Source organism: Imperialibacter sp. EC-SDR9, assembly GCF_902498805.1.
Classification (GTDB): domain Bacteria; phylum Bacteroidota; class Bacteroidia; order Cytophagales; family Cyclobacteriaceae; genus Imperialibacter.
Genome location: NZ_LR701637.1, coordinates 1 through 115,343, shown reverse-complemented (window position 1 = coordinate 115,343; position 115,343 = coordinate 1). Strand labels below are relative to the sequence as shown.

General features: G+C 46.9%; 88 protein-coding genes (1 of these 88 running past the window's edge). 52 read left to right on the top strand and 36 right to left on the bottom strand.

The window, feature by feature from the left end:
* The 3 genes from GC130_RS25940 to GC130_RS25930 form a co-directional block, all read left to right on the top strand.
* On the top strand, positions 1–1,417 hold the 3' portion of the coding sequence (locus GC130_RS25940) for a patatin-like phospholipase family protein (RefSeq protein ID WP_152001287.1). 875 nt of this gene lie to the left of the window's left edge; 1,417 of the gene's 2,292 nt are visible here — the last part of the coding sequence; its start codon lies beyond the left edge, outside the window; the stop codon is at positions 1,415–1,417.
* Positions 1,418–1,485: 68 nt separating this feature from the next.
* Positions 1,486–2,220 carry an OmpA family protein gene (locus tag GC130_RS25935; RefSeq protein WP_152001286.1) on the top strand — a complete coding sequence of 245 codons (735 nt, stop codon included), beginning with the start codon at positions 1,486–1,488 and terminating at the stop codon, positions 2,218–2,220.
* A 38-nt stretch (positions 2,221–2,258) separates the two neighbouring features.
* On the top strand, positions 2,259–4,340 hold the full coding sequence (locus tag GC130_RS25930; RefSeq protein WP_152001285.1) for an OmpA family protein: 2,082 nt from the start codon (positions 2,259–2,261) through the stop codon (positions 4,338–4,340).
* A gap of 318 nt (positions 4,341–4,658) precedes the next feature.
* On the opposite strand, the gene GC130_RS25925 is transcribed toward GC130_RS25930, so the two are convergent.
* Positions 4,659–5,480 (bottom strand): hypothetical protein, encoded by an 822-nt coding sequence (locus GC130_RS25925; RefSeq protein WP_152001284.1) that lies wholly within the window; start codon positions 5,478–5,480, stop codon positions 4,659–4,661.
* 254 nt (positions 5,481–5,734) lie between these two features.
* Between GC130_RS25925 and GC130_RS25920 the strand changes: the two genes are divergently transcribed.
* The 3 genes from GC130_RS25920 to GC130_RS25910 are packed head-to-tail and all read left to right on the top strand — an operon-like array spanning position 5,735 to position 9,614.
* Entirely contained in the window at positions 5,735–7,174 is a 1,440-nt protein-coding gene (locus tag GC130_RS25920; protein WP_226940612.1) for an aldehyde dehydrogenase family protein, read from the top strand.
* A gap of 1 nt (position 7,175) precedes the next feature.
* Positions 7,176–9,152 carry a GMC family oxidoreductase gene (locus tag GC130_RS25915; protein WP_152001282.1) on the top strand — a complete coding sequence of 659 codons (1,977 nt, stop codon included), beginning with the start codon at positions 7,176–7,178 and terminating at the stop codon, positions 9,150–9,152.
* Positions 9,153–9,212: 60 nt separating this feature from the next.
* Positions 9,213–9,614, top strand: coding sequence for a hypothetical protein (locus tag GC130_RS25910; protein WP_152001281.1), 402 nt, complete (start codon positions 9,213–9,215; stop codon positions 9,612–9,614).
* On the opposite strand, the gene GC130_RS25905 is transcribed toward GC130_RS25910, so the two are convergent.
* Both GC130_RS25905 and uvrA read right to left on the bottom strand, forming a co-directional pair.
* A complete protein-coding gene (locus tag GC130_RS25905; protein WP_152001280.1) occupies positions 9,615–10,661 on the bottom strand; it encodes an alcohol dehydrogenase family protein in 1,047 nt (348 codons plus the stop codon). It lies immediately after the preceding gene.
* 7 nt (positions 10,662–10,668) lie between these two features.
* Positions 10,669–13,494 (bottom strand): excinuclease ABC subunit UvrA, encoded by a 2,826-nt coding sequence (uvrA, locus tag GC130_RS25900; protein ID WP_152001279.1) that lies wholly within the window; start codon positions 13,492–13,494, stop codon positions 10,669–10,671.
* A gap of 277 nt (positions 13,495–13,771) precedes the next feature.
* On the opposite strand from uvrA, the gene GC130_RS25895 reads away from it, so the two are divergent.
* From GC130_RS25895 to GC130_RS25880, 4 genes are read left to right on the top strand one after another with little or no spacing between them, the layout of a single operon-like run.
* Entirely contained in the window at positions 13,772–14,371 is a 600-nt protein-coding gene (locus tag GC130_RS25895) for an RNA polymerase sigma factor (RefSeq protein ID WP_152001278.1), read from the top strand.
* Positions 14,346–14,585 (top strand): hypothetical protein, encoded by a 240-nt coding sequence (locus GC130_RS25890; RefSeq protein WP_152001277.1) that lies wholly within the window; start codon positions 14,346–14,348, stop codon positions 14,583–14,585. The genes GC130_RS25895 and GC130_RS25890 overlap by 26 nt, the downstream gene beginning before the upstream one ends.
* Before the next feature lie 10 nt (positions 14,586–14,595).
* Entirely contained in the window at positions 14,596–15,246 is a 651-nt protein-coding gene (nth, locus tag GC130_RS25885) for an endonuclease III (RefSeq protein WP_152001276.1), read from the top strand.
* Between the two features lie 3 nt (positions 15,247–15,249).
* On the top strand, positions 15,250–16,410 hold the full coding sequence (locus GC130_RS25880) for a glycosyltransferase family 4 protein (RefSeq protein WP_152001275.1): 1,161 nt from the start codon (positions 15,250–15,252) through the stop codon (positions 16,408–16,410).
* On the opposite strand, the gene GC130_RS25875 is transcribed toward GC130_RS25880, so the two are convergent.
* On the bottom strand, positions 16,407–17,396 hold the full coding sequence (locus tag GC130_RS25875) for a gliding motility lipoprotein GldB (protein ID WP_152001274.1): 990 nt from the start codon (positions 17,394–17,396) through the stop codon (positions 16,407–16,409). The two genes, GC130_RS25880 and GC130_RS25875, sit on opposite strands and share 4 nt — an antisense overlap.
* A gap of 122 nt (positions 17,397–17,518) precedes the next feature.
* Between GC130_RS25875 and GC130_RS25870 the strand changes: the two genes are divergently transcribed.
* Positions 17,519–18,160 (top strand): outer membrane beta-barrel protein, encoded by a 642-nt coding sequence (locus GC130_RS25870; protein WP_193218022.1) that lies wholly within the window; start codon positions 17,519–17,521, stop codon positions 18,158–18,160.
* On the opposite strand, the gene GC130_RS25865 is transcribed toward GC130_RS25870, so the two are convergent.
* From GC130_RS25865 to GC130_RS25855, 3 genes are all read right to left on the bottom strand, one after another.
* Positions 18,157–19,710: an Rne/Rng family ribonuclease gene (locus GC130_RS25865; RefSeq protein ID WP_152001272.1), complete on the bottom strand. Its 1,554-nt coding sequence runs from the start codon at positions 19,708–19,710 to the stop codon at positions 18,157–18,159. The two genes, GC130_RS25870 and GC130_RS25865, sit on opposite strands and share 4 nt — an antisense overlap.
* Positions 19,711–19,856: 146 nt before the next feature.
* On the bottom strand, positions 19,857–20,678 hold the full coding sequence (locus GC130_RS25860) for a tetratricopeptide repeat protein (RefSeq protein WP_152001271.1): 822 nt from the start codon (positions 20,676–20,678) through the stop codon (positions 19,857–19,859).
* A 28-nt stretch (positions 20,679–20,706) separates the two neighbouring features.
* Complete coding sequence (locus tag GC130_RS25855) at positions 20,707–20,997, bottom strand: HU family DNA-binding protein (protein ID WP_152001270.1); 291 nt, start codon at positions 20,995–20,997, stop codon at positions 20,707–20,709.
* Positions 20,998–21,135: 138 nt separating this feature from the next.
* Here GC130_RS25855 and mutY point away from each other — a divergent pair, with 138 nt between their 5' ends.
* The 5 genes from mutY to recG are packed head-to-tail and all read left to right on the top strand — an operon-like array spanning position 21,136 to position 26,790.
* Positions 21,136–22,209 (top strand): A/G-specific adenine glycosylase, encoded by a 1,074-nt coding sequence (gene mutY / locus GC130_RS25850; protein WP_152001269.1) that lies wholly within the window; start codon positions 21,136–21,138, stop codon positions 22,207–22,209.
* Between the two features lie 50 nt (positions 22,210–22,259).
* The gene (locus GC130_RS25845; protein ID WP_152001268.1) at positions 22,260–22,691 is read left to right on the top strand and encodes a single-stranded DNA-binding protein; all 432 of its coding nucleotides are present in this window, start codon (positions 22,260–22,262) and stop codon (positions 22,689–22,691) included.
* Between the two features lie 26 nt (positions 22,692–22,717).
* Positions 22,718–24,076, top strand: a complete 1,359-nt coding sequence (gene gldE, locus GC130_RS25840; protein WP_152001267.1) for a gliding motility-associated protein GldE — start codon at positions 22,718–22,720, stop codon at positions 24,074–24,076.
* A 9-nt stretch (positions 24,077–24,085) separates the two neighbouring features.
* Entirely contained in the window at positions 24,086–24,667 is a 582-nt protein-coding gene (gene gldD / locus GC130_RS25835) for a gliding motility lipoprotein GldD (RefSeq protein WP_152001266.1), read from the top strand.
* Between the two features lie 29 nt (positions 24,668–24,696).
* Positions 24,697–26,790, top strand: a complete 2,094-nt coding sequence (recG, locus tag GC130_RS25830; RefSeq protein WP_152001265.1) for an ATP-dependent DNA helicase RecG — start codon at positions 24,697–24,699, stop codon at positions 26,788–26,790.
* A gap of 3 nt (positions 26,791–26,793) precedes the next feature.
* On the opposite strand, the gene GC130_RS25825 is transcribed toward recG, so the two are convergent.
* From GC130_RS25825 to GC130_RS25810, 4 genes are read right to left on the bottom strand one after another with little or no spacing between them, the layout of a single operon-like run.
* Positions 26,794–27,561 (bottom strand): LytTR family DNA-binding domain-containing protein, encoded by a 768-nt coding sequence (locus GC130_RS25825; RefSeq protein WP_152001264.1) that lies wholly within the window; start codon positions 27,559–27,561, stop codon positions 26,794–26,796.
* Positions 27,558–28,610, bottom strand: a complete 1,053-nt coding sequence (locus tag GC130_RS25820; protein ID WP_152001263.1) for a histidine kinase — start codon at positions 28,608–28,610, stop codon at positions 27,558–27,560. Before GC130_RS25820 ends, GC130_RS25825 begins: the two co-directional genes overlap by 4 nt.
* Positions 28,607–29,602: a sensor histidine kinase gene (locus tag GC130_RS25815; protein ID WP_193218021.1), complete on the bottom strand. Its 996-nt coding sequence runs from the start codon at positions 29,600–29,602 to the stop codon at positions 28,607–28,609. Before GC130_RS25815 ends, GC130_RS25820 begins: the two co-directional genes overlap by 4 nt.
* 45 nt (positions 29,603–29,647) lie before the next feature.
* Positions 29,648–31,186 carry a hypothetical protein gene (locus GC130_RS25810; protein ID WP_152001261.1) on the bottom strand — a complete coding sequence of 513 codons (1,539 nt, stop codon included), beginning with the start codon at positions 31,184–31,186 and terminating at the stop codon, positions 29,648–29,650.
* Positions 31,187–31,443: 257 nt separating this feature from the next.
* On the opposite strand from GC130_RS25810, the gene GC130_RS25805 reads away from it, so the two are divergent.
* The 3 genes from GC130_RS25805 to GC130_RS25795 all read left to right on the top strand — a co-directional run bounded on the left by GC130_RS25805 (position 31,444) and on the right by GC130_RS25795 (position 33,879).
* Positions 31,444–32,244 carry a hypothetical protein gene (locus GC130_RS25805; RefSeq protein ID WP_226940611.1) on the top strand — a complete coding sequence of 267 codons (801 nt, stop codon included), beginning with the start codon at positions 31,444–31,446 and terminating at the stop codon, positions 32,242–32,244.
* Positions 32,245–32,248: 4 nt separating this feature from the next.
* Entirely contained in the window at positions 32,249–32,737 is a 489-nt protein-coding gene (locus GC130_RS25800; protein ID WP_152001260.1) for a methylated-DNA--[protein]-cysteine S-methyltransferase, read from the top strand.
* Between the two features lie 164 nt (positions 32,738–32,901).
* On the top strand, positions 32,902–33,879 hold the full coding sequence (locus GC130_RS25795; RefSeq protein ID WP_152001259.1) for an alpha/beta fold hydrolase: 978 nt from the start codon (positions 32,902–32,904) through the stop codon (positions 33,877–33,879).
* Between the two features lie 25 nt (positions 33,880–33,904).
* Here GC130_RS25795 and GC130_RS25790 read toward each other — a convergent pair whose 3' ends face one another.
* On the bottom strand, positions 33,905–35,329 hold the full coding sequence (locus GC130_RS25790; protein ID WP_152001258.1) for an amidohydrolase: 1,425 nt from the start codon (positions 35,327–35,329) through the stop codon (positions 33,905–33,907).
* 153 nt (positions 35,330–35,482) lie between these two features.
* Between GC130_RS25790 and GC130_RS25785 the strand changes: the two genes are divergently transcribed.
* Complete coding sequence (locus GC130_RS25785; protein ID WP_152001257.1) at positions 35,483–37,858, top strand: ABC transporter permease; 2,376 nt, start codon at positions 35,483–35,485, stop codon at positions 37,856–37,858.
* A 570-nt stretch (positions 37,859–38,428) separates the two neighbouring features.
* Here GC130_RS25785 and GC130_RS25780 read toward each other — a convergent pair.
* Entirely contained in the window at positions 38,429–40,825 is a 2,397-nt protein-coding gene (locus GC130_RS25780; protein ID WP_152001256.1) for a penicillin acylase family protein, read from the bottom strand.
* A gap of 292 nt (positions 40,826–41,117) precedes the next feature.
* Here GC130_RS25780 and GC130_RS25775 point away from each other — a divergent pair, with 292 nt between their 5' ends.
* Together GC130_RS25775 and GC130_RS25770 are read left to right on the top strand one after the other, a co-directional pair.
* Positions 41,118–42,437 carry an amidohydrolase gene (locus GC130_RS25775; protein WP_152001255.1) on the top strand — a complete coding sequence of 440 codons (1,320 nt, stop codon included), beginning with the start codon at positions 41,118–41,120 and terminating at the stop codon, positions 42,435–42,437.
* An 84-nt stretch (positions 42,438–42,521) separates the two neighbouring features.
* On the top strand, positions 42,522–43,286 hold the full coding sequence (locus GC130_RS25770) for an arylamine N-acetyltransferase (protein ID WP_152001254.1): 765 nt from the start codon (positions 42,522–42,524) through the stop codon (positions 43,284–43,286).
* Here GC130_RS25770 and GC130_RS25765 read toward each other — a convergent pair.
* Both GC130_RS25765 and GC130_RS25760 read right to left on the bottom strand, forming a co-directional pair.
* Positions 43,276–44,139, bottom strand: coding sequence for a hypothetical protein (locus GC130_RS25765; RefSeq protein ID WP_152001253.1), 864 nt, complete (start codon positions 44,137–44,139; stop codon positions 43,276–43,278). The genes GC130_RS25770 and GC130_RS25765 overlap by 11 nt on opposite strands.
* Positions 44,140–44,340: 201 nt before the next feature.
* Positions 44,341–44,736: a TerB family tellurite resistance protein gene (locus GC130_RS25760; protein ID WP_152001252.1), complete on the bottom strand. Its 396-nt coding sequence runs from the start codon at positions 44,734–44,736 to the stop codon at positions 44,341–44,343.
* Between the two features lie 427 nt (positions 44,737–45,163).
* Here GC130_RS25760 and GC130_RS25755 point away from each other — a divergent pair, with 427 nt between their 5' ends.
* From GC130_RS25755 to GC130_RS25735, 5 genes are all read left to right on the top strand, one after another.
* Positions 45,164–45,829, top strand: a complete 666-nt coding sequence (locus GC130_RS25755; RefSeq protein ID WP_152001251.1) for a TIGR02594 family protein — start codon at positions 45,164–45,166, stop codon at positions 45,827–45,829.
* Between the two features lie 11 nt (positions 45,830–45,840).
* Entirely contained in the window at positions 45,841–46,860 is a 1,020-nt protein-coding gene (locus GC130_RS25750; protein WP_152001250.1) for a patatin-like phospholipase family protein, read from the top strand.
* 71 nt (positions 46,861–46,931) lie between these two features.
* A complete protein-coding gene (locus GC130_RS25745) occupies positions 46,932–49,817 on the top strand; it encodes a P-loop NTPase fold protein (protein ID WP_152001249.1) in 2,886 nt (961 codons plus the stop codon).
* 227 nt (positions 49,818–50,044) lie between these two features.
* Positions 50,045–50,923, top strand: coding sequence for a PIG-L deacetylase family protein (locus GC130_RS25740; RefSeq protein ID WP_152001248.1), 879 nt, complete (start codon positions 50,045–50,047; stop codon positions 50,921–50,923).
* Between the two features lie 35 nt (positions 50,924–50,958).
* Positions 50,959–51,648 carry a hypothetical protein gene (locus GC130_RS25735; RefSeq protein ID WP_152001247.1) on the top strand — a complete coding sequence of 230 codons (690 nt, stop codon included), beginning with the start codon at positions 50,959–50,961 and terminating at the stop codon, positions 51,646–51,648.
* Positions 51,649–51,657: 9 nt separating this feature from the next.
* Here the strand turns inward: GC130_RS25735 and GC130_RS25730 are convergent, their stop codons facing one another.
* From GC130_RS25730 to GC130_RS25720, 3 genes are read right to left on the bottom strand one after another with little or no spacing between them, the layout of a single operon-like run.
* Positions 51,658–52,077: a hypothetical protein gene (locus GC130_RS25730; protein WP_152001246.1), complete on the bottom strand. Its 420-nt coding sequence runs from the start codon at positions 52,075–52,077 to the stop codon at positions 51,658–51,660.
* A gap of 58 nt (positions 52,078–52,135) precedes the next feature.
* Positions 52,136–52,744, bottom strand: coding sequence for a DUF3592 domain-containing protein (locus tag GC130_RS25725; RefSeq protein ID WP_152001245.1), 609 nt, complete (start codon positions 52,742–52,744; stop codon positions 52,136–52,138).
* 37 nt (positions 52,745–52,781) lie between these two features.
* A complete protein-coding gene (locus GC130_RS25720) occupies positions 52,782–53,468 on the bottom strand; it encodes a YhfC family glutamic-type intramembrane protease (protein WP_152001244.1) in 687 nt (228 codons plus the stop codon).
* A gap of 55 nt (positions 53,469–53,523) precedes the next feature.
* Between GC130_RS25720 and GC130_RS25715 the strand changes: the two genes are divergently transcribed.
* From GC130_RS25715 to GC130_RS25695, 5 genes are all read left to right on the top strand, one after another.
* Positions 53,524–54,072: a hypothetical protein gene (locus GC130_RS25715; RefSeq protein WP_152001243.1), complete on the top strand. Its 549-nt coding sequence runs from the start codon at positions 53,524–53,526 to the stop codon at positions 54,070–54,072.
* Between the two features lie 150 nt (positions 54,073–54,222).
* Positions 54,223–54,720 carry a hypothetical protein gene (locus GC130_RS25710; protein ID WP_152001242.1) on the top strand — a complete coding sequence of 166 codons (498 nt, stop codon included), beginning with the start codon at positions 54,223–54,225 and terminating at the stop codon, positions 54,718–54,720.
* A 64-nt stretch (positions 54,721–54,784) separates the two neighbouring features.
* Positions 54,785–55,192, top strand: a complete 408-nt coding sequence (locus GC130_RS25705) for a hypothetical protein (protein WP_152001241.1) — start codon at positions 54,785–54,787, stop codon at positions 55,190–55,192.
* Positions 55,185–57,290, top strand: a complete 2,106-nt coding sequence (locus GC130_RS25700) for an OmpA family protein (RefSeq protein ID WP_152001240.1) — start codon at positions 55,185–55,187, stop codon at positions 57,288–57,290. Before GC130_RS25705 ends, GC130_RS25700 begins: the two co-directional genes overlap by 8 nt.
* 224 nt (positions 57,291–57,514) lie before the next feature.
* Complete coding sequence (locus tag GC130_RS25695) at positions 57,515–59,209, top strand: amidohydrolase (protein ID WP_152001239.1); 1,695 nt, start codon at positions 57,515–57,517, stop codon at positions 59,207–59,209.
* A gap of 354 nt (positions 59,210–59,563) precedes the next feature.
* Here the strand turns inward: GC130_RS25695 and GC130_RS25690 are convergent, their stop codons facing one another.
* From GC130_RS25690 to GC130_RS25645, 10 genes are all read right to left on the bottom strand, one after another.
* Positions 59,564–59,857, bottom strand: coding sequence for a type II toxin-antitoxin system RelE/ParE family toxin (locus GC130_RS25690; RefSeq protein WP_152001238.1), 294 nt, complete (start codon positions 59,855–59,857; stop codon positions 59,564–59,566).
* A 1-nt stretch (position 59,858) separates the two neighbouring features.
* Complete coding sequence (locus tag GC130_RS25685) at positions 59,859–60,107, bottom strand: hypothetical protein (RefSeq protein ID WP_152001237.1); 249 nt, start codon at positions 60,105–60,107, stop codon at positions 59,859–59,861.
* 196 nt (positions 60,108–60,303) lie between these two features.
* Positions 60,304–61,293 carry a toxin-antitoxin system YwqK family antitoxin gene (locus tag GC130_RS25680; RefSeq protein WP_152001236.1) on the bottom strand — a complete coding sequence of 330 codons (990 nt, stop codon included), beginning with the start codon at positions 61,291–61,293 and terminating at the stop codon, positions 60,304–60,306.
* Positions 61,294–61,520: 227 nt separating this feature from the next.
* Entirely contained in the window at positions 61,521–62,444 is a 924-nt protein-coding gene (locus GC130_RS25675; RefSeq protein ID WP_152001235.1) for a HEAT repeat domain-containing protein, read from the bottom strand.
* Between the two features lie 120 nt (positions 62,445–62,564).
* Positions 62,565–64,049: a T9SS type A sorting domain-containing protein gene (locus tag GC130_RS25670; protein WP_152001234.1), complete on the bottom strand. Its 1,485-nt coding sequence runs from the start codon at positions 64,047–64,049 to the stop codon at positions 62,565–62,567.
* 18 nt (positions 64,050–64,067) lie between these two features.
* The gene (locus GC130_RS25665; protein ID WP_152001233.1) at positions 64,068–65,000 is read right to left on the bottom strand and encodes a hypothetical protein; all 933 of its coding nucleotides are present in this window, start codon (positions 64,998–65,000) and stop codon (positions 64,068–64,070) included.
* A gap of 16 nt (positions 65,001–65,016) precedes the next feature.
* A complete protein-coding gene (locus tag GC130_RS25660; RefSeq protein ID WP_152001232.1) occupies positions 65,017–70,119 on the bottom strand; it encodes a hypothetical protein in 5,103 nt (1,700 codons plus the stop codon).
* 47 nt (positions 70,120–70,166) lie between these two features.
* Entirely contained in the window at positions 70,167–72,224 is a 2,058-nt protein-coding gene (locus GC130_RS25655) for a PQQ-binding-like beta-propeller repeat protein (protein WP_152001231.1), read from the bottom strand.
* Positions 72,221–74,140, bottom strand: a complete 1,920-nt coding sequence (locus GC130_RS25650) for a hypothetical protein (RefSeq protein ID WP_152001230.1) — start codon at positions 74,138–74,140, stop codon at positions 72,221–72,223. The genes GC130_RS25655 and GC130_RS25650 overlap by 4 nt, the downstream gene beginning before the upstream one ends.
* On the bottom strand, positions 74,137–75,576 hold the full coding sequence (locus tag GC130_RS25645; RefSeq protein ID WP_152001229.1) for a PorP/SprF family type IX secretion system membrane protein: 1,440 nt from the start codon (positions 75,574–75,576) through the stop codon (positions 74,137–74,139). The genes GC130_RS25650 and GC130_RS25645 overlap by 4 nt, the downstream gene beginning before the upstream one ends.
* Before the next feature lie 243 nt (positions 75,577–75,819).
* Here GC130_RS25645 and GC130_RS25640 point away from each other — a divergent pair, with 243 nt between their 5' ends.
* The 11 genes from GC130_RS25640 to GC130_RS25595 all read left to right on the top strand — a co-directional run bounded on the left by GC130_RS25640 (position 75,820) and on the right by GC130_RS25595 (position 93,787).
* The gene (locus GC130_RS25640; protein ID WP_152001228.1) at positions 75,820–77,778 is read left to right on the top strand and encodes a fibronectin type III domain-containing protein; all 1,959 of its coding nucleotides are present in this window, start codon (positions 75,820–75,822) and stop codon (positions 77,776–77,778) included.
* On the top strand, positions 77,775–84,605 hold the full coding sequence (locus tag GC130_RS25635) for a PKD domain-containing protein (RefSeq protein ID WP_193218019.1): 6,831 nt from the start codon (positions 77,775–77,777) through the stop codon (positions 84,603–84,605). The genes GC130_RS25640 and GC130_RS25635 overlap by 4 nt, the downstream gene beginning before the upstream one ends.
* Positions 84,606–84,732: 127 nt before the next feature.
* Positions 84,733–89,316: a PKD domain-containing protein gene (locus tag GC130_RS25630; RefSeq protein ID WP_152001226.1), complete on the top strand. Its 4,584-nt coding sequence runs from the start codon at positions 84,733–84,735 to the stop codon at positions 89,314–89,316.
* Between the two features lie 68 nt (positions 89,317–89,384).
* Complete coding sequence (locus tag GC130_RS25625; protein WP_152001225.1) at positions 89,385–89,771, top strand: hypothetical protein; 387 nt, start codon at positions 89,385–89,387, stop codon at positions 89,769–89,771.
* The gene (locus tag GC130_RS25620) at positions 89,761–90,489 is read left to right on the top strand and encodes a CPBP family glutamic-type intramembrane protease (protein WP_193218018.1); all 729 of its coding nucleotides are present in this window, start codon (positions 89,761–89,763) and stop codon (positions 90,487–90,489) included. Before GC130_RS25625 ends, GC130_RS25620 begins: the two co-directional genes overlap by 11 nt.
* A gap of 100 nt (positions 90,490–90,589) precedes the next feature.
* The gene (locus tag GC130_RS28755; RefSeq protein WP_193218017.1) at positions 90,590–90,742 is read left to right on the top strand and encodes a hypothetical protein; all 153 of its coding nucleotides are present in this window, start codon (positions 90,590–90,592) and stop codon (positions 90,740–90,742) included.
* 92 nt (positions 90,743–90,834) lie between these two features.
* The gene (locus GC130_RS25615) at positions 90,835–91,254 is read left to right on the top strand and encodes a hypothetical protein (RefSeq protein WP_152001223.1); all 420 of its coding nucleotides are present in this window, start codon (positions 90,835–90,837) and stop codon (positions 91,252–91,254) included.
* Positions 91,255–91,275: 21 nt separating this feature from the next.
* Positions 91,276–91,611: a hypothetical protein gene (locus GC130_RS25610; protein ID WP_152001222.1), complete on the top strand. Its 336-nt coding sequence runs from the start codon at positions 91,276–91,278 to the stop codon at positions 91,609–91,611.
* A 38-nt stretch (positions 91,612–91,649) separates the two neighbouring features.
* Positions 91,650–92,036 carry a hypothetical protein gene (locus tag GC130_RS29005; RefSeq protein ID WP_226940610.1) on the top strand — a complete coding sequence of 129 codons (387 nt, stop codon included), beginning with the start codon at positions 91,650–91,652 and terminating at the stop codon, positions 92,034–92,036.
* A 333-nt stretch (positions 92,037–92,369) separates the two neighbouring features.
* On the top strand, positions 92,370–92,561 hold the full coding sequence (locus GC130_RS25600; RefSeq protein WP_152001221.1) for a hypothetical protein: 192 nt from the start codon (positions 92,370–92,372) through the stop codon (positions 92,559–92,561).
* On the top strand, positions 92,558–93,787 hold the full coding sequence (locus GC130_RS25595) for a carboxypeptidase-like regulatory domain-containing protein (protein ID WP_152001220.1): 1,230 nt from the start codon (positions 92,558–92,560) through the stop codon (positions 93,785–93,787). Before GC130_RS25600 ends, GC130_RS25595 begins: the two co-directional genes overlap by 4 nt.
* Positions 93,788–93,799: 12 nt before the next feature.
* Here the strand turns inward: GC130_RS25595 and GC130_RS25590 are convergent, their stop codons facing one another.
* The gene (locus tag GC130_RS25590; RefSeq protein ID WP_152001219.1) at positions 93,800–94,705 is read right to left on the bottom strand and encodes a putative phage abortive infection protein; all 906 of its coding nucleotides are present in this window, start codon (positions 94,703–94,705) and stop codon (positions 93,800–93,802) included.
* 131 nt (positions 94,706–94,836) lie between these two features.
* Here GC130_RS25590 and GC130_RS25585 point away from each other — a divergent pair, with 131 nt between their 5' ends.
* The 5 genes from GC130_RS25585 to GC130_RS25565 all read left to right on the top strand — a co-directional run bounded on the left by GC130_RS25585 (position 94,837) and on the right by GC130_RS25565 (position 100,055).
* On the top strand, positions 94,837–96,510 hold the full coding sequence (locus GC130_RS25585) for a hypothetical protein (RefSeq protein ID WP_152001218.1): 1,674 nt from the start codon (positions 94,837–94,839) through the stop codon (positions 96,508–96,510).
* Positions 96,511–96,749: 239 nt separating this feature from the next.
* Positions 96,750–97,319, top strand: a complete 570-nt coding sequence (locus tag GC130_RS25580) for a TlpA disulfide reductase family protein (protein WP_193218016.1) — start codon at positions 96,750–96,752, stop codon at positions 97,317–97,319.
* Positions 97,320–97,682: 363 nt separating this feature from the next.
* The gene (gene rfbA / locus GC130_RS25575; RefSeq protein WP_152001216.1) at positions 97,683–98,543 is read left to right on the top strand and encodes a glucose-1-phosphate thymidylyltransferase RfbA; all 861 of its coding nucleotides are present in this window, start codon (positions 97,683–97,685) and stop codon (positions 98,541–98,543) included.
* Positions 98,540–99,097, top strand: a complete 558-nt coding sequence (gene rfbC, locus GC130_RS25570) for a dTDP-4-dehydrorhamnose 3,5-epimerase (protein ID WP_152001215.1) — start codon at positions 98,540–98,542, stop codon at positions 99,095–99,097. Before rfbA ends, rfbC begins: the two co-directional genes overlap by 4 nt.
* Before the next feature lie 10 nt (positions 99,098–99,107).
* Positions 99,108–100,055 carry a UDP-glucuronic acid decarboxylase family protein gene (locus GC130_RS25565; RefSeq protein ID WP_152001214.1) on the top strand — a complete coding sequence of 316 codons (948 nt, stop codon included), beginning with the start codon at positions 99,108–99,110 and terminating at the stop codon, positions 100,053–100,055.
* A 49-nt stretch (positions 100,056–100,104) separates the two neighbouring features.
* Here the strand turns inward: GC130_RS25565 and GC130_RS25560 are convergent, their stop codons facing one another.
* On the bottom strand, positions 100,105–100,641 hold the full coding sequence (locus tag GC130_RS25560) for a hypothetical protein (RefSeq protein WP_152001213.1): 537 nt from the start codon (positions 100,639–100,641) through the stop codon (positions 100,105–100,107).
* Between the two features lie 85 nt (positions 100,642–100,726).
* Positions 100,727–101,662, bottom strand: a complete 936-nt coding sequence (locus tag GC130_RS25555) for an MBL fold metallo-hydrolase (RefSeq protein ID WP_370455850.1) — start codon at positions 101,660–101,662, stop codon at positions 100,727–100,729.
* An 18-nt stretch (positions 101,663–101,680) separates the two neighbouring features.
* Here GC130_RS25555 and GC130_RS25550 point away from each other — a divergent pair, with 18 nt between their 5' ends.
* Positions 101,681–102,172, top strand: a complete 492-nt coding sequence (locus GC130_RS25550) for a PaaI family thioesterase (protein WP_152001212.1) — start codon at positions 101,681–101,683, stop codon at positions 102,170–102,172.
* Here GC130_RS25550 and GC130_RS25545 read toward each other — a convergent pair whose 3' ends face one another.
* The 3 genes from GC130_RS25545 to GC130_RS25535 form a co-directional block, all read right to left on the bottom strand.
* Complete coding sequence (locus GC130_RS25545; protein WP_152001211.1) at positions 102,173–103,642, bottom strand: glutamate synthase subunit beta; 1,470 nt, start codon at positions 103,640–103,642, stop codon at positions 102,173–102,175.
* A 4-nt stretch (positions 103,643–103,646) separates the two neighbouring features.
* Entirely contained in the window at positions 103,647–108,161 is a 4,515-nt protein-coding gene (gltB, locus tag GC130_RS25540) for a glutamate synthase large subunit (RefSeq protein ID WP_152001210.1), read from the bottom strand.
* 544 nt (positions 108,162–108,705) lie between these two features.
* Positions 108,706–109,830 carry a DUF1864 family protein gene (locus tag GC130_RS25535; protein WP_152001209.1) on the bottom strand — a complete coding sequence of 375 codons (1,125 nt, stop codon included), beginning with the start codon at positions 109,828–109,830 and terminating at the stop codon, positions 108,706–108,708.
* A gap of 386 nt (positions 109,831–110,216) precedes the next feature.
* On the opposite strand from GC130_RS25535, the gene GC130_RS25530 reads away from it, so the two are divergent.
* Complete coding sequence (locus GC130_RS25530; RefSeq protein ID WP_152001208.1) at positions 110,217–110,648, top strand: hypothetical protein; 432 nt, start codon at positions 110,217–110,219, stop codon at positions 110,646–110,648.
* Between the two features lie 70 nt (positions 110,649–110,718).
* On the opposite strand, the gene hemB is transcribed toward GC130_RS25530, so the two are convergent.
* Positions 110,719–111,693, bottom strand: coding sequence for a porphobilinogen synthase (gene hemB, locus GC130_RS25525; protein ID WP_152001207.1), 975 nt, complete (start codon positions 111,691–111,693; stop codon positions 110,719–110,721).
* Between the two features lie 128 nt (positions 111,694–111,821).
* On the opposite strand from hemB, the gene GC130_RS25520 reads away from it, so the two are divergent.
* Positions 111,822–112,640 (top strand): murein L,D-transpeptidase catalytic domain family protein, encoded by an 819-nt coding sequence (locus GC130_RS25520; protein ID WP_226940609.1) that lies wholly within the window; start codon positions 111,822–111,824, stop codon positions 112,638–112,640.
* On the opposite strand, the gene GC130_RS25515 is transcribed toward GC130_RS25520, so the two are convergent.
* The gene (locus tag GC130_RS25515) at positions 112,593–114,269 is read right to left on the bottom strand and encodes a murein L,D-transpeptidase (RefSeq protein WP_193218015.1); all 1,677 of its coding nucleotides are present in this window, start codon (positions 114,267–114,269) and stop codon (positions 112,593–112,595) included. The genes GC130_RS25520 and GC130_RS25515 overlap by 48 nt on opposite strands.
* A 55-nt stretch (positions 114,270–114,324) precedes the next feature.
* On the opposite strand from GC130_RS25515, the gene lgt reads away from it, so the two are divergent.
* Entirely contained in the window at positions 114,325–115,128 is an 804-nt protein-coding gene (gene lgt, locus GC130_RS25510; RefSeq protein WP_152001205.1) for a prolipoprotein diacylglyceryl transferase, read from the top strand.
* Positions 115,129–115,343: the final 215 nt, after the last annotated feature.

The following is a 115,343-nucleotide window of genomic DNA, read 5'->3' as shown; positions in this document are numbered from 1 at the left end:
CGACAGTGGCTATGTGGAAACTATGAGACAAATGGAGTTCATCAAGTCGAAAATAGGTCGACGTGTTGAGAAGGAGGAAATCGCCTCTAGCAGAAACTCATTTAAATCAGATTTTGTACCGCTCGACTTCAGTGAAGTGGAGGTCGAGGGGTTTAATTCCAGACAAACAAAATACCTCGACAATCTGCTGGAGAAAAAGAACAAAATTGTTGAGCTGGAAAAGATAAAGTCAGGCTACTACAAAATCGTTTCTGAAGACTACTTCAGAAGTATGTATCCTCAAATCACAAAGAGCGAAACTAGCGACAACTACAAGTTAAAGCTGACTGGCTCACCTCACAGGAAGGTAAAAATGATTTTGGGAGGAACAATGACCAGCCGAAGCACCTCTAACCTGTTGGTTGGCGCACAATACAAGCGGCTTGGCCAGGTATTCACCCACTTCGACGGTGCCATCAATGCTGGCAGGTTTTACCAATCTGCCAAAGCCAGCGCCAGGCTTTACTTTCCAACATATATCCCCTTCTATCTGGAGCCAAAATACGTTTACAACAAGTGGGATTTTATTAATTCTACTGAAATACTTTTGAGGGACAAGGCTCCCACAATTGTCAATCAGGTGGACAGAAATTTCACCTTCAACATCAGTACTCCCCTGGGCACTCACCACAAACTGACGTTCAGCCCGGGCCTTTTTTACACCCGAGATAATTTCGCCGCTATCCAGGAAGTTAATACCAGCGATGTACTTGACGAACTGCGACTCAAGGGTTTTACGGGCAAAATAAAAGTGAGGCAGAGTAACCTCAACTTCTATCAATACCCAACAAAGGGAGAGGCCTTTGAAGGTTCTGTTGGCGGATACCACGCTTCAGAAAAATACTTTCCGGGAAGCACCTCCGGACTTGCTTACAGAGAGGCCAGCCACTCCTGGCTAACGGCGAAAATCTCCTACGAAAAATACAACAGGTTGCTTAGCTGGTATGGAATCGGTTATCAGGTGGTCGGCCATTTTTCAACATTCCCTGCCCTAAGCAGCTACCGGGGAACTCAAGTTGCCGGTGGCGGCTACTACCCATTTCAAGACAGTCGTACTCTCATTCTGGAAAACTTCAGATCCAATAAGTTTGCCGCTGGCGGTGTGAAGCAGATGTTTTTTGTTCGTGACAACCTTCATTTCAGGATGGAGGGACATTTTTTTGTGCCACTCCAGTTGCTTGAGAAGTTGCCAAATGAAATGCCTGTATATAGACAAAACACCAGGAAGATATTTTTCGCTGCATCAGCAGGTGTAGTCTTTCAAAGCCCAATAGGCCCCATTGCCTTTGCTGCTAACTACTATGATGATGAAGAGCAAAAATGGGGAGCACTGTTTCATTTGGGCTACTTGCTGTTCAATGAACGAGCCTTTGATTAATTCAATAATTTTTTTTATTAGCTTCGAAAAAGCTTACTTTTATTGGAAAAATTACTATCGACCTTACCATGAAAATAACACCGGCAGCATATCTTGCCCTGTTTTTTATAGCAAGTGCGTGGCAGCTTAAAGCTAATGCTAGTTTTTTATCAACAGCAGGGTTTTATCAGCAGAAGGATTCCTTAGTTAAAGTGTCTGGAAAAGTTGTGGATGATAAAACCGGAGAACCTATTGTCGCCTCTGTTTTCTATGAAAAGCTTCCCTATTATGATGATATGGGATCGAATAAGAGCAAGCAGCAAGATGGCTCTTTTGAGCTATTCCTATTCAACAACACTTCCTACACCATGAAAATTAAGGCAAATGGGTATGATGCTGTTGACAGAGAATTTAAGGTTGGGCTACAGGCAGGCGATTCTGCCTTTAATTTGGAGTTCCGCCTTACCCCTGACAGGGCTAATCAAATGATCACTCTCGAAAATCTTATTTTCGAAAGAGGCAGGTCAAAGATAAGCTCAAGCTCGTTTGAAGAGTTGGATCGTTTGGTGGACTGGCTTAACGAGAGGCCCAACATGGTTATTCAGCTTGAAGGCCACACCGACTTTGAGGGCAGCGATGCCGCTAATATGGAGTTGTCGTTGGAAAGGGTAAATGCCGTAAAAGATTATCTAATTTCTAAAAACATAAAAAAGAACAGAGTGCAAACAAAAGCTTTTGGGGGCACTCAACCACTTACGCTTGAAAGAACTGATGAAGATAAACGAAGGAATCGCCGTGTTGAGGTACGAGTCATTCGAGAATAATTTATCCCTAATCCTAAACCTTATTGAATCGGCTTGATATGAAAAGAATTCTACTAGTATTATGTTCTTTTGCAATTGGCATAAGCCTGAAAGCACAGGAATCTGTTAGCTGGGCCAGTAGAGTCATTGAAGTTTCGTCAGAGATGTCCCCACTGGAATACTCAGCAATGCAGGTGCTTCACAAGCCCAACGTGTTGCCCAATGGAGGCGACAATCCCAATGCCTGGACCCCCAACAAGGCCGACAGAACCGAATTTATCACTGTTGCTTTCGAAAAGCCTATTAGAGCACAGCAAATTGCAATCGCTGAGTCGCAAAACCCGGGTGCCATTTCGCAGGTATATGCCTACGATGCTTCCTTCAATGAGTTTTTGTTGTTTGAGCTGACTCCCAGATCCATCCCTATAGAAAGCAGGCTGCTCAACCTTTTCTTCGAAAGAACCAGTTATGAGATTGCCGGCATCAGGCTCGTTATTGATGGGCGTTCTATCAAAGGGCTTAACAGTATCGATGCCATCGGTATAAGTGACTCAAACATTCCTATTACAGTATTGGTCAACATCGCCCAGAATGTAAACCAAAACCTGGAAACAGTTGAGAAATTGGGAGAAAACGTAAACAGTACCTACGTAGAGCACAGTCCAATTATATCTCCTGACGGAAAATACCTCTTTTTTAGCCGTCAGTACCATCCACAAAACGTTGGAGGCGTGGATGACGCCGAGGACATCTGGTATTCAGAATGGAATGAAGAAAAGCAAGAGTGGAACATTGCTAAGAATGCGGGCCCACCATTGAATACAAAAGGGCCAAACTTTGTTTCTTCCATAACTCAGGAAAATGGAGAGATGATACTTTTATTGGGTAACCAATATGGTAAAAAGGGCAAAATGTTTGCTGGTGCTTCAATGAGCAAGCTTGTCAATGGTGAATGGGCCGAACCTGAGAACATCGAGATTGAGAATGACTACAATTACAATTCCAGAGTAGACTATTCGCTTTCGGCAGACGGCAAAGCAATGATTATCTCATCGGAGAGGGACGACACCTACGGCGGGCGAGATCTCTATGTATCATTCAAAAAAGGCAACGGCACCTGGTCGGAGCCTAAAAACCTTGGCGGGGATCTCAACAATGCTTCTGATGAGCAGGCACCTTTCCTGACCAACGACAATAAAACCCTCTACTTCTCTACAAAAGGCATCAGTGGATACGGTGGTGCGGACATCTTTGTAACCACGAGGCTGGATGACACATGGCAAAACTGGTCGGAGCCCGAAAACCTCGGTGCAGGGATTAACACTGCAAGTGACGACATCTATTTCAATATGCCCACTTCAGGCAAGCATGCCTATTTCTCAAGAGGAGATGAAAATGAGGACACTGATATTTACAGGTTCGAAATTCAGGAGTTTTTCATCGAGTCCGACAAACTTTTGGCTACCTCTGAGTTAGACGGTGTTAAGAATAAAAACCTGAAGATAAACCCAAGGGATGTTGTCATTGCTCTGAACGGCAGGGTGCTTGACGAAAAAACCCAAAAGCCAGTAATTGCTACCATCATGATAGAAAGGCTACCTGACGGCGTCGACATCGGTGCGGTGAAGACCAATCCTGAAACAGGTGAGTTTCACTTTAGCCTAAGGGGCGGTGCCCACTATGGTGTAATCACTGAGGCTGCCGGTTATATTTCTCTCGATAGAAACCTTGACCTTAATCAGCCAAACCCTGAAGAAAAAACAAGGCAACTTGATCTTTATATGGTTAAGCTGGAAAAAGGTGCGGAAATATCGTTCAACAACATCTTTTTCGATCTTGAAAAATACGAGCTGAAGACCGCTTCTTACCCCGAGCTCGAAAGGGTAAAAGAAATGCTTGAAGCACAAAAAATAGGAAAGATTGAGGTTTCTGGCCACACCGACACCTCCGGCCCGGAAGATTACAATCAGCGACTATCCGAACTTCGTGCCAGAGCGGTTTATAATTACTTTATCAACAATGGCATCGATAAAGCAAGATTGACTGTGGTGGGGTATGGTGAAACCAAGCCTAAGGTACCGAATGACACAAGAGAAAACCGTGAGAAGAACAGAAGGGTAGAGTTCAAAATCATGGAGTAAATCAGGTGCTTTTGCTCGACTTTAGATAAAATCAAAAATGCCCGGCTTCGTCCGGGCATTTTTATTTGGCACCTCTGGTGAAAGCTGTTATGAGAAAAAGCAACTGCGCTGAGATTCTTACCAAAATCTAACTCACCGCAGCCCCCTCAAAACACTTCCTGGGAACTTTTCAAATGCTAGGTGTATCATCGTTTTAAGAAATGTCAGTCATAGATACATATTGTCTCGATAGAGGGAGGCAAAATTTCCTGATGGGAGGGGCTTGAGAGGCAGTCCAGGGGTTGACTAAAGCAAGGAGCTTAACCTTACGGCGGCACTTTATTTACTAGCAAGCAATTCGCTTTGTCCCCGGAAGTAATCTCTTACATTCGAAATACGATCAGACGGGTAAAGAAAATATGACTTGTCTACCAAAGCAACAGCCTTTACGATCTCTTTGGCATTCCAGGCTGCAATGGCCCTGTTGTAGTAGTTAAGCCCAGCTAACTGCTTTTTGGTAAGCATGCTGTTCTGAATATAGCTTTTCTGGCCGCTTCTGGTGTTCGACGAAATGCCCGATATGCTCTGACGCTGTGCGCTGAGATACTCTCTTTCCTTCTCCTGTATTTCATTTTGAGAAGAAATAAACCCGGCAATAGGGTCTGTAGATTCAAGCAAGAAGTCTTTCCCTGCTGTATTGATCTTTAAATAGATGTGGTAATCCGTTTCCACCAAATTTACCTCGTACCCCAAATCAGTGAGGTACAAAAAGTAAAGCGATGTAGCAGTGAGGCAATCATACTGTCCGGTCTCGAATTGATCTGCGAGACTCACATACTGCTCATAGTTTTTCAGCTCCTTCCGGTGAACCCTGTAGAAAAAGAATTTCAAGAACTGTTCTTCGCTCTTGTATTTCCGTTGCTGACTTTGATAGAAAGCAAGATTGGTTTCGTAGGTGATTAAGTCAGATTCGGCACGTTGTTGATCAACTGACTCATCGGCAACCAGTAACAAACCCAAAGCTGGTTCGCTGGAGGTATTGAACAGTACCTTTTCTTCAAACTCTGAATGAAAGCGCAAATCAGACACACTAATCCCCTGACCGAAGCCTATTGAAGCCCATCCGGTTAGAAGAATAAGTGTGTAAATCCTTGCACTCATCAGTTATTTTCTGTTAAGTCTTATCTAAATACGAGACGACATAACATAAAGTTAACATTAAATTAATATAACGTACGCCTCTCTCAGCTTTTTTCGACGAATTCGTCGGAGCAGTGGATAAATGTCCTTTGATTTGATGCCACACATTGTTCAATGTTACGTTAATGTTACCACAAATAGTTTTTGATTATCTTCCGGTAGACAATGAGGCTTATTTGTGGTAATTTGTTAGTAAGGATTAACACCACCTGAAATTGATAGACGAGAAACACCAAACAAAAACGCTTGACTTTGATCTGTCCGAGGTCTTTTTGCAACAGTCACAGAAAGCTCTTTTGCTCAGGAAAGAAAGCTACAAGCTGAGAATTGACCGGCTGAAAAAGATCAAGGCCTGGATACTTGCCAACAAGGCGAGAATTCGTGATGCCGTATACAGCGACTTCAAAAAGCCTGGCTTTGAAGCTGACCTCTCTGAAACCTTTGTGGTGCTGGCAGACATCAATCTGGCACTGAAAAGTCTTAAAAAATGGACAAGACCTACATCATTGCCTGCCGGGCTAACCTATTTCGGCTCTTCTGCATCTGTCGTCTACGAGCCGAAAGGCGTTTGCTTAATTATTTCTCCATGGAATTATCCGTTCAATTTATGCATAGGGCCGTTGGTTTCGGCTATTGCTGCGGGCAACACCGCTATTCTAAAACCATCTGAATTGACTCCCAACACCTCGAAGCTTATTGCGAAAATGGTAGGCGAGTTGTTTCCCCAGGGGGAAGTGGCGGTGTATCAGGGTGGGCCTGAAGTAACCCAACAACTTCTTCGGCTGCCATTCAATCACATTTTTTTTACCGGAAGCTCGGCTGTAGGCAAAATAGTGATGGAGGCAGCAGCCAAAAACCTAAGCTCGGTGACACTTGAATTGGGAGGTAAATCTCCCGTTGTAATTGATAAAACAGCAGATTTGAAAGACGCTGCCGAAAAAATCGTCTGGGGAAAACTTCTTAACTGTGGCCAAACTTGTGTGTCACCCGACTACCTCTTCATTCACGAGAGTGTAAAGGAGCCGTTTTTGGAACACCTGAAATATTTTCTGGAAACACTATTCAAACAACCCGGCGAAGATTTTAAAGAATCTCCTAGTTACGCCCGAATCATCAATAAAAAGCACTATCAGCGGCTCTGTCAGGCTTTGAGCACGGCCATAGAGGACGGAGCCAGCCTTATTTACGGTGGCGACGTTGATGAAACCGAAAACTTCATTTCTCCCACAGTTCTCGACAATGTGCCTCTTCACACCACCTTAATGAGAGAAGAAATTTTCGGCCCAATACTTCCGGTTAATACTTTCAAAAACCACGACGAGGTCATCCAATATATAAACGGACAGCCCAAAGCCCTATCGCTTTATCTGTTTTCGAACGATAAGGGCATTCAAAAAAGATACCGACTGGAAACCTCGTCAGGAACGGCGTGCGTCAATGATGTGGTAGTCCAATTTCAGCAGCCGCACCTTCCCTTCGGTGGAGTGAACGAAAGTGGCATCGGTAAGTCTCATGGACATTTTGGGTTTCTGGCCTTTTCAAATGAAAAAGCCTGGTTGAAACAAAGGGTCGGTTTCACCTCAGCCAAATTGCTTTACCCGCCTTATACTGCCGCAAAAAAACGGATTCTCAATATCCTTATGAAGTATTTCTGAAATGAAGCTTACAGAAAGACAGTGCAACATTTTGGAGGAAGTGGCCAACACTTTCATCGCTCCCGACACCACCAGTGGCGAGCACAAAGGTTTTTGGGCCTCGAAAGGAGCTGACAGGGTTTCCCCAGGCAAAATTGCAGAGGTGATAGCCTCCCAGCCCCGGCCTGCACGAGAGGAATTTAATCAACTACTGAAAATATTAGACAGTAACCTGCTGGGCATGACCTGGGCGGGGCCTATGAAGAAGTTTCTGGACCTGACTTTTCAACAAAGAGAAAAACTTTTCATCACCTGGTCCAATAGCCCTGTAAAAAAGCTCCGGAAGGCATTTTCTTCTCTCAAAAAACTTTCAACTTTCATCTATTTCAGCTCCACCGAAGATGGTTACCACCCCGACTTCAAGGCCATTCAGTATCCCGGGCCACTGCTGGACGATGCGGACAAACTCCCCCGACTTCCAGTATTGCAGATTGACAATGACAGTAGCTTAACCTGCGAATTACTCGTGATTGGTAGCGGTGCGGGGGGTGGTGTGATAGCAGGTGAGCTGGCAGGCTCAGGCAAAGACGTTATCATCGCCGACAAAGGCCCTTACCTCCACGGCGCTGACTTCACTCAGGAAGAAGGAAAGATGATTGAGACGTTGTATGACGGAAAGGGTGCCATCACGTCTTCCGACGGGCAGGTGAGTATTTTTGCTGGTAGTTGCGTAGGAGGCGGCACTACCGTCAACTGGGCTGGTAGCTTCAGGACCCCTGACTATATTCTTCAGGAATGGGCCAGCGAACATGGTGTACCTTTTCTAACCGCCCAGTCGTTTCAGGCCAGCTTAGATGCTGTAGTAGCAGAAATAGGTGTTAACACCAACTACTCGCTTCACAACCTGCAAAATCAGCTTCTGTTGGACGGCTCCAGGAAACTAGGTCAGCAGGTTGAACTCATTCCAAGAAATGAGCGGCGGCCAACTGTAGAAGATTTTCAAAAGCTGGGCTTTAGCAGCCTGGGCGACAGGTACGGGATCAAACAAGGCACTGCTCAAACCTATATTCGAAAAGCGACAACTGCCGGTGCCCGCCTTCTTTCGCAGTGCCAAATTGAAAAGATAGCCATTAAAAATGGAAGAGCAATAGGGGCAGAAGCGGTTTACTATTCACCAAAGGGCCACAAGAAAAAGGTCTTTATACAAGCAAAAAAAATTGTAGTTGCCGCCGGGGCTATTCAGACACCAGCGCTGCTGAAAAGAAGTGGGCTCAAGCATGAGCACATAGGAAGGCATCTTTACCTTCACCCTACTGTAGGTATTAGTTCCATCTACACACAAAAATCAGAAGCCTGGTTTGGGCCAATGATGTCTGTTGTCAATGATCAATTCGCCCGGTTGGACGGCAACTACGGCTTCAAGCTTGAAACACCGCCCACTCATCCCGGCCTCATTGCCATGTCTCTTCCCTGGTCAGGTGCCCGCCAATTCAAAGAAGACATGTTGAATGCATCGCACATTGCTTCTTTCATAGCCATTGTACGAGACAAGTTTCCTGGATACATCACTATCGACAAGGAAGGCCAACCGATTGTGCATTACAAACTTCATGGATTCGATTTGAAGCACCTCATTAACGGGATGGAAGAAGCGAGCCGGCTCCATTTTGCCAATGACTGCGAGCAGATCATCTATCCGCATTTCGGTAATCATCGCTTTAATAATACAGGCAAAAGAGCCGATCTTGAGAAATTTATCCACAACCTGCCGGTCTGGGGTTGGCGCCCAAATCAATTTTCGCTGTACAGTGCGCATCAAATGGGCACCTGCCGAATGGGGGAAGATAAAAAGACGCACCCAACAGCGCCTGATGGCAGCCTCTATGAAGTGCCCAACATCTACATTGGCGATGGATCAGCTTTCCCGTCGGCCAGTGGTGTAAACCCCATGCTGAGCATCATGGCTCTTGCCCATCACACTGCCAAGGGACTAAAATAGATGAGTGCAAAAGCAATTCCATTTTTATAATTTCGTTCATCCAATTGTGACCAAAACTATATGCGCCGTCTTTTAACATACGCTGTCGTACTTGTTGCCCTTACCCTTACCTTCTGCTCTGAAGGTGACAAAACCCAAAAGGCCCTTCAGGGGAAATGGAAAGCTAACTGGACGACAAGCAAAGAAGCCTTCCCCGATGTGAGCGATGACATCGCCATGACCATGGAAGGGTGGATTGAATTCAACAACGATGAAGTAACTATCACGGCCTATGGTTACCCTGGCTGCATATTTTCGGCAGACACACTTGAGCACTCGCAAAAATGGGCTATGAGGAACGATACGCTGGAGCTGTTGAATGAAGGCGATTTACATGGAATAGCCTACTTAATGAAAGAGAAGTCCGATGACCATATACAGTTGGTATTGATGGGTGACATCTTTCTGGATCTCACCAGATAATCAATTGTCCAGAATGATCTTTAAGCTCTTATCCAGCTTCTGATCAAAAATTCTGTATCCTTCTACCCCTTGCGCTAAGGGGAGCCTGTGAGAGATAATAGCCGACAGGTCAATTTGCTGACTGCCAAGCAAAGGAAGCAATTTTGACATGTAGTGCCTGGCAGGGCACCTTCCGGTTTTATAGGTGATGTTCTTGTTGTAAGCATCAACCGGCGAAAAGGTGAAGTTACTGGCCGTATGCACGCCCACAGATGAAATAATTCCGCCGGGGCGCACCACATCAAAAGCCAGTTGCTGCGCCGAAGGATTCCCAACAACTTCCATCACAGCGTCGGCACCAATTCCATTGGTTTGCTCAAGAATAAACTGCTTAGCATCGGTTTTTGACAAGTCCACCGCTACGGCTCCATACCTTTGAGCGATTGCCAGGCGCTCGGGCACGCTATCCACAGCCCAAATTTCGTCAGCTCCCTGTATTTTTGCTGCCAGAATAGCCATCAGCCCAACAGGGCCACACCCCAGCACCACATATCTTCCACCTGGCCTGACGCCGGCGTTTTCGGCACAAAAATAACCTGTACTGAAGATGTCGCCGGTGAGCAGTACCTGTTCTTCGCTAAGACCTTCGGGGGACTTAACCAACGTACTATCGGCAAGTGGCACTCTAACGTACTCAGCTTGTGCGCCATGAAGACCATGGCCGTGCTCTACCCAACCATAAAGCTGCCCTTGCAGGCATCTGCATGTAAGACCGATTTTGCAGAAATAACATACACCACAACTCGTCGTGAAAGGGCTTACCACCCTGTCGCCTTTTTTAAGGCCAGTGACAGCACTTCCAACCTCCACCACCTCCCCGAAAAACTCATGGCCCATGACAGTGCCGTAGTCCAGGCCTTTTTCGTGCTCCCGGTACACGTGCAAATCAGAGCCGCAAATAGCGGTGAGCGCTACTTTTACAATCACATCTGTTGGTTGAATGATCGTTGGATCCGCTACCGTTTCAAAGCTCAGCTTCTCCTTTCCCTGAAATGTGATGGCTTTCATCAGACTCTTAGTTAAGCTTTTCCTTCAAATATTGAGCTGTGTGGTTACCCTTCAGCTTTACCATGTCTTCCGGCAAACCAGCGAAGCCAATGATGCCTCCATCAATTCCTCCCTCCGGGCCAATATCTATGATCCAATCGGCATTTTTCACAATCTCCATGTTGTGCTCGATAATCAACACTGAATTCCCCTGGTTCACCAAAGCATTGAGAGCATCCAGTAGTTTTTTGATGTCATGAAAGTGAAGGCCAGTGGTGGGTTCGTCAAAAATGAAGAGAATGTGCTCGCTGCTGCCAGCATTTCGCTTTCCGATGAAAGAAGCCAGCTTAACTCGCTGCGCTTCACCACCAGAAAGTGAGTTCGACGACTGACCGAGCTTCACGTAGCCAAGTCCAACCTCGAACAATGGCTTCATTTTGTTGATTATTCCCGGTTTGTCTGAGAAAAAGTTTATACTTTCTTCCACCGTCAAGTCAAGCACCTCGGCAATGTCCTTGTCTTTGTATTTTACTTCGAGCACCTCGTCTTTGAAGCGCTTGCCATGGCAAGTATCACATAACAGGCGAATATCTGCCATGAACTGCATTTCAATTTTTACCTCCCCCTCTCCCTGGCAGGTTTCACAACGGCCACCTTCCACATTGAAAGAGAAGCTAGCAGGTTTCAGCCCTCTTTGCTTAGCAAGCGGTTGCTCGGAGAATAGTTGTCGGATCACGTCGTACGCTTTCACGTAAGTCACAGGATTGGATCGTGACGACTTGCCGATGGGGTTCTGGTCTACGAACTCTATCTGTGTAATCCGTTTGTAATCTCCTTCGAGCTTATCAAACTTGCCGGTGGCCTCGTTCACAGTGCCGAGTATCTTCCCTATCGCCGGGTAAAGAATCCTTTTTACCAGCGTAGACTTGCCTGAGCCGCTGACCCCAGTCACCACCGTCATCACGCCAAGTGGCAGCTCCATCTTCACGTTCCTGAGGTTATTCTCTCTGGCTCCGGAAATCAATACCGACTCATTCCACTTTCGTCTCTTCTTGGGTACCTCAATCACATCCCTGCCATTCAGAAAGCGAGCCGTATGAGATACTTCCTCTGTTAGTATCTCCGCCCAGTCGCCCTGAAACACAAGCTCGCCTCCATGGCTGCCAGCCCCAGGCCCAATATCAATGATTTGGTCGGCGGCTTTCATCACCTCCTCCTCGTGTTCTACTACTATTACCGAATTGCCCAGATTACGAAGGGTCAGCAGCACTTCAATAAGCCTTGAGGTGTCTCTGGGGTGCAGGCCGATGCTCGGTTCATCCAGAATATACATGGAACCCACCAGTGCACTGCCGAGTGACGTAGCCAGCTTTATTCGTTGAAATTCGCCTCCCGAAAGTGTGCTGGTTAAGCGGTTGAGAGTCAAATAACCGAGGCCTACCTGATCCAGGTAAGTCAGCCTGTTGATTATCTCTGTTAATATGCGCTTGCTCACCTTTCTGTCGTGATCAGAAAGTGCAAGGCCCTGCAAAACCTGCAGCACCTGTGAAACCGGCATCAGCACGAGGTCAGTGATAGAGTGGCCATCGATTCTCACATAGGCCGCATCTTTTCGCAACCTGGTACCTCTGCAGTCAGGACACACTGTTCTGCCTCTGTATCTGCTGAGCATCACCCTGTACTGAATCTTGTGAGTCTGGCCCTCCAGGTATTTAAAAAAAGCATGAAGGCCTTCAAAGTATTTGTTGCCAGTCCACAAGAGCTGATACTGTTCGGCCGTGAGCTCATTAACAGGTCTGTGGATGGGGTAGTCAAACCTAATTCCGTTTTTCAAAAGGGGTTGTGCCCAGGCTTGCATGGTTTCGCCACGCCACGGGGCCACCGCCCCTTCATACACAGACAGACTCTTGTCTGGAATTACCAGGTCTTCGTCGATACCAAGGATTTTCCCAAACCCTTCGCAGGTTCTACAGGCTCCGTATGGATTATTGAAGCTGAACAGATTAACACTCGGCTCTTCAAATCGAATACCATCAAGTTCGAACTTATCTGAAAATTCACGTCTCCCGACTCCTATCACATCCACATAGCAGGTGCCCTCTCCCTCGAAAAAAGCTGTTTGTATAGAATCTGAAAGCCTATACTGGTTATCTTCATCTTCGGGCTGTGCCGACGCCCGGTCGATAAGTATTTCAAGTTTCTCGGGTTTTTCGAGGCCCTCTTTTTTCTCCACCAAATCCTCTATTTGAAGTATCTCTCCATCGAGAACTAATCGGGTGTACCCTTTACTAAGCAAAATCCGAAATTCATCATCCAGGCTCCTCTCCGTTTTCAAACGCAACGGGCAAGTGATTACCAGCTTCGCCCCAGCCTTGTGACTATATATCCAGTCCACTACGTCGGTAACCGAATCTCTTCGAACCACCTCACCACTTACCGGCGAATAGGTCACACCTATCCTGGCAAACAACAGCTTCATGTAGTCGTAAATCTCCGTTGTTGTCCCAACAGTCGACCTTGGATTACGGGTATTTACCTTTTGTTCGATAGCAATCGCCGGGGAAACTCCTTTTATGTACTCCACTTCGGGCTTCTCCATCCGACCTAAAAACTGTCTGGCATAGGAGCTAAGGCTTTCTACATATTTTCTTTGCCCCTCCGCAAAAAGAGTGTCGAATGCCAGAGAAGACTTCCCGGAGCCGGACAGGCCGGTGATGACCACAAGCTTGTTTCTCGGAATGGCGACGCTAACATTCTTCAGGTTATTTACTTTGGCACCCTTTATGATGATATACTTACGTGGGTCAAGGTCATCAAAGGCTACTGCCTTGTCATTCAATATGCTTACTTCCATTTATTCCGGGGGGTATTACAACGCAAACTTAAGTCTATAATGGTGAATTGCAGTTCAATTGTTTCATTTAAGGTAAACCAAGATAAACGAAGCTTATCCACACATTATTATCTATACAAAACTTTTGTGCAAAAAATTTTTATGTGCGGAAATGAATGACTAAAATTCACATCTTAACATAGAAATAATAGTGCACGAAGCACATAGAATTAACCACTTTAAACCTCTAACTGTTACAATATGGCATAAACCTCTACGTTACTAAAAGTGAAGTTTGATGAGCAAGAATGAAATTAGTGACAGCCAATTAGTAACGCTGTACAGAAACGGGGACGAAGAAGCCTTTAGTACACTGTTAAACAGGCACAAGAACAGAGTTTATACAACGATTTATTTAATTGTAAAAGACCGTTATGTGGCTGAAGATTTATTGCAGGATTCATTTATAAAGGCCGTTAAGACGATTAAGTCTGGCCGGTATAATGAAGAAGGAAAGTTTCTGCCATGGATGCTTCGAATAGCCCATAATTTGGCCATAGATTATTTTCGAAAGGAGAAACGCTACCCTGTGGTAGTAATGGAGGATGGCTCGAAGGTATTCAACACCCTTGAGTTTGCTGAAGACCCGATCGAAAATAAGCAGATTAAGATGGAAACCCATCAAATGCTCAGGCAGTTGATACAGGAATTGCCCGAAGCTCAAAAGGAAGTATTGATTATGCGTCACTACATGCAGATGAGCTTTCAGGACATTGCTGATTCAACGGGTGTTAGTATCAACACCGCTCTAGGCAGAATGCGGTATGCCCTCATTAATCTCAGAAAGAGAATGCAGCAAACAAGTATAGCCTATGACAAAAACATTTACAGAAAATGACCTGATACGGTATGTATATGGAGAGACTTCAGAAATAGAAAATAATGAAATCGAAAGTGCCTTGCTATGTGATAGCGAAGTGCAGGAGCAGTTTGCTCAGCTGATTGAAATCACTCAGCAGCTTAGCTGCGTCGACTATTTTCCCTCTGAAAACTCGGTAAAAAACATCCTTGATAAAGCCAAAGAACTAAATTTGCAGTCTATCGCTAAATAGTGAGAGGCTAATGACACGCAAGGAGCGCTACGAGGCTTTTATAAATTTCTTTACTGAGCACTTCCCAGAGCCAGAAACGGAGTTGCACTATGGCACCCCGTTCGAGTTACTGGTGGCAGTGGTTCTGAGTGCCCAGTGCACAGATAAAAGGATCAATCTGGTAACGCCTGCTCTTTTCAAGGATTTCCCGACGCCTGCCCACCTGGCCGCCACTACTTTCGACGAGCTTTTTCCCTATATCAGAAGTGTGTCTTACCCCAATAACAAGACCAAGCACCTGATTGGGTTGGGGAAAAAGCTCGTGGAAACTTTCAATTCGGAAGTTCCGGGTACAATCGAGGATCTTCAAACCCTACCGGGTGTGGGGAGAAAAACTGCTAACGTTATAGCATCGGTGATATACAATCAGCCTACAATGGCTGTAGACACCCATGTTTTTCGGGTATCGAAGCGGCTGGGGCTAGTGACAAAATCTGCCAACACACCACTCGAAGTAGAGAAACAGCTTGTAAAATACATTCCTGAAGAACACATTCCAAAAGCCCACCACTGGTTGATTCTTCATGGCAGATATACGTGCCTGGCCCGCACTCCCAAATGCGAGGATTGTGCCATCAGTTCCTTTTGTAGCTACTACGAAAGCTCCCTGAAACAACGCTGAGCCATGAGGGTTGTCCTTCTTCATCAATACTACAAAACACCTGAAGAGGGCGGTGGTATTCGTTCATGGTACTTATGCAGGGCTTTGAAAGAGGCTGGGCATGAGGTGGAGGTAGTGACTACCTGGAACAAAGGGGAGAAAAAGACGATATCAGTAAACGGGTACTCAGTTCACCACCTTCCTATTCATTATTCTAATGAGCTAACTGTCGGCAAGAGGGTTTGGTCGTTTTTGCGGTTTTCGTTTTTCGCCTTGCGAAAGGTAAACTCACTGCAAAAACCAGACTTCATTTACGCCATCAGCACGCCACTAAGCGTAGGCATGTTGGCGAAACTGATACATTGGACAAGAGGTATTCCCTATTTTTTTGAAGTCGGCGACCTTTGGCCTGATGTACCAGTACAAATGGGGTATTTGCGCAGTCCGCTATTGATTCGAATCCTAAAGAGCCTGGAGCTCTCCATTTACCAATCGGCGAAAGGCATTGTGGCCATGAGCCCGGCAATGTTGGACTATTTTAACGACCTGGGCTACGGAAAAAAAACTATATGCGTCACTAATTTTTCTGACCTTACTCTTACCAACACCCCCTCGCATGAGAAAGAACGGACGGACAGTTTTACAGTCGCCTATATGGGCACTTTGGGCAAAGCAAACCACCTAAGCTACCTGATTGATTTGGCGGACGAAGCTCAAAAAAGAGGTTTGAAGAATTTCCGATGCATTATTATGGGTGAAGGTGCGGAGGAGCCCTTGCTCAAAAAAATGATCGCCGAAAGAGGGCTTTCTAATGTTTCCCTTTTGCCGCACTCCGCTAAGCCGACCGCTATAAATGTGCTCAAAAGTGCTTCAATGGCCTATTTGTCTTTTGGGCCATATGACAAGTTATGGACGGGTAGTCCGAACAAGTACTTCGATGCTCTGGCAATTGGAAAACCCATCCTCTGCAATTTCGGCGGATGGATCGGTGATGAAATCATAGATAAAAAATGCGGAGTTGTTTACAGCCCTTTTGATCCCCAATCATTTTTTGATGTCAACTGGGCATCGCTTCAGGCGGATGATACACTTAAAAAAATGGGCGAAAATGCCCAGGAACTAGCTCAAAAGAGCTATGCTCTTGACAAACAGATTCCAAAGTGGCTAACGTTCATCAGCCGCTAGTGTGGATTCGGCCTGTATTTAGATAGGGTAAAAATCTTCTTCGGATCATCTTCCTCCATGAGTTCCTGCAAGGTAACTTTTGGGTTGTTTTCCATGTAAGACCTCACAATTTCCCAGCCCACCCAGGCACCGATACGGCCGGGACATTTCTCTCCTATCTCATACACATTTGGCCGCTCGCCCATGAACTTGTTGATGAGCTTTGGCTCGGTTTCATACAACAGCTGGTTTTGCACAAAATTCGCCCAGACGACGTCCTCATTCTTGTGCACTTCTCGCAGCTCTTCCTCAGAAAACCCGATGATAATAGAATCGGGTGCGCACGGCACCATTCGCTCCGTAAAATAATAGGTTTTCCCTGCGGTTATCATTTCATTGAGTAACGTGTTATCCCCGTAGTCGACCTTGTTGTAGTAGTCGGATAAAAAGAAAAACGAAGCTGGAACTATATAATCCGGCTTAAAACGGCGGGCAATGTAGGCTGGTACATTGTCCGGTTTGTACTTTGAGTCGTTTCCGATGAAAAAATCCAGCCCGATGACCAGCAGACTGTCCGAAAAATAGATGTCCCGGTAAAAACCCGTGACCATGGTTTGTACCTTCGGTGTTTTAGCGGCTGGGTAGTAATATTTGAGGTGTTGAAAAGCAGAAACATACTGCGACTCCAACCAACTTATGTCTCCAAATTTCCTGTCGACTTCCATTTGCAAAGAGTCGAGGTGAGGGATTAGCCTGATCATTTGATTGGCCAGCACACTGTCGGACGGATACTGATTGGCATCCAAAAAATAGTCCGCTAACGTCGGATTGCCCTCAAGGAACGCTCTCACCTCACCAGAAGTAGTGGACTCAAATAGCGGAACTTCCTTCCTTTCAATGGAAACCTCCATGGGTATTGCAGCTATTTCGGGATCGATCTCACATTCCTTGTTTTCGCAAGCAGCGAAGGCAAAGAAAATGAGTAGAAATGCATAATTTCGATTCATCGTATCAACTTTGGACTAAAACTATTGATTATCCCTCTTTGAAAAAACTGGGATACCTTGAATTAAAGTATTTTTCAGCAAGGCTAGCAACTTTGCCCCTTTGCGTAAAGAAACGATCATTTATGAAAAGAATTTTTATCCTTTCTATTTTTTGTCTCATTTCTGGTGTTGCCTTTTCTCAGGTGAAAATCGGGCTCAGGTTTTCCCCCTCTTACAATATCAACCGGGTATCAAGCTTGTCGGACACGTTGATTCTATCGCCACAGCAGGCAACCTTCAAAATGGTACTGGGTATAGTAACAGAGTTTGCCTTCACAGATACCTACAGTTTCACAACCGGGCTTGCTTTTGCGCCAAAAAGTGTTGGGATCAATTTTGCCGGAGAAAACGGCGGATCATATACCAACGCCACCGAAGAGTATAAAATACAGTATCTCCAGATTCCCGCATTGCTAAAACTCTATACGGATGACTACCTGCCTGGCAGCAGAATATATTTTCATGTGGGTGCCATGATCGACGTCAAGATATTTGACTCGCCTGAAAACAATGACTATGTATTCATAGAGAAGTTTTTGCCAGTGGATGCGTCGGCAGTGCTTGGGGTTGGTACAGAAGTGGAACTTGGAATATCCACTATTGTGTTTGGGGGCTTGAGCTACAACCGGGGCCTGACCAATATGGCCTCAAAAACAATCGCTCTTGACGCAAAACCTATTGTCAAGAGCGATTACTTCCAATTGGAGCTCGGTTTAAAGTTTTAAACCAGCTCTATTTCTTCTCCTGTAGAATTAACAAAGTGGAAATCCGTCAGGCCTAGTGAGGAGTCCTCGATCAGGTGAACCCACTTGTAGTACTTCATGAACCACTGTACTCTCTTGGAGTAAATCCCTTTGGTGAAATAGGCATAAAGATACGGATGAAGGCTAATGGTTAGCTTCTTCTCGTTTTGCTTGCCAAAAATGTGTTCTATGTTTTTCTCAATCTGATCGGCCACTATTACTGACGCCGTGATTTTGCCGGTACCATTACACGTAGGACAAACCTCTCTCGTGCTGATATTCATCTCCGGCCTTACCCGCTGCCGGGTAATTTGCATCAGCCCAAACTTTGATAGGGGAAGCACTGTATACTTGGAGCGATCGGTGCTCATCTCCTGCTTCATCCTCTCATAAACCTTCTTCCGGTTATCCTGCTTTTTGAGGTCAATGAAATCTATCACGATGATACCGCCCATGTCTCTCAGGCGAAGTTGCCTGGCGATTTCCGACGCTGCGTCCATGTTTACCCGCAGAGCGGTTGACTCCTGATCCTCTTCGGCGTTCGACTTGTTGCCGCTGTTAACGTCAATTACATGAAGCGCTTCTGTATGCTCGATGATTAAATAGCCTCCTCCGGCTACACTTACGGAACGGCCAAATGACATCTTGAGCTGTTTTTCTACGTGGAAATGCTCAAATATTTTAACCTTACCGGTGTATTGTCTGAGGATTTTTTCTTTGTCGGGAGCTATCTTGTTAACGTAGGCACGGACATCTGCAAAGGTCTTTTTGTCATCGATGTGGATAGCATCGAACGACTCGTTGAGGACATCTCTCAGAATAGAGTTTGTCCGGCTCATTTCGCCGATGATCTTGTCCTTCGATTGGGCTGTCTTCAGGTTTTTCATCCCTTCCTCCCAAATGGAAACAAGGTTTCTTAAGTCCTTGTCGAGCTCAGCAACATCTTTGCCCTGAGCGACAGTCCTGATGATAACACCAAAGTTTTCGGATTTAATAGACGATACCAAACGAACAAGTCGTTTGCGCTCATCGCTGCTGTCAATTTTCTTGGAAACATTGACAGTATTTGAGAATGGTACAAGAACTAAGTACCGTCCCGCAAGGGACAATTCACAAGAAAGCCGGGGGCCCTTTGTGGAGATTGGTTCCTTTACAACCTGTACAAGTATCTTTTGACCCTTGGTAAGTACCTGGCTGATTTTGCCAAGCTTATCAATATCTTTTTCGGGTTTAAAGCCTGCCAGTTTGTGGCTTATATTTTTGTTTGTAAGCACAAGCCGTGTGAACTTATTCAACGACTGCACTTGCGGGCCTAAATCGAGATAGTGCAAAAATGCATCTTTCTCGTAGCCGACATCAATAAAAGCAGCATTTAGGCCCTGTACGATTTTCTTTACAGTGCCTAAATATATATCTCCAACATTAAATTGATGATCATCACTTTCCTGATGATACTCTACCAATCGCTTGTCTCTTAGTAAGGCAATCCGGGATCCCTGTGGAGTCGAATTTATTATTAATTCATTGCTCACACTGATTCCGTTTTAAAAAGTAAATTACTTCTTCTTGTGCCTATTCTTTCTGAGTCTTTTCTTTCTCTTGTGAGTAGCGATCTTATGTCTCTTTCTTTTCTTTCCGCAAGGCATATGCGAATGTCTTTATTTGTTAAACAATTTTTTTAATTCAATTCCTGAAGGTAAGAGTCAACTGCGGCGCTTACAGCCGGATCGTTTTCCGTTTCCTTCGCTTTGATAAGCCAGGCTCTTGCTTTCTGCTTGTCACCCAACTCCTTATAACTTACACCAAGATAAAACATGGCCTGGATGTTCTCAGGGTCAATTGTTAAGAGCTTTTCAAGTCTCTCAACTGCCTTATCATACTGAGCCGACTGCATCGAAAGAATACCCATATTATAAAGGGCCTCTTTGTTGTCAGGGTCTTTCTCCAGAATTTCCCTCAACATCAAAATCCCTTGCATGGGATTTGGTGATGAGATGTAGGTCATGGCTATTTTTGACTTAGCACTCAAATTGTCCGGATCAGCTTTCAAAACCTCCCCAAGCAATTCCTGAACCTTGCTTCCGAGCTTTTTAGCCCTGGCATCGTCCGCCGCAAAACCGAACGCTTCGTAATAATAATTACCCGCTTTCTCCTTTGCCTCTATCGACGGATCGACCTCCGCAAGGAGGTCAGCGTACTTGGCAACACTGTCCAATTGTTGTACCAAAAGGAAGGTGTTCGCCAAAGAGTCTGCAAAGATAGCTGAATTGTTTGGATTTTTTAACTGCTCCTTGAAATATTGTATCTTTTGCTGGTCAGAATCAGACAGTTCTACTTCGTGGGCTCCTGGTATTTCTTCAGCTCCTGCATTTTCTTCCTGCGTGGCTGACGGTACTTCAGCCATATCACTGTCATTGTCTACGACTACCTTGGGAAGACTGAAAAGAACGATGATCAGCCCAACCCCTAATATGGTTAAGACAATTTGTTGTTTTGACATGAAGTTTGTTTGCTGGAAATAGGACTTCCTACTTCAGTTTGTTGCTGCTTTTTACCTTCTCAATAAAAACCTTCGACGGCTTAAAGCTAGGCACATAGTGCTCTTCGATGACGATAGCCGTGTTCTTAGAAATATTTCTGGCAATCTTCTTGGCTCTTTTCTTGTTTACAAAACTTCCGAAACCACGAACGTAAATATTACTGCCATCTGCCATCGAACTTTTTACCACAGTGAAAAAAGCTTCTACGCTAGTTTGCACATCTGCTTTATCAATCCCCGTTTTCTCTGCAATTTCGTTTATTACGTCTGCTTTAGTCACCTCTTCTATATTTTAATTATGCTTTGCTACTCGATTTTTTTAATGGGCACAAATTTAAATGAGCGGGGTAGAAATAAAAAAGAAAGAGTTAAATAAAAGCGCTTATTTTGTGCCCTCAACGAAAGTATTTCTCTCATCGTGGCCGAAAGTAATCAGGCATTTTCAAACATTTTAATAAGATGGTACGAAAGGCATAAAAGGGATCTTCCGTGGCGTGAAACGAAAGACCCGTATGCCATCTGGCTTTCGGAAATCATACTTCAGCAAACACGTGTTGCTCAGGGCCTTCCTTATTTTCAGAAGTTTATTAGCAGGTTTCCCACCGTCGGCTCGCTGGCTGAAGCAAGCCAGGAAGAAGTGCTGGCCTTATGGCAGGGGCTAGGCTATTATTCAAGAGCAAGAAACCTCCATGCATGTGCTCAAATGGTGGCTTTGCAGTACAATGGCAAGTTCCCTGCCAGCTATAAGGAGCTTCTGAAACTGAAAGGCATAGGCGCCTACACAGCCGCTGCCATTGCCTCCTTTGCCTTTAACGAAGCAGTGCCTGTAGTCGATGGAAATGTTTATCGGGTGGTTTCCAGGGTATTTGGGTTACACGACGATATTTCTAATGCTTCCACTAGAAAGGTATTTGAAGGACGGCTCGCCTCACTTATTCCATCCGATGCACCGGGCGAATTCAACCAGGCCATTATGGAGTTTGGTGCGCTTCATTGCACACCATCTGCTCCCGACTGCAAAAACTGTATTTTCAATCACTCGTGTTTCGCATTCAAAAACAACGAGGTGGCCAACTTGCCAGTAAAGACAAAAAAAGTGAAGGTGCTCAACCGGTATTTTAACTACTTTGTTTTTCAATTTGGTGAGGAGGTACTTATGGGTGCAAGAAAAGATAAAGATATCTGGCTTGGCCTTCACGACTTCTTTAATCTTGAACGAGGAGAGCTGTTTGATGAGGAAACGGCTCTTGCAGAGGTCAGCAATTTGATTTCCACTAAAAATTGGGAACTAATCGATATTTCAGCAACTTATAAACATGTATTGACTCACAGGATTATTTATGCCCGTTTTTTTAGGGTGCGTATTTTTCAGCCTGATGACTTCATTTCGTTAATTCAAAGCATAAAATTGAAGCCAATTAGCGTTAGTGACTCCGCCGGAATTTCGAAACCAGTATTGATCACCAATTATTTGAATGATACCTTATTTTAAATTATTTTTAGTATCCCTATCTATCAAAACATTACAAAAAACAAATCTTTATGTCAGGAGTAAATAAAGTGATTCTGCTTGGAAACCTTGGAAAAGACCCGGAAATACGGCACCTCGAGAACGGACGGGCCGTGACAAACTTCACTTTGGCTACTAGTGAGGTTTACAAAAACAAGGAAGGAAACAAGGTAACTAACACCGAGTGGCACAACGTAGTTTTGTGGACGCCTCTTGCAGAAGTAGCTGAAAAGTATCTGAAAAAAGGCAACCAAGTGTATATAGAAGGAAAAATAACAACCCGTTCCTACGACGATAAAGATGGGAACAAGCGATACATCACTGAAGTGGTGGGAAGGGAAATGACCCTTGTTGGAGGAAGGCCAGACGGCGGCGGCGTCTCGTCCGAACCCCAAAGTGGTGGAGCCGCCCAACCAGCTCCGGTGGCAGCAGAGCCAACCGATCTGGATGATTTGCCGTTTTAGCACTATATTGCAGCTTTTATCCATCAATGGAAGACCCATACCCCAGTATATACTTGACATTAATTGGAGACTTAGGTATCACTTATGTCTCCTTTTACATTTTTAGCGGCGTTCTATTTGCGCTGCTGCTCTATCTTTCTGCCCTTATTTCAGGGTCGGAAGTAGCTTTCTTTTCCCTGAATCACGGTGATCTTGCCACGTGCCGCACTTCGGCCAATTCTCAGGACAAGCGAATTATAAGCCTGCTCCAGGGCCCGCAGCGCCTTTTGGCCACCATTTTGATCATGAACAACCTGGTCAACATCACCATTGTGACATTGGCGACCTATGTCACCTGGGAAATAGTTGGTTCGAAATCAGCTGACGGGTACATTGTGGCCGTGCTGACTGTAATCACTACGCTGGCTATTGTCTTTTTTGGAGAGGTGGTGCCAAAAGTATATGCCAATCAAAACAACCTGAGCTTTGCCAGGAGCACGTCCGGCTTGCTGAATGTAGCAGATACTATTTTCAGGCCTGTGTCATGGTTGCTGCTGTCGATCAGCTCAATCGTTGAAAAAAGAGTAGAAAGAAAAGGCTATAACGTGTCGATAGATGAGCTCAATCATGCGCTGGAGCTGACCGCTGAAACTGAAGCCACGGAGGAGGAAAAGGGCATATTAAAGGGGATCGTAAATTTTGGTACACTCACGGTGACCCAGGTAATGCGATCCCGGGTAGACATCACGGCCATCGATTTTGAGACCGACTTCCATGAGCTGATGGATCAGATCAATAAAACGGGTTACTCCAGGATTCCTATATATAAAGAAACTGTCGACAAGATAGAAGGGGTTCTTTACATCAAAGACCTGCTTCCTTTTGTGGAAAAAGACGAAAACTTTCTGTGGCAGAACCTGATGCGACCGGCATTTTTTGTGCCCGAAAGCAAAAGAGTTGATGCGCTATTTAAAGACTTCCAGGAGAAGCGGGTGCATATGGCCATCGTTGTCGACGAATATGGTGGCACCTCCGGGCTTGTGACCCTGGAAGACTTGATCGAAGAAATTGTTGGGGAGATCAACGATGAGTTTGACAACGAAGACGAGATCGCTTACAACAAACTCGACAGCAATACTTACGTGTTTGAAGGTAAAATTTCGCTGAACGACTTTTGCAAAGTAGTGAGTGTGGAAGGCAACATCTTTGACACAGTGAGAGGCGACAGTGAATCCCTTGGTGGATTAATTCTAGAGATCAATTCTAAGCTTCCCAATGTTGGAGAGAAAATTCGCTTTGAAAGATTTGTTTTCACGGTAGTGTCGGCAGACAACAAGCGGATCAAAAGAGTGCGGGTTTTCATAAACCCCTCGTTCCAGGCGGAAAGTCTCCAAAAGGATAAGTAATTTAAGGGCATGAAGCTTAAATTCTTTCTCTTATTCTTCCCGGTCATTCTTGCTTTGAGTGTTGCCTGCGAAGGCACCTACCTGCCCAAACCGAAAGGATACAACCGTATAGACCTTCCGCCAAGTGAGTATGTTGCTCTGCCAGACTCATTTCCTTATCAGTTTCAGTACTCTGCTCATGCAAAGCTTCTGAAGGACTCTTCGTGGATGGCCGAAAGGTATTGGATTGATTTGTACTACCCGACAATGGAAGCATTGGTGCAGGTGACCTATAAGCCTGTGAATAATGACACCAGTTTGCTCGGAGAGTATTTTGAAGATTCATACAAACTCACTTCCAAGCACAATATTAAAGCGTATTCCATTGAGCAGATGGATTTGGTTATCCCAAATGGTGGGTGGGCTGTAGTATCGGAGCTGACCGGCGAAGTGCCCAGCCAATTTCAGTTTCACGCTACTGATTCTGCCAATCACTTCATTCGTGGAGCGCTCTATTTTGAGACTTCCACAAAAAACGATTCTTTAAAGCCCGTTATTGAGTACATTAAGTTCGATATCATCCACATGCTCAACACCATTGAGTGGAAATAGGCATACAGTAGAGAACCATTACCCATCGCATGTCCGGCTTTTTTGAAACCAGAATAGAGTTCCTGAAAGGCGTTGGCCCTCAAAGAGCAGAGCTGCTGAACAAAGAGCTGTCCATTTTTACCTACGGCGACCTACTCCAGCACTACCCGTTCAGGTACGAAGACCGGACAACCTTTCACAAAATCAGAGACATAAGAGACGAGGAATCCTTTGTGCAGGTGATGGGGAAAATCCGATCAATGGAAACTATTGGTATTGGCGGGAAGAAAAGACTTGTGGCCCACTTCTATGACGAAACCGGAGAAATGGAGTTGGTTTGGTTTCAGGGGGCTGCCTGGATTTCTAAGAAGCTTCGGGTAAATACGCCCTACCTTGTTTATGGCAAGCCTTCAGCTTTTGGCAGCAAGTTCAACATTGCTCACCCGGAAATTGAACTACTGACGGTTGATAACAGAAAAGGCGGGTATCTGCAACCCATTTATCACACCAGCGAAAAGCTTAAGGCCCGCTTTATCGACAGCAAAGTGATCTCGAAGTTTCAGGAGCAGCTATTGCTGGTTGCGTTGCCGTATATCCACGAAACGCTTCCCGACTTTTTGCTGCAAAAATTTGGCCTGGTGAGCAAAAAAGAGGCGATGGTAAATGCCCACTTTCCGAAGAGTAGTGAATGGTTGGAAAGGGCGAGAAAGCGGTTGAAGTTTGAAGAGCTTTTCTACATTCAACTTAGGTTAGTAAGCCTTAAGGGCTCCCGAAAAGACTTGTACAAAGGCCTGGTGCTGGCCGACACCTCTCTGCTCACCACTTTTTACAATGACCATTTGCCGTTTGAGCTGACTGGCGCCCAAAAAAGGGTGATTAGGGAAATTTACCTCGACATGCGGTCGGGCAAGCAAATGAACCGCCTTTTGCAGGGCGATGTGGGAAGCGGGAAAACGATGGTGGCCTTTATTTGCATGCTGCTGGCCATCGGCAGCGGCAGTCAGGCTACCCTCATGGCACCGACTGAAATTCTGGCCGGTCAACACTACACCGGGCTCAAAGAGTACGCCGACAAAATGGGCCTGAGCATTGCCAAGCTCACCGGCTCCACCAAAAAGAAGGAGAGGACAAGGATTCTGGCAGAGCTGCTTTCCGGTGATATTCACATATTGGTGGGCACTCATGCGCTACTGGAAGAGCCCGTGCAATTCAGAAGCCTTGGGCTGGCCATCACCGATGAGCAACACCGCTTTGGCGTAGCGCAACGGGCTCAGCTTTGGCAGAAAAACGAAGAGCTTTATCCGCACGTGCTGGTGATGACGGCCACACCCATTCCCCGCACGCTGGCCATGACGGTATACGGTGACTTGGATACCAGCACGATTGATGAAATGCCCGCAGGCCGGAAGCCCATCAAAACGATTCATAGAACAGACGCCGCCAGGCTCCAGGTGTTTGGGTTTATCAGGGAACAAATTCAGTTGGGGCGGCAAGCTTACATTGTTTATCCGCTCATAGAGGAGTCGGCATCGCTTGACCTCAAGGACCTGATGGATGGCTACGAAAGCATTGCCAGGGCTTTTCCGGACTTCCAGCTCAGCATTGTGCACGGCAAAATGAAGCCAGAGGCAAAAGACTTTGAAATGCAGCGATTTGTTGAAGGCGTTACTCAGGTGATGGTCGCCACCACGGTGATTGAGGTAGGCATCAACGTGCCCAATGCCAGTATGATGGTGATAGAAAATGCGGAGAGATTTGGGCTGGCCCAGCTCCATCAGCTCAGGGGCAGGGTGGGCCGGGGTGCTGACCAATCGTATTGTATCCTGATGACAAAAGACAAGCTAAGCCAGGAGGCCAGAACCCGTATTCAAACCATGGTGGGCACCAACGACGGATTCGAAATTGCCAGGGTCGATTTAAAACTAAGAGGCCCGGGCGACTTAACGGGCACCCAACAAAGTGGTGTAATGGATCTTTTGGTGGCCGACCTGGTGCAAGACGGGAAAATACTTCAGGCAGCCCGGGAAGAAGCCCAGCAAATTATCGATATCGACCCTAAGCTGGCTCTGGACAAACACCGGGTGATCAAGTCACACATTTCCTCGCTCAAAAAATCAGTGACGAACTGGAGCCGGATCAGCTAGTAATCAACCAGCATCATTGAACCAGTCTTTGAACGCACTTACCTTCTCCCGGCTCACCACAATCTCTTCAGGCCAATCCACCGTCGGCACTATTCTAAGCCTGGTAACGGAGTAGATCAGCACATCTTTGATCGCATCGATATTGATGATATAAGTGCGGTTGACCCGGAAGAAGGATTTCGGGTTAAGTATCTCCTCCAAGGTCTCCATTTTATAATCTATCACATACCTCGCTTTGGTATTGGTAACAATGAAGCCATTTCTCCCCTCAGCATAAAAGAAGGCCACGTCTTCGGTTTTCACGGATCGGATATGTTCCCCAACCTTCACCATAAACCTGTTTTTGAAGTCCTTCTGAAGGTAGCTTTTGAGTACGTTTTCAATGGCATTTGCGGGTTGCACGGTGGCCCCTTTCTTCAGGAGCCTTAACTTCTCGATACTTTGCTCCACTGCATCTCTGTCGATGGGTTTCAGCAGGTAGTCCACTCCATTCGAGCGAAAAGCCTCCAAAGCATAATTGTCGTAGGCGGTGATGAAAATGACTGGCACGTTGACGGGGTGCTTTTTGAATGCCTCCAGGCTTAGCCCGTCTTTCAACTTAATATCTGTCAGTATCAGCTCTATCTGGTCTTCTTTGGCTTCGAGCAATTCCAACATAGCCACCACAGTAGTCGCTTCACCTATCAGCTCAATTTCCGGAGCTATTTCCGCCAATATTTTCTTTAGCTTGTCTGACGCTGGCTTTTCGTCTTCTATAATAATGGCTTTCATGCTGCTTTTTCGAGTTTTAGAAGAGGTAGTTTTACAAATCCCCTATTGTCAGCTTTTACTATCAGTAACGGTCGCTCTGTAAAATGCTCAAACGACTGGAGCAATTCCATCATTTTTTCTTTGCCCTCCACCGTCGGCATTAACCTTTCCCACAGGGAGTATTCAATGGTCAGATAGTCCTCCTCTCTTCTGACAAATATCTTCAAAGGCCGACTTTGGTTGATCATGTTCGAGGCGATGATCCACTCCATCACAATCATCATACTTCCGGGCAAGAGGAACGCCTCCTCTTCGACAGCATCGCTCTCCAGCAACCAATGAATGTTTCCATTGTACTGCTGGTTGTAAAGATACACTATGCTTTCTGCGATCGTCAATTCAGACTTCATTTCCGAAAGATCTTCGTGCCGGCTGTCGAGCACACTTCTGTACACATGCGAAAGCTTCTGGATAAACTTGTCGGCGGCTTTGTCCTTTTTATAAAGAATAGAAATCAGGGTTTCGAGCGACTTATAAAGAAACTCCGGATTAATTACCCTGCTAAAAATCCTCAGCTTCAGGTCTATGTTCTTTTTCAATACCCCTTCTTTATCTAATGCCCTATTTGTTTCAAGTGTAAACAAGATGACAGAGGCGAGCACTATAAAGTAGAGAGCATAAATAAAGCCGTAGATGGATAGAAAGGTGGATAATTCGGTGGTGAAGGTACCAAAGCTATACCCTATCACCCACACAAAGTAAGCGCTGATGCTGGCGAATACCACAAGCAGAGTCGCCAGCAATCCCGCAATAAACAATAAGCCAAACGAGAGCTTAATAAAGTCACTGCTTTCTATTCGTGGCACAAAGCCATTGGCAATGGCCCGCAGCAATTCAGCAACCAAATAGGTAATTCCTATGCACAACAAAGCTTCCTTTTCGAAAAACACCTCCCCAAGTGAGCCCAGGTTATCAAACACCAAAAGCACAAGCATGTAAATGAGCATACCCAAAGGGAGAGGGGCAAACAACCGAGATATCAAGTGATTGTAAAAAAGTTTACGCTTCATAAGTGAGGAAGTAAAGGAACGGAGACGCTAAACAGCTTGTCGTTTACAATCCGAACCGGTAAATCGGTAAAAAAAAAATATCGCTTTTGGATATTGGCCAAGCCAACCTGTAGCGACTCTGCCTCATCCACTATGCCCCGGTTTTCATTGGTCACACAGATATAGTTACCCTCCTCTTCCTGAATCACTATCTCCATCGGATCCAGCTCCGAGAAGTCGTTGTGCTTAATGGCGTTTTCGACCAGTAGCTGTATCGTAAGCGGCGGTATGTTAGCAGAAAATTTATTAGCCCCTATTGAAATAGTGTGGGTGAGGGCATTGCCGAATCTTACTTTTTGGAGAAACAGATAGGCCCTTACAAAAGCCAGTTCCTCCTCAACCGTCACCAGCTTTTTGTCCTGAGAAGCAATAAGATACTGGTAAGACTGCACAAGCCGACGAATGAACTGCTCGGCTTGTTCTGACGAGTCATCGAGCAGGGAGGAAATGGTATTGAGACTGTTGAACAGGTAGTGAGGGCTTAGCTGCGTTTTCAGGAGCTCGTACTGCAGCTCTAGTTGCTCTCTTTCGTGCTTGAGCTGGTTCAGCCGACCTTTAGAATACTCACTGAAGCTGAAATAAGAGAGGTCGAAAACACCATTGACGATGATCAGAACAAAAAGAAGCAGCGCTAATTTGATCATTTCAGGCTTCAGCGTTTCGAAAGAAACCGGCTCAGGAAAAAGCCCTTTGGACAGCTCAAGGCCAAGGAGAACAATGCCAGCCAATATTGCAGCCTGCACAAGCGATCCAGCAAGAAACCGGACGCCCAGCGACTTCCTCCAGGAAATGACTGCATTTAACCTGATGTTGGAGTAGACTATTGAAATGCCAGCTACAGCACCCATGGCCACTACCAACAAATAGGCACCAAGGTGGCCCGCAAGGTCGGGAAGCTCTCCGGTTTTACCGTAGTAGAGATAGTTGAATATCCCTACTGCGATAAATGCCATTCCTGATGATTTCAACAACCATTTTCTCATGGGTGGCTCTGGGGCTTAATAAAGTTTCTCCATCACCCTGCGGTACTCGCTGCTCGAAGGTATTTTAGAGGCAGCTTCCGACACAGCTTTTCTGAATGTGTCATTTCTTGGCATAACTTCAGCTACTTTCACCAGCACGTCTCCCCTTGACGAGGAAGAAGCGATATGCTCAGAAGCGACAATTACTCTCATAAGAAAATCAGGATGTACGTTACCGTCTTTCATGAAAGTTAGCAAAACATTTCCTTGTTCCGAAGAGCTTGGTATCCTTGTGACTGTTTCAAAAACAAGATCGCTGAGCTGGGGGTCGTTGCGCATTTTGGCTGACGCCGCTCTCAGAACCTCACCCTGAGTAGAACTGCTGGCAATACTCTGCACTGCTTTGATCAATGGCACCAGCTGCGACGGTGTTGGTTCTTTTTCGATGATGGCGAACTTCAAAACTTCGCCCTGTGTGGAGCTGCTTGCAATTCGGCTGATGGTAGAAGCGAGTTCACCAAACAGCTCATTTGAAAGTTGGCTGGAGTTATCAATAGCGTATTTAAGCACTTCTCCCTGTTCGGAGCTGGAAGGGATATGCCTGACAGATGACAGCACTTTGCTGAAAGTATAGGGCTCCAGGCTTTGGTCTCTAATCAAATCCCTCAAAACACTTCCTCTTTCGGAGCTGGAAGGAATATCATCGACCACGTCAAAGTATTTGTCCTGTATGCGCTGGTCTTTATCAAACTGCCTGTTGTACAATCTTAACACAGACCCTCGCTCAGAACTCGAAGGGATATGATCCACCGCATCGAGCAATGCAATTTTGGTAGACGTTTCCAGTTTATGCTTTTGTAACGCATGGCGCAACGTATATGCCGACTCTGAACTCGACGGGATATTGTTCACTGCCTCGAAATAAGCGGCGGCACTCTTGCTGTTCGAAAAAAACTTGTAGTCATATTCTCTGAGCAGCTCACCACGGGTTGAGCTGGAGGGAATATCTCTGCCAATGGCGAGAGCAATTTTAGACAGCCCGGCTTCAGAGAGTCCATTGGTTTCCAAGAGGAAGGAAAAGTATTCCCCCTTGCCGCTCGAGCTATTGATTTCCTCTATTTCGTCAATCACTGCATCAACGCCGCCCTTCCTGTAGAACCTTTTTACCCGATCCTCGGCAGCCACGCCGGTGGAGTGAATCACATCGAGGAGAACATCGGCCAGCCATTTTCTTCCTTCCGGCTCAAAGTTGATTTGGGTTCTGTTATCATAAAACTCGTAAGACAGCTGCCCTGCGTCGTTGCTGCTGATCGTGAGTTCCTTCTTGTTGCCAAAAGTTGTTTTTCTTATTGTTAGATAGCCGCCGGGGGTAATGGCCGTCACCTCTGTATCAGCTTCATTTACTTTGACTGACCCTCTTACTTTTATTTCAAGGCTGGAGGCGTTCCCAACAATTTTGAAGTCGTTTCTGTAGGTCTTTGTTTTGAGGGAATCCTCCCCGCCAGCCTGGGCTGCAACAACAGCAAAGCAGAATACTGCCACAGTTGTAAAAGTTTTCATCATTAGCGTTTTCATAAACTTGTCCTTTTTAAGCTTCCCTCTCCAATAATTTTGACGGGAAGCAATTCTTGGAAATTCATTTTGAGTTGATGATACAATGAACGGTAAATGACCGACGAAAGTAAACGGCGATGTAGCCAACCGGAGAATGTTTGTAGCCAACCGTTCAATTCGATTATTCATTTTTATATCAAAGTTTTCAGTGCCATTGGATTTTGGCCTATCTTAAATGAAAATTCCAAATTCGAACCACCGACTAAGCACGTCACGAAATGAAAAACACAATTAAGCTTGCCATATTTTCAGCTGTCGTAATTGGGTACATTACCAGCTGCACTCCTTCAACAAAAGAGACCAATGACGGCCAAAGTGAGTTTGTCGAGAACCCACCGGCTGACGGCTTCGATGAAAAAAACTCTGACGCCATTGCCATTAAACTTGCCGATGATGTGATGACCAGCATGGGAGGGCGAAACAGCTGGGACGCCACCAGGTTCCTTGCATGGAATTTCTTTGGTGCCCGCAAGCACCTGTGGGACAAGCAAACTGGCGATGTGAGAATTGAGGCACCGAGAGACTCTACCATTATTTTGATGAACATTAATACCATGACAGGCCGGGTAATGAAGAAAGGCCAGGAGTTTACCAGCCCCGACTCGCTTTCAAAATATCTTGAGAGAGGTAAGTCCTGGTGGATCAACGACTCCTATTGGCTGTTCATGCCATTTAAACTAAAAGACAGCGGAGTAACTCTGCAATACGTTGGCGAAGACACAACAATGGATGGCCGCAACGCCCATGTGCTAAGCCTTCTGTTTAAAGGTGTGGGTGTGACGCCCGACAACGGCTACAAAGTATATGTTGATATGGAACAAAGCCTTATAACTCAATGGGCTTACTACAAAGATGCCTATCAGGACGAGCCCAACTTTGTGCTGCCATGGGTCAACTACAAGCCCTACGGTAAAATTCTTCTGTCGGGTGACAGAGGTCAGCGGCAAATCACCGAGATAAGCGTTTTGGAAACTGTTCCGGAAGGGTCATTCACTGAGTTTAGCCCTATAATCCTGTAGTTTATTGAATCATTGTGTCATTCAAAGCCCGGTTGGTCAACTAAAGCTTTCTTCTTCTGGGGGTTACCTATTGCGGATTGATTTTATTAATGAGCAGGAGGTTTGTTCTCTTCCAACCGATTCTCTGTTAAAAGAGTCTGTTAAGCAGCTTCAAGCCTATTTTAATGGGAAGCTTGAGTTTTTTGATCTGCCGCTGAAGCCTATCGGAACTGATTTTCAGTTGCGGGTTTGGGAGGCATTGGGCAAGATACCGTACGGTGCCAGTTGGTCTTATCTTCAGCAAGCTACTTTTTTGGGAGATGCGAAGTGTATCAGAGCAGCAGCAAGTGCCAACGGAAAAAACCCTTTGCCAATCGTTATTCCCTGCCATAGGGTGATTGGAACAGATCAAAAATTGGTTGGATTTGGTGGCGGGCTGTGGCGAAAAGAGTGGCTTTTAGGTCATGAAAAACACCCTAATTACTTGTACAAACAGGGTATGATTAAGTTTTAACCGTTAGCAGCATTATATTTTTGATTACATTTGAACCAATATTTGACCAGCTATACTTGTTTTCGAGTATTTTTGATGAAAATCTACCTGCTTCCTGCGATTCGTTTTCGAATGAATTAATTTGGCATTATTAGTGCAGAAAGGGTTAAGTAAAGGATCACGGTATGTTTAAAAAGACCTTAGTTTCGCTGGTACTATTCACGATAGGCGTTTTCATGGCGCTTTTCCGTGCCGACTTGTCGCTTGAAGACCTATCGATAAAGTATGCAGGAAGAACGTCCCGATTCGTGAAAATTGATGGCCAGCCTATTCACTATAAATCGGAAGGAAAAGGATTTCCAATCATTCTTCTTCATGGCACTGCCTCATCGCTTCAAACCTGGGACAAGTGGTCGCAGGAGCTTTCGCAGTATTATCAGGTGGTGCGCATCGACCTCCCTGGTTTTGGACTAACAGGTCCATTTCCTGACAATGACTATTCCATGAAGCACTACAGTGAGTTTCTGGAGAAATTCATTAGTACCGTTGGTTTAGGCCGCTGCTATATTGCCGGTAACTCCCTGGGTGGTGAAATTGCGTGGAATTTTACCATAGATTATCCGGAAAGGGTTGAGAAGCTTATTCTGATCGACGCAGCGGGCTACCCGAATGATGCTCCCCCGCCATTTATTTTCAGGCTAGCCAAAGCACCTGGCTTCAACACATTTCTGAGGTTTTCGACACCAAGATTCATGGTAAGAAACAACCTTGAAGAGGTGTACTACGACGACTCGAAAATTGACGAAGACCTTGTGGAAAGATACCAATCGCTCTGCCGCAGAGAAGGCAATCGCAGGGCATTCATATATAGAATGAATACTGCGCATATAGATAGAAGTGATGAGCTTTCGAAAATAAAGCAGAAAACGTTGATCCAGTGGGGAAAGCATGACAAATGGATACCGTACAACGTTGCAGATTCCTTTGCCACAAGTATTTCTCATTCAGTTGTTAAGGTCTATGACAATGCCGGTCACGTTCCTATGGAAGAAATTCCTGAAGAAACCGTGGCCGATGCCATTCAGTTTCTTCAGGAAGATTCTCCGTTCCATTTCCCTTTCATCTTTGCTAATTCTCAGGAAGTGAGAAGAGGCAATAATTGATAGAAAAAGCACCCAATTCAAAAAGTTATTTTCTGTAGTCTAGTGCCGGCGGTCTATTGCCCAACAAAGGGTCGTAGACAAAGTTAGCGCCTCTTTTGGTGTTAAACTCTGTCTTTGCCTCCTCAAGTACTTTAGGGGATTTGAACAGATCGTAGCCTGTGATGGCCATCGCCTTTGCAGCCACCATCATTCCCTTAATGCCGATTGACGTGCCGCCACTGGCAACCGCCTGCCAGCTATGGGCTGCTGTGCCTGGTACCCAGGTAGCCGTAACCAGGCCTACGGTGGGCACGTTCCAGCTAACATCGCCTACATCGGTAGAAGCGCTTCCAGCCCTCATCTCATACGGCATGATTTTTTGAGTGTAGTCTAATGACATGGCGCTCTTGTCGAGTGTGGCAGAAAGCTTTTCAGCAAACGCTTTTTCCTCAGCAGAGTAAGTGTAGCCTCCTACTTTTTCCAGGTTAGTCTGCATTATTTTGGCCAGCGTTTCGTTGGGCAGCAGGCTGTACACGCCTCCGGTTACTTCTATTTCGACCCTCGTATCTGTGCCAAGAGCAGCCCCTTTAGCGGCGTTTTCCAAGCGGTTCCACATGTCCTTCACTTCGTCATTGTCTTTATGGCGAACATAATAGTAGGCCTCCGCAAAGTCTGGGACAACGTTCGGTGCTGTGCCGCCATTGGTAATCACGTAATGTATCCTTGCATCCTCTTTAATGTGCTCTCTCATCATGTTCACCATCATGTCCATAGCTTCCACGGCGTCCAAAGCTGACCGTCCTCTTTCGGGAGCCGCCGCCGCATGAGAGGCAATTCCATAGAACCTGAACTTGCCAGTTTTGTTGGCCAATGATGTACCAGGGCTGGCGCTGTTCACACTTGCGGGGTGCCAGTTAATGACTGCATCCACATCGTTGAATAAGCCTTCTCTCACCATGTACACCTTTCCTGAGCCACCCTCCTCGGCAGGCGTGCCATAAAATCTGATGGTTCCCGAAGTTTTGGAGGAAGCCAGCCAATCCTTAAGAGAAATAGCAGCAGCGGCAGATGCCACCCCAAACAAATGATGCCCGCATGCATGGCCAGCTATTCCCCCCTCTATCGGGGACTTCTCCGGTACAGCCGCCTGGCTAAGTCCTGGCAGGGCATCAAATTCGCCAAGTATGGCTATCACGGGTTTGCCATTTCCGAAACTAGCCGTGAAAGCAGTTGGAATGCCGGCAACGCCGCTTTCGACCGTGAAGCCTGCGTCAGCCAAAACCTTTTGCAAAGCCTCTGAGCTCTTGTATTCCTGATAGCCAACTTCAGCGTAAGACCAGATGTCCAGAGCAGTTTTACTGTATAAATCCTCTTTCTGATCAATGCTCCGGATAATGTTATCCTTGTCTTTTTGAGCAAAGCCTGTTACGGCTAACGACAAAAGAAAAAAGACTGGTAGAATCCTCTTCATGGTAGATGGGTTTAATTGATTGGATAAAATAAGCAGGAAAAGCGGCACCAAAAAATAGCACTTTGGTCTGTGGTCGAAAAAGTAAATACAAGGCGCCAATGCAACCCCTGGCATATTTTGGCGTCATTAATTTATTTCCATCAAAGACTCGTCATGTTTAAGAACTACCTCAAACTCACCGTCCGAAACTTGCGTCGCAACAAGCTTTACGTTTTCATCAACGTGCTGGGGCTTGGAATCTCCATGGCCTGCTGCATCATCGCCTACCTGAATACCCGGTTTGCCTATGATTTTGACAAGCAGCATGTTAACAGGGAAAACATCTACAAAGTGCAAATCAACAAAGACGTGCAGGGGCAACCTGTTCCCTATGGCATCACGCCTGTTGCATTGGGGCCAAGAATAGCTCAAGACATCCCCCAGGTAGATGAAGTTGTGAGGGTTACAGGTGATTCTTATATTTTAAAGGTCGACCGAAAGGTTTTCAACAGGCATATCACTTTTGCAGACCCTAACTTCTTTGACGTTTTCTCTTTCAAAGTGAAGGAGGGCTCTTTTGATAATTTTTATAATAAATCGCAGCTTCTTCTTTCTGAAGAAATGGCGACAGCTTATTTCGGCAACGAAAGTGCCACTGGTCAAATCATTACCCTGGTAACTGCCGATGAAAAAACCAGAGAGTTCATCGTCGGCGGCGTGCTCGAAAGCATGCCTGAGAACTCAACCTTTCAGTTTGATGCCATCACCGTTTTCGAAAACTTTCTGGATCTCAACGAAATAGCCGACAATAGCTGGAGAAGCTTTGTAGGGGGCACATTTCTCTTCTCAAAAAATGGTTTTGCTCCTGATCAGGTTTCGACGCTTCTTTCCAAATATGTGCCGGAACAAAACCAAGCCCGGCCTGATTGGCTGATAGGATCGTTTTACTTGGAGCATATGCCAGACATGCCTTTTTCCGGCCGGGATATCTATTCCTACTGGTTTCCGCAGGCGATGCATCCGGCAGCCATCATTGCTCCGATCGTAATGTCGGCACTCATACTTCTCATCGCATGCTTCAATTTTACCAACACCTCCATAGCTACTTCCAGCAAGCGGCTTAAGGAGATCGGCATCAGAAAAGTAATTGGCGGCAACAGGCAACAACTCATCACCCAGTTTATGGCTGAAAACCTTGCTCTCTGCTTATTGGCTATTGTAGTTGCTCTGGGCCTCGCTTCTTTTCTCGTTCCTGCTTACAGCGCTATGTGGGAGGGGATGACGCTGATACTCGACCTCTCGCAAAATACCGAGATTTACCTGTTTCTAGTTGGCCTCATGGTAATCACAGCAATAATCGCTGGCGCCTATCCATCCATTTATGTGAGCCGCTACGAACCAGTGAAGATCTTGAGAGGCAACCTGAAAGTAGGTACCACAAGTTCTCTTTCACGAGGGCTGTTGATGATGCAATTTGGCTTCACCATTATGGCCCTGGTGGCAAGTATGGCCTTTTATCAAAATGCCATTTTTCAGGAGAATGCCGATATGGGGTTTGAAAAGGAAAGCGTAATAGGCGCCAGGGTGAGCTCGCTACAGGAGTACACCACGCTACGGTCGGTGATGGAAAAGAACCCTGATGTCATTAGCATGTCGGCATCTGGCAGTCATATAGGTTTTTGGAATTATGGAAGAACTATCAAATCGGGTGATGTCGAACGGGAAGTAATGATGATGGACTTTGGGCCTGAGTACTTCGAAACCATGGATTTGAAAATGGCAGAAGGGAGGCCCTTTGGAAAAGACCTTGCAGAAAGCGACAGAGTTAGCTCTATCATCGTCAACGAAAAGTTTGTAGAGGCATTTGGGTGGAAAGAAGCGATAGGCCAAAGAGTATCCATCAGCGATACGCTCCACTTAACTGTGGTTGGCGTGATCAAAAATTTCTATTCCGACAACTTCTTTTCCCCTATTGAGCCCTATGCTTTCAGGCTTTCCCGTGAAGATAATGTCAACTTTCTCATCGCCAGAGTAGCCAGTGATAAAATTGTGGAGAGTTACAAGGCCATGGAACAAAGCTGGCTGGATTTGTTTCCAGACAAGCCTTTCAACGGCTTTTACCAGGAGGATACCCTCAAAGAAGCCCAGGAAGTCAATGCAAATATTGTCATCATCTTCGTTTTTCTTGGCGTCGTCAGCGTGTTGCTGTCGGTGATTGGCCTATTTACCCTCATATCACTTAATGTGATCAAGCGGGTGAAAGAGATAGGCATAAGAAAGGTGATGGGGGCCGAAATTCCGCAGATTCTTTGGCTCATTAGCAAAAGCTTTCTTTTAATGGTGGTGGTAGCCAGCGCCTTGGGTGCAGTAGGCGGCTACTATCTTACTGACATGCTGATCGAGTCCATTTTTAAGTTCTACAAACCAATTGGCCTGGTCAGCTTTCTTGTACCGTTTCTTATCATAACGACCATTGCAGGATCCACCTCCTTTCTCAGAGTTTTTGCAGCAGCAAGGAAAAATCCGGTTGACAGTTTGAGGTACGAATAGGCTGGCCACAGGAGCAGGTGATCCCTACCTAAACCGACCTCTTTTGACCAAACCTTACATTTCGACAAAGTTGGGTGCATTGATTTAGTGATTTATGCCAAAAATCACTAAATCAAAGGCTTTGTACACTTTAACCATCGTCATGCAACCTTCTGAAAAAGAGGTGAATAAATTATTTTTATTATGCAATGCTTCACATAAGTTGAAGCAAACGATTGCAATGAATTATTTTGAATATTTCTTACATTATTTATAATTATTCTGTTTGTATTAGTAATTTTGCACTGAAACAAAACGATGTGCTGTTTCGTTATGGTAATTGTAATATTAAGAGTGAGGTGTTTATGAATTTCGGCGCAACGCTAAACAACAATGGTTGGCAACAGTCAACAGGAAATAAGAAGACGAAGGGAGTTATTAAAATGTTTGGTTCCAGAAAAAATGTTTCGGCCCTTGTGGCTATTCTTTTAGGAGTACTAATCGTGTCTTTAGCGATCAATGTTAAAGAGACTCCACAATCTCAGGCAAAGGTTTACTCTCAAATGAAGTAAACCGATAGGTTACCGGCAGCTATTCTTTGTCGGGAAGAAGCATAAGGAGCTTGCCACTAGCGGTGAGCTCTTTTTTGTTAATGGCCATCTTCCGGAATTTCCCTTCTACATACATTTGCGCCTGGTCGTCGTAGTGTCTGCTGTGAAAAACGCCGCTCTGACCAGTGGGCAAAATGCTCTCCGAGTTTTCTATGTCTGAAAAATCAACAACTCGCCGTGTACTTGGCCCAAACGACACCCTGTACTTGTTTTTGTTTGTGATAGGATAACCCCAGTTGTTGATAACCTCCTCGCCCGAAGAAACATGGAAATCGCCTACATTTAAAACCTTTCCCAGCAGTGGAACCACACCCAGGGCATGGTTATGTGTCAGCGTATGGATATTCTCCCATTTCCATTTATCGACATTCTTCCCCAGCTCATCTTCCAGCGAGGCCACTGCGCTTACAAGTGCTCCGTAAATCACATCCTGCCGGGGTTCAACAGCTTTCTTGTCGGCATTGTACCACCAGGAAGAGCTATCGTTGGCAATGAGAAGCGGAAAGGTTCGCTTCCTGAGGTCAGTTGACATGAAGAGGTCAAACTTGTCCTGGCCAAGCTCATCCTTCATTGCTTTTTCTAAAATGGTGTAAAGCCACCTGGTGTAAATAATTGGGGCAGCACTTTGGCCGTCAAATTTGCCGTCCCAGGCTTGCAGCAGCTCGAGTGCTTTTTGATCATTTCCTGCTAAAGATGCGTTCTCCATTGCCGATAGCAGCACACCAATATTTTGAACCACGGCTGGCGAAGTCTCATCCATCAGCATTTTTTTAACATCCTCGCTATCCCAATCGTTTTTGCTGTCGATCAGTTGCTTTATCCTTCTGGCCCTGTCCTCTGGCAAATAATAGCCCGGGTAATAGTAGCCATTTACGCTGTCAGGCTGGTTGTTGGCAGAAAATACATAGTCTGCTGGCGGGTTCACTGAATGGGGGTTCTCGGCAAAGTCGAAGTAGCCAAGCGGGTCATCTTCCCCTGTGGATCCGTTAAGAGTAGTGAAGGAGTTGACGTGCTCAGGCCGTTTTATCAATCGAGCTGTGGCCCACCACGCCACATTTCCTTTGGCGTCGCCATACATTACGTTGAGGCCGGGTGCATGTATAAGTGAGAGAGCCTCGGTAACATCTCCAGACGACTGCGCATTGTTTAGCTTGCGTGTGGCATCCAGCACCTGATTGGGGAGCTTGTTGTATGTCCACCACATGGCTACAGGATCAGGCCCAACTATCTCACCCAATACTCCATTGACAACGGGGCCGTGGAGGGAGGTTTTCACTTGAAAAACTATGTCTTCCTCGTCTTTAACTTTGATTATTTCCTCCCGATAGTCAAAGCTTTTCCATTCTCCTTTGTACAGGTACTGATTGCTATCGACTTGGTTTTCCGTTTCTCTGAAAAAGTCAACGTCATCATTTTCGAGCATGGTAAGGCCAACGGCCACCTGGCGATTGTGCCCCAAAATTGCGAACGGGTAGCCAGCAAGGTGGTAACCGTACAGCTGAAAATCGGGGGCTTCCAGATAGGCTTCGTACCACACAGAAGGCTGAGAGAACCCTATGTGAGGGTCATTGGCAAAAAGCACCTTGCCCGACTTTGTCTTTGACGGCCCCAATACCCAACCATTGCTGCCTATAAATGGAGAAACAGGTAAGCGGTTAAGCATTTCAAGCAGCTTAGCTGAAGACTTTTCATTCAAGCCAATGGGGTCTCCAAAATAGCTTGGGATCATTTGCCTGGTGGTGTCTGCTTTTAGTCCCAGATCTTTCAGGTAGCTGGCGCCGAGCTCGGCATTAATAAAGCTCACCAGTGGGTCGGTTTTATGTGCCGCCGCAAAACTAAACGACATATAGCCGACAGCGTTATAAATATCCTCCAGGGTAAAAGGTGTTCTTTCAATGCCAAGCAGCTCATATTCCAACGGTGTTGGGCCCTTTTCCAAAAATTCATTGATCCCTCTCAGATAAGCCTCTGCTTCTTTCAGCGTAGGGTTATTGGTTTGAGCTCGCAGCTTCTTCGCCGCCTCCTGCGACGACAGATGTATCCCCAACGTACGGAAAAACTTATCGGTCGGCAAAAGATCTTTCCCAAGTATTTCCGACAACCTCCCTGGCGCAATTCTCCTCACCAGCTCCATTTGAAACAGCCTCTCCTGTGCATGAAGGTAGCCCATGGCAGTGTAGAGATCACTTTTGTTTTCCGCATAGATATGCGGAATGCCATAGCTATCAAACCACACCTCCACTTTGTTTTCAAGCGGGCTTAGGGTTAAGTCGCCCTTGTATTTAGGCTTAATGTGCTGTAGATAAAAATATAAGGAGATCACTAGTAAAATAATCAAGACCAGGATGCCTTTCAGTAGCCTCTTGATGGTTTTCATCTGTATAAAATTTACTTTTTAGCGGCCAGATGGAATAGCCAAAACCTTTTGGAAGCGATAGTCGACTATTCTCCGACTTTATTCATTCCGCTGGGTATGGACTTTCCTTATGGCTATTTCATGGGGGTTGTTTTTTGAAATTTAAGGGTTTTTGAATTTATTCCATCAGACAGCTCACTATTTGCTGAAAAGAGGGGTCTATATTATCTGTCAAATAATGCTTCCGCTAAAAAATTCAAGCGCATAAACGACCACGTTTTTGTCTATCTTCCAAAAGTAAACCAACCCATGTATGAAAAAAACTATATACACTGGCCTTCTGGCCCTGTTAATGCTTACCTGCCAGTCGTGGGTTTCGCCAGCCCCTGCCGGTTCGAAGCTGAAAACAAAAGCCTATCAATTGGCCGAAAAAGTAGAGCCCAAAGTCATCGACTGGAGACACGACATACATGAGCACCCCGAGCTATCAAACAGGGAGTTTAAAACTGCCGAAAAAATTGCAGCCCACTTAAAAAGTCTCGGTATGGAGGTAAAAACCGGTGTGGCTATTACCGGGGTTGTGGGAACACTGGTAGGAGGAAAACCCGGCCCGGTAGTCGCTCTCAGGGCCGACATGGACGCCCTTCCTGTCCCTGAAAGAAATGACCTTCCCTGGAAATCAAAGGTAATGGGTGAGTATAATGGCCAGTCAGTTCACGTGATGCACGCCTGCGGACACGACACCCACGTAGCCATCCTCATGGGCGTTGCCGAAGTGCTGAGCCAAATGAAGAGCGAATTAAAAGGCACTGTGAAGTTCATCTTTCAACCAGCCGAGGAAGGCGCACCCGAAGGTGAAGAGGGTGGCGCCGAACTGATGGTAAAGGAAGGGGTGCTGGAAAACCCCAAAGTGGATGCCATATTCGGCTTACACATCAATTCGGCCACTGAAGTGGGAAGCATTCGCTATAAGCCAGGCGGAGCTTTGGCCAGTGTCAACAGTTTCACTATTAAAGTGAAGGGACGCCAGGCACACGGATCCGCTCCCTGGAGCAGCATCGACCCTGTGGTGACTGCCGCTCAGATCATCAACAATGCCCAAACCATTGTAAGCCGAAATATGATGCTGACCAAGGAAGCTGCCGTTGTCACCTTTGGTAGCATTCATGGCGGGGTGAGGAGCAATATCATTCCCGAAGAGGTAACACTCGTGGGTACCATCAGAGCGCTGGACAATGGCATGAGAGACCAGATTCACGAGAGATTACGCTCCATCGCCACGCATACGGCCGAAGGAATGGGTGCCACCGCCGAAGTAACGATCGACAAGGGATACCCGATTACTTACAACGACCCGGCACTGACTGCAAAGATGCTACCGAGCCTTGAGGAGGTGGCTGGCAAAGAAAATGTGATTTTGTCGGCGGCCAGCACAGGTGCCGAAGACTTTTCATTCTTTCAGGAAAAAGTGCCAGGCTTTTTCATTTTTCTGGGAGGTATGCCAAAGGGGCAAGACGCCTCAAAAGTGGCCTCTCATCACACGCCTGATTTTTATGTAGACGATGAAGGAATGCTGCTGGGTATAAAGTCTCTTTGCGCTCTAACGCTTGACTACATGGAAAGCCCGAAATAGGTTTCAGTCCGGCTGCGGTGGAAAAAACCTACCGCAGCCGGACTCCCTCACAAGGTTTCTCTTTTGAAACAACAGCTTCTTCAAATGGATATTGATAAGTACTTGCACCGGATAGACGTTTCAGCCAGGGAGGCTCCAGGTGCCCGTTTCCTCAAGCACCTTCATTATCAGCATTTACTACATATTCCATTCGAAAACCTTGATATCCACTGGGGCAAGGAAATTCTGCTTGACACTGAAAGGTTGTATAAAAAGATAATTGAGCAAAAGCGAGGCGGTTTCTGCTACGAGCTCAACGGTCTTTTTTACAGTTTGCTTACCCAGCTGGGGTTTACCTGCTACATGGCCTCTGCCAGAATGCCAAAGCCTGACGGAAACCTCTCCCTTGAATTCGAGCACATGTGTATTTTGGTGCAGTTGGCCGGTGAGGTGTTTCTTTGCGACGTGGGTTATGGCAAAGGGCCCGTCTATCCCCTCAAAGTGCTGGAAGAGAATATGCAAATGAGCCTCAACCAATTTTATCGAATCAGGAAGGAAGATGAGGTTGGTTGGTGGCTAGATGAGTCGGATGACGGTCAATCCTTTGAGGAAAAATACCTCTTCTCACCAAAAAGAAGAACACTTATAGAGTTTATCCCCCGTTGCCTTTATCAACAAACTGACCCTGAAAGTCATTTTAGAAATGGAAAAATGATCACGCAGGCCACTCCAGAGGGCCGCAAAACGCTGACGGAAAAAATGTTGATCGTGAACAGTCGAGGGAAAAGAACTGAGCATTACCTCCTCAACGAAGATGACTTTTATATCAAACTGGAAGAACACTTTAATATTCGCCGCTCTACAAATTAGGCTTTAGCTGCGTTACCAATTGATCAAGCCCTTCTTTATAAAAAGCATAAACTCTTTTTTGCTGCTGCGCCAGATTCTCGATGTCACAAAGGGACTCCGCTGTTAACACTGCGCCCAGCCAGTCTTTCTCGTGCCATTTACCATGACTCATAGGTGTGAGCTTGTCTCTGGAAGGGTATGGCCAGGGAGAAAGGTAGAAATATGGCTGATCATAGAATTGATCACCAGGAGACATGCCTATACCAATACTGCTGGTCGTTTCCGGGTCGCCTGTGTCATTCAGAATGATAAGTGCCGCTATGTCGAAATGATGTGGCCAGCACCGTACGTCGGTTGACTGTGGGAACTCCCTTTTCAGCGGCCTCAAAATATGGTCAGCATTATGAAAATACCTCGCAATTTCTTCAAAAGCCTCAGCATCCTTTTGCTCAAATGGCTTTCCATGTGCCGTGGGGTAGTCTGGAATTTCATAGGGAAGATTGATAGCAAATTGGCTCGTGTCCAGACCCAATCCTTCCAACTGCTCTTCGAGCCAAACCATCGACTGCGCCTGGGTTCTCCCTTTGAGGTCATATTCGCCTATCGTCCTTACCTCATCGTCGACTAAATGAATGGTGAGGTTCGCCAGGTCAAGTGAGACCCGAAACTTGGTTGAACCCTCCACCCAATTACCGGCCAGCCTTTGGAATTGCGGCACCCACACGAGGTTGGCATGTTTGTCGTCCTTTGCCTTGGGAAGGTATATTCGCCCCACCACAGACACCTGCTGAACAGCCTGATGCAACTGTTTTCGGGCAACACTCAGGGCCTCAAAATTTTGGTAGGTTAGCGGTTTCCACGCAATGGTATCCATATTCACGACAAGTTAACGAATCGGTTATTGATTCAAAATCAAGCATTTGTTAATTGATTGTCAACAATGCCTTTCGCCGGATGCTGGCGACGTGTCCAACACCTTCGGCCCTCCCTTTGGTGCCATATGGCGTGGCGTTGTTGGCGCACAAAAAAAGCCCGGTCAGTGACGGGCTTTTAATTGGTTATAGGTTAGTTTAGTTTATTTCTTGTATTTCATTGCCTTTTGTCTCAGCAATGCCCTGTCCGATGTAATCGAAGGATCTGAATAGATATTGGCAGAAAGCTCAGAAATCACTTTTCTGGCGAAACCAAGCTTCTCCGCTACATCCTCACAAAACTTGATCTCGCTCAAGAATACCTCATTGTCAATCTTCATCAGCTGCACAACGTTGTAGAGCAGTTCGAACCGATCATCGTCGCTAAGGCTGTCCGGTATATTGAGGTCCAAAGGATTTTCCAGAAGCTCTTCAATTTGCTTATGGCTTAGTCCACCAGATTCACCAATTAAAAAAATCAACTCTCTTTCCTTATCAGCCAAATCATCGTCAGCTGACGCAAGTTGGATTAGTGCACTTATGTGTGTTTTGATACTCATGGATTAAATGTGATTCGTAAATAACTTGTTTTGAGTGGTAAGCCTTTATGCTGTTTCAAATTAAATAAAAACCCTGAAGTACACAACATTCAGTTTGCGGAGAGCCTGTTTAGACTGACAAACCAAGTCACCAGTAAACTGCCTTCCTTACACAATAATAAAACAGATATTCTGATTTTTGACATAAAACATTTGTTTTCATAAGTAAAGCGCCTAAAACAGGTAGCGTTGGGTAACTAATTCTGATTTTTGTAGTATATTCATTCTCTGACCTGTGGAGGTGCTTCCTATGAATAACGGAGCAAGCCTTCATCCTGTAAAAAGGAGAAGTGCTTGCCGGATTCGAGAGAATTTTTTGACCTGATATCCGATATCGGGAGCACCGGCTAAAGATTAATTTTCTGTTACTATTTTTTAAATCAATACCATGCAAGAGCTGATAAAGATCGCTTGTGCTGAGATTGGAGTAAAGGAAATTCCAGGGCAGGCACACAATGCACGCATTCTCCAATACGCCAGTGAGGCCGGATTCCAGGACGTAAAAGACGACGAAACTGCCTGGTGCAGTATTTTTTTGAGCTGGTGCTGCCTGAAGGCAGGCCTCAAGCGGAGCACCAAACTCAATGCCCGGAGCTGGCTGGCGGTCGGCACCGTTACTACCCAGCCCGAGCCCGGAGATATCATCGTTTACTGGCGCAAGGCCATCGAATCGTGGGAAGGCCATGTGGGCATTTACGTGGGCACCTCCTCTGACGGAACCAGATGCTATACACTTGGTGGTAATCAGGCCAACATGGTGTCCATTTCCGGCTTCGATTCCTCCAAGGTGCTTGGCTACCGCAGGCTTACCACCGAAAAACAATTCATTCTCCCTAAGCCTCCTCTCAAAAAGGGCAACAAGGGAGCGGCCGTGGTGCAGCTACAAGATGCCCTGAAAATCGCTGGCTTCGATGCCGGTACTTCCGACGGCTTTTTTGGTGAAAAAACAGCCGAAGCCCTGCGCATGGTGCAAAGCCAGAGCGGCTTCCTCAAAATCGACGGGGTGTATGGCGCAAAAACTAAAGACTACCTCGAATCTCTTCTTCAAGCATAACCTTTCCTACTATGGCAAAAACTATTAAATCAACCTCATTTGGGTTTAGAAACCTCGTATTTGAAGGCGGCGGTGTAAAAGGCATCGCCTATGGCGGTGCGCTCGATGAGCTGCAAAAGCTGGGCATGCTGGATCACCTGCAGCGGGTGGCCGGCACCTCTGCCGGTGCTATCAATGCCTGCACGCTTGCCCTCGGTTGCACGCCTGCCCAGGTAGGCGAGCTCATCAGCACCACCAACTTTGCCGATTTTCAGGATGGCAACGGGCTGATTGGCAACGCTATGCGGATGTTCAGCAAGTTCGGCTGGTACAAAGGCGACGACTTTATGGAATGGATTGGCGAGGTGGTGAAAAAGCAAACAGGTACCAAAGACTTCACTTTCGGCGACCTCGACGACGCCATCAAAGGCGGCAACACGGCCTTCAAATACCTCTACATGGCCGTAACCAATCTGTCGGAACAAAAAGCGGAGGTATTTTCGCATGAAAATGAAGCCCACAAGTCGATCCCTGTCAGAAGGGTGGTGCGCATGTCGATGTCGCTGCCAGTGTTTTTTGCGGCGTTCAAAAATGGCAACAATGTGATGGTCGATGGTGGCGTGAGCTACAACTACCCCGTGAACTTGTTTGACAAGCCTGAGTACGTTTCCAACCCTGTTAACGCCCTGGCCGGTAAGGACGGAAACATCCTCAACATGGAAACGCTCGGCTTCCGGCTCGACAGCAAAGACGTGATCACCTATGCGAAACGTGACTGGGCCACGCCGCCGGCCGATGTCAAAAACCTAAAAACCTATGCCGTGGCCCTGCTCGACTTTATGATGGAGGCCGCCAACAAAGCCCACCTGCAGGGGGAGGACTGGAACAGGACGGTGTTCATTGATACCCTCGACGTACGCACCTCAGATTTCAGCCTGCCTGCCCACAAAATTGAAGAGCTAACGAAAAGCGGTACCAAAGCGGTGAAAGACTATTTCGACTGGCGGTTTATCAAGGCAGAGAGCCCTTGGAAGGATCATCCGGTGGTTTGAAGTTTCGCAACTCAATTAATGCGCAGAAACTATTAAATTCATCGTTATAGAACTGCTTAAACTAGACCTGAATGACGCTTCAAGAAATAGAAGACATAATTCTACTCAGCCTTTACACACAAGACAAATCCAAAAATTACGGGCTTCCTCAAATTCTTGCGAATAATAATATCAACAAGCCTGAACAAGAACTAAAGGACATTGCTGCGGATCTCACTACAAGGGGGTTAATTCAATCCAAGTTATCCCCTAGTCCAGTTGAGGGAAGAATCATTCCAGCGGGAATAAAATATGTGGAGGCCAAACTTCTTCCGGACTACAATTCTTTACAGCTCGAAATTGGTGAAGTACTTGATATTTTAAACCGCTGGGGGTTTAAAAAAGATGCAATTGAGATTAAGGGTAGAATTAATGAGGGGCCACTAACTATTAGTGTAAATTCCATCTCTTCTAAGAAAAAACCTTACTTCTCCTGGATCAGAAATCAGTGGACTTTTAAAATAAATTCTTTTCCAACGATAAAAAGCGAAAGCGTTTTAAGTCATCAGAAAATTCGTTCCGCATTTTCGTTGTGGGCAGAAGCTATCTTTAACATGGGCTCTAAAGAAAATGACTTTGAAGAAACGCTTCACGCACTTTCGATGAATTTCCCGGATAGCAACCTCATCAACCTAGGCTACGATTGCCAGGGAATCACAGGATATGTATTAATTAAGGGAACGCCCGGCACGGTTCCTTTGGTTGAGTTTACGACCGACTTAACTAACAAGAAGGTTTTTTACACAATTTACCCAGACGATACTAATGAGGACTTGAAAGGCAATAGATTAAAAAAAGCTGAGATACAAAAAGATTGGTATGTGTTCACAGACAATCTGGAAGGGACAATACCTCTCCGGCGTTTTCATGGCCCTAAAAAAAGTCCGATTGTCGACCACTTCTATAGCACATCGCCGCACAGCGATGCTTTGAGAAAGGAAGGATATAAAGAGGATAATATCCAGGGGTTCATTTTTGAAAAGGATGGCGAAGGCAGACAACCCCTTTATGTTTATTCTACAAACAGGAGTAAATTGTTCTTTACTCCGATAGAGGAAGCAAGGTTTTTAAAGTTTTATGTTGTCACGTCTGTGCAAGGCGACAAAAACCGAGCTAAATCCATGATATCTAATGGCTTCTGGGAGAACCCATATGTTGATCGTTATCTGGACGTTGTAAAAGGAGTCGGCGTTGGCGACATTCTATTTCTAAAAAGTGTAGCCAAAAATGGACTACTAAAGGTACAAGCAGTTGGGGTGGTGTACGGAAACCCGAGAGACGGTAAAAAGCTTCTGGTTCAGTGGCATTACAAACAGCAATTTAGCTTGGATAATCTTTCAAGACTAAACAACGCAATAGAAGTCCTCAGTGAGGAGGACGCTATTTTGATAATCAGTGCAATTGGGAAAGAGAATTTTGAGAGCATTTTTTTTCCAACGCCATCGACAACAGATTCTCCAAAAGAACCTACTGAGCAAATAAACGAAGTCGTTAGACTTCAGGGCGATGGATCAACTGTTGATGACCAGTTACTCAGAAAACCCTTTGTAAATGCTTTAAAGTCACATATAGAAAGATATTGGAAAGAGACAGATAACCAAGATTCCTATACGATTCACCTGGATGGCGAGTGGGGTAGTGGAAAATCAAGCATTCTAGACATGCTCGAATTAAATCTCCAAGAGGATAAGTGGACTGTCGTTCGTTATAACGCATGGCAAAATCAGCATCTCGAGAAACCTTGGTGGGTTCTTTTATATAAACTATATCAAGCGACTCTTTCATCCGAGTCGATCGAGTTTCGTAGAATGTGCTTAACGTGGTATAACTTTAAGTGGAAGGTAGTTTTGCCAAATAAAGCAGTCCTTTTATCCACTGTCTTAATCGCTTTTGCGCTTTATATTCTATTCAATTCATTTGGGTCTGGCTGGCTATTCTCGTTTGAGCCAACCACCGAGTCTTGGCTAAAAATTGTTGGGCTGTCAATAACCATATTCGGAGGAATTTGGGCCACATCGAACTTTGTTGTGAATACCATTCTTTCTGGGTCTTCCAAGCCAGAAGACAGCTTTTATAAGAAGCTATCTGACCCCATGGATAGCTTGAAGAGCTACTTTAAAAATATCGTTTCTATTTCGAGCAAGAATACAGCGATCTTCATAGACGACCTCGATAGGTGTCGTGAAGGAACTACAGTTGGGCTGCTAGAAGGTATACAAACCCTTTTTAAAGATCAAAAGGTACTCTACATCATTGCTGGTGATGGACAATGGATTTCCACCTGCTTCGAGGTTCACTATTCAGCTTTTAAGCATGACAAAGCTGGTCATTCTCTTGGAGATTCATTCTTAGCCAAGGTATTTCAGATGTCAACAGCCGTACCCACGATGTCGCCAGAAGCCAAAGGACAATATTTGAGGCATCTTCTGAACATAGACACCTCTTCGAACCAAGGTATGAAGAATTCCAACGAAATAGCTGACGAAATCAAGCAAGCCACTTCCGAGACTGAACTCAGTAACATAATACAGGTTAATAAAAATAAGGCTAACGTAAATCAGCAGGCTTTGAGAATCAGTGCATCAGAAAAGCTATCTGAGCTGGATTTAAAAAAAGATATAAGCCATGTTTTGATAGAGCATGAAAATGATCTCGAACCGAACGCTCGAAGTATCAAGCGGTTTATCAACAACTACTCATTAGCAAGAAACTCTCTTTTTTTGGAGGGCAAAACCTTGGCTGACATTTCGCAACCAAGCTTAATCAAATGGCTTATCGTTTCTTCTCGATGGCCCTCATACTCCTACGCATTAAAAAAGAATCCAAATGAACTGGACAATATTAAAAAGACAAATTCTGCCTTCAATAAGTATGTGAAAGGCTGGCTTACAGTTGAATTGATTCAAAAGCTTTCTTAGCCAAGCCAGTATCATAACGCCACCTTCTACCGCTATAATAAAGTCTAACCATTCTCTGCCGGAAATTCTTTACCTTATCCAGCGTCAATTCGATCCGAAACAAAAAGGCGTCGGTCAGGCATGAAGGCTCTTAAAAATGAGCAGACGCTCGTTGGGGAGACCTCTCCCTCCTGCGTCGGTTCGAGGTGACGTGTATTAATGATGATTATGCTTTAAACCACCTACTTATGAAAAAACATCTTCTCACCCTTCTCTTTGCTTTCATTACCATTGGTTTTGCCGCTGCGCAAACAGCCACACCGCTGCGCATCGTGGTGCTGGGCGCCCACCCCGACGACTGCGATCAGGACGAGGGTGGCACTGCCATTCTTTTTGCTAAAATGGGCCACCAGGTCAAATTTGTTTCCCTCACCAATGGAGATGCCGGCCATCAAACTACCGGAGGCGGTGCCCTGGCTAAACGCAGAATTGCCGAAGCACAGGAAGCAGCCCGGCGCTTTGGCATTGCTGAATATGTGGTGCTGGGCAACCATGATGGCGAGCTGGTACCCAGCCTGGATGTTCGCCTGCAGGTAATCAGGGAAATCCGTAAGTGGAATGCCGACATCGTGATTGCTCCCCGGCCCAACGATTACCACCCCGACCATCGTTACACGGGTGTGCTGGTGCAGGATGCTGCCTACATGGTGGCAGTACCCAATATTGCGCCGGAGGTGCCTGCGCTGAAAAAGAACCCCGTTTTCCTTTACGGCTATGATGGCTTTCAGCGCCCTAATCCTTTCCGACCAGATATCGCTGTGGACATTACCGAGGTAACGGAGCAAAAAGGCTATGCGCTGGACGCCCACGTATCGCAGTTTTACGAGTGGCTGCCCTGGATAGGTGGCTATGCCGATCAGGTGCCCGAAGGTGCTGAAGCAAGAAAAGCCTGGCTGACCAAAAAGTCGGTGAGGCCTCCTTCAGCCGAGGCTAAAAAGGCCATTGAAAAGTGGTATGGCAAAGACCGGGTGGCCAAAGCCACCAATGTAGAAACCTTCGAAATCTGCGAATACGGCCGCCAACCCAACGACGAAGAGATAAGGACCCTGTTCCCGATGCTGAAATAACGTGAACTTTTCCGGCAGTCTTCAGTTTCAATGCTATGATGAAGGTGTTGAAGATTGCAGGGATTGTTTTGTTCGGTTTGGTATTGCTGGGAGCTGGTGCTGTTTGGATCGTAAGCGACCCCTTGCCCGAGGAAGAAGAAGGCCCGGAAGCAGAGGCTCTGACTGATAAAATGCTGGCAGCTATCGACTATGATGCCTATCAGCAGATCAAAACACTTTCGTGGACTTTTGCCGGAAGGCATCACTACGTGTGGGACAAGCACGAAAACATTGTCACCGTTCACTGGGACGATGTAGCAGTAGAATTTTCTCCCGACAATTTCGACGGCTCGGCCATTGAAAAAGGGAAGCCGCTCGATGGCGACGAACTGCATGACGCTATTCAAACAGCATGGACGTATTTTGCCAATGATTCATTCTGGCTCGTGGCGCCATTTAAAGTAAGAGACCCCGGCACTGAGCGGCGACTGGTAGAAACAGCGGAGGGGCCTGCACTGCTGGTTACCTACACCTCGGGTGGAGTTACCCCGGGCGATAGCTACCTCTGGCTGCTGGATGAAAACTTCAAACCAAGGGCGTGGAAGCTCTGGGTGAAAATTATCCCCGTTGGGGGAGTAGAATTCAGCTGGGAGAATTGGCAAAACTATGAAGGCACCTGGTTTGCCAGTTCTCGCAATGCCGGTTTTTACCAAATGGAGATAACAGACATTCAGGTAGCCTACTAACCGATAGCTTTACCCTCTGCCCCTGCGCCTTTGACCTCTTTGTGGTCTGTCGCCCCTTCTGTGTGCCCTTTTTTCCTGCAATTGATCGAGCTTGGCCACCTGCTCCTCGGTCAGAACGCTCTTCATCTCTGCTTTTTGCTTGTCATTGATGCTTTTGATCTCATTTCTTTGGGCTTCACGTTCTTCTTTGCCAGCATCCATCACGCCTTTGCGCTCTTCTCCGTATTTTAAGTGAATGGCATAAAGCTCTTCCGACTGCTGGTCGGTGAGATTAAGCTCTTCTTTTAGCCGGGTGGTCATTTCTTGCGCTCTTTCTTCAGGAGTTCTTTGAGCACGATGTTTAGTTTTTGCCGAGCTCTGCTCCTCCTGTGCCATCAGTGTGGTAGCTGCTACCATTACACCGATAAATGTGATTGCTATCCTTTTCATGTTTGTTGTTTTCTAATTAGATACACAAACACACAAAAGGTTTAATGGAGAGATAAAACTATCTGCTCACGGCGTACATGCCACCTCCGATAAAAAGAAAAATAGTGCCAATGAAGGTGAGGATAATGGGCGCTATCCAAAGCTCAAAAATGCCGTCGATTCTTATCTTTTCGTAGCCTTCACTTGTGATCACAAATACTTTTACCGGCTCGCCGATATCGTAGGCCGGGGGAGTGGAGGCCACCGAGCCCTGTACTCTTTGTTTTTTACCCTTGTGGGTAAATTCCACCACGGGTATGGAGCCTCCATCGGAACCGTAGGCAAATTCCGCTACTCTCCCCTGCAATTGCAGTGCATGGTTCAGCTCCTCGTTGGTGTCGTAGGCAATAGCGGCACCGATGGCAAACAGAAGAAAAGCCACACCCAGAAATACCCTGGAAAGAATGTAGAAGACTTTGTCCGGCCTGGAAAAACTGGTACGGACAAAAGGTCTTTTTTGATAGCCACTCCCCGAAAGTGGAACCTCTTTCTCCAAGGCCTCCACAAGTTTTAGTGCGTCCTTAAGCGCCAGGCCAAATTGTTCCTTTACGTACTTAACCGCTTCTAGCTTTTTGCCGTCAGCAATCAGCTGATGTATCTTCAATTTGGTGGTTTCAGGAATATTCATGTTAAAATTTACGACGCTTCTTCCTGGTTGTCAACAGCTAAAGCCCTGTAAGTGGTTTGAACGGCGAAACTTCCTGGTGCATTTTGATGGCTCGTTTTGACAGATAAAGCCCGATAACCAGAGAAACAACGGCACCCAGCCAAATGCCGGGCACATGATCCATGAAAAGAAAATAATCGTAGGCGCCGTGCAAAATGGTGGCAGCCCCCAGTCCAATAAGGCCGAAAGCAGCTTTTTTGTGTTGAAACTTCGCTTTACCCAAAAAGAAACCCATGAGCACCGCAAAAGTAGCATGTGCTGGCACAGCGGTAAACATTCGCATGATGGCAATGCTTACACCGCCCTCAAACACGTAGAAAAGATTCTCCACCGTAGCAAATCCCATGCTCACCATTACTGCGTAGATAATGCCGTCGAAGGGTTCGTTGAATTCTTTGTGTGGATAAAGGAAGTACCTTACGAAAAGATATTTGCTTCCTTCCTCAATAAGTGCTACCATGCCAAAAGCATAAAGTGCCAGGTCTTCAGCGCTGGAGTGATCGAGAGACACAAACTTGTCAGCAATAGCCGAAACTACCAGTGTGAGCACCAGGCTGAGTATGCCAAAAAGAAAGGCCCTGAGCAAAAGCCCTTTCGGCTCTTTTTCGTGCTTGTCTTTGAGGTAGATAAACAAAATAATGGCTACGCCAGGGGCTAAGGCCAATGCCAGCAATGTAAAAATCATGTTGGTTCGCTAGTTCTATTCGTTATCAATATATCAATCAATTGTGTTATCAGCTATGAATTTTTCCAACCGTATCATTATTGCAAGTCTCGCCATGCCTCTCGCAGCCACTATGTTCGGCTGCAGTAAGCTCAACAACCTTGTCACTTTCAAAATGTCGTACACCTCGGAAGTAACGGTGCCTTCTTCTCTTGGTATCAACCTGCCGCTCGATATTCTTACGCCACCTATTTCTACCGATGCCGAATCGCAGTTTAGCGGCAACAACACCAGCAAAAAGCTAGTGAAAGAAATTTATCTGGAAAATGTCGATATTAGTGTAAAAGCTCCTGAAGGCCGGGACCTCAGCTTCTTGTCGTCGTTGCATGTATATATCAATGCTGACGGACTTGACGAAAAGCTGCTTGCGAGTGCAGAAAATATTCCAGACAATGTGGATAACATGCTTTCGCTGCAGACCTCGGGAGAAAATTTCAAGGAGTATATCATTCAGGATACTTATTCGCTACGAGTAAAGGCAGTAACGGACAAAGTGATTTCTGAAGATGTAGAACTAAGCGTTAAGTCTGGATTTAAAGTAAAAGCTGGTTTGTTAAACGACTAAAAGTTGGGCGCCGCCTTTTGGGAGTGCCAAAATTAATGTTAGTTCGGTATAAGAAGCTACGAAAAACCATAATGAACGTCATTGCGGAAATTTTCTTCAGATTTTTTTCTTGATCTGAAGAAAATTATCCGCAATCTCGGCTGGAAACATATGAGACTAACTTACCTTCTGATATTGGTTGTGTTTGTTGGCTGCGCACCCCAGGAGTTGCCGCATCCGGCGCTGAGTCCGCAGGAAGTAGTTCATATCAACTTTCTGGCCTTGCAACAAAACGACTCGCCGGAGTTGGACCACGGCATAGAGATCGCCTGGAACTTTGCCTCACCCACTAACAAAGAAAACACAGGGCCTATTGAGCGATTCAACATCATGGTGCACAACGAAAACTTCAGGCCCCTGATTAATTGCAGGCACTTTGAAATCCGCACTCACTTTCAGGAAAAAAGCGAGGCCGAGTTTCTCGTACTTATCGAAGACAGTGAAGGCGAGGTGCATAGCTATATGGTGTCGTTGTCGCTTCAGAAATACCCTCCTTACGACGACTGTTGGATGATTGATGCAGTAATTCCGATGCGCCTGCCTTCCAAAGATGGGCCAAGGGTAGCGTTTTTCACCACATTCAACTATTGGACTGTACCTTTTCTATAATTTCATTCGTCTTTAGCAGAGGCAAATGGTATGTTGAAGGTCTGCAACACAATGAGCACCCTGAATGGAAGTAGTTACCACAGAAGAAGGAATCAAGTACCTGGAAATTGGCCACGAGCCTGAAAATGGCTGGATAAGGTGCACCTGGTATGGCAATGTTTCAATGGCGTATATCTCGAAGGGCTCTTCGCTCTATTCCACCCTCTTGAAAACGACTGGCTGCTCCAAGCTACTGAACGACAATACCCATTTTGAGGCGAACTGGGTCGCCCTTAACGACGAGCTGGAAAAAGGACGAATGAGAGAAAGTGTTGCCAATGGCTTAAGATATATGGCGCATGTGCATTCTTCTAAGTTTATTACTCGGTTTTCTGCCGTAGATTTGGGAACCAGGGTCAAAGACTTTGAGTTTAAACTTTTTGAACAGCTATCTGAAGCGGAGCAGTGGCTCCATAGTGTTTCCAATGAATAGACATAGCTTATTAGTTGCCGGGCTTTTTTCTCTCCTATGCTTTGGCAGTAGTGTGAAAGCCCAAGAGACTCCCGCCTTACACGAGGTATTTGAAGATAACAGAAATGGCTGGTCGCTGTTTGAGCGGCCTTATGCCAAAAGCACGATTGCCAAAGGGGCCATGTATATGGATGTGGCTGATGGCGACATTGGGTTTTTTAATCAGAAACATTTTCAGCTCGACCCCTCTAAAGACTTCAAGCTGGAGACCATAGTGGAGGTAAGAAATTTCAGAAACGGAAGCTTTGGCCTGGTGTGGGGTGCCGACGAGTACAGCAATTACCAGGCAATGGACATCAGCCAAAATGGCTTTTTTCATATCTACTCTTTCAAAAAGAAAAAGGTAACACCGATTCTACGACCTGACTTCCTGCCGACACCATTAGAGGAGGCTAGGAAGCATACCATCGTGGTGAGAAAGACTGGCAATGAAATTTTCTTTGAGTTTAATGGTCAGTTGCTCGCCCAAGCAAAATTCACGCCGTTTCAGGGCACCTACTTAGGGTTTCACCTCAGAGGCCAGGTGTCTGTAAAGGTTTACGAGTTCAACATATATCAGGAAACTCCCGAGATCAGGCAGGCCGAAAGCACCATTGCCAATACGGTAAAGGAAAACCTCGGCTCGAAAATCAATTCTCAGTATTCCGAAAAGGGAGTTGTTATTTCTGCTGACGGCGCCACATTGTATGTGGCCCGAGGAGAGCACCCTAAGAACTTTGGGAGCCTGAAGAAAGACGACATCTGGTTTTCGGAGAAAGACTCTGTGGGAGAGTGGGCGGAGCTTCAAAACATTGGTGCACCTCTCAACAATAGTGGCAACAACTTCGTGATTTCTGCTGCGCCCGATGGCAACAACCTGCTGGTGGCCAATACCTACCTGCCCGACGGCAGGAACCTTGGCGGCGGCGTGTCGCTCACCAAAAGAAGCCCAACTGGCTGGAGCATTCCCGAAAACCTGGTGATCAACGACTATTACAACAACGCCGACTTCGTAGACTACTGCCTGTCGCCCAACCAGAATGTGCTGGTGATGGCCCTGGAAAGAAACGACACCAAAGGAGACATGGATTTGTATTGCTCTTTTCTTAAAAGCGACAACACCTGGTCAGCCCCCGCCCACATGGGCCAGGAGGTGAACTCATTTGCCATGGATTTTTCACCCTTTATCGCTGCCGACAATGAAACACTCTACTTTTCATCATATGGCCATCCCGGCTACGGCAGTGCCGATATTTTTGTGAGCCGACGCCTCGATGACACCTGGACAAAATGGACCGAACCGGAAAACCTGGGGCCTGACATCAATACTAACACCTGGGAAGCCAACTACACCCTTGACGCTAGGGGCGAATATGCCTACCTGGCATCGGTGCAGCATTCGATGGGCAACAGCGACATTTTCAGAATCCCCCTGCCAGCATCGGCACGGCCCAAGCCGGTAGTGTTGGTCACCGGTATTGTGCTCGACGCCTCTACAGGCCAGCCAATTGAAGCGCAAATAAAATATTTTTCATTGGAAGATCAGGGGAAAGAGCTTGGGCAGGCTTCATCGCATCCGGTCACCGGCCGCTATACCATCATTTTGCCCGCCGGGGGTGTTTATGGGTTCAATGCTGAAAGAGACGGCTATATTCCCGAGAGTGCCAACCTGAACGCCAGCGACATCAACATGTACGCAGAGCTGCAGCAAAATCTGCTGCTGGCCCCCATCAATGTGGGGGCGTCGGTACGGCTTAACAATATTTTCTTCAACACCAATGAGGCTGTTTTGCAGAAAGAGTCCTTTGCAGAGCTCGACAGAATCATCAAGCTGCTCCAGGCCCACCCCAAAATGGAAATTGAAATAGCGGGGCATACCGACAACACAGGGACTGCCGACTACAATCTCAAGTTGTCGCAGGAAAGATCACAGGCGGTGATTGACTATTTGCAAACAAAGGGATTGTCGGGCCGGGCTACGGCGAAAGGCTACGGTGATACCAAGCCAAAAACGAACAACGAAACCGAAGAAGGCAAAAGCCTGAACCGGCGGGTGGAAATTGTGATCCAGAAAATGTAGGTTAGTTAAGGTTCTCTATTTCCCTATTGTAGTTCAAAGGAAAATATTTTTAAACAGGTCGACCCTAGTTCCCGGCTATCATTCTTTGGCAAGCAGCTCCGCTCCCAGGCAATGCATTGGGCGTTACTTAAAAAGGAGGTGCAAACACAAAAGTGCTCACACGCCAGCCGGAAAATACTACAGACTTTCCCTATCTTGCCTTTATCCCCAACACGTCGTTCTCTATGAAATACTTCAGCCTTTTCCTTCTGCTGACTTGCTTTTTTACTACCCAAGCCCAGGAGCAGGTCTATTTTAACGCCAAAATATTTACCGCCAACCCACAGCAGCCTTATGCCGATGCACTGGCCGTGGAGGGGAAGACCATTGTGGCAGTGGGCAACTACGAACAGGTGAAGGCGAAAGTGGGCGGGCAAGCCGAGTGGATTGATTTGCAGGGCGGCTTTGTGATGCCCGGGCTGGTCGACAGCCACAACCACGGCATTGACGGGGGCATGGGGCTGACCAAGGCCAATGTGAACGACCTGTTTCTGGACGTGAACCAAATCCATCAGTTTGCCCTTGAGACACTAACGAAAAAAGAAGGCCTGACGGGCGACGTGCTGGTGATTTATGGCCTGAACATCAGCACCTGGAAAGCGCTGGACAGGGTGATCAAGCTTTTTAACAGCGGGGAGTTCAAAACCCAGCCGGTGTTTCTGCGGGGCTCCGACTGGCATACGGCCTGGGCCAATAAAGCCATGCTGAAACGGGCGGGCGTGACCAAAGCCTACCTGGCATCGCTGACGGGCGACGAGAAAAAGTATTTCGGTGTGGCTGCTGATGGAGAAAGCAATGGGTTTGTTTCGGAAGATGGGCAGCACAAAATTGAGGAAGTGCTGGAGCCCGACACTGACTTCAGTCTGGGGGCCATCAAAGCCATGGAATACAACAATGGCTTTGGCATTACTGCCTTTCTGGATCCCTCCGCAGCCCGGCTGCCCGGCCCGCACGACAATATGCTGGCCTGGTACCAGCGCCTGGAGCAACAAGGCCAACTCACCGCCCACATAGCCGCCACGGTGGTGGCGGAGGTGAATGCCGACCCACACCCGCAGATGGCTGCCGTGAAAGCCCTGCAACAACAATACAATGGCAACAACCTGCAGGTGCTGGGCTTCAAGGTGTTTGCTGACGGCGTGGTGGAGCACCCTACCCACACGGCCGCCCTGTCGCTGCCGTATACCGGCACGAAATCAAAAGGCGTAATGATGATGGATCCGGAAAAGTTTGCCCGGTTTGCCACCCTGGCCGACAACGAAAACCTGCTGGTGCATGTGCATGCCATAGGCGACCAGGCGGTGACCGAAACCCTCAACGGGTTTGAGGCCATGCGGAAGGCCAACAAAAGCATGGCCCTGCCCCACACCATTACCCACTTGCAATTTGTGCAGCCTGCCGACTTCGACCGTTTCGCCAGCCTGAATGTCCTTGCCTCGTTTCAGCTGCTTTGGGCCCTGGGCGACGAGACTACCATTGATATTGTGAAGCCCTATGTGGACCCTTCGATCTACCAATGGATGTATCCGGTGCGGTCGATGCTGCAGGCAGGTGCAACGATATGCGGGGCCAGCGACTGGCCGGTTTCAACAGCCAATCCCTTTGAAGCGATGTACTATGCCGAAACCCGCAAGGGCGCCCTCAGTGTGCTCGACAGCACCCAGCGGATGCCCCGGCAGGCCATGCTGCTGGCCTACACGGCCGAAGCAGCCAAAGCACTAATGCTGGAGCACAGCATTGGCTCGCTGCAGATTGGCAAGTCGGCCGACTTTATCCTGCTCGACCGGGATGTGGAGACGGTGAGCCCGGAGTCGCTGAAGGCCACGCAGGTGCTGTGGACAATGTTTGAGGGGAAGAAGGTGTATGAGGCGGGAAAATAAGGTGCTATTAGCATAATGGCATGAGACCCCGGCTGGGCCAGGGCATTAGCGGTAGCTTAAGGCTGTATGCAAGCACTACAAGCGCAAGTTTCACTACACCCCGTTTCCGCTATCGCTCAAATGAGGGCGATGGGGGTGGGTGGTGCATGATGGTGAAAACCTTTCTGACTATCTGCTGGAGATTGGCGCCGCTTCCAGCCGGGCTAAGCCGTGGAAATGAAAAGCCCTCACATTGCTGGAAGGGTTCTTTGTGTTTATTGCTATTGGTACGAGACTCTGTCCGGGTTCCCCAACCGGGTTCAAACTCGCACCAGCGTTCAGCGCCAGTGGCTGGCTAGCTGCTCGGACTCGGGGCTAATGTCGTGTTTTGATCTTGTCTGGATCCTGCCTCATGCTAAATACGTCAGTCACATAAACTACATCTTCTTTTTGAAGGTAAATGATCTTGTAATTGCCTTCAAGTATAAACCGGTGGCCCTGATTGAGGGGACGAAGTTCTTCAACTATTCGGCCTCTATTAGTTAGGTTGGACAGGGTTTCTGCCCTTAGAAGGATGTTTTCAACTATTCTGTTGGCAATATTTTCCGGGTAACGGCAATAAATCTTTCGGAGGCTTTCCTCTGCTGGATCGGTAAACTCTACTTTCATCCTACCAACCCTTCACATTTTCCCTCACCTGATCAATGCTTTTTGTTCTGCCTTCTTCGATGGCTTTGTTAGAAGCTTCTGCCCTCGATATCAGGTCGGCTTGTGTGATCATGCTTTCATCGGCATTGTAGCCAACGGCTTTTTCCTGATAGGAACTTTGTAGTACTTCTTTGACCTTTCGGATGATGGAGGCGTCTTGTAACCTGGCCAGTTGTTCTATCAGAAGAAGCTTTTCTGCTTGTAAGTCCATTTGTATCATATTTCTGTCTTTAAAGGTAACGATTTAATCTATTGTTTGATTCATCCAACACGATGAACTGATTCACTTCCTCATTTATTCGGAAGCCTTGGAAGCAGGAAGCTAAAAGCTTCAGGAAGAAAAGCCACAAGCCTGAGCAGCCCGGTTCGCTAGCGCTAAACTTGCGGCATGGGGGGAGACAAAATAGTTATACGGATCTATCTTTGTTTTCTTTATCATTCAGTTCCTTTTCAACACTGAACTCGGCAAATCCAAAAGAACCGATGATCTGTTTTATAAGGTCTAGTTTCTCCCGATAATCATCAGTTGGGTTTTTCACCTTGATCAAGTATGTACTACTGTCATAAAGTACGATAAGGGAGACTCGATTATCCTTGCTGTCGTGATCAAAGACTAGCTTTGATAGAAGTTCTTCTTCCGTTGTATGACTTCTTACTACGTTGTTTAGCGTGCTATCAACCCCTTCAGATATTTCTGCATCTATATTGGAGAAAAGATTTTGATCTTTACTTACCATCATGTCCAGCAACATCTTTCCTAAAGTTACTGTTGCATAGAAGTCACCAGAATACTTCTGTTCTACGTCAATAAAAACCCCTTGGGGGAAGCTAATCGTAAATTGCAAAGCTATATGAGTTAAAATAACCGCCTTTTCTTCATTTGTAATCAAGTAGTCAAGACTATCTTCATTAAAGTGCTTCATTTGAGCCCACTCTTTACTTGAGCCCTTGTAGCTTTTTGTAATCCCCGTGAACTTCCCGTCAACACCGATAGTCCCTTTTTTTATTTCTCTTTCGCTATTATCATATTCTATAGCTTCCCCACTTGCATTGACTTGTATTTGGTCAATTTCTCCCGATTCCGCATAGAAGAAAGTGGAATCAACCAGCTTTCCGTTGCGAACATTAGTTCTGGAAAATATTTTACCTGACTCATAATATTCTATCATGAACCCTTCCTGAATTCCGTCAACAAAGTTTGCTCTTCGTTTAACTTTACCGCCTTCCCAATACTCTAAAAGCTCTCCATCAATTTGGCTGAAGAAATTAACTGGATATTCTTTCCTAATTTTACCGTCATCAAATCTTTCAACCTCTATTCTATGATAGAAAAACACAAAATAAAACACCAACGAAACGGTGAAGGTAACTAGTAGCCAAATAATGAAATTCTTCATTTGATTAACGGTCATCAGTTCTCGTCGTTCTAATAAACACTAGCTTTGACAATGATTCGTAAGACCAGATTATTTGAACCTAACGGTGTTGAACTTGTAAGTTGTGAATAATTTGTGTTTGTGAAGATGTTTTTTCGATCGTAAGATAAGAGTAGCATTATTTCCCCCGGCCTCAACCCTAAGGGTTCGTTGGGCCCGTATCTCATCATCTGGTCAAGAAATGTAGATCAATTTATGTCTTTTATCCGAAAATCCTCATGATCAGCGAACCACTCCCTTGCTGTTACCAGCGCCTCCCGGTAATTGTTGGTCTTCAGGTCACCGGAAGCAGACGTCGCAATAGGAAAATCTACTATCAGTGGTGCCAGTAGCTCTAATATCCGGTAAGCGCAGTTGATGGCGTTGGTTTGGTCAGGGTTGGCCGATTCGCAATTTGTTTCGTTGCTGTAGAGCAACTCCACCAGGTAGTCGTAGAGTTGCTTTTGTTGGGTGTAAATAATTGACGGAGCCATGTCGTAGACCATATCGTCATTTACTTCAATTCCTCTCACTTTGTTATTCACCAGGTTGATGGCCGTTTGATCACCCAGCCTCGCTAATGCCAGGTAGGCAGCCCATCGCACCTTTGCCGAATTGCCGGGTTGCGACAACTGCCTGAGAGCTGGTGTGGCGCTCTCGTCTTTCAGCGTGCCGACCATTTTTATTAATACCTCCTTCTTTGCCACCTGCCGATCAAGCGTCTGGATAAGGGTTTTCTTCTGCGAGGCACTGAACAGCGATGACGGCACAGAACTAAGGTTTTGAATGGATAAGCCAACGATGTCGGGAGACTCGTCCTCTATGCCCCGTAGCTGTAGGGCAAGTATTTGTTGTTTGGCCGCAGGAGCAGTGGCGCTCTTTTGCATGACGTCGAGCGATTGGTAGCAGGCTCGTCTTATGGTTGGCAGAGTGTCGGAGAGATTACTATCAATGATCCTTATATGATCATTGAGCTGTGCAGGTTGTCTTAAGACTTGATATAGAAGTGCTGGCGAATTTCCTTCCCTTATACTGGCTAGAAAAGTAAGTAAGCTGCCTGAGTCCACTTGTGCAGTAAGCCCTATGCGTAAACAAACATTAAGTGAAAAGTATATGATCGCTGTCTTCTTCATCTGCATGCTTGTTATATTTACTTTATTTGACACCAAGTTGTGAAGGTGTTACCCCACTCGCAATGTAACATGACTCACCTGAACGTGTTTAGCCTTGATACTAACTACTAATGCTCTCCGCTATTCCTTGATAAACCTACCTGTTCCAATTGTTCCATCTTTTAGCTGTATCACTATAACGTACAATCCCTGTCGGTACTTTTGAATATTCAGTTCAAAATCGTTCGTTGACTGGCTCAACTCTGTCTTGTAAATGGACTGCCCATTCAAATTTTTTATTGAAATCGCACGAAGAGCTTTTGGGGAATTGATAACAACTATATCACTGGATGGGTTGGGAAATATTGTTATCCCCAACTTTTTCAAATCCTCACTCTGGATACCTGTCTTTATCGATGCAACGAACGAGTAAGGGCTCTGCCCTCCAGCATTGTAGGCGGCAATACGGTAAGCAATAGGATCCAGTGAAAAGTCGACAGGTTCAGAGAATGTAGTTGTGTCTTGTGAGACCGAATCAACCACCGTAAATGTTTCGCCGTCAGCTGTGATCCGCTCAATAATATAGCCCTCCTCGGTTTGGCTATCAACCCAAAATAAGTGAATTGTTGCTGCTTCCTTTTTAAGCCGAAAGCCGTTTGGAGCCAACGGTACTTCGATGGCAGTGGAGAACTCCACGGGATAAGCATAGTAGTTTTCAAAACCAGGCACAATTGGTTTTACGGAGTACTGGTAGGTGGTGTCGGCTTCGAGGCTGTCGACCAGAAGCGTTGGCTCAGTTACCTCTACCGCTGCAAAGTTCTCCAAGGTATTTTGAAAATAGTCTTGCGACACACTGACAATGTAGGATGTGGCTCCCTCCACTTCTGGCCATTGGAGAACCACGTGGTGGGCACGAGTTTCAACTGGCTGGCCAATTGCAGAAGGAGCATTAAGAAACTCAAATTCGTTGATGGAGAAAGTGGTCTTTTTGCCCCAGCCACCTTCGGTAAAAAAGTATTTGAATCCGTAGATTTCGTTGTTCGGGTTGAAAAATGGAACCCTTCCTTCACCCTCCACATAAGCACTAATAATTTCGTTATTTTTTACATCATAATAGGCTTTGCTCAAAATGATCGTATCCCCATTAAGTATTGTCAGGTGCTCTTGTTCACCGAAAGGCCCAGGGCCGAAGGGGATGGTCAAAGTGGTTGAATATCCCAATGGACCAATAGAGAAGCCGATGCTTTTATCATAATTACGGCGAGACGGTTGGTTTATGAACTGTAGGTCTCCAAAAGCAGCGGGATGGTAGAGGCTGATATTGCTAAAAGTAACGCCGTGCCAGGCTGGGTCATCGATACCCTCTGGACTCTGACTATCAGACATATCCAGAATCCCCGCCCATGGCCGAAACGTTAATCCGCTGCCTGGAAGGAACTCAAGGCTGTCGGTATTACCAATTAGGCTTTCATTGCTAAGAGTTCCATAGAATACCTTTTCATCGTCAGAGGCAGTATTCATCCCTGCCGAAATTCTGAAGAAATACGGCTCGCCACTTTTCAAATTTATTACGTCGGGAAAACTGTGCCCTACATCCAAACCAAACCGATAGTTGTTCTTATCCATAGAGGAACCCTCACTTATTTAGATCAAGGAGTTACTGAACAGTTTTAATGTAATATCATTGTCTTGTAAATTGATTAGTTGCTCTTTAATAGGAATCATTCCATAAAGATCATTTGCAAACACTATTTCACTGTGTTCGTTTTCTAACAATATTGGGTAATTCGATCCCTTGAGTGGTAAAAATGTCTCGAAACTTCCTATCATACGAGCTCCCTCTCTTACTAGAACCACCTCGTCATATTCAAACCTTGACTCATTGCTGTCAAAAAAGAAAGGAACGGAGGCCAGGTTTGGCCTCTTAAATTCAATCCTACCACTATCCAAATAGAAAGAGCCACCGGTATTATTGATACGCAGATTGTCAAATGATGTGTAAAGTGTGTCAGCAATTTTCTCGCCGCTAGGATATGTTTTTGGATAGTATATCCAGTAGCCGCTTCCCGAGAAGTGGTTCAAATCATCATTGGAGTCAGTTAATTTAACATAGTTACCTGCCGCTGAAATTTGATAGGCAATCAAACGTGTCTTAAAAGTACTTATTGGCCCGTTATCAAAGTACAAGACGTCGTCTTCTATCCCTTTTCCTGATACTTGCCACGCAATGTTGGAACTAACGGGAAAGCTTCCAGAATCATCCAGCCTCTCCGCAATATTAATATCATTCGCCGCCGCCGGCATCGTAAATTCCCTGAAATATATAGGCTCATTATTGATAATCGCATCTTCTTTTGTTTGCCCCTCGTTGATCTTAACCACGGTTATGGTGTAATAGACGTCCATTTCGGTGTCGATAAATCGCTCAAAAGGAGCCCACATAACACTTACAATCTCAGTAAAACCAAACCGATAGCCCTCCTCTGGAAAGACTGGCTGAATGGTGTTTGTTGTTGTCTGCGAAAAGCCAAAGAAAGCCGAGACAATAATCATTAGAGTTAGTAGAATTCTTTTCATCTATGCTGATTGATTGTTACAAATTCATTTGAAAATCCTTATTAATCCCGAAGCTGAATACCAGTATTTGCAAGTGGCCGTTCACCTTGCCATATAAAATGCTGGGAGCAGGGTTGAATCTCATATTGGCATTGGCAGCCAGGTAAATGTCCACCAGAGTGATAGTGCCCGTTTTGCCGCTAACTTTCTTTTGATACTGGGCATATATCTGTGCCCATAACTCCAGCCAAAGTCCGGCTTCCTGCAACTGGAAACTGGGGTTGTATTGCGCAATTACCTGCACGCCAGCTGCTGCACCGGCTTCGATGACAAGGTCAAATTCGACAATCGCTATGTCGACATGAATAGGGTTCGGCTGGAACATGAATTCCAGCCCAAGCCCCAGATTGGCTGTGTTCTGGTTGAGGTCGAGCCAGCCGGTGGGGCCGAAGCCGGCGCAGTTCAGGATAAACTTGAGTCGCTCCTGCTGACTGCCCAAAGCCACTCTCCAGGCGCCGGGCTTCACATCCACCAGCAAGCTACCCTGGGCACAAAGCACCCCCGGCTTTTCAAAAGAAGCGGCCAGGTGGCCAAAGAAATGTTGTTCTGCCGAGTTATACTTTAAAGCGATGGTGCCCTTGATCACCGCTGTTTGATCAATGCTTGCCACTTGCGGCACACTGCTGAGCATCTGGCCATTGCCCAGGAAGTCAACCGTAAAATCGCCCGTGGTAGCCACGTCCATTTGCGCATCGATTTCCAGCCGGAGCATTTTACCATTTTGAGGCCCGAAAGCCACCATGTGTAGGTAAGCCCCATAGTTGTTGTTTGCATCCGGCACAATACCTTCCAATCCATTGGCCGCCATGTGGCGATAAACCCTCCCTTGCAAAGCCACTATTTTGACTACGCCGAGTTCTATTTCATCAGTCACTTCTTTGATTGTTGAAGGCTGCATCGGTTGTCCTATTTTGTCTGCGTCGGCAGGTTCCCCGGGAGTAGGTGGAGAACCTCCATTTCCAACCTCAGCCATCCAGAAGCTCACATTGTCTTTCCTTCCGCTCAGGTAGGCGAGCTGTATCTGGAAAGGCTTGGGCACTTTCACAAAGGCGTCTACATCACCCGACCACGAGTCACCATACTGGGCATGTCCTTTTGTAAAGTGAATAATTCCATTGAGATCAAGCGCCGGGGAGCGCACACTGATCGGAATTGGGTCGAAAAGCAAATCCTTCGGATTAGCCCCCGACAGGAGCTTCCCGCCCACCGCAGCGAAGTCGACTGGTATTGAAATGCCAACCTCATCGCCAAGAAGATTATTGACCATTTCGTTGGCCGCAGCTGAAGCTTTTTTGGCCACGGCTCCGGAAATCGCCTCCAGTGCTCCCTTCTTGATTTGATTGACAATTCGATCTGCGCTTATGTTGGCTATCAAATCTTGCCCTACACTTTTGATAGCCTCCAGCATCTTGTCCATGTCGACCTGAGCGCCCAGCTCATCTCCAAGGCCTTTGAGTTCATCGTCGAACCCATTAAGAACCCCCTCCATAATTTCAGAAGGGTTCTGGTCTTGATTGAGGGCTCCCAGCACCACGTTTTCGGCTGTTTGCCTCACCAGTCGCCTGGCCCGTTCATTTAAATTACTGCTCACAAACGAAGTGACCGGAGACACAATGTTTTGATTGACCGACGCATTGAGCGCCAGGGTCAGTTCATTCACTATTGCCTCTCTGGTAGAATTTGCCACCTGTTCAACGACTAGGGCGGCATCGGGGGCATCTTGCGATATGCTTGCTATTACATCTGAAGAAACTGTGGAAATAATGGCTGTCACTGCCTGATCCACTTCCTGCTTCACCGAGCTGGTGAGCTGGTTGGATTGCCCAATGATGACGCCATTTATATTGTTGGTGGCCTGCTCTACTTTCATCAAAAAGCCGTCACCCAGAGAAGCAACCTGATCAATGGCAAAATTGGTGGCAAATCGCTTCAGCTCTGCTACAATGTCCGATATATTGTCAAAATCCTCTTCGCTGTTCTGAATCTGTTCAATTAAGCCATCAACAACCGTGGGGTCGTTAGCCAACTCCCGGAAAAGCTCCAAATACGCCAACAACCGCTCTTTGCGATCAGCGATTGATTCATAGTCAATTGCTGTAGGTTCCTCAGGAACATTTACCAGGGCCTCTAAATCATGGGCCTGCCCACCCAGGCTTACTGAGGCAGAAGCAATCAAGTCAACAGTCGTCCCTTTTAGTGCCTCCGTTTGCTGCTCCACTTTTTGGGTGAGGTCCTCTTCCATGGCCGCCAGTTCTTCTTCCAATTGATCAAGGCCATTTTGAGCCGATGCCAGGTTGAATGCTCCCTGCGTAGGAGCAGGCATGTAGCTCATGTCCAGCGCCGGATTTTGCACCATCGAGTAGAGGTTGAAGGCAGGTGCTCCGTCGTCGCCACTTACGTCTTCACCCATCACCACTTTTCCAGAAATAGCGAAGCCGTAGTAGTTTTGCGTTCGGCCCGCACTAAGGGCATCGATCGTCACCGGATACCCTCTAAAGGTGGCATTGGCCTGGTTAGTAAGCGCCAAAACACCTTCCGGCACATAAAAGCCTACCCTGTAGTCTCCCCACACATTGAAATTATTGACTCCTGTTAAGGTTACACCAACAGAAGGCCATGATACATCCATCGTAAGTTGCAGGTGATCGTTGCCTGCCATCTGGCCTTGCTTGATTGTTAGGTCAACCGCCAGCTCTCCTCCCTCCGGATTGAACCTGAACGTTCTATTGTTCAGGTTGGCCAGGGTTCCCGGCCGAAACCCTCTATCGTACAATTGAGATCGGAACTCAAAAGGTGTGGTCGTGTCAATAAAAGGCACCAGAAAATTTCCCTCCAGCCTGCTAGCCTCATTGGCCTGCTGATTGTTGATGTCCAGTGTAAGCCGGGTGAAGTTGGCGGGAAACGTATTGAATTCCCCGGCCACATCGAACTGTAAATCATGCTTCAGGGTAAAACCCTCTCCGGTGACCCCAACCAGGCTATTCGGGGACGTATTCAGATCAATAACGCTTCCGAGCTCACTGCTGAGTGCAAACTGCCCTGCGCCATCCATTGCCTCAGCAATTTTCAGGGTCGACTGTTCAATATAAACACCCTTCCAGTAGGGCTCGCCGGCAAACTTACCTGGCGATGAGGCATCGTCCAGGTCAATGATACTTTTTCCCGGAAGCAATTCCATGCCAGTACCCGCTATTACTCTCAGTGGAACTGTATTGGTTGAGTCTGATATCTCTATTAACCTAAGATTGTCAACCTGATTAAAAGCCCAGGTAGCACTACTCCCTGTGACTGATTTGGCTGAGGGGGTAGTCAGCGTTCCATCAAAGCCAAACCAATACTGATTGTCGAAGATCACCACGGTGCTGGTAGGAGAAAGGTCAAGCTTGAAAAACTGAGGATCCAGTAGCTCGAAGGAGTTGCTGTTGGTGAGGTTGGCTACTCCTGAAAGCCGAAAATCGTTAAAGTCGGAAGCGAACTTCTCCGATTTAACTTTTCCAATGCCCGATGAGAGCAAAGGAAATGGTAGCTCCCAGGAGAAACTCCCCTCGACAAACAAACCATCCTTTGTTATTTTGTAATTGGTTGCCAGAAAAGCAGCCTCACCGTCTGCCTCATTGCCTGGCGTAAGTTCGAATGCAATAGGACTGGTTTCAATGTTGATTTCTCCACCGATCAAATACGCCGAATAGCCCGACTGACGTAACTGTAGATTTTCAAAGGCTATTGAAGTCCACACTTCCTCTCTTGATAGACGTAATCTCCCCGTCCCCGAAAAGCTGGCGAAGTCCTTATTGGTGATATTGTCTACCTCAATTCGATGACCAGCAGCATAAAACCTTTCTACCAACGGTGGCCCATAAAAAACTGAGATATCACTTTTGGCAACCTCCAACCCATTTGTATAACCTTTTACCTGCCAAACATAACCTGAGTCTATATCCGGGTAGGGCAAAAGCTCTGATTTGGGATAGTTGGTGCGATTTTCACTTATTAGTTTGTAGTACCATTGCGAGTTTTCCCGGAGAGCATCTTCCGGAGACTCGCCTGGAGATAGCGGTTTGATATTAATTTCGTAGTTAACCCCCTGCTCGGGCGCCCTCGATGTAAGTGCATTCCACTTGATTACTGCCGGAATCTGCCTTCTAAAACTATGACCATAAGGTGGGCTGGTAAGTTCAATTTTTCCACCAGTAGGCCAACCATAGTATAGCAGCCTAAACTCGCTGTATCCATTGTTTTTGTACCTGTCTTTACCGTCTGCATCTATGGCCCGCACTCTGTATACATAGGCCTTTCCTGCCTCTAGCAGCGGATCAGCCGGGCCATAGGTGTAGTTGGTATTCTGCAATAAACCACTTTGAAATACCTGTAGCGCCTGCCCGTTTTGCACAGCGCTGAGGGGGTTGGCGCCTGGCTCCGTCAGCTCCCACATAGTCAGTTGGAAATCAGTACCCATGGTATTGTTAGCACTCGCTGTATTAAAAAGCTGCCAGGTGATAGGAAAAGTAGTGGTAGTGGCTGGGTCGAGAAACTCGTTGTCTGCTGGGCTAATCAGCCTTGGTGGATCCAGCAGTTGTATCCAGACATTGGCACAACTTTCCTGCGACAGCAGTTCACCGGTATTGTAATCCAAGACTTGTAGGCAAACAGAATACATTCCTTCCGGCAACCTTCCAGAGTTAATAATTTGGCTCGTATTCCTTCCACTCACATTGAGGTTGTTGAAGTTGAAATACTCCGCCCAGTCGGATCCGCTGAACACATAGGGTACACCCGGCTGAACGGTGATGGGTGCGGCAGGAGTAAAGCCTTTTTTAGTGCGCAGCCGCACATCCATGCTTTCGATAGACAACCGCAGCTTAAAGGTCCAGGAGGCCTCATTGAAGTCATTGAAGACGATATTGGCCGAGAGCCGGTTGCTTCCCTCTGCCGTGTAATCGCTGAGATAAACAGAATAGGGGGGCGGTAAAACGGGCTGGATATCGGCAGGGTAGCGCTGCACCTGAGCCAAAGCACCGTGCACAACAAGCACCAGCGGGGCGAATAACAAAAGCCATCGCCGTTTCTTCGTCGTACGCATTCTCTGGTCAGGTATGTTGTCCCTTCTATTCACTTCAACTACATCTTTTATAGGTTGTAACAGGCCACCCTGTCATCGGCTGACTTCAAAAACACCTTTTTGCCAATGGGATCGATCGAAAAATCGGGGGTGCGATCATTGGTCACAATTTGTCCTTCCTCTTCCCCTGTCAGAATATTGATCTTGACAAAGCCGATGCTATGGTCCTTTTTCGTGAGTATCAGCTTGTAGGTATCGGTACCTGCCTGCTCCCCAAACCGGGCCCGGGCCATGGCTCCGAGGCCTCCGGTCACGTCCCTGGTAAAAGTGGCCACCGTCATTTGCTTCTGGGCCTTTCTGGAGAAAGCATCGTTGCCCTGGAGGGCTCCCTGCATCCCGTAGCCGATAGAAGAAGCACCATAGGCAAAGCTGGTGAGAGCCGTGCCGGTGCCCAGCACACCCAGGGCCAGTTTGGCACCAAAACTTTGCTCGGGAGCGGGATAAAACTTGTGGTAGCCTACCTTCCCGCTCTTGCTTATCAGCATGGCATTTTGATTGCCCGTGAGCAGGTAGCCATTGGGCAATAGCTGTAAGCCCGTAGGTAATTCCCCTCTGAAGGCAAAATTGGAGGTGATTTCCGTCCAATCCTGTTTGTCGGGCATCACCCGCACCAGCTTGCCTTTGATGTACATCACAAAGCTACCGTCATTGTCCTGCACCACACTGATGGGTACTTCGCCAGCCGACAAATATTTGTCGCCATTCCACAGGAAAGTGCCATCGTCGAGGTTAAGGAAATTGGTTTCTTGTTCGCTGATAAAGAAGAGGGTGTTGCCGTATTGTTTGTGGTAAGTTAGCCGCCCATTGATGACCGGTCGTTTTTTCCACATCGGCTCCCCTTCGTCGTTCACAAAATTGATATAGGCTCTGCCCACTGCGTCCATCATGGCATAGCCCAGGCCTTTGTCGGTCACAAACACACCGGCATTCTTCTCTCCGCCCGTTCCCATCTTTTCCTTCTTCCAAAGGTGGCCGCCGGTAGCGTAGTCTATTTTTCCGGAGCTGAAGGTTTGAAAAAGTAGAAAGTCTTTTTCTCCCAACGCCGCCCCGCTGTATTTGGCCTTCGAATAGTCCACGGAGTTTTTCCATATTTCCTTCCCACTGCTCAGGTCCAGTGCATCCACAGCGAAGTTGCCGGCTGCCCCACTGGCGAGGCCAATTTGCTTGCCGGTGTTTTCTTCAAAAAAAGTAGAAGAGGGGGAGCCGCTCACGGCAAACAGCACCTGTGCGTTGGGTTGCAGAAACAGGTCGATATAGTTCTTTTTGTTGTCCGTCTGCCAAATGATCGCACCGGTACTACCGTTCAATTTGTAAAGATCTTTCCCAAGGGCATAAATGATATTCCCCTCGTTGTCGATAATCGGCTGAGGCTGGAGATCCTTGCCCTTTGCTTTGTCAAAAGTGGTGTTCCATTTTTTCTCACCACTCACATAGTCAAACATCGTGATACCATCACCACCGTCGTTGCTGTAGGCAATCATTGCCCCTCCGGCCTCTGGAATCACTTTGGTGCTGATAATCGACCCGAGGGCCTCTTTTGCCGAGTCAAAAATCAGGTTGCCATTCAGGCCATTGATGATCAGGGTTTGCGAGTCGCCGCCCTTGTCGGCAATCAACACCAGTGGCGTGCCTTCAATCACCTGGTAATTAGCCTCGGGCACATTGGTGAGGGTGGTGATTTCCCACAGCTTGTCGCCGTTTTCAGGGTTTACGCCATAAAGTCCATTGTCGCACGAAGCGATGAGGATGCCATAATCGTTGATTTGCATCCATTTCAGTTTGCCGGGGAGAGAGATTTCCCAGGACGGCGTGAGCACCTGAGCCTTTGCTCCCCACAAGGTGAGAAGCAGCAGTGATAGAAAGAGGCACCGATATGCCATCCCTACGGGACTGGTTGTTAGGTGATCTGTATTCCGGGGTACCGATAGGTCGTCCCGCTGGGACTGACCAACGCCTCTTTCTGCTCTATCACTCGCAGGTGGCTTCCTGAATTGGCCAGGGGTGCTTTTTTCGTTTATGTCGTCTCTACGGGACTGGTGGCTAATTGGCTGGTTGTGATTTGTCATAATCTAAAAGCATAATTTAGTGTTCCCCGCCATTCCTGTGTGGCTTTGGCAGCTTCTTCGTAAGTGTTTTTCAATAGGTAAAACGTGTTGAACGACACCGTATGTCGCTTGCCAGCCGTCCAGTTGACTGACCAACGCACATTGTCGATGTGGCTGTTTTTCGATTTGTTCAGGTAGCTGTTCAGCAGGCTCAGCGACAGGCTGCTTCGTATCTTGTTGTCCATAAAAGACCGGTTCACGCCAAACACCGGCCCAAGGGTGAGGTTGCTAACGCCGGAGGCTTCCGACTGGTTGATGGTGAAGGACGTATTGGTCGACCAGTACTCCCCAATCTTAAAGCTGTAACCGGCGTTACCACTTTTGAACAGGGATCCATTGCCCTGGTTGTCGGTGGCGTCCTGCAAATTTCCGCTAACGAAGAGAGTGCCCGTGTTGGTTTCCTTTCCTGTTTGGTAGTTCACCGACGCCATAGCCGACCGGGTCACCTGAAAGAACTGAAGGGTGTCCGAGAGAATATCGGTTTGCAGTAGCAACTGCCGGGTGCTGGTACTGAAATTCGACACATTCAGGTTGATATTGAGTTTTTCTGTAGCTGAAATGGCCGCCGATGAGCTGAACACATACCGGTTTACCCGGGCAGTGTTCTGGTTGTCGAGGTTGTTGTGCTGCAGGCCCGAGCTGGTGGACAGCGTTACCCTGTTGTTGAACAAAGGCAAAGAAAGTCCGGCCGTGATGTCTTCGAGGTCGTTGTTAAGAAACGAGGAGCCGTGTGTGGTGTAGCCGGGGTCCACCCGGCGGTAGCTCAGGTTGGCCTGAAAGCCCTCGCCCTGGTAGGTAAGCCTCGACTTGAGCGCATTGGTAAAAGCAGAAGAACCGTTGGGTTTGTACAGCCCTCCGAGGTTATTGATAAAGGAATAGTCGTTCGTGAACAGCTCCGGAATCCGCCTGTCCCGGGTAAAAAGACTGTAGGCATATTCGCCCTCCAGCGAAAACCGGTCAAAGAATTTAAAACCGCCTTCCAGGCCCACAACCAGGTTCTCCTCAGGGGTCACCACAAAGGAACTATCGACCACATCGATGGAGTTGGGGTCGTCGTACGCCCGGAAGAACATCACCGCAGCTCGTTGCTTTTCCAATTCAAAGCCGACCTTGGTACCAAAGCCAATGCGCCTGTAGGTAGGTTCGGCATATACCTGGCCAAACTGCGAGAACTTGGCCACCGGCTTGGCAAAGCGGCCATACATGGCGCTGACCCTGACCGGATTGTTTTCTGGCTTGTACTCCATCCCTGCACCAAAGAACAGGTTGCCAGCCAGCGTGTAATCAGAAAAGTTGATCGTGCGGTGACCCACGTGCACGGTGAGACCCTTGTAGGTAGGGCTTATGCCAAACCGGTTAAAGGGTTGCGGCTGCGCAAAACTCTTGTTTTGCTGACTTAATGTAGCCGAAAGCGGCACGCTAATGATGCCCAGGAACGTCAGGTTGAGGTTGGCGTTTAGCTGCCAGAAGTAAGGGTCTCTGCGGCTGGGCATGCCCTCGGCATGGTAAAAGGTTTGCGTGGCCGACAGACTGCCATTGTAAGCAAAGAGCTTTTGCTCGCCCAATGTTTCCAGATCCTGCGCAAAAAGAGTCTGCTGGAATGCCAGCGATAAAACCAGCCCGGCTACTAGCTGCCAACCCAGCAAGCGGAAGTTTTGGCCCACCCCATTGGCCACCATCGTGTTTGGGGGGGTGCCATTTGTGTTTTTGGGTGTGTCTTCACCTCTCTCGTTTTTGGGTGTGTCTCCACACCCAACATCACGACTCCTGTCCTCACCCACCAGCATGTGTTTGCGTTCGCTGGGTGTGAAGACACACCCAGGAACACCCAGCCAAACATCCTTACCAGAAGCGATATGTTGTGCTCGCCACCTCACCGCTGTTCCCATTTATAAATCCACGGCACGCCTATAATGAACGGTTTGGCCTTGCTGTCCATCAATTCCTGGATGAGCCCATTCGCATTCTCCAGTTGGGTCATCTCCTGAGAGTACACAAAATACCAGGTGCCCGAAGCGCTTTGGGTGACTTTGGTATCGAGCCCAGCTTCCCGTTTCAAAATCCGCTGAAAGAGCTTGGCATCGTCCAGATTGCGCAGGGCCCCCACCACCAAATAGTAAGGCCCCGGCTCGTTAGAAGTTGTATCATCGGGGTTGGCCTGGAGCCGCACAATAGCTTTTGACAGGTCCTCCTGGTAACCGTTCACTATTTCCCTCAGCAGGCGCAGCTCTTCGTTTTGTGCTGCCAGCTGGCTTTGCGTTTCGTTAAGCTGCCCGCTCACCAGCTCGTTTTCCTGCTTCAGGGCATCAATTTTTTCATACTGAATGGCCGTCTGTTTCTCCAGCGATTTGATGCTGCCGCCTTTTTCTCTGGCTATGGGCGAGTCGCCTGATTTGCGTAGCCGCAAGCCCAGCACAAATTCGTGCGTGGAGCTCCCCAAAATACTCAGGTCGGTGGTGGGAAACTCGTAAGTATAGCCAAACACAAACTGCTCAGCCAGCTGCGTGCCTATCGAGAACCCTGCGCCAATCTTTGGCCGGTAGTTCATATTGAGCCACAATAGCTGCTTGTAGTTCACCATCAGGTTCAGGTCGGCCTGGGAGGGCAGCCCCTGCACCGTGCGCAGGAGCACCATCGGCTTTATGTCGACATGGGGGCTGGCCGTGAACGTGTAGTCGAGTGTGGTGTAGTAGTGCCGGATAAACGTATAGTCGAGCGACTGAAACAGCGCCTCGTTGTTATGCTGAATGGTGTTTTGAAACAGCTGCTCGCTGGCAAAGCCTACATGGAGTTTCTTCAGGGTGTAGTGCAGCCCCGCATTTCCTTCAAACACCGTGCGCTGGTCAACGGCACTCAGCAGGGTAGGGTCGCTGATGTCGTCGGCCTGAATGCGGTCGAAAAATATCCGGTTTTGAATGGCCAGAAAGGACAGGCCAAAGCGGAGTTGCTGGTTGGGCGTCAGGTCGATTTTGTAAGAGCCTGTCAAAGCTCCGGAGGTGCGTCCTATGATATTGGTGACGTCGTTAAAAAAAGTAAGTCCAAGCCCTATGTTTTCATTGTTCAGTTTTGTGTCAAGTGTGAATACCTGGGTTTCCGGTGCGCCGTTCACGCCCACCCACTGTTTGCGGTACAAAAAGAAGGCACTGGGCACTCCCGAATAGCCCGCCAAAGCGGGGTTGTAAAGGTATTGATTAAGAAAATACTGGCTGTAAAGGGGCGTTTGTTGCGCAAAAAGCAATGAACAACAAGGGTATTTGAATAAAAATAGACAGTATATTTTAACATACAATCTATTATAATTGGCCAACAGCATAGGAACGGTTAGGTGGTAATACTTCAGATAAATAAATAAGAAATTTTCATATTAAGCAATTTATATGGGAATATATCACCATGTAGAAAATGTAGTTTAGTGACTTTAGATTAGTTTTAGACCATAATGAATATTGCCTACCCAATGATTTTGATATCTTAAGAATAATATATTTATTAGAAACTACTTATCATAATTCTAATAATGTGCAGGCAAAAAACTATTGCTGTAATTTTTTTCGCTATGATTTTCTTCAACTCTAATGGACAAGATTCATTCGTTTTTGCAAGAAATCATCCTGCAAATTCAGCCAGAAACTTAAGTATCGAAGTAAAATGGTACCAGACGCTTTCGCTTTTTGGGAAGGAATTCAATGTGTACAGGAGGGAAGCCGATTTAGCAGAATGGCAGCCTGTATCGCCAAACCCTGTAAGTAGGCTCAAAACCCTGCCAAGCTCCTTAATTGAGGAGGATGAAGAATTGGACTTTTTTATTGATGCACTCAATCAAGCTTCACCTGAAGAGCTCGAGGATGATTTTTTAAAACTGAACATTTTACTAAAGAGCTTTGAGAGCAACGAGTTTGCCAGGTTCCTGGGCATCTATTTTAAAGACAACGAAGTGCTTCCAGGAAAATTCTACCAGTACAAAATCACCATTTTGAATGGGTCTCAAGAAACGGTTTTGGGACAGTCCAGCTTTATTGAAGCAGGAAGTTATCAACAAACGGGGGGGGTTCAGGACTTGGAAGCCTATCAGGAAGGTAGGGTAATCAATTTCAATTGGACTCAAAATTCTAATCTGTATTATGCATATAATCTTTATGAAACAGATTCAACCGGATCGACAAACAGGCTAAACAATCAACCGCTGATGCTCAGTATGCAACCCGACAGCTCGGGCGTATTGGTTTTTCCGAAACCAATGTTTAAAAGACGTGGAAGCATAGAGGGAGCTAGTTATTCCTACTATATAGAAGGTATTGACTATTTCGGAGAAATGAGTCAGCCATCCAGCGTGGTAAACATTAGAATAGATGACGTGACTCCGCCACCTCCACCTTTAAACCTATCGGGAAGGGCGGATTCCCTGAGAGTGCTACTTAAATGGGAGCAGGAAGACACAGGAGACCTTAAAGGCTATACCATTCATCGAAGTCAAAAAAGCGAGGGCAAATTTGAGCCGGTCACCACCAGCTTGCTTCCCGCAGGAAATAATACTTATAATGAGATCCTTCAGGTTCCCGGGCCATATTACTATCGAGTTGAAGCTGAGGATCACACTGGCAATAAGTCGCTGTCTGAAATGGCTTTTGTTGAAGCTCAGGACGTGTTCCCCCCATCCCAACCACTAGACTTGACTATCAAGTCGGACACCGGCCGGTTCTATTTAACCTGGCTAGAAAATGAGGAACCCGATCTTAAGGGATATCTTCTATACAGAACTGTTGACGAAAACGACCCTGATCATTATGTGTTGCTAAATGCTGAGCCGCTGGACACCAACTACTACGAGCAGCGTCTTCCGAAAAACGTTAAAAACGAATTTTTCTACTTTCTGGTGGCCATTGACACTTCTTACAACAGAAGCAAGCCGTCGGCTATTGCCACAGCGGTCTTACCGGACGTTGTGGCTCCAGAACGGCCTGTGATCAACCAAGTCGGTTACTCTGATGAAGGGATAATCGTTAACTGGATTCGTAATGTGGAAGAAGATTTGGCTGGTTATCATCTGTACAGGTCTGACTCTTTAAACTCGGATGACACCCAAGTCAACCAGGCCCAAATTGCCAAAAGCTCGTTCCGATTTGTCGATCGTACGACCATAGGAAACAAAGACTATTATTATCGTCTAGCTGCTATTGATTCATCAGGAAACATTTCACCACTATCTGAGGCAGCCTATGCATTTCGGCGTGAGGAGTTGCTACTAGAAGCCCAATTAACAGTAAAACTCAAAAGCCAGAAAAGGAAAAAGACCAATCGGTTAGAGTGGTCTGAAATCGACCCAAAGCTCATCAGGGGTTACGTGGTATTTCGGGGCGAAACTGAGAGGTCGATAAAGCCAATAACCGGACTTGTTGCAGCTACCAATTTTATTGACAAGGATCTGAAAAAAGATGCCTACGTATATCAGGTGCGGGCCTATTCCATCCCAGGCAAGGTAATTATTTCTAAGACAGTTGAATGGGGAGCGAAATGAGAATCTTTCGCTACATATCGCCGTCCATCAAATGGCTCCACCTGGGACTACTGTTGATGACGCTTCAGTTTTATCACAGCAGTCGAGGCCAGATTTCTGTGAGCAACCGAAATATTCCAATAGATATACACACAAACGCAATATTTTTCATTCCAGGCAACTATACAGACAACTCGACAGATGGTGATGGCAAGATTATATTGGCCGGGACACTGATTGTAAATGGAAATATTAGCAACAATGGCGTAACAACTTTGATAGCTAAACCGGCCAATCCGGGAACTCAGTATCTAACTGGAACAGGAGATCAGACACTTACAGTCAATTCTGCCGACACAACATACCTTTCAAACTTTGTCCTTTCGAAACCTAGTGGGTCATTTATCCTGCCGTTTAAGAAAAATGTTCTTTTTGGGCAAAAGTTAACATTCAGTTCAGGCAAAATAAGTCTGACAAGCAGTCAGGTCTATCTTAAGTACGGTGGAGCACTTGCAGGCGAATCTCTTGCTTCGAGGTTTACTGGTATCGGCTTCGTTAGTACTAAGGTTCCCGCAATAACAACTGATACTGAAAATCTTAATATCGCCGGAATGGGGCTGATAGTAGACATTGGCTCAGATGGAATGGGCGCATCCGTTGTGACAAGGCATCATATACCGGCAGGTATTAAAAAATTTGAAGTTGCTAATGATACCATTATCCAGAAATACTACGAACTCAAGTTTGGAGTTCAAGCTGGCATTTTTGACAAAATGACATTTAACTTTTTTAATGTCGTTGATGAGATGAACTCACTAGACGTTTATTCGGATGAACTGGCCGTTTATACATCAGAAGACAACGGTGCGTCTTGGCTTATGCTTGACGCAGTAGTGCCATCCTACGCAAGCAGCATTACAAATGATAATGTAGTATTTAAGGCAAATTCCACAAACTACATCGTTGTCGCAGAACCTTGCAACAACGCAAATAAACCCCTGACAGGAATTACAGAATCAGTCAATGGAAGAAGATTTGTTGGAGACCTACTAAAGGCCTGTATGAATGACGCTATTACCTTAGTATATGATGAGGCTGTCGATGCTGCCTATTACAGTTGGAGCGGGCCAAAAGGCCGCTTCGTAGAAAACGGCCCGCTACAAATAATCGGGTTGGACGACGGAGACGGCCTTGGTACGTATACATTACATGTCAGAAACTTCCGGGGGTGTGAACAAACTAGAACATTTCAAATCGATGTGCTTCCTTTACCCGTAGCAGACTTTAGCTATTTACCGGTAAATGCGTTCTCATGCTTCGGGGACGAAATGAATTTTGAGGATGAATCCGACGCTATTGAAACAGATTTGTCAATTGTTGATACCCAGGAATGGTTTTGGGCGTTTGACCCTGCCAACCCAAGCCCGCCTGACGCCATTGGCCCTACTGCAACCTACACTTTTCTAAACGTGGGTAAGCAAAACGTACAACTCTTCGTCACCAATCAATGGGGCTGTAGAAGCACAAATTTGACAAGTGATAGTGTAATTGTGAATACCTTACCGACTCCTGATTTTGATTTTGAGGATTTATCAGCGACGGCAAAAAAAGAAGCGTGCCAACTTGAAGACATAAAATTCTACAACAGAAGCTTTTATGTGGATTTCAATGGGGATACTCTGGATAACCCTCAAGCAAATATGAGCTTCAAATGGGACTTCGGCGATCTTACTGCTAAGATTGACTCATTCTCACCAATTCACAAATATGATAACTATGGAACAATGTCAGTTACACTTTCCGCTCTTGACTCTGTTCATTTTTGTCGCAAAAGCATAACAAAAGAAATTCAAGTTGATCCAAGACCTGTTCCTGCCTTTCGGTTCACAGTCGATGAGAAAATTGTAGACGGCACGGCAAAAGGAGTCTGCGAAGGTGTGGACATTTTCTTTGCAGACAGTACCAAAATTGGAGACAACACGCCACTTTCCTATCAGTGGGATTTTGGCGATACGACTGAAATTAATGAGGATCGCGAACCAATTCACGAGTACTTTTACTCCTCAAATAATTATCGAGTTTCGGTACAAACCACATCTCTTGCACATGGTTGCGTTTTTTCAGACACACTAGATCTCACCATCCACCCTGCCCCCACCGGCGATTTTCATATGGAATTCGACGAGCTGGCCATCAACGATATTTGCACGGATGTGGACGTGGATTTTGTCAATAATTCTGACATTGCGGCAGGCACAATTGAAACTTACAGTTGGAATTTTGGAGATGGCAGCGATCCCGCTTTGGACGCAACACTTTCCCACTCCTTTGCAGACCCCAGGGCGCACACCATCTCACTCACAAGAATTTCTGATAAAAATTGCACCAACATCGTCGACGGGCACCTCAACGTTCATGCTTTTCCTGACGTTGATTTTGTTTTCAACGACGTGTGCGATGGTCTTCCGGTAGAGTTTTTTGATGCCTCCGATGTGCAAACGGACGCCATTTCCTCCTACCTGTGGAACTTCGGAGACAACGGCTCGTCAAATCAACGACATCCGGACCATCAGTATGCTACCTACGGAAGCTACACGGTAAAGCTCACCGCTGCAAATGCTTCGGCACCCAATATCGCCGCTAAAAATGCCTACAGCTGTGAGTCGTCTGTCGAAAAAATAGTAGAAGTCTTCCAAAGACCCTCGTTCAATCTGGGCCCTTCCGCCCTGAGCTGCTCCGGCAGTTTTACTATCGACCCATCGGCAGACGCCACCGCCTATCTTCCGGCAGGCACATCCTTTACTTGGTACAAACACCCTGACTTTGAGCAGGCAATAGCCTTTGGGGATCAATTAGAGGTAACCGAATCCGGTTCATACAAGGCCGTGTTGACCACGGACGATCCCCAGAACTGCGAGGCGTCTTTCTCCATCCCGGTCTATATTGTCGACCCCGGCGACCTGGGGGCCAACCGAACCGTATGTGAAAGCACTGTGCTGGATGCCACACCTGCTACAGCGCCCTTTGCCGGCGTACTGCAGTACGAATGGACTAAAGATGGCAGCCCACTGGCCGAAACGGGTTCCAGCCTGCTGGTCACAGAATCGGGCAACTACAGCGTGACGGTTACCTATTCTCCGAACAGTGGTACCATGACACCTTTCTGCTCCTATTCAGACAACGTGACCATTGCGATCGACGAGGTGCCGATGCTCGACCTGGGAGATGATGTCCTTGTTTGTCAGGGTGAAACCGCCACGTTTGCCTCCAATATTACCGGCGACTCCTACGTATGGGTAAACCTGGCCTCGGGCGACGAATTGGGCTATGACCCTACCCTGGAAGTAACTGAGGCGGGGCAGTACCGCTTAACGGTGGAAGCAGGTACCTGCTCAGTGTCAGATGTTGTTTCCGTTGGCCTGCTGCCAGCACCCGAAGCCGGCTTTTTGGCCAGTGCCCTCCTGGTTTGCGAAGGAGAAGAGGTATCCTTTACAGATATTTCATTTTCCATGACAGCCGGCGATCCTGTTGTTGCCCGTCAGTGGGATTTTGGAAACGGGGAAACCGCTGATACCTCAAATCCTTCCACTACCTACGCTTCATCGGGTAGCTATACAGTTACCCTTGAAGTAGAAACGCAAAACGGATGCAGCGACACTTTCACCAGGGCCATTGTGGTAGATGCTCCTCCCGTGGTGTCTTTTGACGCAGAAAATGCCTGCCAGGGAACTTCAGTCGGCTTTACCAACACCTCAACAACCACCGCTTCTCCTGTTACCTATCTCTGGACTTTTGGCGATGGCACCACCTCCACACAAGAAAGCCCTCTCCACACCTTCGACGAAGCCGGTTTATTTGGTGTCACACTCAAGGTTAGTTCAGGAAAATGCACGGAAGAGTTTTTCAAGCAAATCGAAATCTATTCGGCGCCTGACCTCGACCTGGCTGCCACTTCTGTTACCTGCGGCAACCAGCTTGTTCTTGACGCTGGCAGTCCTGGCGCTACCTACAGGTGGTACGATGTCGTCTCCGGTGGTACACTTGGTGTCGACCAAACCTATACAGTAATGTCGAACATGGCCATAGGCGTTGAAGTGACTACTCCGAATGGCTGCCAGCTAACCGACGAAACAACTGTAACTCTCAACAGCCCTGTTCAAATTGATTTGGGCCCAGACAGGGAAGTTTGCGGCCCCGTCACCCTGGACGCAGGGGCTTTCCCCAATAGCACCTACGCCTGGTCGACCGGTGAAACCACAAGAAAAATTAGTGTAACTACTTCGGGCTTATATAGTGTGTCTTTTGTCGATCAAAATGGCTGCACCGACTCGGATGAGGTATTTATCGCTGTCTCTCCCTTGCCATCTGTCGATCTTGGGGAAAATATCACAGCTTGCTCAGGCAGTACTGTGACCCTCAATGCAAAAAACCCGGGCGCTCAATTCCTCTGGTCGACGGGAGAGACAAGCCAAAGCATTGCCATTGCCGAAACGGGCACTTACACCGTTCGGGTAAGTGTAGGCAACTGCTGGGTAGAAGACGATATCCTTGTGACGTTCCTCGAGTCACCCGAAGTAAACATCACTTTTACTGGTCAGTGTGAGAGTGATGCCATTAGCTTTGAGCCTGTATTATCCAACGACACCGGCACTTTGAACTACCTTTGGTCGTTTGGCGACGGCACGCAATCAGCCAATAGCCAACCTGACAAGGTTTTCAGTGTAGCCAATACCTACCAGGTCACGCTAGTGGCCACTAATGCTGCAGGTTGCAAAACAGAAGTGAGCAAGCTGGTGGCTGTGAAACCTTCTCCGAAGCCGAACTTTGTGTTCAAAAACGTATGTGAGGACGAACAGCTAACATTCACAAACTCCACTTCGTATGCCGGGAACCTCAGCGACGTTTCTTACCTGTGGAACTTTGGCGATGGCAATACTTCTGAAGCTTTTCAGCCGACCCATAGCTACCAAACAAAAGGACGCTATTTCGTTACATTGACTGCTTCCACGGATGCTTCGTGCGAGAGAACCCAAACAAAAGAAATAGTCGTCAACGAAGGGCCATCGCTTAACCTACCTGCTTCCATCGAAACCTGTGAATCCACTTACCTGCTGGATGCCGGTAACCCTGGCAACACCTATAAATGGCAAAACAACTCTTCCAACCGCACTTACTTAGCAACTCAAAGCGGCACCTATACCGTGCGGGTCACCAACACGAATGGCTGTGCAGTGTCGGGCGCTGTAGAGGTTACCCTGCTCGAATCGGAGCTGCCCGACCTGGGCGAAGACCGGGAGGCCTGTGGCGAAGAAGTGCTTGATCCGGGGATCAGTGCCGCCAGCTATTTGTGGTCTACAGGGCAAACGAGTCCCACAATAACCGCCAGCGAGACGGGCACCTACTGGGTGGAAACCATCAGCAACGACCTGTGCATTCACAGAGACACTGTCAACCTGATCGTTTATCCAAAGCCTGTGATATCATTAGGCGACGACATAGTGTTGTGTAAAGGAGAGCCTCTTACACTTGACGCTTCGTCAGACATAGCCAGCACCTACAAATGGAGCAATGGCTCCACCGGCCCACTGCTTGCTGTCACCTCCTCGGGCACTTACGGCGTCACTATCACCAGCCCGAAAGGCTGTACTTTCTTTGAAGAAATCAAAGTCACGGTCAATGAACTTCCCGCACTGGCATTTGATGACGAATATGAAGCGTGTGAAAGTAAGCTACTGGAAGTCACCAATATCAGGAGTGAGTTCTTATGGTCAACAGGCAGCACAGGGAAGAGTATAAAGATTACGGAAAGTGACACCTACTGGCTCAAAATCACCGACCGCAATGGTTGTGTAAATGCGGATACAACAACTGTCACTATCCGGCCCAAGCCTACCGTTGATTTGGGGCCTGACGTTGTGCTTTGCTATGGCGAAACGGTTGAGGTGGATGCGGGAGTGCAGGCAGGTTATAGATGGAATGACTTGTCTGACACCAGGTTTAAAGCTGTCGGTGTCACAGGAACATATTCGGTGACTGTAACCAACGAGTTCGGCTGTGAAAACAGTGACAAAATCAACGTAACCGTCAAACCAACCCTGGGGCTCAATCTGGCGGCCGAGGCACTGATCTGCTCCCCGGAAGAATTCTTCTTAGATGCCGGCGTAGCCGATATGGCCTACTTCTGGACGTCCAACACTGGTTATACATCAACAGACAAAACCATTTACCCCACCGAGCCCGGCACTTATTACCTACAGGTGACAGCAGCCGATGGCTGCGCCGAGACGGACGTGGTGGAAGTAAAAGAAACCACCCAAAAAATAAAGGCCAGCTTCCTGATACCGAGTGAAGTGGCTGTGGATGAAGAGGTGCATTTTGTGCAGCTCACCGACCCCGCCCCACTCACCTTCCAGTGGAATTTCGGCAATGGGTTTACGTCGGTGAGGGCCAACCCTTCTTATACCTATTACAGAGCAGCCGACTATACGGTGAGCTTGACGGTGTCGAACGGGGTGTGCTCCGACACGGAGGAGAAGCTGCTGAGGGTGCTGGAGATCAGGCCATCGGCACCCGCTACCGACAAGGTGAGGCTGCTGGAGCTGTACCGCAGCAACCTCTACCCCAACCCGGCCGAAGACGTGGTAAAAATTGACCTCGAACTGAGCGATGAAGCACCGGTACTGGTACAAGTATTCAACCTGAGCGGGCTCAAAATAGCAGAGTACGAATTCGTCGGAATAGAGGAGCTCATTGAGTTCAATATGCACGGAATGGTGCCTGGCACCTACATCATGGCCATACAGGCTGGAAGGATTTCGAAAACAATCAGGTTTGTAAAGACCTATTGATGTAAAAAACGACCTATGGACTAAATAATAGAAAACTGGAAAGCTTGCCGCTTAACCCCTCTCCCACGGGCCGGACGGAGTCAGAGGGGGGTAGGGTTTCGCCAGCTAGCTGAGGAAAAGAACGACCATGTACATCGACCTAACCAAATTAAAACTACTGGCACCCACGGTTGCTCTGCTACTGTGTTGGCAGGCGGCAGAGGCAGTACCCACGGCCACCTTCACTGCTGACCCAGTCTGCAAAGGGCAGCAAACCGTTTTCGTGAACGGTTCCACCACGCTGTCGGGCAGCATCACCTTCTACTCCTGGGACTTCGGCGATGGGCAAAGCTCCACCGTGCCCAGCCCCCGGCACACGTATGCGTCGGCCGGTGACTTTGTGGTACGGCTGCTGGTGATCGACAGCAATGGCGATCAGGACAACTTCTCCACCACCGTCACGGTTTACCCCACTGCCACGGTCAATTTTACGGCCACTGCCGCCGACCGCTGTGTGTCCACCACGCAGTCGTTTACTGACCTCACCTCTATAGTAGGTGGCTCCACCATCACCGATTTCGAGTGGGACTTCGGCGATGGCACCATCATCAACTCCGCTACGTCCATCAACCCCACGCACGACTATGCCGCAGCAGGCACCTACACGGTTACCCTCACTGCTAACACCAACAATGCCTGCGAAAGCAGCCTGAGCAAGCCAATCACGATTCACCCCGACCCGGTAGCAAACTTCACTTTTCCCGGGGATGTATGCCTCGGTGAAAGCATCATTTTCACCAACAACTCATCGATTGCTTCTGGAAATATCACATACACCTGGGATTTTGATGATGGTTCACCTACGTCAAGCCAAATTAACCCTACGCACACTTACACTTCAGCAGGGCTTTTTGATGTGAGCCTGCTGGTGACCTCAGTCGCTGGTGGCTGCACGGATTTGATCACCCAGCAGGTCGAGGTCTTTGACCAACCTGTGGGCAGCTTCACCTTTAGCGATCATTGCTTTGAGCAAACCGCCGCCTTCACCAATACAAGTACGGATGCTGTGAGCTACCTCTGGTCGTTTGGGGATGGTAGTCAGTCGACAGATACAAGCCCGATGCATGATTACGCCAGCCCGGGCACGTTCGAAGTAACACTGGAAGCCACCTCCGCCAATAACTGCGTGGATGTAATCACTCAAATCATCAACGTAAGGCCTAATCCGATCGCAAATTTTACGGTCGAAGATACCTGCCTGGGCACCGCCACGGCCTTCACCAATCTTTCCACTATCACCAGCGGGCCTGTTACCTACTCCTGGGACTTTGGTGAAGGAAGCCCACTTTCGACCGACACCAACCCAACTTACACCTACACAACAGCCGGTGTTTACACCGTGGAACTGACTGTTACTTCCAGCTTTACCTGCGAGGCGACCTACAGCACGACGGTAGAAATATTTGAAACCTCAATAGGAGGCACACTGGCCGGTGGCACGACCCGCTGCGAAGACGATGACGCCGTTTACACATTGACCTTGTCGGGCCAAACAGGCGAAGTAGTTCGGTGGGAAAGGTCGCTCACGGGCGTGGATCAATGGATCACCATCGACAATACTACAACCTCGCTGGACTACAGCGACCTGGCCCAAACCACTTACTTCAGAGCGCTTGTGCAAAACGGTGTCTGTGCTGGTGTCTACTCTTCCATGGCTACTGTCCAAATTGACGAGCTAAGCGTGGGCGGTACCCTGGGTAGCGGCACCATCGTTTGCAGCGGCACTAACGCCACCACCCTGGAGCTATCAGGCTACACCGGCGGGGTAGTGGAATGGCAGTCGGCCGCCAGCTCAACCGGGCCCTGGACGCCCATTGCCTCCACTGCCACCTCCATGCCTTTCAACAATTTAACAGCCACTACTTACTACCGGGTGATCGTACAAAACGGCGTTTGCAGCAGCAGCCCTTCAAGTGTGGCTGAGATAGAAGTGTCGCCGCCGACGGTTGCTGGCCTGGTCAACGGATCGGCGGTTGTTTGCTATGGCACCAACTCAGGCCAGTTAAGCCTGTCCGGCAACACGGGAGGAGTGGTTCGGTGGGAGTCGTCACCCACTGGTGAAGAGCCCTGGGCACCTATTGTCAACACCACTACTACGCTTGATTATGAGAATTTGCTGGCCACTGCTTTCTACCGGGCCATCGTTAAAAGTGGCGTGTGCGACGAAGAAATTACCAACAAGGTAAAAGTGCAGGTGGATCCAGCAACGGTGGAAGGGGAGTTAAGCGGCCCCTCGCTGGTGTGTGGGGAGGCAAATGAAGGCACGATACTTTTGAAAGGAGAAACAGGAGCCGTGCTCAGGTGGCAGGAGTCGCCGGATGGCACAACCTGGACGAGCATTAGCAACACCACTACCAGCCAGAGTTTTACGGACTTAACGGCAACCACATTCTATAGAGCCGAAGTGCAAAGCGGCACTTGTGCGGCCATTTTCACCGAGTCCTTTGAAGTAGAAGTAAGCGCTTTGCCCAACGTCGCTTTCAGCGTGCAGGAGGTCTGTGAGGGGCTGGCCTCGCAGTTTGTTAATACATCCGCCGTGTCCAGCGGAACGGTGGCTTCACAGGTGTGGGATTTCGGCGACGCCTCGTCTTCCGTGTCGACCTCGCCCAAGCACAGCTATGATAGCTACGGTACCTACCCGGTGAAGCTGATTGTGACGAGCAAGGCAGGTTGCGTCGACTCCCTGAGCCTGGCCGCCGTGGTCAACGCTGTTCCTGAGGTGAAGTTTACGCAAGACGATGTTTGTTTTGGAGCCCCCATGGACTTCTCCAATTTGTCGACCCTGGCTCTTGGTTCAATAGATGAAATTGCCTGGAACTTCGGAGATGGCGCCACTTCCAGCGAGCAGGATCCGAGTTATACTTTTGAAGAGCCAGGCTCTTTTCAGGCCAGCCTGACCATTATCAGCGATAAAAGTTGCGAAGCCAGCTTCAGCAAGCAAGTGGTGGTGTTTCCTCAGCCTGTTGCTTCCTTTGAAGTAGGCAATGTTTGCTTTGGTGAGACTGCAACTTTTAAAAATAATAGCTCAATATCGTCAGGCACGCTTACCTATGTATGGGATTTCGGCGACGGAACTGAATCAACTTCCATCAACCCTTCGCACAAATATGAACAGCCCGGGCACTACGCCATCAGCCTGACCGCCACCAGTAGCTTTAGCTGCATATCAGAATTCTCTGTTGAAATAGATGTATATGAGCAGCCGGTGGCGAGTTTCTCAACGGAAGACATCTGCCTTGATGCCGCAGCAGTATTCACCAACACCTCCACCGGTTCAGATGTCAGCTATCGCTGGGAGTTTGGCGACGGCATTGTTTCGGAGGAAGTGAACCCCTCTCACAACTATGTCAGTGCTGGAATCTATACAGTGACGCTGTCCGTTACGGCCGAAAGTGGCTGCTCAGACCAGTTTTCTTCGAAAATAACTGTTTCGCCTCTTCCCCTTATCAGCTTTGTGATGGAGGATGTGTGCATCGACGAGGCGGTAGCGTTTTCAAATCTCAGCAGTATCATTTCCGGCGAAGTGGTTTACACCTGGTCTTTTGGTGATGGAAAAACGTCGAATGAGGTAAATCCTGTTCACTCCTACGAAGAAGCAGGTGTGTATACGGTAAGGCTGGAAGGAGCCTCTGACATCGGATGCACAACTGTTCTTGAGAAAACGGTGGAGGTATTCCCGTTGCCAAAGCCTGATTTTGTTGCGGAACCGGTATGCGACGGTTCACCCACGGCTTTTGACAACAAAACCACGCTTTCTTCAGGCTCAATAGCGAGCTACCTCTGGAATTTTGGTGATCAAACCAACTCCATTGTTGTGAGCCCAAGCAAGCAGTACCTCAATCCTGGTAGCTACCAGGCCTCTTTGCTGGCAGAGTCGGACGCAGGTTGCAAAGCCATGGTGGTCAAAGAGGTGGTGGTGCATGACTTCCCGGTGGCCAATTTTACCGTCGATAATGTGTGCGACGGCTTTATGATCGAGCCCGCCAACCGCTCGGAAATAGCGAGCGGTGATCTCACCTTCGAATGGGATTTTGGGGATGGGCAAACTTCAGCCTCTTCCAATCCCACCCACTTGTACGAGGAGGCGGGGGCCTACACCATTACGTTGACTGCCAACTCAGGCAACAACTGTAAAGATGTTTTTCAGCGGCAGGTCACCATTTATGCCCTCCCAGAACCCGATGCCGGTGCTGATACCACAGTGAGCAAAGGCTACTCAGCTCTGCTGGCAGGCAGTGGAGGAGTGAGCTACGTGTGGAGTCCTATCGATGGCCTGGTTAATTCCAACGTGCCCATCACCTGGGCGACACCTCTGCAAACCACCGACTACGAGCTGCTGGTCACCGACCAATTTGGCTGCCAGAACAGAGATACCGTGACAGTGACTGTGAACGACGATTACCGCATAGTAGCCAGCAACGTATTCACCCCCGACGGCAATGGCCAGAACGACACCTGGGTGATCAGAAATGTGGAGACGTTCGGCGACGTGAATGTTCGTGTATTCGACCGCTTTGGTACCATGGTCTTCCAGGAAACTGCTTACCAAAACGACTGGCAAGGCACGAGAGGCAACGATATTCTGCCCGACGGCACTTACTACTACGTTATCACCTTCTCAACGTCGGAGCGGAAGTACAATGGAGCGCTGACTATTATGAGGAATAGGTAGGGGGATATGGTGGTTTGTGGGATATAAACCAGGGCGGTAGATGGTGAAAACGGAAAACTTGAAAAGAGATGAAAAGTAAAAAGCCTATTGTCGGCTTTATCTGCCTGATCACCCTCGGACTCGGGGTACTTATTACTGCTCTAAGAAGAAAGCATATTGAGGTGACATTCAACGACGCCATTGGAATCCTGGATTATGGCCCAAGCTTACTAAGACCAATTACAGTAGTAACCATGGTATGGCTGTTTAGAACCGGAAAAGACTCGCAGAAACAAAAAAAGGATGTTTATGGGGTGGGGATCATGCTTGTGGTATTTGAGCTACTCAGTGTATTCTTTTCTTATTTTGGTGTGTTCGATACCCGTGACCTTATAGCCACGGTGTTGGGTTCGGTAGCAACTTATGGTTTGTACAAGTGGATATTTGAAAGCGACAAACAAATCAATGGTGTTTAAACAAGTGTTGTCCCTTTCGCTGACAGGCGCCCTGCCTCACAATGAAAGCAAAAAACTCTACACCTTTTTGAAGCTTTTGTGGCTCAGCCTGCTCGTCAATGCCGTCTTTACTATCGTCGATCTTATCCTGGCCAAAAACGGCCTGATGGAGCCAAGACGTCATCCGGGGAATGCTTTCATTGAGGAGGAAACCATCCTCTGGAGGCTTTTTGTTCTTTTTGTCTTTAGAGCGATTACTAATCCTTTGTTCGAGGAGTTGTCGTTTCGGTTGGCACTGAGTCAAAAAAAGAGAGATGTCATGTGGGGACTGAGTTTTCTTACGGCTCTTTTACTTACGTTTTTTACAGACATTGAATCGTTGGCCAGGCCCTATTTTTGGTTTATGACTCATCCGGTGGTTTTTGTACTACTGGGTGGGTTGACATTCCTCCTGCTTCGCCCACTAGCCCGCAAAGTGAGTGAGATTCATGAATTCTCCGGCTCTGAAACATCTCTAAAATGGCTGTTGCTGGGCAGTGCGGTACTGTTCAGTTTTATTCATGTTTTCGTCTCCCCGACAACCGAGTATTGGTTCCTGTATCCCATCATTTACGGTCGTTTCTTTGTGGCGGCCTACATTTTTGCCTTCGCCAGGCTGAGCCTTGGCTTCTGGTATGCGGTGGCTTGCCATGGGGCTTACAATGGATTACTGTTCTTGATGACAATTCTCAGGAATTAAGCAAATGGAGACTCGAGTGTAAAGACACACTTTTCAACATGGGTAAGACGCCAAAAAGGGGTATGAGTCCAGTGTCTCAATAAAGCGCTATTTTAGAAAGATGAACAGGGTCGCTTTCATACTACTTTTGGTACTACTGGCATACGGACTGGATTCCATCAGGTTGGAATCACCATGGCACTTACTATTACGTGATCACCTTCTCGACTTCGGAAAGGAAGTACAACGGGGCGCTGACTATTATGAGGAATAGGTAGGGGAGATGCTGGTTCGTGAGATACGAATCAGGACGGTAGATTTTCCGCTAGTTCATTAGATTTGACTGTAAGACAACTTTTATATTCTATGGAAGCCCCATCAAACCGTTTATTGCTGTGGTTTATTCTTATTCTTTCATTTGCTTTAGGCTTTGTCATATCCCTGGTGAGATATGGCTATCTTACAAGTACAGTTTTATTGGATAGTGCACTTATAGGCTTTGCTCCGGCGTTTCTTAGAACCATCTTTTTGACAACTATGATGTGGTTGGTTATGTTGAAAAGAGGCAAGAGCGGCCTTTTCCTGGAAATTATCAGAGTTGCATTCATTTTACTGGTATTTGAGTTTAGTAGTTATTTCTTTCCAGTCATGGGGGTTTTTGACATCCTTGATGCTTTTGCGACCCTGGCTGGTTCCGCAACAATGTACTTCATTTTATTAGGGCTTTTCAAACAATATCGTTATGGGCATAAAGTGTTGGTCTTTATTCCTCCATTTTTAATTTGAAAACCTGCGACAACAAAAATCATGACCAGATCAAACCTATACGTCGGAATAGCGCTTTCAGGGTTGTGTTTTGTTTTTATGCTTATCCTTTTTCAAATCAGGGGTATCAACCTCAGTTCGTTCACTGTATCTCTCACTTTTTTGGGGTGCGTGTATTATGGCTTTTGCATCGTTATCGGCTGGATCATGCTGAACCGTTTTTCGTCGGGGGCCTTTGACCGAATTCCAGTCATTGGGTTCTTGCTATATGTGCTCATCAAGTTTTATGCGTCAGTGTTTGTTGGATTTTTTTACACTCCCTTTTGGCTTTTCAAAAACGTTAAAAATCACTTTCTCAAAGTCGGAAAGGAAGTGTAATGAGACGCTGACGATTATGAGGAATAGATAGAGTTGAAATGCCTGGTCGTGAAGATCCGTCAGTGGGCGAACCGGCTACGACCCAGGGCGGTAAAAGTTCATCACCTCCATGTGTCAGAGCAAATTGTTGGCAATTGCGGAAAAAGAAGGCTAAAAATCGTTTATTTGTGGTAAAGAGATATGATATGGACTTAAAGGCAGCAAAATTAGAAGTGATGCAAAAGATCATGAATGTTTCGACAGAAGCTTTGTTGGAAAAGATCGACAAGTTGCTGGAAGAAGAAATGATTGTAGGATATACAGCAAAAGGTGAGCCCCTGACCAAAAAAGACTACAATCTTAGATTAGAGAAGGCAGAGCAGCAAATAGCCTCAGGAGATTATTTAACTCAGGAAGATTTAGAAAAAGAAGTTGAGAACTGGTAATGCCCAGGCCCAAAATAATTTGGTCGACGCAATCCAAAGAATCCCTTAAAGAGATTTACGACTACTACAAGGTCAAGTCGCTGCGAGGAGCTAAGAATGTGCGATCCGATCTGATGAACGCACCCAGGAAAATCATTTTCGCTAAACAGTACAGGTAGACGAAATTAATCCAAAGTACCGCAGGATCGTCGTAAGGGATTACAAGCTACTCTACAAGGAATCTGGCAACACCATTGTGGTGATGGACATTGTCGGCACAAGGCAATCGCCAGAAGTACTGAAAGAAAAATAGCCCCCACCTCGTTTGAACGGGAGCGGAAGAGTCCAGCTCTCGTGGCGAATTTCTTCGGCACCTACTATTGTGTGATCACTTTCTCCTGGTCGGAGCGGAAGTACGTTGGGGAATCGAAGGTCATGAAAAACAGGAAAGGAGCCAGGTGTGAAGACACTCCTGGCAACTCGAGCGAGGTGTATAAAAAGGGATTACGAGAGAAAGTCTCAAAAAAGCTCTATTTTAAAGCATGATCAGGATCGCTATTCTTTTTCCTTTTTTGGTATTGACTCTAAACCTCCGGGCGCAAAAAATAAACTCGCCGAAAGAACGGGTAGAGCAGCTATATCACGGCCTGGCAGAAGGTGGCCTTTCGGACAAGCAGGTACACTGGACGTTTGGCTTTGCCGATGCCGATAGCGCTCATCTGGAGTTCATCGCTTCGGCTTTGCTGCCTCATTTCAAACAGCCCATCAAAAGAGTAATGGTGGCGGGCGGCACGCTCCATCCCAACGAGACAGGCTTCGTAATCGATATTGTGGACTATGGCTATTATGAAAAGAACGAGCTGATCCGCCTGGTGGCTACACTTACCAAAGCGCTGAAGAAAGGCTCCACCAGGCAAGCATTTCTGGGATTTGAAGTGATTGACCCTGGAAAGGCTCACGCCGATTTTGAGTTAATTAATGACCAGCCGGATTGGCTCGATATAGCTGGTGTGATCATTGACGCCAAAACCAATGAACCCATTCCTGACGCCACTGTATCGTTTCCTGTCACCAATGAGCAATTGACCTCCGACGCCAACGGGCAATTTACTACACGGATTAATCGCACCACGACAGACTCAGTGGTGGTGTCCGCACTTGGCTACCGGAGCACGGGCCTATCCGTCGCCAACTGGAACGGAGTCGAGAGGATAGCGCTGAAGGAACGCTATACACGGCTCAACGATGTGCTTGTGGAAGAGCGTTCGTTGGAAAAAAAAGTGGTGCTGGGGCAAAAACATCCGGGTTGGTTTGGCCCAGCCGCCTTTATTGGAGGCAAATTCGGCGAGGCTGCTAAACAGATGGAAGTGAAGGGGGGTACGCTGTTCATAAATAAAATAGCATTTCATTTAGTTAATTATTCTGGTCGCCCTTTTGAGTTTCTGCTGGACGTCTATGATATGGGAGCGGATGGAGGGCCGGGATCTAGCCTGCTTTCCAGCAAAGTGTCCGTGCTGGGCTCGGAAAAAGAGGGTTGGGTAGAAGTCAATATGAGCAGCTATAATATCGTGGTGAACCGCACCTTCTTTGTAGCCCTACAGTGGACGGCCGAAGCATCTGATCTAAACACGCTTGAGACCGAAAAGCCAGTTCAGATCAGCTTAAAGGGGGACTACGCCTACTACCGCAAAAACCAGGAAGCCGAATGGGAAAAGAGCGACTTCTTCGCCTGGGTGATGAAGGCAGAGTGTACGGCTTTAGACAAGAAATAGCCTCTGTTCATTCTATTCGGTTTTGAAAAACAGCTTCTTCCTTTTCTTTGGTTCTTCGTCCTTCCCGGAGTCGTCCGTCCTCTTCTCCGGCGTTGCCTCATACGCAGTTCCCTTCAGCTCTTCCAAATGGAGCTTGTCAATGGCATGTACCGCCCTGATGTTGAGGCGCTGGAACAGGCCGTAATTTTCCACCACCGTTTTGAATCTCTCATTCTTGTCGTACAGCAGCAGGTAGTAAAACTGCATGAGCACTTCCTGCTCGGTGAGGTGGGGCTTGATGATGTTGACATAGAAAACAGGGTCGCTGCTTTTTTCATCTACCAAAAATAGCAGGGCCTTGTAGCTTTCCATATAGTGCGAGAGCGTGTTTCGGTAGCTGTCGTACACCAGGCGAAAGCTGGTTTCAAAAGACTGGGAATCCAGGTTTTGTGAGCTGCCTGTTGTTTTTCTTTTTCGCTTGGTGGTGGCCAGGGCCTTTTTTAAATCGACATACATTTTATCGAAGCCATTGCCTCCGTCCTGGGTTTCGATGCGCTTGGCGGCATTGAGGTGAAACTCGAGGAGCTGGAAAAACGTGTTTTCAAACTGCTGTGTTTGCAGTGTTTTCGACTGCTTGTCCATGATCTTGCGTGACTCCAGCAGCTCTTCCCGCTGTAGTTCAAGCTCCCGGCGCTGGTAAATCAGGGCCAGGTAGAAAAAGATGACGCCTGCCAGGGACCACATGGAGCCTACAGTGCCTCCTACGAATTCACCCAGCATGCTCAGCGTGGTGATATCACCTTCCACCACCATGTCAAGGTTTTTGACGTTGTTGAACACATAGTAAATGATGCCAAAACCCGCCAAAACGGCCAGGGCAGCACTGGCACCCAGAAAAGTGACGAAAAATGAACGCTTGGTAGGATTAGGTTTACTCATATAGCCGGATAGGTTTCAGTTGTCTAAGATAAGGAATAGCAGCGATGGAATGAGTTAATTTTTGGAATGATATGGCGCCGGAACGTAAATGTCTGGGAGCCCGATACGGATTTTTCATTATCTTCAATCATATGAAAAACCTACAACCCTACCTGCTTCTGTTGTTAACAGGGACTTTCCTTTTTTCCTGCTCACAACCTTCGCCCTATAACCCGGAGCTAACCAGTGCCGACAGCCTGGCATTGAAGCAGGCCGCTATCAATGGCCAGCTGGTGAACGAGGGTCTCGAGCGCAGCCGCAAGTTTGTGACCGACTGGCTGGCCCATGCCGACTCAAGCTCTGGCCTCATTCCCCGCAACCTCAACGAGAGCAAAGACATCTGGAATTCCTGGGATGCCGCTGCCGACAACTACCCTTTTATGGTACTCACAGCGGCTTTAACGGACGATTCCCTTTTTCGTGGCAGAATGCTCGACATGCTACACACCGAAACACAGCTCACTTCCCGCATTGATCGCTTGCCCGACACCTACTCGTTTTCCAAACAAGGCTTTGACAAGCCCGAGCCAGATTTGAACAGCATCATGTTTGGCTCGTCGGAGTATATCAAAGATGGGCTGCTACCACTCACCGAGTGGCTGGGCGCCAGCCCCTGGTCGGAGCGAATGATCGGCATTCTCGACGATATGTGGAAATATGCGCCGGTGGAAACACCCTATGGCAATATTGTGTCCACCAATGTGGAGGTGAACGGTGAAATGCTACAGGTGCTGTCCCGGGTGTATTGGATGACGGGCGATCAAAAGTATTTGGACTGGGCCATTCGCCTGGGTGACTACTACCTGCTTGGAGAGCACCACCCGACCAGAAATTTTGAATCGCTCAGGTTGCGTGACCATGGCTGTGAAATCGTATCTGGCCTCTGCGAATTGTATGCCACGGTGAATGCTGCCGATCCGGCAAAAAAGAAGGTCTATGAGCCACACATTCACGAAATGTTGGGCAGGATACTGGAAGTGGGGAGAAATGATGACGGACTTTTTTATAATTCCGTCAATCCTCAAACTGGAGAAGTATTGTCGGCGGGCACGGCGGATAACTTCGGGTATAATCTCAATGGCTTCTACACAGTTTATCAGATCGACTCTACGGACACCTACCGGGAGGCCACACTGAAAGCACTTAATGCATTGAGTGGCAACTACAGAAGCTTTGACTGGGAAACCGGCTCTGCTGATGGTTATGCAGATGCCATTGAAGGGGCACTGAATCTTTACAACCGTGAACCAGTCGCCTCCTCGGCCGAATGGATCGATAGTGAGATGCAGGTGATGTGTTCGATGCAGGACTCCAGCCACAGGGCCAACACAGAGCAATGGCGCTTATCCGGCGTGATTGAAGGCTGGCATGGTGACGGCAACTTTGCCAGAACTACCATTATGTACTGCCTGTGGAAGACACAAGGGATGACAGTGGCACCCTGGCGGGCTGACATGCGACCAGGAGTAGTGAGGAACGGAGACAAACTGTTGATCAGTGTGACTGTCGACGCCGATTGGGAGGGCGTTCTTAAGTTTGACGTGGCCAGGCACCAGGCCAATATGCACATGCCGTGGGATTGGCCCCGGATCAACCAGTTTCCGGAGTGGTTCACTGCTGAAGAAGGCATGCAGTACAAATGGATTAATTTGGAAGATTCAGGCGAAAAAGCATTTTCCGGCAAGCAGCTAAGCGATGGGGTCAACGTTTCCTTGAAAAAAGGCGTCAATCAGTTTAGGTTGAAGCAGGCCGCTGACCAAGACTAGCTGTTGGCCAATTCAGTACATGTTGTTATTAACCATGATGTCAGCTTCATAAGTACGGCTATTGCCAGACGTGGGGTTTGCCAGAAGTCATAAAAAGGATAATTATGAGATATTTTTTGGCATTAAAAGGTCTTTTTTTTCTAGTAATACTATGTATCGTCACGTGCTCGCTTTCTTTGGCTCAGAAAAAGAAAACGGTGTATCTGGACACCCTCGAGCGCCCTGTTGAATTCTTACAAATGCTTTCTATAAGAAATACGGGCCGGTACAAATGGTATACCGACGACACTGATGAAAAAATTCGCTACCAAAGATGTAGTCCTACCTCAAAAGAAGAATTTGATAGCCTGGTAGCCAGAACGGCCTATAAATTGGTTATCAGCGAAAAAATAGGAACGCTGTTTACCTACTTCGACTTTGTAGATGTCGATGGCAAGGTTTATAAAAAGAGTGATCTCCAAGGTAAAGTGCTGGTTATCAACTTTTGGTTTGTTGGCTGCGCACCATGCATGGTAGAAATGCCGGAACTGAATCAGCTGTATAATAACTATAAAAATAACCGTCAGATCGTATTTCTGGCTTTAGCCAAAAGTTCGGAAGCCAAGGTGCGCAGATTCCTGGAACGCAAAACATTTTACTACCCTGCTGTGTCGATGACTGACGAGGTAAGAGAGGAGTTTAGAATAACAGCTTTTCCAACAAATTATGTTGTTGATAAAAATGGAATGCTGACTTTCGCAACCCAAGGGATAGGTGCCGGGGCTGTTCATCTGTTGAAGACTCATATTGCGTCTACGTTGGAGCAATAGAAGAAATTGAATGGCTTTGTTAATCATTTTAATTCATGACTCAAACACTTTTTATAGGCTCTTTTTTAATTCTCTTGTTGATTGGAGGGATTCTATTCCACAAAAACGTCAACGGTACCTTTCTGATAGTTTTTGTCCTTTCCAGCACTCTAGTCTTGGCCCGAAGGATCCACTTAGGCCTGAAACCGTGGTGGGGCGGAGACCTAAAAGATATTCCGAAGTATTTTCTCATGAAGAATAAGCCGGAAGGTAAAGTATAGCAATGCGCACTATTTTTCTTCAAAAGAATATAACAAAACACCATCTCAACGATTTTTTTAACAGGTATTGCTAATTTGCATGCCACAATGTCTTCAAGATAAAATGAAAGGTATCATTCTAGCTGGTGGATCTGGCACTCGTCTTCACCCACTCACAATTGCAGTCAGCAAGCAAATTTTGCCTGTGTATGATAAACCAATGATCTACTACCCATTAAGCACTTTGATGCTTTCCGGGATCAGAGAAATACTTATCATATCCACACCTCACGATCTTCCTTTATTTAAAAGCCTTCTTGGAGATGGCAAGAGCCTGGGGTGCGAGTTTTCGTATGCTGTTCAAGAAAAACCGGAGGGCCTGGCCCAGGCCTTTATTATCGGGGAGTCATTTATCGGTAACGATAAGGTGGCACTTGTGCTCGGGGATAATATTTTTTACGGATCGGGAATGGCCAAGCTGCTGCAAAGCAAAAGTGACCCTGACGGCGGTGTCATTTTCGCCTACCACGTAACAGACCCGGAACGTTATGGCGTAGTCGAATTTGATGAGAATCTCACGGCTATGTCGATTGAAGAAAAGCCGGCGAAACCTAAGTCGAATTTTGCTGTGCCGGGTCTTTATTTCTACGACAATAGCGTGGTAAAAATTGCCAAAGAGCTGAAACCCAGCCCCAGAGGGGAGCTTGAGATCACTGATGTAAACAAAGTGTACCTGTCGCAGGGGAAATTATCCGTTGGCATTCTCGATAGGGGTACCGCCTGGCTGGATACTGGTACCATCGTTTCACTGATGCAAGCCGGGCAGTTTGTTCAGGTAATAGAAGAAAGGCAAGGATTGAAAATTGGCTGTATTGAGGAAGTCGCTTACAAAATGAAATTTATTGGGAAAGAGCAGTTGGCAAAACTAGCCAATCCTTTGGTGAAGAGCGGCTATGGTGGCTACCTATTAAACCTTATTAAATGATTATCGAAGAAACCAGGTTTCCAGGATTGTTTGTTATTCAGCCCAAAGTATTTGAGGATGAAAGAGGCTACTTTTTCGAAAGCTTCAGTGCAGTCAATTTCGAAAAAGCAACCGGCATCAAAGCCGACTTCGTTCAACACAATCAGTCAAAATCGTCGAAAGGAGTTCTGCGAGGACTTCACTTCCAAAGGGAACCTTACACACAGGCTAAATTGGTTCGAGTACTCTCGGGAACTATACTAGATGTAGTAGTCGATTTGAGAGAGGGCTCTCCGACTTACCAGCAACACTTTAGTATCGAGATGAGTGCCGAGGACAAAAAACAGCTGTTTGTGCCCCGGGGATTTGCCCACGGGTTCGTCATCCTTTCCGAAACGGCTGAGTTTTTTTATTGCGTCGACCGGCCATATGCACCAAACTTCGACGATGGCATACGATTCGACGATAATTCATTAAACATCGATTGGAAGCTTGATAAATTGTCGCTGATTCTTTCAGAGAAAGACAAAGCCCTCGGATCGCTAGCAGATGCCGCAGGTAAGTTCAAATTTTAATTCAGCTAAAATGGCAAAGAAAAAGAAAGTATTGATCACTGGCGGAGCAGGATTCCTTGGTTCCCACTTGTGCGACAGGTTTCTAAAGGAAGGCTACGATGTAATTGCGATGGACAATCTCATCACGGGGTCTCTCGAAAACATAGAGCATCTTTTTAAAAGAGAGGACTTTGTGTTCTATCATCACGACGTTTCGAAATTTGTCCATGTCCCAGGCGATTTGGACTATATTCTTCACTTTGCTTCACCAGCAAGCCCAATCGATTACCTGAAAATGCCTATCCAAACCCTTAAGGTGGGTTCACTTGGCACGCACAATTTACTGGGCCTGGCCAAAGCAAAGAATGCGAGAATTCTTATAGCCTCTACTTCAGAAGTTTATGGCGACCCGTTGGTGCACCCACAAACTGAAGACTACTGGGGCAATGTCAATCCCGTAGGGCCAAGAGGGGTTTACGATGAAGCCAAACGTTTCCAGGAAGCTATTACTATGGCTTACCATACCTTCCACGGACTGGAAACACGTATCATAAGGATATTTAACACTTACGGCCCCAGGATGCGACTAGATGATGGCAGGGTGTTGCCAGCCTTTATTTCTCAGGCGTTAAGGGGTGAAGATCTCACTTGCTTTGGTGATGGCTCTCAAACCCGTTCTTTCTGCTATGTCGACGATTTGGTTGAGGGTATTTACAGGCTGCTCTTAAGCGACTACCCACACCCCGTGAATATCGGCAACCCAGACGAAATCACTATAAAGCAATTTGGTGAGGAGATTATCAAGCTGACCAATGCCAACCAAAAGCTTATTTTCAAGCCCTTGCCAACGGATGATCCGAAGCAACGGAAGCCCGACACAACCAAAGCCAGAGAAATTCTCGGGTGGGAGCCCAAATTCTCCAGGGCTGAAGGGTTGAAACCAACATTAGAATACTTTAAGAACAAAGTGCTGAAATAGGCACTTTGCTCTTTATCGAAAATGCGGGCAAACTGTTTTTTCTTAGGGGTCAGGAACCGGGTTTTATCCAGTTAGATATCGTATACCGCAAAGCGGCCACGCTGTCAATGGGATTAAACTCCTTTTCGGAGATAAAGAAGAGTTCATGCTCCTTGTTGTTGCTTGCCCTGAGGTATATCCGGTAGTTGTGTTGCTTTTGGTTGTTGGAAAAAGCGGATACGTCCCCTTCGGAAACCTCGTAGTTCACTTCAATCGCCGTAATTTCTCTGAACGGATAAATATTCTTCCCCCCAAAAAAGGAGCCTTTTAGTTCGAAGGTTCCCTTTTTAAAGTCAAATACAAACCTCTTTCTCTGGATGTATTTGATCAGTGGAACCAAAAGAATTCCAAAACCAAAAAGGAAGAATATTGAAGAAAACAGGCCCCCTATCAATAGGAAAGTGCCAAGAAGAATAAGCGCCAGGTTGGCAAATTTGGAAAAGCTGGCTTTGCTTCTGAATACCTGGACGGAGTTTAAATCTTCATAGACGTATCCGTGTCGGGCAACAAGCTTTTGAAGATCGAATGGTAAACTAGTATTAGCCATAGCATGAAAAAAATACTCCTTTGAGAAGCGAACTTAGTTAAATATACGACTTTAAACCCTACTACTGTTTCTCTTTTTTCGAGAATTATCTAGCCATTTTCTTTTTGATCCAATAGCGCATTAATCCTGCCACACTCATCCAGGCAGGATTGGCTGCCTCATATTGCTCGATTTGCCGGTCGGTCAAGCCCCGCTGCCTCAAGCCATCTGCCACAAACCCCTGGAACATCGGAGTCATGGCTTCTGCCTCCATTCCCTCTTCCATCCGGCTCCGGATCCACAACGCCCACTTGTCCAGCGCCGACTCCAGGTCATCGAGATGTTTGTCAACATCTTTTATCACTCCAAAATGAGTAAGATAGAGCTGTGAAACCCCGGCGGCCTTTATTCGCTCAATGGAGCCTTTCCAGTTTTCAACGTTGATGTCGGGAGGCGGGCAAGGAGGAACCACCGGCCCATTTTCTATTTTCACACCTGCCACATCGCCGGAAAAGAGGGTGTCATTTATTTGCCAGGCAATATGGTGAACAGCATGCCCGGGCGTATGCAACGCTTTGATCGCAACTCCACCTATTTCGATGGTTTGTTCGTCGTTTACCGCCACCAGCTGGCTTTCGTCAATGCTGTGCATTTGCCCCCACAGGTAATCCATTTTATCCTGATAGATGCGCCTTGCCGACTCCATCAGCTTCGAAGGGTCAGCCAAATGCTTTACTCCGAATGGATGAACATAGACGCTCGCACCCTTTTGGGCAAAATACCAGGCAGCTCCCGCATGGTCAAGGTGAATATGTGTCAGAAAAACGTGTTTGACATCCTCCGGGAGAACTCCGTTTTCCGTTAATCCTTTCTCCAATGACTGAATAGAAGAATGGGGGCCTGTTTCGATCAAGACCGGGCCTTTACTTGTTTTGATTAAGAATGACGAAATAGTTTTCTCGAGCCCAAGAAAGTGAAGATCCAATATTTTAACATCAAGCATAACAGCACCGGGGTTCAATGAAATTAATAACTTCGCCACTAAAATAACGATTGGAAAATGGAAAATCAGCTACCTGAGTACTTTCAGGACTTTATGCCCGAGAATGTTTGCTTTGGATGTGGTATACACAATCCCAATGGGTTGCAAATAAAGAGTTACTGGGAGGGGGAAGAGGCGGTATGCAAATGGGTCTCGGAAGAAAAGTACCACGGCTGGCCCAACCTGTTGAATGGTGGTATTTTAGCTACCCTTATTGACTGTCACTGTATGGGCTCGGCCATGGCGCATGCCTACAAACTGGAGGGAAGGCGGCTGGATTCTATGCCTGAATACAGATATGCCACTGGCACTTTGAACGTCCGGTACCTGAAGCCAACTCCCAACGATCAAACGATAGAACTGAGGGCCCGGATAAGCGAAGTAAAGAATAGAAAAACTGTTTTCTACTGTGGGGTGTTTGTCAATGGGCTAAAAACAGCGGAGGCCGACGTTGTTGCCATACGGGTGTATGACAGCAGTCAGCCTCCTACTGAAAATGCTTTCAAATAGCTAGATAAGCTCTGAAATAGAAGATGCGTCTTTTGCTTCCAGATCGCTTGAGCCCATCAAATGAATATCTATAGCCCTGGCGGCCTCACGGCCCTCTGAGATCGCCCAAACAACAAGGGACTGGCCTCTGCGCAAGTCGCCGGCCGCAAAAACATTCTCTAAAGATGTTTTGTAATCGGTAGCTGCCACATTTCCCCTTTCATCAAGGGTCACTTTCAGCTGATCAACCAACCCTTCCTTCTCCGGGCCCACAAAGCCTACCGCCAGCAAAGCCAGTTCGCAAGGGATTATTCTTTCAGTGCCGTCAACCTCAGCAAAGCCAGCCCTTTCGCCTGGTTTCGCTGCCTTCCATTCGATATTCACACACTTCACACCTGCCAGGTTGCCGTCCTTATCACCCACAAATTCCTTGGTTAGCACAGCCCAGTCTCTCTCACAGCCTTCTTCGTGTGAAGACGAAGTCCGTAATGTCATTGGCCACTCAGGCCAGGGGTTATCGATGGCTCTCGACTTTGGCGGCTGGGGAAGCAACTCAAGCTGAGTAACGGACTTGGCCCTGTGCCTGTTGGATGTTCCCACGCAGTCAGAACCGGTATCACCACCCCCAATCACCATCACATTTTTGTCTGTAGCCAAAATCCTCTTCTCCTCAATCTTTTCATCAGAGACTTCTTTGTTTTGCTGTGTCAGGAATTCCATGGCAAAATACACTCCTTTCAAGTCCCGTCCGGGAATTGGGATATCTCTAGGAATGGTAGAGCCACCTGCCAGCAAGATACTGTCATACTTCGACTGTAGTTCCTTAGCTGTAATATCAACACCTACGTTCACTCCACATTTAAATTCAATTCCCTCTGCCTTCAACACCTCAACACGGCGCTCCACAACCCACTTTTCGAGCTTAAAGTCGGGGATGCCATAACGCAAGAGTCCACCGGGCTGAGCCGCTCTTTCGTACACGGTTACTGTATGACCAGCCTTGTTAAGCTGCGCCGCTGCCGCCAGGCCAGCTGGCCCCGAACCAACCACAGCAATGGTTTTACCGGTTCTTGTTTTAGGTGGGTTCGGCTTTATCAGACCCAGTTCGAATGCCTTTTCCGCTATCGACTTCTCGATGTGCTCAATAGCTACCGCAGGCTTGTTTATTCCCAACACGCACGATCCTTCACAGGGTGCAGGGCATATCCGCCCTGTGAATTCAGGAAAGTTATTGGTGCTGCCAAGTATCTCGGCGGCCAGCTCCCAATCCTGCTGGTAGACGGCGTCGTTGAATTCTGGAATATTATTTCCCAATGGGCATCCAGTGTGACAAAACGGAACGCCGCAGCTCATGCACCTGGCAGCTTGTTCCTCTGTTTTCTCGTCAGCAAACTCGTCGTATATTTCTTTGTACTCGTTGATGCGCTGCTTGGGAGGCTTTGCAGTTGGCAGCTCCCTATTGTATTCTAAAAAACCTGTTACTTTTCCCATGATCTTAAACTGCTTGACGGATTCTACGCTTATTGGCATTGGCCAAAACTTCCTTGTACTCTTTTGGCATCACTTTGATAAACTTACCAATATGCCTGTCCCACTCTGATAAAATCATTTCAGCCTTTTTGCTTCCCGTGAACTTCACATGATTTGTCACAAGTGTTTTAATTGTGGAAACGTCCTGATGATCTATTGAATCGAATAGCACCATTTCCATGTTGCACAACTGCTCAAATTCTTCTCCCGGAGAATAAACATAAGCAATACCTCCACTCATTCCGGCAGCAAAGTTCTTTCCTGTAGGGCCGAGTATTACAACTCTACCCCCAGTCATGTACTCACAGCCATGATCGCCCACTCCTTCCACAACGGCGTTAGCACCAGAATTTCTGACGGCAAACCGCTCGCCAGCCATACCATTGATATAAGCCTCTCCCGTAATGGCTCCGTAAAGGGCCACGTTGCCTATTATGATCTGCTGGTCGTGCACAAACTGCGTACGTCTGTCAGGAAAGACTATCAGCTGGCTGCCGGAAAGCCCTTTACCAAAGTAGTCGTTGGCCTCCCCTTCAAGAACAAATTTCAGTCCTGATGCTCCAAAAGCGCCAAAGCTCTGGCCAGCTGACCCCCTGAAGTTTATCCTTATTGTTCCTTCCGGAAGCCCCTCTTCGTTGTATTTCTTCGAAATTTCATTCGAAATAAGCGCTCCTACTGACCTGTTGATATTCACTATCTTCAACTTGCCTGAAGAGAACTGACCGGTGTCCAGTGAAGGCTGTGCAATTTTTAAAAGCTTCCAATCCAGTGCCTCGTTTAGTTTATGCTTTTGTGCAATTGAGTTGTAAGCGGTTTCTCCCTGAGCTGGCTCAGCATATTTCAATACAGGGCTCAAATCAATTGTAGCGGCCTTCCAACCAGGTAGTTTGTCTTTCACCTGAAGCATATCAGCACGGCCGACCATCTCGTTGATTGTTCTGAAGCCTAAAGAAGCCATTATCTCTCTTAGCTCCTCCGCCATATATGTAAACAAGGCAATCACTTCTTCGGGGTTACCGGTGAAGAGCGCCCTCAAATCCGGGTTCTGGGTCGCTACACCAACAGGGCAGGTGTTCAGATGACACTTTCTCATCATAATACAGCCCATGGTAATCAAAGCGGCCGTAGAAACGCCCCACTCCTCAGCACCCAGCATTGTAGCTATGGCAATGTCTCTTCCCGTCCTTAACTGGCCGTCGGTTTGCAGTACCACTCGGGAACGTAGCCTGTTTTTCACGAGCGTTTGATGTGCTTCTGCCAAACCAAGTTCCCATGGCAAGCCGGCATGCCTGATCGAGCTTATTGGAGAAGCTCCGGTACCGCCGTCATAACCAGATATAAGAATGGCGTCAGAAAATGCCTTTGCCACACCAGCTGCAACAGTTCCAACACCTGCCTCCGAAACAAGCTTAACGTTGATCCTCGCTTCCCGATTGGCATTTTTAAGGTCGTGGATAAGCTGCGCCAAATCTTCAATTGAGTAAATATCGTGGTGCGGGGGCGGTGAGATAAGACCAACACCCGGCGTAGAGTTTCTAACACGTCCTATCCAATCATCCACTTTGTGACCCGGTAGCTGCCCACCCTCACCTGGCTTTGCACCCTGAGCTACCTTGATTTGAAGCTCGTCAGCATTGCTGAGGTAGTAAGACGACACACCAAACCTGCCAGACGCTACCTGTTTGATAGCCGATCTCATGTAGTCCCCATTTGGCTTGCGCTCGTAGCGGATTGGATCTTCACCACCTTCCCCACTATTACTTTTTCCACCAATCCGGTTCATGGCAATGGCTAATGTCGTATGGGCTTCAAAAGAGATAGAACCAAATGACATAGCTCCGGTAGCAAACCTTTTGAAGATTTCCTCCTTTGGCTCCACCTCTTCGATAGGAATAGCCTTGCCAGCCTTAAATTCTAGTAAGCTCCTGAGCGTAATGGCCTTCTCTTCTTGTTTATTGATCTTCTCAGCGTACTTTTTATATAAGTCGTACGACTTAAGCTTAGTAGATTTTTGAAGCAAGTGGATTGTGTCGGGGTTAAATAAGTGAACCTCTCCCCGGCGCTTCCACTGGTAGATTCCTCCCTCTGGAAGTCGCTTTGTTTGGTTCGACTCCGTGAATGCCAGCTTGTGCTTGGCCAGCGTTTCCCGTGCGATGCCATCGAAACCTAGGCCCTCAATTCTGGAAATAGTGCCGTAGAAGCATTTGTTTACCACAGCACTGGAAAGCCCAAGTATTTCGAAGATTTGAGCTCCCTGGTAAGACTGAAGAGTAGAAATGCCCATTTTCGACATTACCTTCAAAATTCCATCACCTATGGCTTTGATGAACTTGGCGTTTGCCTCCTGAAAGCTCAAGGGTTTATCAAGCTTTTCACTTTTCACCAACTCGGCAATAGTATCAAGCGCCATGTAAGGATAGATAGCACTGGCACCAAAGCCAACAAGAGTCGCAAAATGATGCACTTCCAGGGCGTCGCCGCATTCCACGATCAGACTTGCCTTGGTGCGTATTTTGTTCTTTACAAGGTGGTTTTGAACTGCTCCCAGCGCCAGCAATGATGGTATGGCGGCTCTGTTCTTACTTAGGTTTCTATCACTCAGCACAAGGATGTTGGAACCTTCAGCAATGGCCTTTTCGGCCTCTTTGCAAATTTCGTTGACCCCTTCTTCAAGCCTGCCTGCCTTGCCGTCTGCGTTGAACAAGATATTTATAATCTTGTAGTTATAATGCTTGTGATCCCACTGAAGCAGCTTTTCAAAGTTTGACTTGTCCAGAACGGGCTGCGATATATGTATCTGCCTGCAATGCTCAGGCGTTTCGGCCAAAATATTCTTTGAGGTACCCACCCTGGTGAACAATGACATCACAAGCCGCTCCCTGATGGGATCGATAGGTGGGTTACTTACCTGAGCAAACAACTGCTTAAAGTAGAATGAAAGGTGTTGAGGCTGGTTAGACAAGACGGCAACAGGGGTGTCGGTCCCCATAGAGCCGAGTGGCTCTTTTCCATCTTCGACCATCGGCTTAAGGATGGTTCTCACGTCTTCGTTGGAGTACCCAAACGCCAACTGCCTCGTTTTCAATTGGTCGTCCTCAAACGACGGGTGCAAATCCTTGGGCTCGGGCAGCAGTCTAAGCTTTGTTCTATTGCCTTTAATCCACTCGGAATAGGGCTGCTTGTCAAAAATCTGCTGTTTGATCTCTTCGTCAAACAACACCTTTTTTTGCACCAGGTCAACCATTACCATTTTTCCCGGCTGCAACCTTCCGTTGGAAATAATTTTGGAAGGGTCGACGGGGTAAACTCCAACCTCCGAAGCCAAAATGATCAGGCCATCGCTGGTTACTGTATAGCGAGCTGGCCTTAGGCCGTTTCTATCAAGCGTAGCACCTATTCTCAAACCATCAGTAAAGCATACTGCTGCGGGGCCATCCCAGGGCTCCATCATCGACGCATGAAACTTATAGAATGCCTTTCTGTCCTCATCCATCAGAGGATTGTTTTGCCAGGCTTCAGGAATAAGCATCATCATTGCATGCTGTATGCTCCTGCCAGAGAGCACCAAAAGCTCCACCATGGCGTCCAGATTGGCAGAATCTGAATCGGCTGAATCACAAATGGGTAGCAGCCACCGCATCTCCTCTTTGGTAAACAACGAAGACTCCATCAGCGCCTGCTTCGACTTCATTTTGTTCACATTCCCTCTTATGGTATTTATTTCACCATTGTGCGCAAGAAAACGAAAGGGCTGTGCCAGCTTCCATTTGGGGAAAGTATTGGTGGAAAACCGGGAGTGAATCATGGCAAAGGCTGACGTCAGCCTTTTGTCTCTCAGGTCTGTATAGTAAAACCGCAGTTGATCCGTACGCAGCTGCCCTTTGTAAACCACTTTAAAAGCAGAGCACGAGGCTATATAGAAATCGGGATGTGATTTGGCAATGAAGTGAGTGGCCTGGTTTTTAAAAACGTATAGTTTTCTTTCTAATACCATTGAGTCTTCCAAAGGCTCCTTTGGTACCAGAAAGTAGTGATACATGTCAGGCTCTGTTTGCCGGGCCGACAAACCTATTCTGCTATTGTCGGTGGGTATTTTTCTGCGGAAAACAATATTAAACTCCCTTTCAGTGGCGATTTGCTTTAGTTGACTAACAGTGTCCTCTCTTCCCCTTTGGTCTTTTGGAAGAAAGAGTGTAACCACGCCATATTTACCCGGGGCCGGAAGTTTGACTCCTGAAGCCAGCGCCTCTGCTTCAAAAAACTCATAGGGCACCTGAAACTGAATACCAGCCCCATCTCCGGTTTCTGGCTCAGCGCCGGTAGCCCCCCTGTGCTCCATGTTTTCAAGCATGGATATAGCACCAGTAATAATCTCATTTGATTTATGGCCATTGTAATTGGCAAGAAAGCCCATACCACAATTGTCGTGTTCGAGCTCCGGGCAGTACAAGCCCTCACGTTGTTTTTTTATTTCTTCCATACTTAGGATGTCTAAAAACGTTCAAGATGCATTTAGCAAAAAGCAAATGGCGATGCCTTTTTGGAAAAAGGCCAATTATCATCTTGGGGTTAATGCGAAGCCGTTTTTATGAATTTGTCAAAATGAGAGGCGAACCAACCAATTTTGTTGTGAAATTCACAATTTAATTATCACGGTAATATGAAAATACGGAATTTCTTGAATGATTCGCAACAAATACGAAAAATTATTAAAAATCAGCAAGCCTCACGTTGCGATGAAAAGATGCATTTAAAGCGCTTTCCCTCCTTTTTGAAAAATCGTTAAGAATGAAGCTCTTTTTATGAAAATACTCACAGTGGGTAGAATTTTAGTCGTAAAAATTCATAATTGTGTAAATTTTCATTTTCAAGGGTAAAAAAAAGACCTAAAACTTTCTCATTTGCATTTTTTTAGAAAACTTTGGGTCATATTTGAAGCAGAAAAAGAATTCTTCATGATTTTTGTGTAAGGATTTGCCATAAATAAATTAGGGTGTTGTTTAAGCGTGAAAAGGGTGATTAATTTAGTCACCTTTTTTTTTTGTGTCGTCTCTCATCGATTTCAGAAACGATGACAACTCAGTTCCCCCAGTGCCAATTACCCCTTCTTCTGCTTTTGCCTGCGCAATTATATACTCATGCGCTATTTTGAAATGCTCTGTCCTGAAGTCATGGATTGTCTCTACAGCCTTATCGTAAAAGAACCGGAGTGTCGATTCCGAACTACAATAGTCTTTCAGGGGAGATCCTTGTTTTAGCTTTCTCACAATCGTGGCATGCTGCGGAGGCATGTAATTAAGCATATCTTTCATGTATGCCGAAGACTTAGGCTCCATGTGCTCAATCCCCATTCCTGCGTCCAAAAACTGCAGGACAGCACTTTGAGCAGCACTCCCACCGTGCCAGCTCTCTGTCACTGTTCTCCCTCCAAGGTCATACCTGACATCCTTGAAAGAGCTGAGAAAAGGCCGTATGCTGGAGTAAAAAACTGAAGGGTTACACTTCTCTTTCATCCTCTTCAGCGTCGTGGTCATCATCCTCACTGAGTTCCTGACTACTTTCAGTTGTTGGAGAATGTTCTCAGAGTTTCTCGTGGTGGTGTATTCCAGCGCCAGGGCAACGGCAGCAATAGCTTCTGCAGCCTGCGATTCAATCTCCACGGTGACCATATAGAACCACTTCTCATCTTCAGTTCTGGTGAATGTTACCAGAGGCTCAATGTTACCCAATGACACCACCCCCATATTGCCTATTCTTTTCCAGTTAGCAAGCACAGCGGATGCATGCGATAACACGGGGGGCCTTCCTAAGCGAGTGGCGATGTATCGCCATGGAACGGATATATTTCTGGGGATCAGTGGCGAAGTATCGGCAGATGTATGAACTATGGCGCTTCCCAAAAATGAAAGCACCAGCATGGCCCTTTCCATTTCGCCTTTGCTGCTTATTCTGCCCGGGTCTTTGAATGGTAATTTGCCTGCCTCTTCGGCTACGCTGCCGTTTTCTATCCACTCTGGCAAATGGAGTGCAGCCTGGTCCCAGGGAGCAAAATAGGACGAAAGGCTTACTTCAGGAAACGGAGTCAAAAGAAATCCGTAGTCAGGGTCGACGCCATGTTCAACCAAAAAAAATTTCCAGTCTGTTACCATTAGCTTAATTAAAGTTCAATGATGGAAGGTGTAACTTTTCACAAGTTATCGGGTACTATAGATATAGCCAACAATAGCAAGGGGGAATTGTCAACGATTTGTTCAGGTTCGGGCCGGAGGCATTTTAACTTTTTTTAACACAATGCAACCAACTAATCCTGATGCGCATCGTATATACAGCAACCAAGAGGTAGTGCCCAACCGTAAATGATTCTCCAGTACTAATGCTCAAGGCATGTTTTTAAAATGGGAGCTAAAATAAAGTGAAGTATTGACGCAACCCGAACGGAGAATAACCGTCTTTAGTGAAGATTTGTAAGAGGATCTGAATAGCATAATCAATCGGAAACTAATGTGTGACTATTGAACACTTAAATTTTCGTGCTATGAGAAACTCAGTAAAAAGGACACTAGTGGCTGGCGTTATGAGCCTGTCACTAATTGGAATGACAAATTTGGTTTGGGCAGCAGGCCCAAAAGAGAAAAATGAAAGCAGGGCAGTGCAAAAGGCCAGGGAAATGGTTGAGGAGTCGGCCTACCATGATTGGAAAACACTGGCAAAAGCAGCTGAAAGGTGCATTGTGATTGACAAAAACCTGAAGGAAGCTTACGACTGGCTTTCAATGTCAATAGACCTCAATGAGGCGGTTTACAACCTGACAGTGTTGGGGGACTATTACCTCAAAAATGACTTGCCCGTCAAGGCAATGAACACCTACCTGAAAGCGTTAGGTAAGGGTAGAAGCGAAATAGAAGATTTCGATGGGCGTGAACTAGAAAGTAAAGTATGGGTGGTGAGAAACATCATCTACCCTTAAAGATAACAAGTAGTAGAATCCTCTTACGGGAAAGCGCCGGGTAAATTATCCGGTGCTTTTTTTATTTTGTTCACTGCTTTTGAAGCTGAGCAAACTCCCTGGCAAAATAGCTTAATATAATGCTGGCCCCTGCTCTTTTGATACTCAAAAGGGACTCAACCATCGCCTTCTCCCCATCAAGCCACCCATTTTGCGCAGCAGCCTTAATCATGGCGTACTCTCCACTCACATTATACGCCGCTATTGGCAATGGAAAGTTATCTTTAAGCAGCCTGATCACATCAAGGTAAGCCAGCGCAGGCTTCACCATCAATATATCAGCTCCCTCATTATAGTCCAGTTCGGCTTCCACGAGGGCTTCGTTCCGATTAGCCGTATCCATCTGGTAAGTTTTTTTGTCTCCGGCTTTTGGAGCCGAGTCAAGCGCATCTCTGAATGGACCGTAAAAGGCACTTGCATACTTGGCTGTGTAGGCAAGGATAGACGTATTGGTATATCCTGCGTCATCCAGCATCTCCCTTATGTACCCAACACGGCCATCCATCATGTCGGAGGGGCCAATAATGTCAGCTCCGGTGCCAGCCTGAGCAACGGCCATTTTTCCGAGTATCTCGAGGGTTTCGTCGTTTACAATTTGCCCATCTTTTACTAACCCGTCATGTCCGTCGCTGCTATAAGGATCCATAGCAACGTCAGTCATGAGGCAAGCCTCAGGAAATCTCTTTTTAATCTCGCTCAGCGCCCTGAGGTAAAGCCCTTCACCATTTAGGCTCTCGGTAGCGTACTTATCCTTCTTTGAATCGTCGATGGCTGGAAAAATCGCAAATGTGCGAATACCTAACATCAGGCATTCCTCGATTTCTTTCAAAAGGACATCCAAAGAAAAACGGAAAATCCCAGGCATAGACTTTACCTCCACTCTTTTCCCGGCTCCCTCTATGACAAAAAGTGGAAAGATAAAGTCTTTGGTAGAAAGCCTTGTTTCCTCCACCATTTCCCTAATTACGCCCGATTTCCTGTTTCTTCTTGGTCTTCTTGAAAGCATCGTCAATCAATATTTTTACAAATATAACAGGCCAAAAAGGTAAGTGAGCAGAAACCTGAAAGATATTGGTGCCGCCGTCACTTTGAGTGGAATATTGCGCTTCAAAAATATTCTTACATCAAAGGCCTGTGAACCATTCCGTTATCTACATTTGTTTCGTGATGGTGGCCTTTATGACGAGAATTTTCATTGCACTTTTGTTCGTTGCATCCGGAGTAGCTTTTGCTCAGGAAAAGAGTCTGGAGGATGAGTCAGCCGACTTTTCGCCTGATAGGCAACTACTTTTGTACTACCAATCGTTTGCCAGTGATGAGTCGATGCCCGACTTTGGTCTTTTTAAACTTGCTGTTACCGGTTACCTCAACCTGAAAGACAGTGATCGCATTACTCAGGACGATATTGTTACTATTATAGATTTTAGAAAGCCTTCTAACCAAAAAAGACTTTGGATAGTTGACCTGAAATCGAGAAACGTGCTGTATCATACCCTTGTTGCGCATGGCAAAAACACGGGCAATCTCTATGCAGAATCGTTTTCGAATGTACCCAACTCCAACACAAGCAGTCTTGGCTTCTATACCACTGCACAAACTTACGTGGGCAAACATGGGCTCTCCCTTCGTTTAGATGGGCAGGAAAAAGGGTTTAACGACAAAGCGAGAGAAAGAGCGATTGTGCTTCACGGCGCTGACTATGTAAGCAAAGACTTTGTGAAAATACATGGTCGGCTTGGTCGAAGTTTTGGCTGCCCTTCGGTTCCTATGGCTGTTCACAAGGAAGTGATCAACACCATCAAAGACGGAACGGCCCTCTTTATATTCTACCCCGACAAAAACTATCTCTCCAAAAGCAAATTGCTTCAACCAACCAATTTGGTTGCCCAGGTTCAAAAATTGACGTCAGAGCCTGCTGCCAATGCTGCTGCCAACCTCGGGAGTTCCCGATAGGCCTTTGGCTATCCTGGCATCACGTTCGTATACATCCACACCAAAGCGAAGACTGTTACTTTCGCTTACCCACGCAGTGAGGTAGAGTATGTGAACATCAAGTGGCTTCGGCAAAGTGATGGTAGTTTCTACCCTCGTTTGCACGATTTTCCCAATCTCCTCTCTGGTATACTTAGTGCCTGCTAAAAGGTAGGCAGCCATGTTTAATGGGTTTTTTAACCTGATACACCCGGAGCTGAACGCTCTTTCACTTTTATTGAACATCTCCCGACTCGGGGTGTCATGTATGTAAACACTGTAGGGGTTTGGAAACATAAACTTCACATCTCCCAAAGCATTTGAGGGGCCCGGTGGCTGGCGTAGCATATAGGGAAAGTTGGTTGAAGAAACATTTGGCCAGTCTACATCTGCCAACGGCACTTCAGTTCCATCACTCCTCAGCACCTTTAAACCTTTTCTTGTGATTACAGATGGATCCTTTCTGGCCTCCGGAAGAATATCGGATTTAAGAATAGTTGGGGGCACAGTCCAGGTGGGGTTAAGTACCAGATATGTCATTTTGCTGCTAAACACGGGGGTCTTCCTATAGGTTTTACCAATGATCACTTCCGAGTCATACGTCCTGGAGGCCTTGTCGAATATCTCAAGTTCAAAACTTCCAAGGTTGACAAGTATGTAGCGTTCGCCAAGATCTTCGGGCAACCATCTGAGTCGCTCCATGTTGATCTTTATATCCTGGGTGCGTTTCACTGCCGGGACATTAAGTAATTCCACGGTCTTTACTCCAGCCACACCATCTGCCCCTAACCCATTTCGGCGTTGAAATATCTTTAGGGCTGCTTCCAGGTCATCGTCGAAAAAAGGCGACATGTTGCCATCTTTAATTTCTACGTTCGATCCCATGTACAGTCGTCTCTTGATGGCCACTACTCGCTCACTACTATCTCCCTTTTGAAGCTTATCACCAGCAGGCACGTTTGGAAAGCCTCCCTTTGACACCACCTCACGGTAGTAGTCGAGAAAAGACTTGAGTATCGTGTACTCCGGCAGGCTGGGAGCCAGCACTTGGGTGTACTCTCTTAGCTTGCCCGACTCCACCGCCTCGGTTAAATAACCGGCAAAGTCGAAGCTATTGGTTTTTCGTTTTGCTTTCCACTCGGGGTCGGCAGTCTCGGGGTTCAACTTTCCATAGTAAAGGTGAGAGGCGTACAAGAAGAAGGCGTCGGAAAGCAAAAGCTCTAATTTAATAAGCTCAAAACGACCGACCGAATCATGCCGGATGGAGTGATTAAGCGACTTCAATATATGAGCATAATGATAGTCGTCAGGTGCTAGTCCTTCTTCCTCCGCATCGCCGATGATGCTCAGCATCTCCTTGGCTTTTTGGTATTTGTCCCTGGTTGTTATCCAAAGTGGCTGAAAGTCTCTGCTTACATAAAACTCAGGCAAGGTGTTGATGCAAAAAACTGGCTCTTCGCCAAGCCTCATTTGCCCATATGCCTGGGCTGTTTCCAATCGCAAGCGGATGGCTTCAGCCAACTCATCATTGCTAAAATCGTGAGCTGATATCTTGGGAGCTATGAAAAGAAAGCTTAGGAAAACGAAAAAGAAAGCGTTACGAACGAGCATTTTGATAGATTTGTAAAACGAGTGCCTCTTTAATATACGATAATAAACGCAATAAATGCATCCAGAATTCATTTCATTCGAGCTTTTTGGAAAGCCGGTCACCATCCACTTTTACGGTTTGTTGATCACTCTTGGAGCAACATTGGGCTATTTTTACGCTGCCAGGACTGCCAGGAAGGAACTTGGGATCGAGTCAGATGTCATTCAAGGACTCGCAAGATGGGTAATTATTGCCGCCTTTGTTGGGGGGAAATTGTTCTATTATTTCGAGTCACCTGCCTACTATTTTGGCGAACCGGCCAATATGTTAAAAAACTTTCGAACAGGTTTCGTTTTTTACGGTTCCCTCATTTTTGCCATTCCGACCGTCATTTGGTATTTCAGAAAGCACAAACTACCGTTTTGGCCCATGATGGATTTGGTAGCTGTTACGGGCTGCATCGTTCACGTTTGTGGTAGAATGGGCTGTTTTTTTGCTGGCTGCTGCTACGGCAAGCCAACTGACATGCCGTGGGGTATTAGCTTTTCCGACACCCTTTCACAAGCCAAACCACTAAATACTCCGCTGCACCCGACACAGCTTTATGAGATCTTTCTCATTCTTTCTATTTTGGTAGTGCTGCTAATGTTCAAACGGCACAAACGGTTTGAGGGACAGTTGTTTTTTCTGTACATCATGATGTACGCTGTTGGCAGGTCGGTTACAGAAATATTCAGGGGTGATATCCGAAGGGGGTTCATTATTGAAAATGTACTTTCACATTCTCAGCTTATCTCTCTTGTTCTGATTTCCCTGGTAGGCATTTTCTACTACCGGTTCTCCAAAAAACAAAAGCCTATCGTCAAGCGGAAGCCCTGACTCTCACTTTTAATGCCTTCTTATGAATGTTGATTTCAAAAGGTGGGTGGCCCAAAAGCTCCCCGTCGATATGCATCCATTGCTTTTTCCTGACTTCCGCACTTTTTTATAAGATTATCGAAAATCCTCAATTAAGTTAAAATAGAGGGGTTTTTGACGGTGTCTTGGGTGTCCCAGAGAGGCTTTTGCTAGCTTTATGCATGTTCATACGCCAA

Excerpts from the sequence above, each read along its gene's own strand:
- GC130_RS25730 (WP_152001246.1), bottom strand. The coding sequence starts at position 52,077 with ATGAAAAGGATAGCAATCACATTTATCGGTGTAATGGTAGCAGCTACC.
- GC130_RS25720 (WP_152001244.1), bottom strand. The coding sequence starts at position 53,468 with ATGATTTTTACATTGCTGGCATTGGCCTTAGCCCCTGGCGTAGCCATT.
- GC130_RS25890 (WP_152001277.1), top strand. The coding sequence starts at position 14,346 with ATGACAAAAACATTTACAGAAAATGACCTGATACGGTATGTATATGGA.
- GC130_RS25860 (WP_152001271.1), bottom strand. The coding sequence starts at position 20,678 with ATGTCAAAACAACAAATTGTCTTAACCATATTAGGGGTTGGGCTGATC.
- GC130_RS25755 (WP_152001251.1), top strand. The coding sequence starts at position 45,164 with ATGCAAGAGCTGATAAAGATCGCTTGTGCTGAGATTGGAGTAAAGGAA.
- GC130_RS25805 (WP_226940611.1), top strand. The coding sequence starts at position 31,444 with ATGAAAAACACAATTAAGCTTGCCATATTTTCAGCTGTCGTAATTGGG.
- GC130_RS25825 (WP_152001264.1), bottom strand. The coding sequence starts at position 27,561 with ATGAAAGCCATTATTATAGAAGACGAAAAGCCAGCGTCAGACAAGCTA.
- gltB (WP_152001210.1), bottom strand. The coding sequence starts at position 108,161 with ATGGAAGAAATAAAAAAACAACGTGAGGGCTTGTACTGCCCGGAGCTC.
- GC130_RS25685 (WP_152001237.1), bottom strand. The coding sequence starts at position 60,107 with ATGGACTTACAAGCAGAAAAGCTTCTTCTGATAGAACAACTGGCCAGG.
- nth (WP_152001276.1), top strand. The coding sequence starts at position 14,596 with ATGACACGCAAGGAGCGCTACGAGGCTTTTATAAATTTCTTTACTGAG.
- GC130_RS25560 (WP_152001213.1), bottom strand. The coding sequence starts at position 100,641 with ATGGCTAATACTAGTTTACCATTCGATCTTCAAAAGCTTGTTGCCCGA.
- GC130_RS25895 (WP_152001278.1), top strand. The coding sequence starts at position 13,772 with ATGAGCAAGAATGAAATTAGTGACAGCCAATTAGTAACGCTGTACAGA.
- GC130_RS25905 (WP_152001280.1), bottom strand. The coding sequence starts at position 10,661 with ATGAAAGCCATCACATTTCAGGGAAAGGAGAAGCTGAGCTTTGAAACG.
- GC130_RS25795 (WP_152001259.1), top strand. The coding sequence starts at position 32,902 with ATGTTTAAAAAGACCTTAGTTTCGCTGGTACTATTCACGATAGGCGTT.
- GC130_RS25705 (WP_152001241.1), top strand. The coding sequence starts at position 54,785 with ATGGAAGTAGTTACCACAGAAGAAGGAATCAAGTACCTGGAAATTGGC.
- GC130_RS25715 (WP_152001243.1), top strand. The coding sequence starts at position 53,524 with ATGAATTTTTCCAACCGTATCATTATTGCAAGTCTCGCCATGCCTCTC.
- GC130_RS25770 (WP_152001254.1), top strand. The coding sequence starts at position 42,522 with ATGGATATTGATAAGTACTTGCACCGGATAGACGTTTCAGCCAGGGAG.
- GC130_RS25690 (WP_152001238.1), bottom strand. The coding sequence starts at position 59,857 with ATGAAAGTAGAGTTTACCGATCCAGCAGAGGAAAGCCTCCGAAAGATT.
- gldE (WP_152001267.1), top strand. The coding sequence starts at position 22,718 with ATGGAAGACCCATACCCCAGTATATACTTGACATTAATTGGAGACTTA.
- GC130_RS25925 (WP_152001284.1), bottom strand. The coding sequence starts at position 5,480 with ATGAGTGCAAGGATTTACACACTTATTCTTCTAACCGGATGGGCTTCA.
- GC130_RS25880 (WP_152001275.1), top strand. The coding sequence starts at position 15,250 with ATGAGGGTTGTCCTTCTTCATCAATACTACAAAACACCTGAAGAGGGC.
- GC130_RS28755 (WP_193218017.1), top strand. The coding sequence starts at position 90,590 with ATGAACAGGGTCGCTTTCATACTACTTTTGGTACTACTGGCATACGGA.
- GC130_RS25740 (WP_152001248.1), top strand. The coding sequence starts at position 50,045 with ATGAAAAAACATCTTCTCACCCTTCTCTTTGCTTTCATTACCATTGGT.
- GC130_RS25660 (WP_152001232.1), bottom strand. The coding sequence starts at position 70,119 with ATGCGTACGACGAAGAAACGGCGATGGCTTTTGTTATTCGCCCCGCTG.
- GC130_RS25725 (WP_152001245.1), bottom strand. The coding sequence starts at position 52,744 with ATGAATATTCCTGAAACCACCAAATTGAAGATACATCAGCTGATTGCT.
- GC130_RS25615 (WP_152001223.1), top strand. The coding sequence starts at position 90,835 with ATGGAAGCCCCATCAAACCGTTTATTGCTGTGGTTTATTCTTATTCTT.
- GC130_RS25635 (WP_193218019.1), top strand. The coding sequence starts at position 77,775 with ATGAGAATCTTTCGCTACATATCGCCGTCCATCAAATGGCTCCACCTG.
- GC130_RS25870 (WP_193218022.1), top strand. The coding sequence starts at position 17,519 with ATGAAAAGAATTTTTATCCTTTCTATTTTTTGTCTCATTTCTGGTGTT.
- GC130_RS25585 (WP_152001218.1), top strand. The coding sequence starts at position 94,837 with ATGAAAAACCTACAACCCTACCTGCTTCTGTTGTTAACAGGGACTTTC.
- GC130_RS25745 (WP_152001249.1), top strand. The coding sequence starts at position 46,932 with ATGACGCTTCAAGAAATAGAAGACATAATTCTACTCAGCCTTTACACA.
- GC130_RS25630 (WP_152001226.1), top strand. The coding sequence starts at position 84,733 with ATGTACATCGACCTAACCAAATTAAAACTACTGGCACCCACGGTTGCT.
- GC130_RS25790 (WP_152001258.1), bottom strand. The coding sequence starts at position 35,329 with ATGAAGAGGATTCTACCAGTCTTTTTTCTTTTGTCGTTAGCCGTAACA.
- GC130_RS25655 (WP_152001231.1), bottom strand. The coding sequence starts at position 72,224 with ATGACAAATCACAACCAGCCAATTAGCCACCAGTCCCGTAGAGACGAC.
- GC130_RS25750 (WP_152001250.1), top strand. The coding sequence starts at position 45,841 with ATGGCAAAAACTATTAAATCAACCTCATTTGGGTTTAGAAACCTCGTA.
- GC130_RS25875 (WP_152001274.1), bottom strand. The coding sequence starts at position 17,396 with ATGAATCGAAATTATGCATTTCTACTCATTTTCTTTGCCTTCGCTGCT.
- GC130_RS25580 (WP_193218016.1), top strand. The coding sequence starts at position 96,750 with ATGCTTTCTATAAGAAATACGGGCCGGTACAAATGGTATACCGACGAC.
- GC130_RS25910 (WP_152001281.1), top strand. The coding sequence starts at position 9,213 with ATGCGCCGTCTTTTAACATACGCTGTCGTACTTGTTGCCCTTACCCTT.
- GC130_RS25810 (WP_152001261.1), bottom strand. The coding sequence starts at position 31,186 with ATGAAAACGCTAATGATGAAAACTTTTACAACTGTGGCAGTATTCTGC.
- GC130_RS25820 (WP_152001263.1), bottom strand. The coding sequence starts at position 28,610 with ATGAAGCGTAAACTTTTTTACAATCACTTGATATCTCGGTTGTTTGCC.
- GC130_RS25815 (WP_193218021.1), bottom strand. The coding sequence starts at position 29,602 with ATGGCATTTATCGCAGTAGGGATATTCAACTATCTCTACTACGGTAAA.
- GC130_RS25545 (WP_152001211.1), bottom strand. The coding sequence starts at position 103,642 with ATGGGAAAAGTAACAGGTTTTTTAGAATACAATAGGGAGCTGCCAACT.
- uvrA (WP_152001279.1), bottom strand. The coding sequence starts at position 13,494 with ATGGAAGTAAGCATATTGAATGACAAGGCAGTAGCCTTTGATGACCTT.
- GC130_RS25645 (WP_152001229.1), bottom strand. The coding sequence starts at position 75,576 with ATGCTGTTGGCCAATTATAATAGATTGTATGTTAAAATATACTGTCTA.
- rfbC (WP_152001215.1), top strand. The coding sequence starts at position 98,540 with ATGATTATCGAAGAAACCAGGTTTCCAGGATTGTTTGTTATTCAGCCC.
- GC130_RS25595 (WP_152001220.1), top strand. The coding sequence starts at position 92,558 with ATGATCAGGATCGCTATTCTTTTTCCTTTTTTGGTATTGACTCTAAAC.
- rfbA (WP_152001216.1), top strand. The coding sequence starts at position 97,683 with ATGAAAGGTATCATTCTAGCTGGTGGATCTGGCACTCGTCTTCACCCA.
- GC130_RS25765 (WP_152001253.1), bottom strand. The coding sequence starts at position 44,139 with ATGGATACCATTGCGTGGAAACCGCTAACCTACCAAAATTTTGAGGCC.
- GC130_RS25785 (WP_152001257.1), top strand. The coding sequence starts at position 35,483 with ATGTTTAAGAACTACCTCAAACTCACCGTCCGAAACTTGCGTCGCAAC.
- GC130_RS25935 (WP_152001286.1), top strand. The coding sequence starts at position 1,486 with ATGAAAATAACACCGGCAGCATATCTTGCCCTGTTTTTTATAGCAAGT.
- GC130_RS25760 (WP_152001252.1), bottom strand. The coding sequence starts at position 44,736 with ATGAGTATCAAAACACACATAAGTGCACTAATCCAACTTGCGTCAGCT.
- GC130_RS29005 (WP_226940610.1), top strand. The coding sequence starts at position 91,650 with ATGCCTGGTCGTGAAGATCCGTCAGTGGGCGAACCGGCTACGACCCAG.
- GC130_RS25530 (WP_152001208.1), top strand. The coding sequence starts at position 110,217 with ATGAGAAACTCAGTAAAAAGGACACTAGTGGCTGGCGTTATGAGCCTG.
- GC130_RS25640 (WP_152001228.1), top strand. The coding sequence starts at position 75,820 with ATGATTTTCTTCAACTCTAATGGACAAGATTCATTCGTTTTTGCAAGA.
- GC130_RS25845 (WP_152001268.1), top strand. The coding sequence starts at position 22,260 with ATGTCAGGAGTAAATAAAGTGATTCTGCTTGGAAACCTTGGAAAAGAC.
- GC130_RS25675 (WP_152001235.1), bottom strand. The coding sequence starts at position 62,444 with ATGAAGAAGACAGCGATCATATACTTTTCACTTAATGTTTGTTTACGC.
- GC130_RS25700 (WP_152001240.1), top strand. The coding sequence starts at position 55,185 with ATGAATAGACATAGCTTATTAGTTGCCGGGCTTTTTTCTCTCCTATGC.
- GC130_RS25775 (WP_152001255.1), top strand. The coding sequence starts at position 41,118 with ATGAAAAAAACTATATACACTGGCCTTCTGGCCCTGTTAATGCTTACC.
- GC130_RS25590 (WP_152001219.1), bottom strand. The coding sequence starts at position 94,705 with ATGAGTAAACCTAATCCTACCAAGCGTTCATTTTTCGTCACTTTTCTG.
- GC130_RS25620 (WP_193218018.1), top strand. The coding sequence starts at position 89,761 with ATGGTGTTTAAACAAGTGTTGTCCCTTTCGCTGACAGGCGCCCTGCCT.
- GC130_RS25670 (WP_152001234.1), bottom strand. The coding sequence starts at position 64,049 with ATGGATAAGAACAACTATCGGTTTGGTTTGGATGTAGGGCACAGTTTT.
- GC130_RS25610 (WP_152001222.1), top strand. The coding sequence starts at position 91,276 with ATGACCAGATCAAACCTATACGTCGGAATAGCGCTTTCAGGGTTGTGT.
- GC130_RS25550 (WP_152001212.1), top strand. The coding sequence starts at position 101,681 with ATGGAAAATCAGCTACCTGAGTACTTTCAGGACTTTATGCCCGAGAAT.
- gldD (WP_152001266.1), top strand. The coding sequence starts at position 24,086 with ATGAAGCTTAAATTCTTTCTCTTATTCTTCCCGGTCATTCTTGCTTTG.
- GC130_RS25695 (WP_152001239.1), top strand. The coding sequence starts at position 57,515 with ATGAAATACTTCAGCCTTTTCCTTCTGCTGACTTGCTTTTTTACTACC.
- GC130_RS25780 (WP_152001256.1), bottom strand. The coding sequence starts at position 40,825 with ATGAAAACCATCAAGAGGCTACTGAAAGGCATCCTGGTCTTGATTATT.
- GC130_RS25625 (WP_152001225.1), top strand. The coding sequence starts at position 89,385 with ATGAAAAGTAAAAAGCCTATTGTCGGCTTTATCTGCCTGATCACCCTC.
- GC130_RS25930 (WP_152001285.1), top strand. The coding sequence starts at position 2,259 with ATGAAAAGAATTCTACTAGTATTATGTTCTTTTGCAATTGGCATAAGC.
- GC130_RS25515 (WP_193218015.1), bottom strand. The coding sequence starts at position 114,269 with ATGCTCGTTCGTAACGCTTTCTTTTTCGTTTTCCTAAGCTTTCTTTTC.
- GC130_RS25535 (WP_152001209.1), bottom strand. The coding sequence starts at position 109,830 with ATGGTAACAGACTGGAAATTTTTTTTGGTTGAACATGGCGTCGACCCT.
- recG (WP_152001265.1), top strand. The coding sequence starts at position 24,697 with ATGTCCGGCTTTTTTGAAACCAGAATAGAGTTCCTGAAAGGCGTTGGC.
- GC130_RS25915 (WP_152001282.1), top strand. The coding sequence starts at position 7,176 with ATGAAGCTTACAGAAAGACAGTGCAACATTTTGGAGGAAGTGGCCAAC.
- GC130_RS25735 (WP_152001247.1), top strand. The coding sequence starts at position 50,959 with ATGATGAAGGTGTTGAAGATTGCAGGGATTGTTTTGTTCGGTTTGGTA.
- GC130_RS25710 (WP_152001242.1), top strand. The coding sequence starts at position 54,223 with ATGAGACTAACTTACCTTCTGATATTGGTTGTGTTTGTTGGCTGCGCA.
- GC130_RS25565 (WP_152001214.1), top strand. The coding sequence starts at position 99,108 with ATGGCAAAGAAAAAGAAAGTATTGATCACTGGCGGAGCAGGATTCCTT.
- GC130_RS25680 (WP_152001236.1), bottom strand. The coding sequence starts at position 61,293 with ATGAAGAATTTCATTATTTGGCTACTAGTTACCTTCACCGTTTCGTTG.
- hemB (WP_152001207.1), bottom strand. The coding sequence starts at position 111,693 with ATGCTTTCAAGAAGACCAAGAAGAAACAGGAAATCGGGCGTAATTAGG.
- GC130_RS25665 (WP_152001233.1), bottom strand. The coding sequence starts at position 65,000 with ATGAAAAGAATTCTACTAACTCTAATGATTATTGTCTCGGCTTTCTTT.
- lgt (WP_152001205.1), top strand. The coding sequence starts at position 114,325 with ATGCATCCAGAATTCATTTCATTCGAGCTTTTTGGAAAGCCGGTCACC.